Here is a 101,613-nt window from a genome sequence, read left to right as displayed (position 1 = left end):
AATCAATATGCAGTAATTTTTCTGCAAAATTATTAACAGCACTAATTCTACCTAATTTATCAATATAGATTACTCCCGTGTCCACATTTTCGATAATTTGCTTACCATAATAAACAATATTTTGACCAAACCATTTATCGTATATACTCTCATAAACTCCATTTGCTTTTATTCTATCCATACCAATTTTAAATTTAAAAGCAGTATTTGAGTTACCTTTATTAAATGCAATACCATATCTAGTTATATTTATTGGCTTTCCTAATAGCTTAAAACCACCTTTAATTCCTAGCTTATCCATATAATAAAGTAATGTAAGCTTATTCCCAATAACTATATCTACTTCTTTTGACAGCAGCAGTCTTAAATTATTCTCATGGTTTGTTGATATCAACATTGATTTATTATTACCACGGGAGCGAATTTTTTTTATTAACTCATATCCGTCATTTTCTTGCACAGCAACTTTATAATCGTTTAAGTCTGTTAAATCATTTAAGTCATTTCTATCAATCAATGCAATCGCTGAATGAAATACAGTTATATATTCTGATGCAAAAACATATTTTTCTATTCGTTCTCTACTTATAGACATGCCCTGAATCGCATCGCATTCTCTACGTTCCATTTTTTTTATTGCATCATCCCACTCTAATAGCTCTATATTCACATCAAATCCCATCTCTTTAGCAATACTTTTAGTTATATCAATATTAAATCCTTCTATAGCACCTTTTTCATTAATAAATTCAAAAGGCGGATGTTTTATACTAGCACAAATCCTCAATTTATCCATTTGAATTCTCCTTTTGTAAGTTGCCGTTTTCCCTATATTATCTACATATAAAATAAAAATAATCTCATAGAATATTCTTAATATTATTTTTATAATATCATACTGAAGCTATTTTGGGGACATAAAATTATTCAAAACAAAACTTCCCTCAATCCTAAAATGATTAAGGGAAGTTAATTAGTTTATATATTTTGTTTTTCTCTGATCTTCTTTTAATTTTTCTGGAGTAACGTCATTTCCTTCTTCGTCTAATACCTTTACATGCATGAGGGTATTTTTCATATTTCCCCTAAATATAGCCAGGTATTCTTGACGTAGCCTTTGTTGTTCTTCCTTTTCTGATTCTGTTAATCCAATAGTCTTGGATTTATGCGCAAGTTCGTTTATTCTCTTTATTAAATCCTTCATCTAATCTCTCCAATTCTTTATGAATTACTTATTAGATTTTATCATGTGTTTAATCATTCTTCAACAAGTAAATCTTTCTTCTTCATCCACTTATATATAATAAATCCGATACTGTCAGCAAGTGCCCATCCTATTGGAACAGACCACCATATTCCTTTTTGTGCTATAGACGGAATACCTGAAAGTACATATGCCATAAGAACTCTAGTACCTAATGAAATTATTGTAAGAATTAGTGATACATTTAATGCACCAATGCCCCTGAAAAATCCATAAAACATAAACAAAAATCCTATTAATACATAAAATATTGAGATTATAGATAAATATTGTACACCTAATTTTATCACATTAGTTTCATTTGCATTTACAAATATCTTCATTAGATTCCCTGAATTTATATAAATCAATGTAGACATTATTAGACAGAATATTATTATAGTCTTTACAGCAGACTTTAATCCTTGAATTATCCTGTCATTCTCTTTAGCCCCTTTATTCTGAGCTACATAGGTTCCAAAGGCATTCCCAAAGTCCTGAACAGGTAAATATGCTATAGAATCTACCTTACCAGCTGCAGTAAATGCTGCAATAGTATCTGATCCAAAAGTATTTACAATACCTTGAACACATACCATTCCGAAAGTCATAATGGATTGTTGAATTGATGTAAGAAAACTAAATTTACCTACTTTCTTTGCTATCTCTCTATCGAATACTAAGTCCTCCCGTTTTAGTCTAATAAATGGTACTTTGGCAAAGGCATATATTAAACATAAAATTGAAGAAACAGCCTGAGCAATTATTGTAGCAAGAGCTACTCCAAATACCCCCATATTAAAAACTATAACAAAGACTAAATCTAATACTATATTTATTATAGCTGCCAATATTAGAAAGTATAAAGGTGTTCTTGAATCTCCAATAGATCTAAGAAGAGCTGAACAAGCATTATAAAGATAAACAAATATTAATCCTCCAAAAATAACCTGCAAATATACTTGAGAATCTGCAAATATATCTTCAGGTGTATTTATGAGCTTTAACATTCCATTAGTGTTAAATACTAAAACAATTGATAATACTAATGTAAAAATTCCTATAGATAAAAATGATATATATATGGTTTTTCTAAGATTAGAATAATTTTTTTCTCCAAAATAATAGGAATATACTACTGAAGCACCCATACACAGTCCAATTATTACAAATGAAAAAAAGTTCATAAGCATAAAGGATGAACCCACTGCTGCTAATGCATTCTTTCCTACAAAATTTCCAACTACTACTGAATCTACTATATTATATAATTGCTGAAACAAGTTTCCAATTAACATGGGGAAGGTAAAAGCTATTAACGTTTTAGTTGGATTCCCCTTTGTCATATCTGTTATCATTTATTTTCAATCCTTTCTCTACCTGTACTATTGTAGTGTAACATGAATAGAGATATAATTAAAATAGTAAAATATTATAGAATATATATACTTTTTTATATAGGAGAGTTGATTATGGATTTAAAACAACTTTTGTATTTTGTTACAGTTGTAAATGAGGGAAATATAACTGCTGCTGCAAGAAAGTTACATATCGCACAACCTGCACTCAGTAATCATATAAAAAATCTTGAAGATGATTTAGATATGAAACTATTTTATAGGGGTCCGAGAAAAATAACTCTTACAGATGCAGGTGAAATTCTTTATACTAAAGCAAATAATATTCTTGAGCTAAAACATTCTATTAGAAGAGAATTAGAAGATAGTAGATCTGGATTTAAAGGGACCTTAAAAATTGGAACTATATCAGCCATAGATGCCGACTTACTAGAAAATAATTTTCTTAAATTTCATCAAAAATATAATAATATAAAATATGAATTATATGAGGGCATAACCCCTGAAATTATTAAAATGTTATTTTCAAGAGTTATTGAGATTGGAATTGTAAGGACACCCTTCGATAAAACAGGACTCAATATTACTTATTTGAAAGTTGAGCCTATGATAGCAGCATATAAAAATGACGATGATTTAGACAAACTAGGGTTTAATATTTCAATAGAACATCTTAATAAAAAACCTCTCATAATCTATCGTAGATTTGAAAGTATAATAATTTCTGCATTTCAAAAAGTTGAAATAAGTCCATATATTTTCTGTATAAATGATGATTCTAGGACTTCCTTGCTATGGGCAAATGCTGGCCTAGGAGTTGCTATTGTTCCAATATCATCTAAGAATCTTGTACTTGCAAATAATTTGAAGTTCAAAGTTATAGATAATGAATCTTTATTTACTCAAGTTGCAATAATAACACTTGAAAATAGTAGTTTATCTTCTGTTGCAACTAATTTTTTAAGAGAGATTACAATAGACCCTCTCTCTATTTAAGAGATAAGGGTCTATTAATTTTCTTTTAATTTTAATTCTAATTCAATCTCTTCAATAGTTCCTTTAAATATTCATAGGTTCTTTTTGTAGACGAAATACTAAGTCTCTCCTTAGGTGTGTGGACATCATACATGTTTGGCCCAAATGAAATGATGTCTAAGTTGGGATATTTTTTTGCAAATACACCACATTCCAATCCTGCATGAATTACTGTTGATTCCATTTCTTTTCCAAATACTTCTTTGTATAGTGCTAATGCTGTATCTCTTAATTTTGATTCAGGATTATACTCCCATTCTGGATAATTACCACTAATGCTGTAAGAGGCATTAGTTTTATCTATTTCTTCTAGGATATTTTGACGTAGTTTTAATAACACACTTTCTGCTGAGCTCCTAGTTGATACTTGAATTATGATTTGCTCTTCTTCTGTTTTGATTATAGCTAAATTGCTAGAGCTTTCTACTATCTCCTTATCTTGGGGAAGTCTCGTAAATACTCCTGTTGGAATAGAATCAATAAGCAAAATTAAAGAACTAAGAACCTTTGAACTTAAAACCTTTGAAACCAAATTACCTCTTGTAATTCCTATGCTAATATCTGGCTCTTCTAGCTTATTTTCATCTATAATTGTCTTTCTGATTTCTTCAATCTTATCATTAAATTTAGATAAATCTTCAGAATTCACTCCAATCTTAGCCCTACTCTGTCTTGGAATAGCATTATCTTTAGTTCCACCTGTAATAGATATCAATTTTATGTCTATAGTTTCTTTTATTTCCCTTAATATAGAATTTAATATCTTATTAGAATTACCTCTAGGTTTATGAATTTCCATACCAGAATGTCCTCCCATCAAACCTCTGACCTCTATCCTAATTTCATAGGAATCAGAAACTTCTTTATATTCTATTGGAATTTTTACTTCAATTAATTCTCCTCCAGCAGACCCTGTTACAAGTACCCCTTCTTCTTCTGAGTCTATATTCAATAGCCTAGTTCCTTTTAAGACACCCTCAGATAATCCAAGAGCTCCATCCATCTCAGTCTCTTCAGACGTGGTTACTAACAACTCTATACTAGGATGCTCCAAAGTAGTATCTTCAAGGATTGCTAACCCCATCGCTACAGCTATTCCATTATCTGCTCCCAAAGTAGTTTTATCTGCATGAATATAGTCTCCATCAATTTCTAATTTAATAGGATCTTTATTAAAATCATGGCTGCTAGTATCTTCTTTTTCACATACCATATCCATATGTCCTTGTATTATAACTCCTTCTGAATCCTCATATCCTAGTGTAGCAGGTTTTCTAATGATGACGTTAAGTACATTATCTTGAATCGTCTCAAGACCCAGCTTCTTGCCAATCTCTCTTATATAGTTGCTAACATTCTCTTCATTATAAGAGCATCTTGGAATTTGAGATAATTGCTCAAAATAATAAAACACTCTCTTTGGCTCTAAATTTTCTAATTTATTCATAGGTTTCTCCATATTCTCATCTCCTAATCCTTTTAAATATATTTCCAATATTTAATGATTCTTATACAATATAAAAAAGGATGGTTGATCCTACTTCCCATCCTTAAAAAAGTCCTCTTATTATCATTGTAAATCCTAAAACAGCTAATGGAATACCTAGAATAGCACCAATAAATGTTAAACTCAAAACAATACCTAATATCAGAAAAGCAAATCCTAACATAATAGCTACTAGTCTTCCAGTCACTTTCATTATGCCTTCAACCAATTTTCCTAATGCAATAAAAGGAAAAAATAAAAATTTCATCTTCTTTATCCCCCTATTTTTATCTAATATATTCATTATATGAAATTTTACTATATCTAGTTCTTCTTTATAACAAATATATTAATTTAATACTCCATATCGATGATAATATCGCTATCTAAATTTGGATTTATCTCTTTTATTAGCTCTGCCAGTTCTATTTTAAATTCTTCTTCTGAAAACTGTTTATCACTCTTATTTCCATCTACCACTACGTGAAAAACCACAATCTTACTTCCATTATCTTCTATGATATTGAAGTCATGCATAGATTTAATAAATGAGTCTTTTTTTATTCTATTTTTTATTTTATTCATAATGTCAACAGACTCTTTTGATTGAAAGCCTATAGGATCCATATGAATTACTAAGTGTAGATTAAACTTTTCACTTAATTCCCTTTCTGCCTGATCAATTATATTGTGAATTGTAACTACATCTATATCCGATGGTATCTCTGCATCTATTGTAGCCATTACCTTACCTGGCCCATAGTTATGAACTATTAAATCATGTACACCTAATATATAATCATAGGAAAGAACTCCTTCGGTTAATTCTCTTATTAAATCCTCATGAGGAGCCTCGCCAATTAATTGGCTAAGGGTTTCTTTTACTAGTGAAAATCCTGAGTATAGAATAAATATAGATACTAAAATTCCTACATACCCATCAATAGGATATTCTGTAATTAGTGATAAAAGTAAAGAAAAGGCTACTACAGAAGTAATAATCACATCACCTAGAGCATCTGTAGCTGTTGCCCTTAAAGCTGCTGATGAAATCTTATTTCCAAGTTTTCTATTGAAAAAGCTTAGCCATATTTTGAGAGATATAGATATTACTAATAATATAAAAGGGATTATCTGAAATTCTATAGCCTTTGGGCTAATTATCCTATCAACTGATGATTTAACAAATTGAAATCCTACTACCATAACCATAAATGCTATTATCAATGCTGTTAGATACTCTATCCTTCCATGACCATAAGGATGTTCTTTATCTGGTGGCGCATTTGAAAGTTTAAATCCTATTACGGTCATAATAGAAGAAGCAGTATCAGATAAATTATTAAAAGCATCAGCAGTAACAGCAATTGAAGACATTATTAGTCCCGTAATAAGCTTTAATATAGATAACAGTAAATTTACAAACAGTCCTACGAAACCAGCAATATACCCTATTCTCTCTCTTACGCTTTTATCTAGATAATTATGATTTCCTTTCGTAGCAAGGTTTAAAAAATATTCTGTCAATATGCTTCCTCCTTTGAGATTTATAATAATATATTTGATAATTACACTATATCTTTTAATTATACCCAAATATATAATTAAACCTCTAAAAGTATATCTATATTAAATAAAAGAAACTGACTCCAACTCTATTTTCAGAGTAAAAGTCAGTTTCTTTTATATCTCAGCTAATAAGGATTCCTGATCTCTTTATTGCCATTTTGACCAATCTATATATAAAAACTGTACCTATTGCATTTACTAAAGTTGTAGGGATAACTATCCCTATTATCAATGCACTCATAGGTGCTGGCAAGCCAGAAATAAAAGCAGCTGAAGTTAAGAATACCATACCACTAATAAAGGTTCCAATTCCTCCTAATAACCCTACTACTAAAGAATTAATACTAAACTTACTAAGATATTTTATTAAAACAAATAATACTAGGCAGGTTATTAACTTATCCAATATATTAGGTATCTGTCCTCCTGGAAAAGATGTTGTCATAGCTGAAAGTAAACCACCTAATATTCCTGTTAACATGGCATTTTCAAATTTAGGGTTTAATAGAAGGGATACAAACATAAATATCAATAAGAAGTCAAATTTCATACCTCCTAGTATCCCTGGTGTAATTTGATGCATAATAAGACCTATGGCTAATAGCAATGTTGTAAAAATATTGTTTTTTAATTTCATAATATCCTTCTCCTTTTTTAGTTTTATTTTTATTCTTCCAATCACTTAATTCTGTTCACAACATTCTATTTCACCACCTTTATATTATAATACGCAGTCTAGAAACACAAATTTATTTACTCGCTACGCTCGTATAGATTTGATGCTCGTTGCTTTTTTGTCCAATAAGCGTAATGAATTGTAGACAAAACGGACAGCGAAGCGAACGCGAGTGAGCGTAGAAATTAGCGAAGCGAGTGGTGCGTTTGACCTACCTGCTATTCACTTCGTTCATTGGATTAGGCAATCTGACGCAGTCTCGAAACACAAATTCATTTACTCGCTACGCTCATATGAATTTGGTTCTCGTTGCGTTTGACCTACTAAAGCTCACTATCGTTCGCTAAGTTAGGTCATAAAAAAAGTCCTTCATCCATGAAAGGACGAAAGACTAGTATTTCGCGGTACCACCTTAATTAGATTATCATTAAATAATCTCGCTCAACAGATACGTAGCATTGCTATATATCCTGTTTCTATAACGGGAAACCCCCGGTATTAGCTACTCTGATAAAAATCATTTCACCAAACTCCTTGTAGATCCATTCATTAAACCTCTGGTATTGGACTTTCACCTACGCCAACTCTCTAAAACCATATTGATTTAACTACTACTTCTACGCATTAGATTTAACTTAATTTTTATCATTCTACCATAGCATCATAATGAAGTCAATGGAATTTTTTATAAATCCTAATTTCAAAAATATTTGCTAATCCTTTAGCTATATTTGATGGACCAGAGACTGAGAATTATATATAGAATATTTATTCAAATTTGGATTAGAATAATACTATTGACTTAAAAGTAGAAATAAAATCAGTTATACGAAAGGAATGATACTATGACGGATAAGATGGATAATAGAAAAGAAGACGATATTAGCATAAATATAATTTCTGCCCCAAATAATGTCGAACCTGTTTCTAAATCACCTGTTGGAAATGCTGCGAAGGATGCATTCTGCATATATGCAGGTACGAGGCATGCAGTTGGCTCGGTAATAAAAATGGAAGACGGGTCAGAGGTAATATGTACTGATAATGGGACATGGCAAAATACTTAAAAATTTAACTCCTCAACTATTATGGTTGAGGAGTTATTTATATTACGCTTCCATGGATGCTCCCATGAACATAGCTATATCATCTTCTACATTTGATATTGTTCCTATTCCAAAAGTATCTACTAATACTTTAGCTACATTTGGTGAAAGGAATGCTGGTAATGTTGGTCCTAAGTGAATATTTTTTACACCTAAGTGTAATAGTGCAAGTAATACTATTACTGCCTTTTGTTCATACCAAGCTATATTATATGCTATTGGCAATTCATTTATGTCATTTAATTCAAATATTTCTTTTAGTTTAAGAGCTATAACTGCTAAAGAGTAGGAGTCATTACATTGTCCTGCATCTAATACTCTTGGAATTCCACCTATATCTCCTAGATTTAGCTTATTATATTTATATTTTGCACAACCAGCTGTAAGAATTACTGTATCTTTCGGAAGTGCTGCTGCAAAATCAGTGTAGTAATTTCTACTTCCTTGTCTTCCATCACAACCTGCCATTACAAAGAATTTCTTTATAGCTCCTGATTTAACTGCATCTACAACTTTATCTGCTAATGCAAATACTTGTGCATGAGCAAATCCACCTACGATTTTACCTGTTTCTATTTCTGTTGGAGCTGGCAATCTCTTTGCATGCTCGATTAATTCTGAGAAATCTTTAGGTTTTCCGTCTACTCTGTCTGCTATATGTTTAAATCCTGGATAACCTGACGCACCTGTTGTATATACTCTATCAGCATAAGATGCAGCTGGCGGTACTATACAGTTTGTTGTAAATAATATAACTCCATTGAATTTTTCAAATTCTTCTTTTTGTTTCCACCAAGCATTTCCGTAGTTCCCTACAAAGTGATCATATTTCTTAAATTCTGGATAATAATTAGCTGGCAGCATTTCACCATGAGTATAGATATCTACTCCAGAGCCTTTAGTTTGTTCCAATAATTCTTCAAAATCTTTTAAATCGTGACCTGATACTAATATTGCTGGATTATTTCTAACACCTATATTTACTTCTGTTATTTCTGGATTTCCATAGGTAGAAGTATTAGCCTTATCAAGTAATGCCATTACATCTACACCATATTTACCTGTTTCCATTGTTAATGCTACTAAATCATCTGCTGTTAAACTATTATCTAATGTTGCAGCCATTGCCTTTCTAATGAATTTAGATATCTCTGAATCTTCATATCCTAAATTACTTGCATGTTCAGCATATGCTGCCATTCCCTTAACTCCATAGATAATTAATTCTCTCAATGATCTTACATCTTCATTTTCTGTAGCAAGTACACCTACTTCTTGACTAGTTGACTTAAATACTATTTCATCATCTGAATTAACTGTAAATGTTGCTGCATCTGCTAAGTCGCCTAATTCTATGCCTTTTTCAGTCAAAGTAACCTTTAATACATCTCTTAATTTTAATGCCTCTTTAATCTTCTTAAAGAATCTTTCTTTATCAAAGTTAGCATTTGTAATAGTCATAAATAAACTGTCTATTAAGAACCTATCTAATTCTGGAATTTGAATTTCTGCTTCGTCTGCCTTTACACCTAACACTGAAATACCTTTTACTGCATAGATCATCAAATCTTGTAATGCTGCTAAATCAGCTGTCTTTCCACACATTCCTACCTTCGTACATCCTTTTCCTCCTGCAGCTTCTTGACATTGATAACAAAACATACTCATTCTTTTCTTTCCCCCTATTTTATATTATTAGTGCTTGTTACACTTTATTGTTCTTACCTTATATCTGATATTATATATCTGTTTTAAAACTTATTCGGTAACCTATGTTACGGAATGAAAAAAATCTTAAGTTTATTTACAATTTCCATTTTTATCCAAATATGGTACAATTAATGTCAAGTAAATATTTAAGTATGTACTTTACCTATTTAATATTTATAGACAAAGGAGAAAGATATGAATAGTAAAGATAACTCAAAGATTTGTATAATGATAGTACCTCATACAGAAAAGGTTAGGAAATTGGTAATACCTAGGTGGATGCCTAAAGCCCTATTATCTCTATTCTCTGCTTCCATTATAGTCTTATTGCTCTATATTAGTAGAAACACTACATATCAACTAAGTTTAAAAAAGGAAGCTAATAATAAATCCTCTATTATTAATGATTTAGAAGAAGAAAACAGAAAAAAGGATATGGAATTGGCTGATCTTAAATCACAAAATAAACAATTACAAGATAAGACAATACAGGTTGAAAATAAGCTCATGGAAATTGATGAATTGCAAAGGGCTTTAGAAAAAATGGCTGGTGTCAGCAGCCCCTCTAAAGGTGGAGAGGCAGCCCCAGATATATCTCTTAAGGATTTAGATCCTGAGATGGAAATGGATATATTAGCAGAAGTCTTAGAGGATAAGAAGTTGGAACTAGAGGTTTTTATAGAGGACCTAGAGGTAGATTTGCTTATCTAGAATCTGTTCCTGATTTAATGCCTACATCAGGAAGACTTACTTCAAAATTTGGTAATAGGAAAAATCCCTTCGGCAGGGGGATTCAATTTCATCAAGGTATTGATATTGCAAACTCAAAAGGAACAGATATTATAGCTTCTGCAAAAGGTACTGTAATCTTCTCAGGGCGAAAGGGCGGATATGGAAAAACTATAATTATTGATCATGGCTACGGATATAAAACCTTATATGCTCATAATAATGATTTATTAGTTTCTGTCGGCGATAAGGTGGACAAAAGTCAATTGATTGCTGAAATGGGTAAAACAGGAAGATCTACTGGAAACCATTTGCATTTCGAAATCCACAAAAATGATAATCCTATAAATCCATTTGATGTACTAAAAGATTAGAATCTGAGGGGGATAAAGATGTTTAAAAAAAAGGAAGATGTTATTGTTGAAGATTTAGATTCTTTGATAGGTGAAAATATTAAAATTACTGGAAAAATAGAAGGTAAGGGAAATCTTCGAGTTGATGGTTTTATTGAAGGTGATATAAACTATGAGGGAAATATTGTTGTAGGTGAAACTGGAAAGGTCTATGGAAACATAAAGGCCAATGATATATCCTTAGCAGGAACTATACATGGAAATGTTGACTCAAAAACAAAGCTTGTCATTCTTCCTACGGGAACATTAATAGGAGATATTCAAGTCTCTAGTTTTGTAGTTCATGAAAATGCTAAATTTGATGGCAATTGTAAGATGCTAAGTAATAATGTTACGGAATTACATTCAAAAAGCAAAGCTGAAAATAGTAAGTAATAACTTAATTAAAAATGCCCTTAAAGTATACTTTAAGGGCATTTTTTAATAATTTTTTCCTGCTGCCATAATTCTTTCTGGATATGCTACTGAACAAGGTGTTACTCCATATACCATACTACAGTGAGGGCATTTTGTTTCTAGATGAGTCATTTCAAATTCATTTCCACATTCTATACATTTTATAATAACTCCTGGCGGCATTAGACGAGTGTTAAATCCCATCATTCTTATTTTATCTACTACCATCTTTCCATTTTCAAAAGTACCTGTACATCCATCGTGCATTTTTATATTCCTCCCTAATATCTAGTGAATAACTAATAACTAATATAAGCAGGGTACCAAAATTGTGGTTTTCAATTTTGTGTACATCGCTTAGCTAATAATATTTGCCCCGCAGGGTACTGTTTAGTAGTCCTTTAGGGTTTATCTATCTAGTGAATAGTTAAAAAGAACAAAAGACCCAAAAACTTTACTTAAAACTTTTCACTATTCACTTTTAGCTATTCACTGGTTTTAAACTTTCTCCAATTCTAAGTCTATTTCTCATTCCTTGAATGATATTATCCATTTTCCTAAGCTCTAATAATAATTCTTTTTCTTCATTGCTAGTTTCAATTATCTTATCTATACCACCATTTTTAATTACGATTCTTCTATCAGCCATAAGAGCTAATATTGGATCATGTGTAGCCATAAGAACTATTTTATCCTCAGATACTAGCAACTCTAAAGCCTTTTTTCTATCTATTCCTGCATTTTCTATCTCGTCAATCAGAACTATTGGCGAAGAGCTAAGTATTGCTGTATCTGCAATCATTAAAGCCCTCGATTGTCCACCACTTAAAGATGTCACTGGAGTCTCTAAATCAAATTTCTCACCTGCAAGATTATTGGCCGCACTGATTATTTTCCTTATTGTCTCTTCTACATCTTGAATTAATCTGCTCTGTGCATGGAGCTCTAAGAACTCCTTAACTGTAAGATCCATTACAAAGTTCATATTTTGCGAAAGCTGAGCTACTAATTTGTTATTAGAAGAAAATCTCCATTTCTTATCAGGCATCGCTCCATTTATTAATATTCCTCTGCCTGTAGGGGTATCCCTTTGGGCAGTCCACTCTATATCAGCTAATAACCTTGACTTTCCTGAACCCGTAGGACCTACTATGGAAACTATTTCCGATTTATTTATAGTTAATTCTTTAAATCCCTCTTTATCTCCTGATTTATTATGACCAGATAATATGGTCAAGGATTTCACCTTTGTATCCTCTTTTATTCCTAAGAATTCTTTCATTTGCTCTATAAATGCTTCTAGATCAGATTCTAATTTTTCCTTATTTATAGCCCAGTTTTCTATGTCCTCTTGACTAAAGCTGTCTAGGTATTCTCTGAATGTTTTATCTTTATAATTACTTGTGTCTAATTTATTTTCTTCAAAATAGCTAATTATAAAGGGGTATTTTTCTTCTAGCTGTCCTATATTTAATTTATTCATAATCATCACCTAGTTCCATCTTTCTTACATTTCCCATTTGATATGCCTCTCCTATTCTTGTTTCTCCTAAACAGTAGGAACACATAGCTGATGGCATTGGGAATCTTAGTTCCATTCCCTGTACAGAATCTATTTTTTGTTCTTCGTCAAACAATAAAGTACTTAGTTCAAAGGCTCCTTGACCTGTGAGCCCATTAATATGCATAGTAATAGCCCTTGGATTTACTGAACTTACCTTTGATGCGAAAACCTCCCTTTCTGCCTGAGACACTATATCGCCCTTAGTAATAACCACTATATCTGCAGATTTTAACATTGGTCCAATCTTCTTTGGTGTATTTATTCCAGAAAGATTATCTATAACACAAACACCTTTTATATTTCTAATATATGGGGAGCATCTATTACAAAGTCCAGCTGATTCAGTAATTAACATATCTAATCCCATTTGTTTTCCCCATTTTACTACTTCTTCAATATTTGAGGCAAAGAAATGGTCAGGACAAAGGGCTCCTGAAAGCCCTTTTTTCACTGGTATTCCAGCCTTTTCATATAATACATCATCATCTGTATAAAGACAATCAAACTTAACCACTCCTACAGAAATTTTCCTTTGTTTTAGTGCTTCTATTGTTTTTAATATTATTGAGGTCTTTCCCGATGATGGGGGACCTGAAAATACAATTAAATTCATATATTATTCCTCCCTTAATGCATCATGGAATATTTTTTCACATTTTCTTATTAATTCACCAATATCATGATTATTTATATAATCCCAACCAAGCCACATAAATTTTTGAGTAGAAAATAGCTCATTATCCACCTCTGGATTAGTTGAAGGAAATTTTCCATTGGTTGAAAGAATCTCTCCTACTTCCTTAGAGAAGAAAAAGTCTACAAATGGTTTGGTTTTATCTTTAGTTTTCTTCTTCGCCAATAGAAATATTGGGCTAATTATAGCTCCATCCTCTGGCCAGACAGGCTTGAGAGGTGATTCATTTCTCACCATCTTAGTAAAGAAATATGGCATGATTGTCACAGTCGGTATCCCTGAATTAGTTTTTTTGGTATGGGATTTTACCATTTCAGCTGGATGCATACTTCGAAGTAACGTCTTTCCAAGATTGGTTATTCCTTCTTCACCATAATTCTTATATATATTTAATAATATTGCATTAAATAAATCAAAATCTCTCATAGGTAATGATACTGAGTTTTCAAACTCTGGTTTTAGCAAATCTGCCCAAGACTTAGGCATCTTTCTATCTCCTAATTCTTCAGTATTTACCATAAATACAGCAGGGACTACTGCTATTACTGAATATTGTCTCTGTGGGTCTTTTAGATCTATTTCTTCATTATCAAAATCCTTATTTAACCTATCCAAACCTGTAATATCTTCAAATACATTCCTAGCTTTAAACTTTCCCATTAATTCCTTATCAAAGAATAGGTCAAATCCAGCAGACATAAATAAATCTGACAGGGAATCTTCATTATCCGATTCTATCCTTTCCTTTATCCAATCCACTCCCAAATTTGCTGATTTTAATTCATAATCAATTTTAAAATCAAATTTATCTTTATTTTCATCCATCCAAGCATTAAAACCTTCCAATAATGGGACTCTTACAGGACAAGGGAGAACCCCTTCTATTTTTATATCTCCCCCATTATTTTGCTTTGGTGCAGCTAAAGCTGAATCTACAGACGTTCTATTGCTCTCTATAACATCTGTTAGCTTTTGAGTAAACAATTCCACATTGACTTTTTTGGTCATGCAAGCCATTTCTAAAGAAATAGTCTTACCCATTATCTTTCTCATTTTCTCATTGCGCAGTTGCTCAAAACCGTTGGCTGCAAATATATCTATAGTCTCTGGATATTTTTCTGTTATGTCATACACTTTATCTTTTATATCAAAATATTTATTCATCTTATTCCTCCTAAAATTCTTTTCCGACATTGTATAAATTTATTATAACTCTGAAAATAAAAAAATCGGTAACTATTGTTACCAATTTTAAGTTATTTCTTAATGTATCTTATCTCATCTTCTAATGTCCATATTCGTCTTTTTAATTTATAAATCATTGGAATATATCCTAATGCAATAATTATCCACAACCACATGATAGCACCCTATAATTTGACTTTAGACTTTATATAATATATCCTTCTTTAATTCCTCGGATTTTTCTTCTCCTAATAAGTATTTAATTATCTCTATGGCAAAATCTACAGCTAATGCTGGTCCTCTTGCTGTTATGATACTTCCATCCCTCACCACATTTTGTTCAATATAAACTCCATTCTTTAAATCATCCTCAAACCCTGGATATGATGTGACTTTTTTATCTTTTATTATACCAGCTCTTTCAAGAACTATTGGTCCTGCACATATGGCAGCTGTAAGCTTTCCATTTTCATTGATTTTCTTTACTACATCAATCACTTTATCATTATCCCTAAGATTTGTAGCACCTGGTAGTCCTCCTGGAATAATTACAGCATCATAATCATCTATATCTTTAATGTCATTCATAGTTTTATCTGCAAGAACTGCAATTTCATGTGCTCCCTTTACTTCATTACCTTCAGTAATAGAAACGGTATCTACGTTAATATCCTTTCTTCTAAGATAATCAACTACTGTTAAGGCTTCTACTTCTTCAAACCCCTCTGCTAAAAATAAAATAACCTTCTTCATATAACCCCTCCTATTTTTCTCTATATATTTATCTATACCCAAGATTTCATACTATATTAATTAATTATAGTTAATCTTTCGAAGAAATTATACATATGGAGAATTAAAGTTATAAATACAGAAACCCTTTATCTAATATTCCATCTGTATTTTCTTTTTTAGCATTAAAAAATTAAACTTTCTTACTTAGACTTTCTGTATTATAGAAAATCGATTACCGACCATTATACCCATCGTGCCCATGAGAGTTTTTTATGTAAATCAATTATGCCATCTGAAATAAGTAAACAAGAATTGTAAAAGTAAATTAAATCTCTTGACTTATCTGGAAATCTCCTGTGGATCGCTTGATGCCTAAGACACTTTTCTATTTCTATAGTAATTAATAAGTCTTAATCCATCACTATATCTCCCATCAAATTTGCATGGAATTAGGTTTAATATGATAAAGGCTATATTCGCATTAAGTAGAGCATCAGAAACTAATGCATATTGGTTACTCATCTTTAAAAAGTTTATCATTAACAATAAAATTAATACAATTACGAAATTAAAAAGAACACCACCTAATATTAATAAGGATTTATTAAATAATGATAGAATATCATAGCTTTTATCTCCCTTAGAATAATACTGGCAAAAACCACTAGGCAAGAAAGTTCTATATATCCTAATATACTTTGTATCCAGCAGGATTTTTTTATTTTTATTCCCTATAAATATTTTAAAATTCATACCATTCAGCTTAGCTACAATAGCATGTCCTAGTTCGTGTATAATAAGCGTTATTAAATATATTAGATAGTAAATCAAAGCTATTTTAACTATTTCTCCAAGGTTCATAATCTTTCCCAATATATTTATCATAAAATCCTCCAGAAAAAATTTTAATATTTATTGACCTACATTCTTCAGTTTCATTTTATCATTTAATATCTTTCCTGTTCCCCAAAATAATAGTATATTTAAGACTATAAGATATATATATAAGTTTAAATTAATATTGCCATCACTTATAACTTTATTAGCACCTACATTAAAAAAGTCAATGTATCTACTCCCGAATCTTATTTTAAAATTAAGCCCAACTACATCCATAGCAAATGCCTTTAATCCAAATTCACTTAAATTCAACGACTTGTCGAAAAATACTATAATATATATTCCAGCTATATAAATTAAATATATTAAAAAATAGCCCTTAATCCAGCCTATATCTAACTCTCCATCAGTACTTTCTCTAGCTAGACTCATAGCAAAGTAAGCAACTAATAAAAATACCATCACAAATAATAAGTTTGTGAATGTAAAAATAACAACACTCTGCCAAGTAGTTCCAAATCTTTTTATTAACATTTCTAATATTTCACTTACGCCATATGCCTTGTATAGGTATGCCGTACAAATTATATCAAAAAACCTATAGGTAAGGTTATATACAAAAAACCATATTATAGCAACTACAAGCTTAGACATTAATACTTTATATCCTGAAATGGTAGAGTTAAACGGTTTTTCTTCTTCATGATATTTAATTTTTCTAAAATCTTTTACGATATAAATCAATATAAATAATAATATAGCTGCTATTATAGTAGGAAATAAAAATGTTATAAATTTCCCTAAGAATGAATTCAGTATTTTATCTGACGTAAATTTACCATATAGAGCCATCAAAATTGTTAATCCTATTACATTACATAAATTTTTAAATATAAATTTATATGTATTTTTAAAATCATATTTAATCAGTTCAATCATATTGAATCTCTCCTTTTATAATATTAATTATATAATAAGGACCTTCTTGTTAAAAATCAGTCAATTTATCAGCTATTTTATCAAAATGATCATAGAGATAGAGAAAGTGCTATATTTATTACACTTAAGTTATAATAGACCAAACTTTATTCTTAAAAAAGTTAACCTTAAAAAGCAAAAAAATTTTAATAAAGAGTTTGACGTTTTTAAAAAAATTAATTGGATTATGAGGTCTTCTCTCTGTCGTCATTATATTTTATCCATGGGAGCTTGTCAATCTATTGACTTGACTCATCTTTCGACATACCCCGACAGAATAAAAACATAAGTTATTCTATAAATGGATAAATAAGCGTAGTGTTGTTGTTAAGGAGCCCTTTGATAGACTTATTAAATTAAAATTACTTAAATTCAAACCTAAAGAAATCCTACAAAATTTCTTAGCTAGCTGGATTTTTTTGATTATTTAGAGGAATTGAAGCTTCTAAGTAATACTTCTACCTTTTACCTTTCCATATAACTTAAAATGGTCTAAAGCTGTTGTTATAATAGTATTATTACTGTTTTTGCTTTAAAAAATATATTTAAAATGTATTCTGATCTAAAGTTTAAAAATATCATTATTAATATTTAGCATATCTACTTTTACTGTTATTAATATCCTAGATTAAATATCTTAAATTTAACATTGTAGATATATTAGAACAGATAGTATAATATTAATTTATTACATTTATATTTAATAAATTAAATCCCTATAAATGATCTTTTAGAGAAATTATACATATCAACAATTTAAATTATATGTATAATACTTAGTAAAGTACTAATTTAAATTATCAGCAAAAATTTATAGGGAGTGATAAAAATGATTTTATATGCTGCTATATTAGAAACCATCGATGCAAAAAAAGATAGTGAAATACTAGACATACATAAAGCTTATCTTCAAAAATTTATCGATGAAGGTAAGATATTTGCTAAAGGTCCTTTTACAGATCATAGTGGGGGACTCGTAATCTATAAAGCTAATTCCTATGAAGAAGCTAAAGAAATGGCTGAAAATGACCCAGCTGTATTACAAAAATCCCGTACCCTAATATTAAAGGAATGGCGTAGCAATATAGCATAGTATAAATATTATTCTATATATTAGATAAAATAACTCTATAATAATTAACGTTTAGCATATACTGCACGGGTATATACTTTTTAGAATTATTTAGAGGAGAGTGTATTAAAATGGAGTTAAGATATGAAAAGGTTACAAATAAATCCTTTGATGAAGCTATAAGGAGTATAACGGAGAGCCTCAAGGAAAAAAAGTTTGGTGTACTATGGCAATTAAACTTTAAGGATAAGATGAATGAACACGGAATTGATTTCCCTAATAATTTTATGATTCTGGAAGTTTGCAATCCCCATAAGGCTAATGAAGTACTTACTAAGCATATTGAAATGGGTTATTTCCTGCCATGTAAAATGGTAGTATACGAAAAGGATGGAACTGTAAGAATAGGAACTGCAAGGCCAGAGATATTAATGAGTATGTCAGGCCATGATGATCTCGGAGATGTGGCTAGTGAAGTAGAAAAGATATTAATAGAAGCCATAGATAATGCTATATAAAATATTTTTTATAGAAGGTGGTCAATAAGATCACCTTTTTGTTTTATAAAAGAAAAGTATTGACCCACTATGGGTATTATAATATATAATAAGTAAATATCAGTTATCTGTACTAGATAAGGAGAATTTAACTATATGAATAATCTAAAAAAATGGGCTCTAAAAATTATATCTGCTCCGCATATAAGTTTAAAGAAATATTATAAGCAATATCGTAAAATACTAAATGTATTGAATCCGCCATCGGAACCAATTTACAAAATGTTGGATCACAAAATCATGGTAGAAGATAGAGAAATTCCAGTGCGTGTTTTTATACCTAAAGCCAATCCGCTTTCTAAGGTTATGATTTTCTTTCATGGCGGCGGATGGGTTACTGGAAATATTGATTCCTATACCAATGTATGTGCAAATATGGCTAATAAAACTAACCATATTGTTATTTCAGTAGATTATCGTTTAGCTCCAGAAAATCCTTTTCCTGCGGGGGTAGAGGATTGTTATTATGCTGCTAGGGAGATATTCTCCCAACCTGAAATACTTGGTTGCAGTCAAGAGGATATTATATTAATCGGTGATAGTGCCGGAGGTAATTTGGCGGCAGTAGTTTCACTTATGGCAAGAGATCGTGGAGAATTCTTACCTAAGAAACAGATTTTAATATATCCTGCTACAAATTATGATCATAGCGAAAGTTCTCCTTATCCGTCTGTAAAAGAAAATGGAACAGATTATATAATGACTTCAAAGCGAATACAGGACTATATGGATTTATATGTCAAAAATGAGGAGGATAGATTAAATCCATATGTAGCACCAATATTAGCTAAAGAACTCTCAAATCAGCCTAAGACATTAATTGTTACCGCAGAATTTGACCCACTTAGAGATGAAGGAGAAGCTTACGGAATAAAGCTGCAACAGTTTGGCAATGATGTGAAGATATATAGAATGAAGGATGCTCTTCATGGCTTTATTTCAAATCCCCTAAGCTCAGATGATACTGATAAATGTTATGAGATTATAAACTTATTTTTAAATGATAAAAATTATTGAAGTGAGGAAGTACTATGAAACAGCAAAAAGAAGTAAATTGGACTAAACTTGATAATGCATCAAAACTTTTTCCTGCAGTTGCCAATAATAAGGATACTAAGGTTTTTAGACTTGCCTGTGAATTATATGAAGATGTTGATTCAAAGATTTTACAAAAATCTTTAGATTTAACTATTGAAAGCTTTCCACTATATAAATCTGTCTTAAGAAGAGGAGCCTTTTGGTACTATTTCGAATCCACAGATACTAATCCTAAAGTGGAATTGGAGTCTAATCCACTTTGTGCTCCTCTTTATATAAAAAATCAAAGGAATTTGTTAATTCGAGTATTTTACTATAGGAAAAGAATAAATGTGGAAATTTTTCATTCTCTTACTGACGGTGCAGGTGTTATTTGGTTTATGGAGACACTTATATATCATTATATGACTATTAGATATGGAGATATATTTGGAGATAGTATACCTGAACTAAACTTCAAAGCATCAATAAGTCAAAAGATGGATGATAGTTTTGGCAAGAATTATAACAAAGAAGATAATACTAGTCAAAAACTCAAAAACAAAAAAGAAAAATCTCGACCTGCTTATCATATTAAAGGAAATAGAATAGCAGAAAATAGAATGAAACTAATTGAAGGGTCTATGTCCGTAAAAGCCGTTTTAGATATAGCTCATGAATATAATACTACTTTAACAATATTTATGACATCCCTACTCCTTTATTCTATTTATAAGGAAATGCCTGCTAATAAGAAAAAAAGACCTGTGGTTTTATCTGTTCCGATTAATTTAAGGCAATACTATGAATCAGCCACAGCTAGAAATTTCTTTAGTACGATGAATATTAGTTATCAATTTAATAATAGTAGTCCTGATTTTGAAGAAATAATTCAGAGTGTAAGTGAAAGTTTTAAGAAAGGATTGACCAAGGAGCAGTTAGATAAACAGCTGAATCATTTTATGTCCTTAGAAAAAAATCTACTTACAAGGGTGATTCCCCTACCCATTAAGGATTATGTTCTTCGTATAGCCAATAGGCTAAATGATAGGAAGATAACATCATCTATTTCAAATATTGGAAAGATCATCATGCCTTCAGAGTTTAATAACTACATACGACAATTTAGTATTTGCGTCAGTGCTAGAAGACCTCTGATAACCTTATGTACCTATGAAGACAGAATTGTCATTAGCTTTACATCACCCTTTGAAGAAACCGATATACAAAAAACATTTTTTCAGTTTCTTTCACAAAAGGGAGTTGAAATTGAAATCACATCAAATCTTTAGAAAGAAGGAAAATACTATGCAATATTGTACTCACTGCCGACTCTATATACGGGAAAATCGAGAAAAATGCACCTTATGTGGTAATATCTTACCACATACTAATATCACTCATAAAGATGAGGATATTTTTCCTAGAATACCTCCTTATTATGAAAGTCATCTAGCCATTAAAATAATGATTTTTATTTCTATTGCAGCCGTAGTAATTAGCTTTGCAATCAATATACTCTTTCCCTCTGATATAAATTGGCCACTATTATTAGTATTTGGGCTGCTTAGTATGTGGCTAGGATTAATTTCTATTATACAAAAAAGATATCATATACCTAAAAAAATTGTACGTCAAGTTGCAATTATATCGTTGTTAGCCATTTTCTGGGACTGGGAAACAGGCTGGAGAGGCTGGTCCTTAAACTACGTAATCCCTATTGCTTGTGTGGCTGCTATGATAGTTATGTATGTAACAGCAAAGATCATGAAACTAAGCGTAAGAGATTATATTACTTATGCTTTAATAGATGGATTATTCGGCATAATTCCCGCTTTATTTATGATATTTGGTTGGATAAAGATTATATATCCAACAATAATATGTGTATCCTTAAGCATCATATCCTTATCAGCTGTATTTATTTTTCAGGGAAAGAATATAAAAATAGAGATGAGTAAAAGAATGCATATATAAATCAGTGGAATCCTCTCCACTGATTTATATATGTATTTTACATTTATTTTATTTCTTATTTACATCTCTTTCTACTAAAGTAACTTTTATTGTATCTCCTGGTTGCTTGCCTATTTTTGCTCGGATATCCTTTCTGATACCGATTATATGACATGGAGTCTTCATCCTTACGAGACTGCTTCATATGGCTCTCCATCAAATGTAGCATTAACAGGTACACGACCTTTGCCAAACTCAGCTTTTACATCAAAGGGTATCTCCACATATGCACCATCAATATCAGGAACCTTCTTTATTTCAGCTTCAAATTCATATACCTTTTCCACTTTTAGACCTCCTGTACATTATAACTAATAATCACTTCCTAGTTATGTCAATCAATTGATACCCTAAGAAGTGATTTAACCAGCAATCTACATCAAACAATTTCTGATTTAATATATTTATCTTTTATTTCCTTATACTTTTTCTCTCCCAGTTTATAGATTTCTTCCTCTTCTTTCGTAGTTACAATCAGTTCTGGTACTTTAGCTGATTTATTATCTACCATATGAACCATAGTAACAAATGCAGTTAATGCTGTTTCCCATTCACTATAATTTTCTATACTACTTGCTAAGATATTTACTATAATTTGCATAGAAGATTTACCTACATAAGCTAACTGTCCAATACATTTAACTATATTTCCTACATGCACCGGACGATGAAATACTACTTCATCCACTCTAGCAGTAACTACCTGACCTTTACAATGCTTTGTTGCTGCCATACCTGCTGCAATATCTACAAGTTTCATCAGCTCTCCACCGTGGACATTTCCATAAATATTGCTATGAAACACCTCCATTATCACAGAAGTTTCAGCTCTTGCGAAAGATATATTATTATAATTGTCCAGATTATTCATCATTTGTTTACCTCCAATGTCATCTCTTTTTCTCATTTAGATTAATTATATATTGAATCAATTTTTTATACAAGAAAAGTAATTAATTGCATATAAAAAAGGTTTCCAAAGAGGTTTTTGAAGGAGGGTTCCCATATTCGTTATAAAAAAACGGTTTGGGATCAAATCTAAATCCAAAACCGTTTTTAAAGTCCAATCACTAAAGTCTTAATCTAAGGACCATAAATTATTAACTAGTATTATTATATATTTATTTCATGGTATTAACAAAAAACATTGTTACTTGTGGTACATATGTCACAATAGCCATGGTAATTAAAGATAATATTACAAATGGTACTATACCTGAAATAATCTTGCTGACAGGTTCTTTAGAGACTCCTGTTGCTACAAATAAATTTAATCCAAATGGTGGTGTAAACATTCCTATGGCACCATTTACAACCATAATTATTCCTAAATGTATGGGATCTATACCATAATTTATTGCTAGAGGTAAAAATAATGGTGCTAATATAGTAGTTGCCGAAGCTGGATCGATAAACATTCCCGCAACTAAAAGTATAATGTTCATCATTAGCAATATTGTCACCTTAGAATTAGTTATTGCTATCAACCCCTCTGCGAGGGCCTGTGGAATCTGCTGCCTAGTCAATATCCAAGAGAATATCGAAGCAGCAGCTAATAATATCATAACTTGTGCTGTACCTACGGCAGCATCAATGGATTCATCTAATAGCCCCTTAAAATCTAACTGCTTATAAATAAATATAGCGACAAAAATAGCATAGACTGAAGCAACAACAGCAGATTCTGTTGGTGTAAATATTCCACCATAGATACCTCCTATTATAATAAAAGGAACTCCTAGTGCCCATGCAGCCTCTTTAAAAGCTATTAATATTTCCTTCAGAGATGCTTTCTCCTGTACAGGCACTTTATCCTTCTTTGCAATAAAGTAACAATATACGATAACAACTAATCCCCATACAATTCCAGGTCCAATACCTCCTATAAACAAATCTCCAACTGATACTCCTGTAACAGTTCCATATACAATCATACCTATACTTGGAGGTATAATTACTGCAACTGCTGGACTCGATGTGATTAATCCAAGTGAAAACTTCTCACCATATCCTCCTTTAAGTAATTCAGGTAACATAAGCCCTCCTATTGCAACAACTGTTGCAGGACTTGAACCCGAAACTGCTCCAAAGAACATACATGATATTACAACTGCAATAGCAAGTCCACCCGTTAAATGTCCTACTAATTTACTTGCCAAATTAAGTATTCTTTTTGAAATCCCTCCACCTTTCATTACATTAGCTGCAAGAATAAAAAATGGGACAGCCATTAATGAAAACTTATCAATACCAGAAAACATCCTTTGAGCCACAACCTCCATAGGTATAGGAGTGAAAAAAGATAATGCTAGAACACTTGCTAAAGACATTGCAATATATACTGGTGCTCCAGTAAACAAAAAGACAAATAGAAGTACGAATAATGCTACTGTCATTTACTTTCACCACCCTTTAGTTTTATAAAGAATTCTTGAGTATATCTCAATAACATAAGTATTCCACCTATAGGCATTGAACCATAAACATATACCATTGGAACTTTTATAGTTGAACTAACTTGGTTTGTAATGAATACATTTTTTGTAATTATAAATGAAAAATAAGTAAATAGCAAAGTAAATGCAATTGACATTAAAATTGTTATAAGAAGTAAAACCTTCTTACCCTTCTCACTTAAAACATTCATTATAGCATCTACTCCTATATGTGCACCTTTATAAACACAAACACTAGAGCCAACAAATGTCAGCCATACTATAGCATATCGTGCCACTTCTTCTGACCACACCAAAGAAGAACCAAAAAATCTAAGTACTACATTAATAAAAAGTATGAAAGCTATAGCTAATAGCAGTATCCCAATGAAGTATTGTTCTATCTTTGATAGGATATTATTAAATGATTTCATTTTCGACCTCCTACCTTCAAGTTATTTAACTGTCTATTTATATTTTTCAATTTCTTCATATGTCTTATCTAAAATTTCATTTCCAAATAACTTAACATATTCTTGATGAACAGATAAAGTTATTTCTTTCATCTTTTCTTTTTCTTCTGGGGATAATTCAACTACATTAACGCCAGCATCTTTAATTGTTTGTAAATAATTTTTCTCTTCTTCTTGGACTGCTTGCCTCTGCCATTTAGCTATCTCTCTACCCTTTTCATAGAGTATTTCTTGTATATCTTTAGGTAATTTATTGTACCAATCATCACTAAATATCAGTACATGGCCTAAATAAGCATGCTCACTAAGAGTTAGATTCGTTTGTACTTCATAAAACTTAGAACTTACTATTGTAACTAACGGATTCTCTTGTCCGTCAACAACACCTAGCTGTAATGAACTATATAATTCCCCGAAATCAATAGGAGTTGGATTAGATCCTAAAGCTTTAAATTGATTAATTATAATAGGACTTTCCATTGTTCTAAATTTTAGGCCTTTGAAATCTTCTAACTTAGATATTGGCTTATTAGCTGTAAAATGCTTATATCCATCCTCGTAAAAAGCAACTCCTTTAATTTTTTGACTTTTCAAGCTATCAAGCAATGCTGTACCCACTTCTCCATCCATAATCTTATATCCGATTTCCCTATTAGGAAACAAGAAAGGCAAATCAAATAATTGTAGTTCAGGTGCAAATCCACTTATTCTAGCTGTCGGTACTAAAGCGATCTCTTGAGTTCCCATCTGCAGTCCCTCAAACATCTCCCTTGCACTTCCTAATTGTCCTGATGGGAACAAGTTAACCTTTACCCTTCCATTGGTTGCTTGTTCAACTTCCTCTTTAAACTTAATAGCTGCCTTATGATGAGGTGTTTCAGGCATAAATCCATGTCCATATCCAATCTCGATTACTTCTTCGGTTCCATTGTCATCTAAACCCTTTGATGCATCCTTACTTTTGCAGCCACTAACAACTAAACTAAGTATTAATACCATAACTAAAAGAATTACAAAATTTCTAGACTTGAACATTTTACCATCCTCCTAATTTTAATCTCTTGACTTAGTGATTAATAAATCAATTACCTAAACATGTATAATTGCAACATTCATGCCATGCCATAATATATAAATACACTGGAATAATCACATCCGTTGGCCACATCTTTTAAAAAGACTTCTGCAATTATTGCACTAAAGTGCAAATGTTGCAGAAGTCTTTTATTTCACAATATTATATTCTTTGATTTTATACTGAAGATTTCTTTCACTTATCTGCAAGCTCTCTGCTGTCATACGCCTGTTCCCTTGAAAATATTCTAAGGTCTTTAATATTACAATTCTTTCGATTTCTTTTAAATTGGTTCCTATTCTAATTCTTATGTCATTATTATCATAACCTTTGTCAATGTTAGCATAATATCGCTCAGGCAAGCTCTCTTTTGAAATGATTTTATTATCAGATAATGCTACTAACATTTCAACTAAATTCTCAAGTTCTCTTACATTTCCAGGGAATTTATATTTCTCTAGAGTTTCTATAACATCTTTACTAAATCCCACAACTTCTTTATGTAATTTGTTATTATACTTATTTAAAAAATAATTGAGTAAAACAGGGATATCTCCTTTACGCTCTCTCAAAGGTGGCACTTCTAAATTAATGACATTCAATCTATAAAATAAATCTTCTCTAAATTTACCACCTTTAACCTCTGCTTCTAAATCTTTATTAGTGGCAGCAACAATTCTTACATCAATTTTAACCGGTCTGTTGCTGCCTAGGGGTGTGACCTCCATATCCTCAACAATTCTCAATATCTTTGCTTGAAGCTGTAAATCCATTTCCGCTATTTCATCTAGAAATAAAGTTCCATTATTAGCTAGCTGAATTTTACCTATTTTTTTCTTATCGGCTCCCGTAAAAGTTCCTTTTTCATATCCAAATAATTCACTTTCAAGGAGATTCTCTGGAATAGCGGCACAATTTACCACTATAAAATTTTCATCCTTCCTATTTCCTTGAAAATGTAATGCTTTAGCAATTAAATCCTTCCCAGTGCCACTTTCACCAGTTATCAATACTGTGGAATCAATATCTATGACTTTCTCAACTCTGTTAAGAAATAACCTAAGTTTATCAGATTTTCCTATAATCTCTTTAAAGCTATATCTTTCATGTAATATCTTTTTAAGATTCGTCAATGAATAATTTAAATTTTTGTATTCTATAGCTTTTTCCACATACAAATATAGTTCTTCCATGTCTATAGGTTTTGTAATATAATGAAAAGCTCCTTCCTTCATGGCATTAATGGAAGATTTAATACTCCCGTAAGCTGTCACCACAATAACTTGAACATTTCTTAGCTTACTCTTTATATCTTTTAAAACTGTTATTCCATCTATCTTACCTATTTTTAAATCCAATAAAACTACGTCTATATTTTCGCTATATAATATTTCCATAACTTGGTTAGCATCTTGAGTAGTAAATACTTCATAATTGTCCTCAAGTGCAAATTTCAAAGAATCACAAATATTTTTTTCATCATCAGCAATCAATATTTTTTCCATATTAATTCTCCTATTATTATGATTTCATGAAAATCAATTCTACCTTTGTCCACTCTCCATATTTACTGTCAATATTAATATTTGCATTATTCTCTTTTGCATATTGATAACATATTGCTAATCCTAGTCCAGTACCATTATCTTTTGTAGTAAAAAAAGGATCGAATATATTATTAAAATCATCATCAGCAATACCCCTGCCATTATCCAATATACTTAAAATTATTTCTTCTTGTCTATCCTCCATATCGATTCTGATTGCACCATCACCTTTAATAGCATCAATACTATTGCGAAGAATATTTATTATTATTTGCTTGATTTGTTGCATATCAGCATATAGAAATTTTTGTGACTTATCCAAGTAATTAATGTCTATCCCTTTGCTCTCTATTTCAGATGCAAAAATATCGATGATTTGGTTAACCAGCTGTACTATATCGAAATTTTCTTTTTTTAATTTTTTTGGTTTAGAATAATCTATTAAGTCAGTCAGCAATCCATTTAATCGTTCAATTTCAGTTGGAATCTCAGTTGTAATCTTTTTTCTAAACTCTACATTCTCATATTTTATAGGCAATAAATCAATATATGCTTTTATAGATGTAAGGGGATTTCTTATCTCATGAGACATTCTTGATATTAGAGTACCCAAGGAATTCATTTTGTCATTTTCAGCAAGTCTTTTTCTTAGCATGCTGATTTCCGTTATATCATTAAATGTAATTACAGCTCCAATATTTTCATTATTTAAATCAAATAATGGTTTTAATATATAGGATAATATATTTTCCTTATTATCCTTATAATATCTCTTTTCCTGAAAGCTAAATTGTTTTTCAAATTTTAGACACTCCCTTAAATGATCGACATTAATATAATTTTCTAATCCAACTTCATCATACCTCATACCAATAAATTCTTCACTGTTAATATTCAACAAACTTTCGCAGCTTTTATTTAGAGTTGTAATGACTCCATTCTTATCAAAGGTTATAAGACCATTTCCAATACCATTTAAAATCTGTTCTTTATATTTGTCACTCTCTTTTATAATCTGCTGATTTTGCTTTAATTCGTCATTTACTATTTTAAGGTCAACAGTCCTCATTTCCACTTCTTTCTTTAAAATACTATTAATTCTAATAAAGAAAAGATTTATTAAAATTGCTATAAAAATAATAAGTGATAATGCATAAAGTATGTTCAATAAGTCCTTCCAAGCTGGCTTTATTTCTTTCCCAAACCATTTTTCATATATATTATAGTAGGTACCTTTCTTTTTTAAGTTTTCTAACCCTTGATTGAAATCATTCATTAATTCTTTATTGCCTTTTTTAAATGCCATCCCATAAGATGTAAAGCTTATGTCATTTCCTACAATTCTTATTGAATCAATACTTCTATTTTTCTGAAGTATATATAATCCTGTAAGCTTATTTCCTACAACAGCATCAACTTCATTTTTAATAAGCTTTTCAAAGGCAATATCTAAATCCGAAAAAAAGACTACTTCTATTTCTCCTCGATCTGCTAATGCATATGCAGCAAAGTCACTTCTCTGCACAGCAACCCTGCGTTCCTTTAGGCTATCTATTCCTAATATTTGAGATTCATCCTTTCTAACAAAACAAACCAGAGAGTTTTTTAAATACTCATTAGAAAAATCATACATAGCTAGTCTAGTATCATTATAATTCATGCCCTGTATTGCATCTATACTTCCATTCTGTAGTGAAATATGAGCATCCACCCAGTCCATTGGAACTAGTTTTATTTCCACTCCCATTTCCAGTGCTAAAGCCTTCATTAAGTCTACATTAAATCCTCTATATTCACCATCGCTATCTAAATATTCAAAAGGAGGATAATTCTTCTCCCCTCCAATTGTTATAATCTTATCAACATCAATACAGTATGAATTTGAACTAATAAATAATAGCATTATTAATAATGAGGCAATACTAATTAATCTGTCTCTCACTAGGGTATCCACCTTTATATAAAGTTAATTTATACTCAATTCAATAATAGTTATAATAATCTATGGATTTATTATAACAAATTTCGACACTCTGCTCCAGTAAAAGGATATAGCTGTACATGAAAACTGCCTCCTACAGGCAGTTTTTTCATTATAATTGCAAGAATCAATTAGGTTAACAATTTAAACTCTTCATCATCTCCACGTTAATTTTTCTAATTCAATATGACTACGATACCACCCATCATTTTCTAAAAGTAATTCTGGTGAACCTGAGTTTTTAACTTTTCCATTTTCTAAAATAACTACAGTATCACAAGAAATCATAGAAAATAATCGGTGAGATATTGATAAAATAGTACGTGTATCACTAGCTTTTTGCAATACAGATATTATTTTTTCTTCAGTAATTGCATCTAGATTCGCAGTTATTTCATCAAGAAGTAATATAGGCGGATTAGTGACTATAGCTCTTGCAATAGCCAGTAATTGTTTCTGTCCTTGTGAAAAAAGATTGTTATCCATCTTTGTATCATATCCATTTTCTAGGGATAATACATAATCACTTAGTCCTACAAAATCTATAGCATCTTCAATCTGTTCTCTTGCAATACTTTCATCCTGGAAACTAACTTGATCTGCTACTGTACCTTTTATAGCATGAAAACTTTGATCCACATACCCAAATATTTTCCTTTTTTCAGTATTTGGAATGCTATATACATCAACTTGATTTATAGTTATGCTCCCATCAGTCGGTTTAAGAAGTCCTAGTATTAGTTTAAATAATGTGGATTTCCCGACCCCTGTCCTGCCTACAAAAGTCACCTTTTCCTGTGGCTGAAATTGAAGGTTTATATTTTGTAAAATGTCTCTTTCTTCTTCATAGTAAAAGCTAAGATCATTAAAGGATATTCTTACTTCTTCCCTATTTGATATAATTGATTCGGCAGAAAGTTCACTGTCCTTATAATCATCTTCTGGCTCATTATAAAATTCATTAACCCTATATATTCCTGATATAGCCCCTTGAATACTTTGAAGCTCCATACCTAAATCTTGAATAGGACTAAGAAGATTGGAAATCAATTCAATGGAAGCAGCAACCATACCTAAAGATATACCTAAATACCTCAATTCTTTAGATGATAATATAACAACAACAGCAATTATTATGGCACGAATAATCATAATAATTGGTGAAAATATTGAGTCATAGAAATTAACCTTTTCCATTGTCTTATAGTTATCTATCAGATAGGTTTTATAATTTTCTTCCATATAACTTTCCTTGCTAAAGGATTTTATCATCTCTATATTTTTTAAGCTTTCAGAAATATGATTATTTACCTTTCCTACCAACACACGATTTTTTATCTGTGCCTCTAACATACGTTTTTGAAATATTCTTATGATAATAAATATAATAGGTAATAAAACCAAAGTAATTATCCCAAGCCTCACGCTAAAGAACCAGATAGACCCTAAGATACCAATAATTTTAAATGAGTCAACTGTCATACTAACTATGCCAGATGTAAATAGAGAACTAATTGCATCAACGTCATTAGTAAAACGGGAAACTACAGTACCAGATCCATTATAAGAAAAAAATATAGCATTTATTTTCTCAAGTTTTCCCATCATCTCCATACGAATTTCCTTGGTGATTTTTTGACCTAGAATAGTTAAAATGGCTTCTTTCACAAAATCAAATATCCCAATAAACATTAGAATACCAAGATACCAAACAGCTAAAGATAGTAGCCCTGCAATATTTCTAGGCACAAGGTTTTGGTCAATTATCTTTCTTAAAATCTGTGGAGGAAGTAATGATGTAATAACTATTCCTACGATTATAACTACAAGTAATGCAACGGATATAACATTTTCTTTGATTACATGCTTAATAGATTTCTTTACTAAATTATTTTTCATCAATACCACCTCCACTGCTTTGTAAATCATATATAGATTTATATAATGCAGAACTTTCCATCAACTCATTATGTGTACCATAGTTCACACTTTTATCATCATTAATCAATAAAATTTTATTTATTTTATCAAAAATACTCAATCTGTGGGAAATCAAAATGATTATACTCTCTTTATAGTTCTTTCTTAAATTTTCAATTATCTTCTCTTCAGTTTTCATGTCTACTGCAGAAAAAGGGTCATCTAAGATAATTATTTTATTTTTCCTTACCAAAGTTCTAGCAAGGGCTATTCTTGATTGTTGTCCACCACTTAGTCGAATTCCATTGTTACCAACTATAGTAGATTCTCCCTCTGGCATAGCTTTTAAATCATCTTCGAAGCAAATATCTCTTAAAACAGAGTTAATTTTTAAATCTTCCCCAAGAGTAATATTATTGTAAATAGTATCTGAAAGCAATTGAGGTTTATGTCCTAAGTAAGAAATCATCTGACTACGTTCATATTCAGAATAAGATTTAAGTTCTTTCCCATCTACTTTTATACTTCCAAGATAAGGATATTGTCCCAATAGCGCTATTCCCAATGTAGTTTTACCACATGCTATAGGCCCTGTTACACCGATAATTTCTCCTTCTTTAGCTTCAAAGTTGATATCTTCGATAATATTATCTTTTCCAATAGAATAGGTAAAACTAAGGCTATCAACAATAAGACTTGTTTTGTCCTCTTTAATGTTAATAGTAGTATCTTTTGTCTGGTATTCAGAAAGATAGGGTTTAATTCTTTTCCATGATACCTGTGATTTCTGTACAGAATTAAATAGCTTTGCTGCCTTACTTGCCTTAACTGCCATTGCAGTAAAAATAGATATATAGGCGGAAAAGATTCCTACAGTCCAATTACCTTCAATTGTTTTAGTACCACCTAGATAGATTACAAGAATAATCCCTAGCATGGCAATAACATTATAAATTGGCTGCATAGAATTCTCTAAAATATGAGCTTTAATTGCCTTATTCTGCAAATCCTCCAGTTCAATATTGTATTTCTCCCGATTTCGCTTTTCAATACCATTCACACGATAAAGAATAGCGTTTTCAATAGTACCATAGGTAAGATCAGCAACCTCACTACTTTTGGTTCGAAATGCAATGGAATATTTATAGATAATTACTTTAAGTTTTTCGGCTAAAATCATAGCAACTGGAATAAAAATAGATGCTAAAATCGTTATTTTTACATCGTATACGAGCATTGAAATAAAATAGGATAGCATAAGTACACCTGTGTCAAATACCTCTGTAGTAAATTTACGCATACCCTCTACACATAATTCTACATCTGAAATAGCTCGTGTCATTAAGTTTCCAGCACTTTCATCATCTAGCTGGATAATGCTTTTATTCATAATATTATTGTATATCATAAAACGCATTGTAGCACTGGTATTATTAGCAAAGCGTCTGATGTAGAGACGTTTGAAATAGCGCATTAATTGAATTGTAACAATAATAGCAATAAACTTAATTCCTAGAACTATTAAAGTAGATAGGCTATCCCCTCTTAAAATAGAGTCTATTAATTTTCCTTGATAAATAGGCCCTAGAACAGTTCCTCCATTGAAAACTAGTCCAAAAAACACAATCAATGCTACAGTAAACTTTTCATTTTTCCAATAGCTAATTATCTTATTTGGATTCTTAATTGGTTTTACTTTAGTATCTTTCATGGCAGTTTCCATCTCTTTTCTTCTAAAATCTCATTATCTATATTCTAAACATTTTATCATCATATGTCTATTTGCTTTTATTTTTGTATTTTCTTAAAATAAAAAAGACCAAAAGTAGAACTTTCCTATTCCTTATAAAAAAGTCACCTTAAAGTATCTATTAAGGAATACTCTATAGGTGACTTCTATTAATCTTATTAAAATTAAATCATAATGATTACATATTCAGAAAATCAAATACTGTTTGAACAAATAAGGCAGTTCCAATATGCAAAACATCTTCTGCTATATTAAATTTTGGATTATGGGATGAAATAAAGTTCCCCTCTGAGTCATATTCGCTTGAAGCTAAGAAGAAGAAAGTGCCAGGAACTTCTTGTAAGAAAAATGCCATGTCTTCTCCACCCATAATAGGTCTTTCCATTTCTATTATGTTTTCACTTCCAACTATTTTCTGAGCAGATTTTATAAACTTTTCTGTAATTTCTTTTGAGTTTACAAGCGGTGGATATCCAAATTCATATTCATATTCGCAGTCACCCCTCATTGCCTTAGCAATACCTGTAGATATTTCTCCAATCCTCTTTGCTGCTTGTTCCCTTAATTCTTGATCTACAAATCTGGCGGTTCCCTCCATTTCTATAAATTCAGGTATTATATTAAAAGCCGTCCCTCCGTTTATCTTTCCAACAGTGATTATTGCAGGCTCTGGGCCACCTTTTTCTCTACTTACAATACATTGTAAGGCTCCTATAACTTGTGCTGATATAGTCACGGGGTCAACTCCTAGCTCTGGATATGCACCATGAGCCCCTATTCCCTTTATTTTTAAATAGAATTTATCTAAACAAGTCATGGTTTTACCATAATTAACTATTACTTTCCCGTCTGGAACACCTTTGGAAGGTGCTCCTATATGAAGACCTACTATATTGTCTACCTTAGGACTTTCTAAAGCACCTTCTTCTATCATATGTTTGGCTCCAGCAAATCCTTCTTCACCCGGCTGAAATAATAGTTTTACAGTTCCTTTTAATAAATGTTCATTATCCTTTAATATCTTAGCTGCACCTAATAACATTGCTGTATGGGCATCATGACCACAGGCATGCATATTCCCATTCTTCGACGAATAAGGCACACTGGTCTCTTCTTTTATTGGAAGTGCATCCATATCAGCTCTTAATGCTATTGTCTTTCCTTGATTCTTCTCTCCAATCAACGCTACTATAGCTGAACCATTAACAAGTGTTTTATACTCTATTCTCATCTCTTTAAGTCTCATCTGAACATAGTCTGATGTTTGAGGTAAATCTAGTCCAATTTCAGGTATTTGATGCAAGTCTCTTCTCCATTTAATTATATCTTTCTCAATTTCTTTTGCACATTCTTTAAAATTCACAGCATATTCCTCCTCTGATAATATTATCAAACCAATAAATAATATAAAAGCTTAACAGTTTTGTCCCTTATACGATGGTTACTTCTCATATTTCAGAATTATTTATTTTAATTTCTATGCTTACAATAATCTATTGATTTAATCTCTGTTTTTTATAATCAATTATAGCAACAAATGCAGTCACAAAAACACATAGTGGTACTGCAAGCCATGCTGGAACTAGCTGTGTCATGTTGATAATTATCCCAACTGCTAGTCCAACAACAGCACATTTGTAAAATTTAAGAGCAAACATTGTTAATAAAGCCCCCATAATAGCAGGAAAAACAAATCCAAAAGCTGTTATTACGTATTCAGGTAACACTCCAATTATAGCATTACCTGCAAACGCGCCTATGGTAACTATAATCAAGTTTGTTATTATTGATCCCGCTATACTTATAGTTGAAATCAATTCAGCTTCTTGGCTTCCAGCATCAACCCCTAGAGCGTCCTGGGCAACTGCTGATGCAGGAACTCTCACATTCGCTATATTTCCAGATAAGAATGACATATAAGTACCAGATAATCCTAATATAGGAAAATAGGAAATTGGCTCAACTATATAGAAGGCTCCATACATTGAGGCGATTAAGAACCATCCTGTTAAAATAGTTTTTACAGAAGGTATTGCTCCATATCTTATCCATAGATATATTGCTGGTAAAAAACATAAAACCACAGCAGTTAATATTGTCCATCTTCCAGTTGAAATTATCTTTTTAGTAAACGTTTCTTCATATGAACGATTTTCCATAGATTTCACTCCTTAGTATTATTTAAATAATGCTGCAACGAACATGGCAACAAACATGGCTATTCCTAGATTCCATTCTTTTAAGGCTTTCACTTTCTCTGAAAGTTTCACCATCACCATCATAACTATAGTAGCTACTAATACCGCTATAAGGTTTGTAGACACAAGATTACCTTTACTTATAATTTGCCCTGAAACAATAAAAGATGAAGCCCCTATAATAGCACCTGTCCCTATTTGACCTACAAGCTTAGCATCTCCACCTGTTACCTTCTCTTTTACAATATCTAACTTATCTGCAAACAAAGCTACAACTAATAACCATCCTATACCATTTAATGTCATAGTCCAAACAGATGACGCAAATGCTGTCAAATCATATTGACTAGACCCAAATTCAACTCCCATTGCCTGTGCACCCATTGCAGCTCCTGCGAGCTCTGCTGGTGCTGATCCTATGATTGATAACCTTAGCCAAGTAATAGGTGCTCCAACTACCGCCATCATTCCAAGCATTACTACAAGCACAGCTAATGAAGGTCCTATTGCTGCAATAGCTCCAATCCTAAATGCTTTAACACCATCTTCACGCTTCAAGTTAATTGTTTTCCCTGCTTCAAAGGCTTTCTTGGTAAATATAATTGCCTGTACACCTACTATTAAAACAACAGGCAGACACATAAGCCATAAAATTGGATCATTAGCTACTTCTAAATACTCTCTCACGTCTTCTTCCTCCATTTTTTTAAATTTTATAATCAATATAAGTCATTGTGATATTTATCACATTTTTTATTATAATATATAAAGCAAACAGATTTTTTGTTAATATTTCCAAAATTCTTTTAATTTTTGTGAATTTTTCTAAATGATTATAGATTTATATAATAAATAAAAGCACAGTTTAGAATCTGTGCTTTCTCTAAATAAATATTTAATTAAACAATTTTAAGAATTTCAAAACTATCTCTATCTTTAACCTTTCAACAGAGTCTTCACTATCCATATCTATTAGATTCTTAATTTTATTTATTCTATATCTTACTGTATTATTATGAACAAAGAGCTTTTCAGCCGTTAAAGAGTAGTTCTGATTACATTCTAAAAAGCTTTTCAAAGTAATTATCAGTTCTTGACCATCTTCCTCTAATGTTAAAGGTTTTATATATTCGTTATATATACTCATATTTTCCTTTTTGAATTCTTCTATGTTAATAAATTTGAAAGGTCCTAGATTATCATAAAGAACCACTTTAGATTCAGGGTAAATATATCTTGATATATCAATAGTCTTGGAACTCTCAGTATAACTATTTTTCACATTCTTTATATCTACAAAGCCTCTAGAAACTCCTGCTACAAACTTTCCTTTTATTACTTCATTTTCAAAGCATTTAATAAGTTGACTTATACTTATTTTTATAAATTCATTTGTTTTATGTATATCCTTATCTTTCTTATAGAGCATAACTATTTCATCTTTACCTGCTAATCCAAAGATTATTTCATCTCTTTGAAAAATATTATATATGCATCTAGATATTTTTTCTCTATGATCATATAAACTTATTTCATGGCTAAACTGCTTTATGCTTATACACAAATATAGCCCCTCAGTATCTAGAACCTTTCTTATTATCTGAGTTTCATTCTGAAAGTTACTCTCTATTATTTGTCGAATCAATTCATCTTGAAATTTATCCTTAAAAGAATTTTCAAAATATATACTTCCATATTCATGTAGTAGAAGGACAAAGCTCAACCTTATTGTATATAGGTCATAGTAATCACTTTTCTCTTGATTTTCCCAAACTACAAGATAGGCAAGAACTATATTATCTATTTCTATTGGGAGAACTATCCGTAAGCTATCTTCCTTATTCTCAAGATTTTCTATTCTAAACATATGAAATTTTTCAGATAAGCTTTCCTTTTCATGTTTGCAATCTGGATTCCATATGAATTCATAATCACTTAATTTAGTATTTTTAATACTTTTATTAAATGTTGAATATATCTTGTTTTTGCAAAAATCATATACTTCCACTGGCTTTCCTATATTATTATATAATCCTTCTATTATCTCCTTTATTTTTCTATCATGATCTTTATTCCCATATACCTGAATAAAATTAGTTAATTTTTCTATATATCTATCTATAGCTATTTCATTAATGGCATTTCCCATTTCTATCCATGCAGAATCTTTAGGTAAGTCAATAAGAGGAAACTTTAACCCATCGCATAGCTCTACAATTTCTTTAGGAATCTCATCTAAATATCTGCCGACCTTTATGCCTAAACCTGCTGCATTAGCCTCATTTGCCTCAATTATTACTTCTTTGAAATACTCTATATTACCATTAAATAAATATCCTGTAGAGAGCATCAGCTCTTTTCCCCTAGCCCATTGTCCACCAGTAGGCGCATCCTGAGATGAAATACCTTGAACTATTCTATCAAGCCCTTCTTTTCCTGCCAATACTCTAGCTTCTGAGAAAAAATCCGATGCCAATATTTCCCTTAAACTTACTCCCATTTAAATGATCATCCCTTCCAGTACATTAAATCCATAGTATTATAATTCCTTTTCTTTTAAATTATTATCTATATTCTAATCATTTTGCCTTAAGATGTCTATTTACTTTTATTTATTCCCCCAATTCTTTACCTAAACTTAACTTAATGTTAAAAGAGACTTTATATTTCTATTGTATAATTAAAGCACAATATAAATATAGGAGGCGAAATAATGAAAGGATTAAATTTATGTATTGATATTGATGGGACTATTACCGAGGCTTACGATTGGATTCCTAGGGTAAATGACTATTTCAATGCTAATATCAAACCTAAGGATGTAACAGTATACGAAATACATCGGGTTTTAGGAGTAGATAGGGCAGCTTATGAGTTATTTTATGCTTTATACGGCGAAGCATTACATCAAGAAGCTAGAATTAGAAAGGGTGCCAAAAAAGTTCTTAGCAATTTGTATAGACAGCATCAAATTCATTTCGTTACTGCAAGAGAAGAAAGAATGAAAAATGTGACTTATTTATGGTTTTCCCATCATAAAATATCAATGGATTCACTAACTCTATTAGGTTCCCACAATAAAGTTGGCACTGCAAAGGATTTAAGTTGTGATATCTTTATAGAAGATCGATATGAAAATGCTATGCAGTTGGCTGATTCTGGATTTGAAGTGCTCCTTATGGACTGCAACTACAACAAAGGACCCTTGCCATCGAATATCACACGTGTGACAAATTGGTTTGAAATAGAGGACATAATAGAAAACCGTGCAGAAAAACAACTTAATGATTTTAGAATTGCATAATAATTTTAGATTATATTAAGTATAATTAAATATAATATTTTAGAGGAGGATTTTTTATGCTAAATGGTTCAAAGGTAAGAGAACTAAGAAACAGCAAAGGATATACTACATTGGATATAGCAAAATTTACTCATATCTCTAAATCTTATATTGAAGAATTAGAGCGAGGAACAAAGAAAAATCCCGCTTTTAACAAAGTAGTTTTATTGGCAGAAGTTTTAGGCGTTAAAGTAGATGATCTAGTCTTGAGAATGTAAGCTGCTTATATTTATTTTTATTAATTGAAAAATACCCCTTAATAAAATCAAGGGGCAATGTTTTTTCATGATAATAATTTCTCTCCGCTTAAACTAACACCTATTGCTCCAAGAGGTGCTGTGAGAACAATGGCTAAAACTGCTATGGATAAAATCAAATCTCCTGACTCTACTCCTAGAGACAATGGAATAGCTCCTATGGCTGCTTGAACTGTTGCCTTTGGTATATATGCTATAATACAAAATATCTTTTCCTTCATATTTAGATTAGTTTTTAATAGCGATAATACTACTCCTATGCTTCTAGCAAATAATCCTATAACAATTAATAACATACCTTTAAAACCTGTATCAAGTGCTAACCAAATATTTACCTGGGCACCTACCAATACAAATAATAATATCTCTGCAAAAACCCAGATTTTATTAAGCTTAACAGCAATTCTTTTTCCTATATGAGGCATAGATTCAAATATAATAAATCCAATTGTCATAACACCTAATAGCCCTGCAATTTCTATCTTAGACTTAACTAAATCCTCAAAAGCTGTAAGAAGAATTCCCGCACCAATAATATATAATACCTTTTTCGTATCTCTGATAGAATATCTTTTAAATATCTTAACTAAAAATATTCCTATAACTACCCCAGCCAATATTCCTAAAATAATAGATATTGGAATACTTAAAATCCGCATACCTATATTAATCTTTGAACCACTATATATTCCTAAAAATGTAGAAAAAATTGTAATAGCAAAAACATCATCAATTGAAGCTCCAGCCAGTATTAGAGTGGGTATCCCTTTTTCTCCTCCAAGTCCTCTTTCCATGAAATTAAGCATTGCAGGCACGATGACTGCTGGAGATACTGCTGCAATTATAAATCCAAGCATGCCTCCTTGTACGAAATTGAATTGAAATATCTTCATAGCTGCATAAGCTATTGCTAAACCTTCAAATAATCCCGGTATACAACTTAACCTTATGGCAGAAGCACCAACCTTTTTTAAATCTTCCTTGCTAATTCCAAATCCCGCTCTAAGTAGTATTATAATTAACGCAAGCTTTCTAAAATCAGCTGAAACTTTTATAATGTCTTCACTAAGCCAATTAAGCCCATATGGTCCTATAATAACACCTGCAATAATCATACCTAATAGTCCTGGCAATTTTATCCTCGTGAACACTGCATTTGCTAGAAGTCCTAATATTATTATGATTCCTAAACTCGTTGCCATGTTATCAATCCTCCTAAAATTAGACATAAAAAAACCTACAGATATCCCATATCTGTAGGAGTTATTAGCATATAGCAGTTAAGGTCAACCCCATGACCTATTTTTTATTATATCATTTCTTATATATGTTTACAACCTATTTATACCCTATCTACTTATCCTAAATATCCTGAAAATTATAATATAAATATAATAGCCCAATATCATTAGATTTATATATTTATTATAAATTCATTCTTACTCAACATATTACAAATTCTAATAATATCTTCTTGTGAAAATGTTTTTTGAAACTTTTTCTTAACTTTTTTGAAATAAGAAAATCTAACAATAGAATGGGATTCTATTCTCTTTATATATTCTTTACTGAATCTACTTTTATTCTTAGATATAGCTTCAAATATCATAATGTGAGAACAATCCTGAATTACTCTTTTTAATTTCTTTGCTTTTTCAGAGGTAAAAGTAGTTTCATTATTAAAGAAAGTATCAATAAAATTTAGCAGCTTATTTATCAGTCTATCTAATTTATACTTATCCGCTATTTGAGAGAATATGGTCATATGTTTATTATTATAATCTTCCCTTACATCCTGTAGATCATCTATTATCTGAAGAAATACTCCATAACCAAACATAAACTCTGCTTCAGCTCTATCTAATATTCCTCTAACTAAATACCCATCAGCTAATACAGATGTACCTCCCTTTTCAAAGGTAATCCCTATTATATTCTTTTCAAAAGGTAATGTTTTTTCCCTTTGCTGTATGAGACTTTGTTCTTGGGCTGTATGAATACCTAGAAGGCTTTCAAAGACTTCAGAATAAGTATTCCTTTGAAACTCATATTCTATCTTTTTTACAAGATTGTAAATATGTTGTTCCATATTATTTAAAGGAGCACTGTCTTTTCCTAATAACCAATCTCTAAACCTTTTATTAAACTCTACCTTTTCTCCAACTGAAATATTAGCATCATCTAAATAATTATCGCTATATGGATATAACATGCTATAAGCGAATATGGAAGGTGTTAGCTTTACCTCCATATTATATAATATTTGTATACTATTCATAATCCAAACATTTCTAATAGCTTGAAATATATCATAAACCTCCATTTGAGAATCAAATTTCTTTACCTCGTCTATAAATTCTCTAGTAATATTTCCATACCCATTATCAATAAAAAAATCTATAATGCTTTCTTCATAATTTGATATCTGTATCTCCATTTCCTTTATCAGTTCAAATACTTCTTTTCTTAAATCTTCCTCTTCATTCTCATTCTTCGGTATTTTCTTTAATGTTCTAAACAGTGCTTTTCTAAACAATTCTATTTTTTTCTCATTCTTAATTTTTTCAGCAAAGGAGATTTTTTCAGTCGGCATATGTAGTTCAGGCTTTGTTTCCCACCATATAGAAAGATACTTATCTGTTAATTCCTTTATCACTCCATCACCGTCCCTCTCATAATAGTAGATTAATTATACTATATTAGATAGCTTGGGGAAAGTGTAAGAAATTAAAATACTGCCAGTGGCAGTATTTTAATTTCTTTCTTGCAATCTATGTGAGCAATTAGGACAATATTTCCAATCTCTTTTTATTTCCATACTACAATTTGTACATTTTAGAATTCCCATACTAAATTGTTTTCTCATAACTAGATATACTATTAATCCTACAAAATTAGGCACGTATGCTGCTGTTGCCATCCATAAATAAGGATCCATTCCCCTAGATTTGGCATCTTTATATACATATCTACATATAGCTATGATTACAATTGCTAGAACTACAAGAATTAATAAAAATAAAGAGAGAACTCTAGAATGTATTTCCTGTGAATGACCTAATTTCAAGACAATTAAAGTTAGGGGAAATATTCCAAAACCTATCCACAGTGCTGTAATAAACCAGAATAAATTTTTACTTTTCATAATTAATCTCTCCTTCCTTATTGTTTCTCAACACAATGATTACTCCAAGTGACGATATGCAACCTATCAAGTGTATTATACATAACAATGAAACTGTAGCTTCGAGTCCAATATATTTACTCCCTACAACAGTAATTCCTAAAATGGCTATTATATACGATATAATTGATAGTAATATTAAATAATAAATATTCTTATTTTTTATAAATGCAATTGTATCATCTACTAAATTCTCTGAAGGATGAATTTCCTTCCTGCCCATTTCTAATAATATTTGTTCTAATTCTTTATCGTCCATATCCATCCTCCTCTAAGATATCTTTTAGCTTTGTCTTTGCAGTATTTATTCTAGATTTAATTGTCCCTTCGGGTACTCCTAATATCTCTGCGATTTCTTTATATGATAGTGATCTGTAATAATATAGAATTAGAGGTAGTTTATGTTTGTCTTTCAACTTACTTATTGCTTCTTGTACCCTTTTTCTTTCTTCTTCTTTGTGATATTCTTCTTCTGGTAGTCCTAATATCGAATTGGCATTGTCTAATATACGGTTTTTCTCATCAGAGTCAGTAAAATCCACTATCCTATTTAACCACCGTTTTGCTTTTCTATACCTATCTCTGTAGGAATTAAGTGCGATAGTATACAGCCAGCCCTCAAAACTTTTACTTTCATCAAAGGAATCTAGATTAGAAAATACTTTTATCCAAGTATCTTGAAATAAATCGTCAGCCTCTTGTTTATTTCTAGACAGATGAAAGCAAAAAGTATATAATTTTGTTTTATTCTTATTGATTATCAAATCTATATCTTCTCTCAAGCCTTCATCCTCCTTTATATATGTATTACGCCTTAACTTAATATTAGTTCATTTTTAAATAAAAATTCCAAAACATATATATTATATTCAACCTTAGATTGTTTCTTTTATAAACTGTAGATAAATGATTAAAATAAGGAAACTAAAAAGAGTAAAAGAAATATATAATTTTATTTCTTTTACTCCCTAATGTCCTTAAACCTTATATAATATTCTAGAAGTCTTCTGCATAGTATGAGCTTCTAACAAGTGGTGATGAAGCTACCCTCTTAAATCCCATAGATAATGCAATCTCTTTATATTCATCAAACTGCCCTGGGGTAATATATTCTACTACTGGAATATGAGCTGTAGTAGGCTGTAGATATTGCCCCAATGTCAACATATCACAATCAACTTCTCTTAATCTTTTAAATACATCTATTACCTGTTCCTTAGTTTCACCTAAACCTAGCATCATACCTGATTTAGTTTTCATCTCTGGTCTTGTTCTTTTTACATAATCAAGTAATTCTATTGACCTCTCAAATATTGCCATAGGCCGAACCTCATCATATAACTCTGGTACTGTTTCTACATTATGATTCAATATATTTGGCTCTGAATCTAAAATAATATCTATCAATTCTTTATTTCCCTGCATATCTGGTATAAGTAGTTCAACTGTTACCTTTGGGGTAGTTTTTCTTATCTCCTCTACAACTCTTGCAAATTGGTTAGCTCCCTGATCCTCTAAATCATCTCTAGTAACTGATGTAATAACTGCATGTCTTAAACCAAGTTTAGCTACAGCCTTAGCTACATTTTCAGGCTCATCTGGATTTACTTTATCTGGCATTTCTCTAGTTACATTACAGAAAGTACAATTCCTAGTACAATTTCTGCCCAGTATCATAAATGTAGCAGTTCCTCTCTCATAACATTCCATCCTATTAGGCAATTTGCCTCATTACATACTGTATTCAAAGAAAGATCCGATATCAAAGAATTTACCTTGTTTGATACAGTTCCTCCTTGCATCTTTACTCTAATCCACTCTGGTTTTCTTAAACGCATTCATATCCCTCCATATTTGATTCTATATCCAGTAACCCTTCAATAAACTCTTTAACTGATAAACCTCTAATGTAATCATCTGTATTTATTTGATTTAAAACATTTTCTAAATCTTTTATACTATGCTTTACCCCTATTAATCTTTCCTCTAACTCTTGTATATTCTTCTCTCCAAAAAATCCCCATAAATAGAGATATTCTCAATTTGACCATCTTCAACCTCTAGATAGTATTCAATTACTCCGCTAGGATATTTAACAGAATTTTTATATCTATAATTTGGGCTTTTCCCATAATTCCATTCCCAGGTTTCAAATCGCTCTCTAACTATCTTATTAATTTCTTCTAAATCTTTTTCATTAAATTCATATATTGTTTCTATACCATGGGTTTTTATTACATAGTTTTTCAGGTATTCTCTAAACTCTAGTAGTGTCATGCTCTCTTTCATATGATTAGCGATATTCGTAACTCTTGCCCCTACCGATTTCACTGATTTATCAACAAATTTTATAGCCTTGGATTTTAGGGCCAAGGATAATTTTGACATGTCACAATCATATAGAAGAGTTCCATGGTGAAGAAGCTTGTCCTTCTGAAAATATTGGGCATTCCCAGAAAACTTCTTCCCATCTATTGTTATATCATTTCTTCCTGTAAATACGGCATTGACTCCTAATGACTGAAGAGCATTTATTACCGGCATTGCAAACTTTTCAAATCCATTTTTTACTTGTCCATCTGAAGAATTCCTATAAGTAATAAAAGAAAAATTCATATTACCCAAATCATTATAAACCGCTCCTCCTCCTGATAACCTTCTAACTATTATGATATCATTTTCTTTAACATAGTCTAAGTTTATCTCAGATAGAGTATTTTGATTTCTACCAATCAATATGGAGGGTTTATTTATCCATAACATAAATACCTCTTCATTAAAATTATTCATTAGATATTCTTCTGCAGCATGGTTAAAAAAAGGATCATTGCTATTATTTATTACATATATCATTTTATATCCTCCTATTGGTATAGTCTTTTTCGTCTCATTATATCTAATATTTTTAATCTTTTCAATATTATACTGTATAACCTTTACTCATCTTCTTCACATTACTTTATCTCATAAAATACATAGTATTACACCAAGTATAACATAATAATACAGTTCTCTTGTCTAAAAATTCTAGAACAAGAGAACTATATTATCTATGAAAGTATATCTTTAGTTTTAAATTTATATAAACCTATTACAAAAGCTATAACAAATAATATTATACTGAAGGGATAAATAAGCATACTTGATTCAAATAATCCTCCTCCAGAAGTAGCCATTGCAGGATAGGTCCAAGGGTAAAATATCCAATACTTAGTATTAGCCACAAGAAGTGCAGGAAGAGTAAGACCTATTCCTAATCCTAATGGTACTCCTACATGAGAGAAGTTTATACTTATAATATAAATTATTATCATAATAGGAAAAGATACTATATAGGATAAAAGAGGCTGTCCAATAATCATATCATAGGGAATAGGTCCGGGGGCTTTCACCATCTTTCCTGCTATTAATACACTTACTATAAAAACAAGTATATTTATGAAAACTATACTGCTACCTAAGATAAACTTGCTTATATACATATCCTTTCGTTTAACAGGAAGAGTTAAAGCATATTTCCATCCCCCATTGTCATTCTCTACTTTTCCCATAATAGACATAATCAAAGTAATCAATATAGGAAGCAATAGGAAGGAATAGAAAATAACACTTTGTGTATATATTTGGCTCCATATATTTTGGCCTTTTTCTGTAAATAGGTCATAATATCTTAAAAAGTTAGAAGCTCCTTGAAAGACTACAAATGCAGGAGCCAAAGCGGCAATCCATAAAACTTTTGAATGTTTTAATTTTAATATTTCTATTTGTAACATTTTTAACATTATATCTTCTCCTTTATTCCAAAATATCTTTTCTTTTAAAATTAACCACACCAATAAAAAGAAATAGCAGCCCAAAAATTATACCGCCTTGTATTGCTATAGAATTATTTTCTCCTTTCAGTGGTATAGAGTAAAGCATATGGGCATAGGGAATAAATCTTGCAATAAGTTGAGATTGAGCTAAAAATAAAGATACAATAATCCCCACGAAACCTTGAGCTAGTGAAGCTATAATATTGTTAGTTCGAGAGCTTAACCAAAGTTGTAAACTGATTACTCCTAGAAGAGCAACAAATTGATATATGCCATATTTAAAAAATAAATATATATCTAAGGAGTCAGGAAAATTTAATATTTTTCCCACAAGTATTAGCCCTAAAATATTTAATATAATCATAAGGATACTAAAGATTACTACAGTAATCCATTTAGAAAAATATAATTTATTCTTGCCAATAGGCAAAGTTAAAGTATATTTTAGACCTCCATCTTTATAGTCTACATAATATAATAGTGAGCATATTGTTGTAATGGCCAATGGAAAAGTAATAAACCAAAGAGCTGATAAATGATTTTCTAATAATAAGATTTCCCATGTGTTTAAAAGAACCTGTTTTTTTATAAGATAGTCATATCTTAAATAAACATCTACAAAAGCCAAAAAACTAGTACCCAAAGAAAGCAATACAGCTATGCTCCATGTAAATCCTCTTTTCTGCTTGAGAAATTCATTTTTAATACTGGATAGAAAAACTTTCATTATTTTATTCCTCCTGTTAACTCTAAGAAAATATTCTCTAAACTTTTATTTTCTTCACTAATATGTGAAACTTCAAAGCCTTGAAAAACTAATTCTTTATTGATCAGCCCAGGATTTAAGTCTTCTTTTTTCAAGAATAATCTATCATTCTTTTTATCTACTTCATAATTTTTATCCAATAGATACCTTTCTGCCTCTGATATAGGAGAAACTCCTATACATATTTCAGACTGATTTTTATTTTTAAGTTCTCTAAGAGGTCCTTCAAAAAGGAGTTCTCCTTTATTAATAATTCCTACTTGTGTAGCCATTAACTCTACTTCACTTAAAATATGACTGGATATTAGCACAGTTACCCCCAGCATTTCCGGAAGACTAATTATTAAATCTCTTATCTCATGTATTCCAGAAGGATCTAGCCCATTGGTAGGCTCATCTAATATCAATAATTCCTTATTTCCCAACAGTGCTTGAGCTATTCCAAGTCTTTGTTTCATTCCTAAAGAGAACTTCTTGACTCTTTCATTTTTCCATTTCGTTAAATCTACAATTTTTAATACCTTATCTATCTCTTTTTTATCTGCATCTAATATTTTTCTAGTTATTTCTAGATTTTCTTTAGCAGTTAAATTGCCATAGTAAGATGGGGATTCTACCATAGATCCCACTTTTCTTAATAGATTTATAGAATGACTCTCCATAGGCTTACCAAATAAATAGGATTTTCCTTCAGTAGGTTTTATAAGCCCTAGAAGCATTCTTATTGTAGTAGATTTTCCAGCACCGTTAGGTCCTAAAAATCCATAAATCTGCCCTTTTTCTACTTTCAAATTAATTTTATTAACGGCGGTAAAATTACTAAATTGTTTTGTTAAATTTTTTGTTTCTATAACATATTCATTCATATTAAAACCCCTTCTTAATTTTTTGTTAATTCAACTCTATCATTCGGACCTTAAGTATATTTTTAGTCTTCCTTAATTAATCCTTAAATCTATATAAAAAATAAGCCTTATCTAATTTATAAGGCTTATTTTATAAGACTATAGTTATTTTGGTTCCTTTTCCTAGCTGGCTAGTAACTTGAATAGTACCTCCATGAGCTTCAATAATCTCTTTGGATATAATCATACCTCGTCCAGAACCTTTTTTACTTTCTTCTAAAAGTTTATCATTATAATTTCTATGAAATAGATGGTCAAGTTTTTCTTTAGGCATACCCATACCATTATCCTCAATTAAAATGCAAACTCCATTATCATTAGAAGTCGATATATCAATAATAGTATCTTTAGTATTGTGTATTAGTGCATTATATACTAGATTATTTATTGCCCTAGAAAAAAGATGGGTATCTAAGTCGATGAAAACGGGGTTTTCTTTATAAGAAAAATTTACTTTCCTACTCTCATATAATGGATGGTTTAAAATATTAACAATAATTTCTACCATAAAATCATTTAAATTAACTTTTTGCCTTTTTAAAGGAATTAAACTATTTTGTAGTTTATAGGTTAGTTTTAAATCATTTAATAAATTTTCTATATAATTTGTTTTCTCTAATATTATTTTCAGATAATTATCCTTTTCCTCATTAGAAGACATATAATTATCATCTAATAATATTTCTCCATAACCCTTAATAGATGAAAGAGGAGTCTTTACATCATGGCAAAAATTTTCTATCCAGTTTTTTCGTATTTTATTTAGATTTTCTTTTTCCATTCTGTTTTCTTTTAATTTGAGGCTGAGATTATTTATGCTAGAACAAATATCCTTATATATGCCTTTTTCAGGATAATAAACGTTATAATCCCCACTAGCTAAAATTTTAATGCCATTAATTATTTTAAATAAAGGATTTGTAAGCTTTCGACCAAATAAATAACTTATTAAAATAGTTATGAATAAAGTGCTAAATAATGTTATAAATATTGCTTGTTTATATGATTTAAATATCTTAGAAAAATTAAAATAGATTATATATCTTGCTACTAAATCATATGGCAGCCCTATTATATAACTATATTTTAAATCATTATTCTTAATCATGCCTATAAAAATACTGGAATCTCCTATAACACCATTATATTTATAAGCATGTACAATCTCCACAGGAGAATAGTGTGTAGGAGCATTATCAGGTTTAAGATGACTGTATACTTCATATCCATTGTTATCCAGTATTTGCACCCATCCATTATTCTTTTTTAATATTTCAATTCCTTCTTCTGATACATTAGGATTGTTATCTTTAAATTCTATGAATTGTAAGAAATCTGAGGCAAATTCTTCTGCTGCCATGGGAGTTGAGTAGATTTCATTGGTATCATTGGTATTTCTAGAAAACGTATATTGTCCATATAAAAAATAATTTAAGGAGGAGAAAACTAGCAAAAGAATCATCATATTGACAATAGTTATGGTTATGATAAAGCGTAAGGTCATTTTCCAGTTCATCTACCTATACCTCCTTAGTATTTAATTTGTATCCAAGCCCTTTTATGGTTAATAAATACTTAGGAGAACTGGGAATATCCTCAATTTTTTCTCTTATTTTTCTTATATGGACCATAATAGTATTGTCATCACCGAAGTAGGGTTCTTCCCATATGGCTTCATATAAAGTCTTTTTACTTAATATATGGTTTGGATATTTTGCTAAGTATAATAAAAGTTGATATTCTTTTGCTGTTAAGGACAAAACCTGCCCATTTTTTGATACTTCTTTTTTTCCTTCATTTATGGACATCTGTCCAAATTCAATTATATTATTTTCTATAGTATTTAAATATGCTTTTCGTCTAAGTTGTGCCTTTATTCTATAGGCTACTTCTTTAGGGCTAAATGGTTTAGTAATATAATCATCTCCACCCAAGCTTAAACCCAATAATTTATCTATATCATCATTTTTTGCGGATAAAAATAATATTGGGCATAAAGTAATTTCTCTTAAGGATTGGCATACTTGAAATCCATCGATATCTGGAAGCATTATATCTAAAACAATTATATCTGGATTCATTTTTTTACATAGTTCAATGCCTTCATATCCAGATAAAGATTTGTATATCTCTTTAAATCCCTCTTTAATCAATGTTGTCTCTAACAAATCTAGTATATCCTTCTCATCATCTACTAAAAGTATTTTTTCTGTTCCTAAGGAGTTTATTCCAATCAATTCAATTATCCTTTCTAATACAAATATATTTTGAAATATAATTATACAAAACAGCACTTATATTTTCAGTATATATTATTAAAACCTTAAATAAAAGCACAAAAAATCTGATAGGGTATTTCCCTATCAGACTTTAAATGAATTATTGAATATTTTAATCTAAAGTATCTACAATATACATCTTTCTAAAAAGTTCTTAAAATGATTTCTATTTTAAGAAGCTCTTGGGAATGTTGGATTGCTTGGTGTAAAGTCTGGATCATTGTTTATATATTCTTGAATATATTTTTCTACCTCTACACCTATATTTCTTAGACCTTCATTACCAAACATTACATTGTATTCCAATACATATAATCTATTATCAACTACTGCTACATCAAACCCTGCATGGTTTATGTTTAACTCCCTTGCTATATCTTCCACTAATTTAATTGCTTCTTCTGGTACATTATCATAATCATAGGATGCACCCTTTGCAATATTGTTGTGAAATTGGCCTTCTCCTGCAATTCTCCAATAGGAGCCTATTACTTGATTTCCTACATATACTATTCTAATATCTCTATCTATAGGAAGTCTTTCCTGAATATATAAAATTTCGTTATTATCTATATAAGACCTAAGTTGTTTCCTATCTTCTACAAGAAAAACTCCTCTTCCCATAGAATTCTTTATTTCCTTAGCAACTAATGGATAACTAAATTCTTCCTCTATTGTTTCTATATTTATATTATCCTTACCTAATATTTGCGTATAAGGTACACTTTTAGGGAATATGGCTTGTAAAGCCCTAGTTGTCTCAATCTTATTATGCCCAAGTTGGTATGTGCTGATATTTGGAAATATCTTTTTTTTCAGTCCATAGACCAATGTATTCACTTGCCAGTATTCAGGAAATAATATATAGTCTGCTTCTTTTATCTTCTCTATTTCTTTGAACATATTTTCAGGTTTAATATAGCTAACCTTGGGAATGCCTATCGTTCTAAAAGGGTTAAATGTGATTAATTTCATTAGACCATCCTCTCTAATATTTGACAAAAATATTTTACTCCGAAAAGATGGTTTTAGCAATATTTTTTTATTGGAAAATATAAATAATATCCAATAATTATTTTATTCTCATTTTTCTAATAAAAATTCTATATAACCATATCAATATGCCATAAGCTAATATTATAATTAATAAGTTCATTATTCTCTCATTCATGGTTCCATCTGCAAATATTACAGGACCTATTCCAAAGAATGATATAAATAAAAATAGGATTATAAATGCTATATGACCTATTACTTTTAACATAATAATCACTCCTTAAAAATAAATAATCACTCTTAGGGTATTATTTATACCCTTAAAGAGTGATTATTATTTAATATTTCTTAAGCTGCAAACTGACTATTATAAAGCTCTGCATAGAATCCATTTTTTTGTAAAAGCTCCTCATGGCTACCTTGCTCTACAATATCTCCATCTTTCATAACAAGTATCAAGTCTGCATCTCTTATAGTTGAAAGCCTATGGGCAATTATAAAGCTAGTTCTTCCTTTCATAAGATTTTCCATAGCTTTCTGTATCAATACTTCTGTCCTAGTATCTACAGAAGAAGTTGCTTCATCTAAAATAAGAATCTTAGGATCTGAAAGGATTGCCCTTCCTATGGTTAAAAGTTGCTTTTGTCCTTGGGATATATTATTAGCTTCTTCATTTATTACCATATTATATCCATCTGGCAAAGTCTGTATAAATCTATGGGCATATGCAGATTTGGAAGCTTTTATTACTTCATCATCTGTAGCATCTAATCTACCATATCTTATATTATCCATTATACTTCCGCTAAATAACCATGTATCTTGAAGAACCATGCCAAAATTATCCCTCAAATCTTCTCTCGTAAAATCATTTATATCATAACCATCTATGAGTATTCTACCTTCATTTAAATCATAGAATCTCATTAGAAGTTTAACTATGGTAGTCTTACCTGCTCCTGTAGGTCCTACTATGGCTACCTTCTGTCCTGGTTTTATATCTGCTGAGAAATTATTGATTATTATCTTGTCTTCATTATATCCAAACTTAACATTCTCAAATGTTACACTTCCCTCAACTTCTTCTAGTTTAACAGGTACTTCTGATTCCTTAATTTCTTCATCTTCTCCCAAGAATTCAAATACTCTTTCGGCTGCAGCAACTGTAGATTGCAGTACATTCGATATTTGTGCGACCTGTGCTATAGGCTGAGTAAAACTTCTTATATACTGAATAAATGAAAGTATATCTCCTACTTCTATGGTCTTTCTAATAGCATACCATCCACCTAGAATTGAAACTGCTACATAGCCTATATTGCCAATAAAAGTCATAATTGGCATCATCATTCCAGAAAGAAATTGTGCTTTCCAAGCAGAATTATAAAGTTCTCCATTAATCTTACTAAATTCTTCAATTACTTCGTCTTCTGCATTGAAAGCTTTCATTATATTATGACCACCATAAACTTCTTCTATATGACCATTAACTTGACCAAGAGACTTTTGCTGTGCTCTAAAGTATTTTTGAGATTTCTTAACTACTGTCATGACCAAAATCATAGAAATAGGCAATATCAGTACAGCTGCAATAGTCATTTGCCAAGATATAGAGAGCATCATAATAAGAATACCAACTAAAGTAGTAGCTGAAGTTATTATATTACTCATACTTTGGTTTAATGATTGGCTCACTGTATCTACATCATTTGTGACCCTTGATAATACATCACCATGGGATACACCATCAAAATATTTAAGAGGGAGTCTATTAACCTTTTCAGATATTTCCTTCCTTAAATTATAACTTACCTTCTGTGCTACACCTGTAACAATAAGCCCTTGTATAAAGGAAAACAATGCAGATATTACATATAGTCCTATTAAAAGTAAGATTATATTCAATATATATTGGAAGTCTATTCCTCCACCCATCGTTCCAGATATCTTTGAAACAAGTCCTTCAAATATTTTAGTTGTAGCTTTACCAAGTATTTTAGGTCCTACTATGGAAAAAGCAGTACTTCCAATAGCAAATATCATAACTATAATTAGTTTTAATTTATAGGGTCTTAAATAGTTAAGAAGCTTTGAGAAAGTCCCTTTGAAATCCTTAGGTTTTTCAAATCTACCTCCCATTCCCCCCATTGGGCCATGACCCATTGGTCCTCCTCGCCTCTGATTTTTTACATTTCTTTCACTCATATTGCTAATTCCTCCTCTGATAGCTGGGACAAGGCAATTTGTCTATAAACATCACAATTCTTTAAAAGTTCACTGTGAGTTCCTATACCAACTATTCTTCCTTCATCTAAGACTACAATATTTTCAGCATTCATTATAGTGTTAATTCTCTGTGCAACTATTAGTATAGTTCTATCTTGAATTTCTTCACCCATTGCCTTTCTTAAAGCAGCATCTGTTTTAAAATCTAGAGCTGAAAAACTATCATCAAAGATAAATATTTCTGGTTTTTTAACTAATGCTCTAGCAATTGAAAGTCTTTGTCTTTGACCTCCAGAGACATTAGTTCCTCCTTGAGATATTTCAGAGTAAATTTTATTCTCCTTTTCATCTATAAATTCTTTGGCCTGTGATATTTCTATAGCCTTTAAGACATTTTCATCATCAACACCAGCATTCCTACCATATTTTAAATTACTTTCTATAGTTCCTGTGAATAAAATACCCTTTTGAGGAACATATCCTATTCTTTCTCTTAAATCATGGAGTTTTATATTTCTTATGTCTATACCATCAAGAAGAATCTCTCCCTCTGTAACATCATAAAATCTTGGTATTAAATTTATAAGAGTTGACTTTCCACTTCCTGTACTTCCAATAAAGGCTGTAGTTTCTCCAGGTTTTGCCGCAAAAGATATATCTTTAAGAACATATTCTTCTGCCCCAGGGTATTTAAAACTTACATTCTTAAACTCCAATAATCCCTTTATATCTTTATTCAATTCTTTAGAATTTATAGGATCTTTAATTGTAAGCTCCTTATCCAATACTTCTGAAATCCTCTGTGCTGATACGGAAGCTCTTGGAAGTATTATTGAGATCATTGATATCATAAGGAAGGACATGATTATCTGCATTGTATATTGCATAAATGCCATCATATCTCCAACTTGTATTACACCATTATCTATTTCATGGGCTCCTACCCATATGATTAATAGCATAATGACATTCATAATAAGCATCATAGTAGGCATCATCATAGTCATTACCCTTGATACAAAGAGATTAGTCCTTGTTAAATCATTGTTTGCATTGTCAAATTTCTTTTCTTCAAATCTTTGAGTATTAAAGGCTCTAATTACCATCAATCCATTAAGTGATTCTCTCATTACAAGATTAACCTTATCTACAAGCTTCTGTAGCTTCTTGAATCTTGGCATAGCTATGGTAAAGAGAACTATAACTAGTGTAAGGATAGCTATAACTCCTACTGCAATTATCCAAGCCATTGAGGTATTTGTTCTAAGAGCTCTTATAATTCCACCTACTCCTAGAATAGGAGCATAAAATACTATCCTAAGCATCATCATACTAAACATTTGTACCTGCTGTATATCATTTGTACTTCTAGTTATTAATGAAGCAGTTGAAAAATCATCAAATTCTCCATTGGAGAATGCAGTTACTTGTCTAAATACCTTATCCCGTAAATTTCTGCCTAGACTAGCAGATACCCTAGCAGATATAAATCCAACACCTATGGATGCTACCATGCTTAAAAGTGCAATTAGTAGCATTATTCCGCCTATATGCAGAATATAATTGGATTGAAACTTATTCATATTTAATCCTATAACCTCATACTCTGATTTAACATAGTTAATAGCGGATTGGTTTATCATAGTTTCTGGTAGGTTTTTAAATTGTTCTTCAATATCACTTTTCATAGCATCAAACTGTTCCTCTGGTAAATTCTTTAATACCATAAAAGGATCTGTTCCCTCTGGAAGATTGGCAAAAGGATTCTTCTCTTTATTTTCTGCAGCGATTCCTTGAGGAGCTCCATTTTCAATTCCCCATATAATAAGCATTGGTTTACCTAAAAAGGAATTCATCTCCTCTATGTCTTCCTTAGATTTCGTATTTAAAATATATAAATCTTGTTTTTCTAAAGCAGGATATTTCTCTAAATAATCCTTATATTCTTTTTCTGATAAATTTTCTTTGTTTATAAGTCTGTAGCTACTATCTACAAAAATTTTTTCATTATTACTTAAAAATATTTTAATTTTTTCCATTTCTGAAGCCCTAATTACTTCAGGTGCTACATCTTTTATTCCACTTTGCTGTATTCCTACATTTACTATACTTGACATATAGTCAGGAAGAGCTAATTCAGTACTGGCTTGAAATAAAAGCAACACTATAATAATTACTATGGATATAGTAAATGGCTTAAATTCTTTAAATAACTTTAACATATTTCCCTCCTAAGTCTAATTTATTATTTCTCACTACTTACCTGAAGATTATCTCTAACTTGCAATAATAATCTTCTTAGAATTACTTTCTCCTCTACTGTAAAATTTCCAAAACATTCTTTTTCTAAATTCCACATCACATCTTTGGCTTTTTTACAAATCTTTTTTCCTTTTTCAGTAATATAAACCCTAGATATTCTTTGATCATCTGTATCTTGCCTACGCTCCACTAGATTTGCCTTCTCCATTCTCTTTAGCATTACCGTTATGGTAGCAGGAGCTACTTTTAATTTATCTGCTAATTCTTTTTGGCTCTGTCCGCCTTCTTTACTTAATATAAAAAGCATAGGGGGTTGCCCTGGATATATTCCTATTTCATCAAGTAGCATGTGAGTACGAATATGGTGGAATCTCAACACTTCCAAGAAAGCAAAATATAAGGAATCTTTATCTATATTCTCCATTTCTCTACCTCCATTTTAGTTAGTCGGCTAAGTATATTATTCATAATACTACTATAATCCTTAATTGTCAATATGTATTTTGTCATATTAAATATATCTTTTTAATATTAGTCGACTAATTAGATTCTTTAATCTCATGCAATTTTTTGTGATGAATTAAAATCAGCTCAATGACCAAAACCTCCCGCATAAACAGGAGGTTTTTTTAATCCGATACTTGTTCTAATTTATATAGTTCAACAGCCCATATTCCGTCAATTCCTTTTTTAATTGGCTGCACAAGCCTTAGTTCTATGAACTTATTATGACCTTGAAACTCATATCTTATAACTTTGTTATCAATATTATGTTCTATTTTAATTCTATTAGCGTCCTCACTGGAATGCCCTATTGAATCTATAAACTCTAAGGATGTAGATAAATAACTGTTTTCCCCTCCATCATCTATAGCTTTTTGTAATTCCTCTAATTTTTCCATGTCAAGTTTAACTGGTATCCATTTTACTTCTGCTGGATTGTTATCAAACTTTCCATCTGAGGCAAATACATACTCACAAATGTTATCTCCCCAAGTAGCTTCTATGCAAAATACTCTACCCGTTGTTCCTATATCACTATCTGATGCAGGGGGATTTTTAAATTTATAAATCCCATTAGTATGATAATTTACAGAAACATCCACAATTGGCAATAGAGATTCTGTATAACTTTCTGTCAAATAGGCCATCTTTACTGCTACATTATCAGGTTTAGAATCTCCAAAATCAACTGTAATTTCTTCTTCTGGCACTAATCTATGGAGACCTGTTAATATACTTGGCTCACTACTCCAAGCTGCTTGATAGAAAGAAGCTCTATCATAAATACTTCCATTCCATTTGGTCTTGAGTATTGTATATACTTCTATTGCTTCAAGGTCTGTTTCGTTAGTGATTATAATTGATGGCGGTTTTATAGGGATACTAGTCGTTATAGTTTCTTCTTCTATTTTACTAGTAGGATTATAAGTATCTTTTCTAACTCCTGAACCTAAATATAATCCTCCAAATATAACAGCCAAAAGTAAAATCCCTGAGATAAATATAACTATTTTAGACTTTTTATTATAGTTCATAATGGTTATAAGTCTATCCTTCAACATGTTTTTATCCTCACCCATCGTCGCTTGCAATCTTCCTGTAGAACTTTGGATCTCAGATACCATGGAAATCAAAGTATCTCCATATTCTTGCTTTTCCTTATTGCTTAAATTTTTGATCACAGCCTCATCACAGGATAATTCACATATATGATTAATTTCTTTTCCAATGACATATACCATTGGATTGAACCAATGAATAGATTTAGTTATCATGATAACCCATTTTATCATTATATCAAAACGTCTTAGATGTATAAGTTCATGGAGCAATATATTCTTTAGTTGCTTTTCATTATATTCTCTATCTGGAATTATAATCCTTGGTTTGAATATTCCCATAAGCATTGGAGTACTCACTAATGGATTTCGTAATAAATGAATTTTATTTTTTCCATTAATTAAAGAATTTAATAGTAGATTTTCTTCATCTGTAGCATCTTTGTTTTTTGGTTTTAGATGATTTAAAAATTTTAGATAACTTATTGTATTAATAGTTAAAGTAATTATTGCTCCTAATAGATATATGTAAAACATATGAGAGCTAAGTCCTTGAAATATGTCCTTAAAATATCTATTATGATCGGCATCAAAATTATAAACTCCACTTTTTACATTCTCTTTTACATTCGGAGTCTCAAAGAAATTATTTTGTTTAAAACTTTCGTTACTAATTGATTGTATTTCTTTTTTAGAAGGTAATTGTGTTTGTATACTCTTATTGTAGAAGACCCTATTCATAATACTTTCTTCAAGGGAAAATGGTAAGATTAGTCTAAATACCACTACAATCCAAACATAATATTGGATAGACTTAGATAGCCTATTCTTTATAAAAGGTTTAATTGCAAATAATATCAATGCTAAAATACTTCCTGATAAAGAAAGAGATAGAATTAGTCTAAGTACATTATTCATCATTTTCACCTACTTTAAACATCTTCTGTAACTCTTCAATATCCTTTTTATTAAGTTTTTTATTATCTAATAGAGATGCTACTAAGTTCTTTGCGCTACCATTATATAATTTATCAATTAAATCTTGAGTCGTATATTCATTATATTCTTCCTCTGTGACTAACGGCTTATAATAAAATACTTCCCTTTTTACTGCTTGAACTACATCTTTTTTTACAAGTCTACGAAGTAAAGTTTTTATTGTAGAACTTTCCCAATCAGTGCTTTCTTCAAGAGACTTTCTTATATCGGTAATATTCAGCTCCCGACCTGCATCCCATAATACACGCATCACTACAGCTTCAGAATCAGTTATTCTTGATATCATCTTCACCCCTCCAGTTTACATTTGTAACCTTTATTATAGTTTACGCCTGTAACCTATAATTGTCAATATAGATAAGTTGAAATGTTACTGAATTGTAAACTATTTTGTTACTGAATTGTAAACCGCTCTTCGACAATTTCCCCTATAATATTACTACATAGAGGGGGTTGACATAATGAAGAAAATATTAAGTTTCATTCTTTTACTATTTATTACAATTAGCCTAATTAACTATATTAAAAAAGATACTGCTCCTATCTATTCGGATAATTTAATCCTAGAGGAAGAAATGGATACTCCATTGCAAACCAGTATAACAAGAACAAAAAGAAAAGATTTAGGTGAGGTTGAAACTATAATTGAATATGGTGACTATTCTTCACTTGCTGCACATTATCCTATATTTGGTATAGACTCAATCGATAGTACCATTAAAGATATGGTACAAGGTTATATTGACAATTTCTATAGAGAAGTTGAGAATAACATCTCCAATAGGAAGTTGAAATCCGAGTTAAATATAGATTTTGACATGTATATTACACAGGATGATATAGTAAGCTTAAAGTTTTCAATTATGGAGAGCATGAGCTACAATGCTCATCCTAATAATTCAATTCAAACCTTTGTAATCAATTTAGGAAAAGAAGAGTTTATTTCATTAGATGACATATTTAAAGGTGAATATTTATCAATGTTATCTGAAATAATTATTAATCATTTCAGTGATGATGAAGAGTATAAGGAGTATATAGAAACAGATCTCTTTAAAGAAAAACTAGCTTCTGCTAAAGACAACTTAGATAAGTTTGTTGTACAAGAAAATAGCATAATCCTATTTTTCGAGAAATATGAGCTGTTTGCAGGGTCATTTGGGGAACAAGAAGTAGAGATCTCATATAGGGATTTAAGAGGTTTTCTAAAAAAAGAACTTGAAGATTTAGTCGAGGAACCATTAGATCCAATTGTAGAGGAAAATGACATTGAGAAGCCTAAAGAAATTATAGAGGAAGAAACTAGGATAATTGATCCAGAGAAGCCAATGGTAGCCCTTACATTTGATGATGGACCAAATGGGAAAACTACTATACCTATATTAGATACCTTAGAAAAATATAATTCAGTGGGAACATTCTTTGTATTAGGAAATAGAGTATCCCATAATAAAGAGATTTTAGAAAGAATGATTGCAGAAGGAAGTGAAGTTGGTAATCATACCTATAACCATAAAAAATTAACAAGTCTGTCAACAGAAGATGTGGAATGGCAAATAAAATCTACACAGGATATAATATTTGATACTATTTCCATCACACCAAAAGTAATGAGACCAACCTATGGAGCTTATGATGACATTCTGAAATCAACTTTGGATATGCCAATGATCCTCTGGTCAATAGACACCTTAGACTGGAAGTACCGGGATACAAACAGAGTTGTAAAAAGTATCTTAGACAATGTAACTGATGGGGATATAATACTAATGCATGATCTTTATGAAAGCACTGCAAATGCAGTAGAAAAAGTTGTCCCTGAATTAATAGATAGAGGATTCCAGTTAGTCACAGTTAGCGAATTATATGAAGCTAGAGGTAAGACATTGGAAAGTGGCAAAACATATAATCATGTTCATAAAAATAGATAAGGTATTTATAATTGGTAGTATTATATTACTCCCTTTTATAGTTTCACAGAGAAGGGTCTTAAACCCTTCTCTTATATTTTAGGATAAAACAATCTATGAACTTATCTTCTTTGATATCAGATGATAATGGAGTTTATAAGGTTATTAATAGAGAACAGTTAATAATAAACTTAGCCTTGGGTATACTCTAACAGTCTTTTCTGTTATTGTAAGGAGATCTATAAATGTTATAAATATTTAACATAAAAACCTTGACTAATTTCACTCCGTGTTATATATTTATAACATAGGGGTTATAAATATATAACACGGAGGAGATAATTGTGGAAAAGAAAAAAATTAATTTAGTGACACAATACGGATTAAAAGCATTGCTAATACTTGGGATATTGACTTTATATGTTGCAAGCAGGGAAAATTTTGGTTTCAAACAATATGAACCTATTATCTCAAAGTTCTATTATATAGGATTAATATTTTATGGTCTTATTGGATTAATAAGAAAAGATGAAAAAGTTGACGAATCGGCTGAAAGGATATTAGGCAAAGTAAATCAAATATGCTTAAATGTTGCTATTTCAGGACTAGTAATATTGATGATTCTCGTAGGAGCTCCGATGTACAAAGAAGTAAATCTTTCCAGAGATATGATTGGATTACTTATGCTAATTTTATTATTTATAATCACCAGTCTAAAACCAATTTTATTTCATCATTTTGACAGGAAAGGACCCTAAGATGCCTACTTTAAAAACCAATTTAAAAGAATATAGAGAAAGCAGAAATATGAAACAAAGTGAACTCGCAGAATTAGTTGGTGTTCGCCGTGAAACTATTGTACATTTGGAAAACGGGAGATATAATCCTTCTTTAAAGCTAGCCATGGATATTGCAAAAATATTTGGAGTCACTGTAGAAACATTATTTGAATTTATAGACTAAAATTATCATATAAGTAATATATATTTTTCTACCTAATAGTTCCTCACGACTGCCTTTTTTCACTATTTTCCTATGATCTATTATCATAATTACAGCTATATCCTCATGAGGATATAGCTGTAATTATTGCATTGGCTTTATATCAAATTCAATAATTCCTCCCTTTGGACTATTATTTTCAGCTTTAATATTTCCACCATGTTTTTCTACTATAGTCTTGGCTATATACATACCTAAGCCAGAATGTCCCGTTGTAAATGAGCGAGATTTATCTCCCCTATAAAATTTATTGAAAATATTTTTTAAATCTTCATTACTAAAACCTTTTCCAGTATCCATGATGGAAAATTTTATTTTATCATCTTTACATAAGATATTCAGCTTTATAGACTCACCCTTCTCTGTATATCTAATGCTATTGGACATAATATTATCTAATACTTGCTCTATTGATTTAATATCAAATTTATCTATAGATCTTTTTTCTCTTAAATCTATAATATCTACTTTAAAGTAAATTCCTTTTTCTTGGCATAATAGGTTATAATCCTTTTCCTTTAACCCTAAAAATTCTATAATATTAATCTCTATAGGTTGTAAAGTAAAATTGGGATTTTCAATATTAGATATTTTATTCATATCCTCTAATAAGGCTAAAGCCCTTTCATTATTTCTTTTAATTACTTCTATATAATCCTTAAACTTATCTCCCTCAACAGTACCATCTATTAATGCTTCTGAATAGGTATTTATAATAGTAAGAGGTGTTTTTAAATCATGAGCAATACTTGCTATGTTTTCTCGTCTCTTCTCCTCTAAATCCCATTGCTTTATTAAAGAGTCTTTAAGATTAATCCTCATATCTTCGAAAGCATCACAAAGTCTTCCAAGTTCATTATTTTCTTTATAGTCTATAGAGAAATCTAAGTCCTTATTCTTAATTTTTTCTGATCCTTCCATCAATAGATTAATTGGTTTTACTAGATTCTTAGCTAACTTTTTAGAGTAAAATATTGTAAAGACCACTATATATATAAATGGAATAAATATTATCAAATTATTCAATTTATATAGTAAATAATTATTTATTTTTGGAGTGCTCCTAAGCTGATATTTTAATATAATTGCACCTTTAATATCACTACTCTCATTAAAAGCAGGTACAACTTTAGCAAAGTTATTATTTCCCAGCCTTAAAACAGAATTTAAACTTTCATATAGTTTTCTTTTATTTTTAATTAAAGGATTTTTAATACTTCCATATATTAAATTCCCCTCATTATCTAAAACTTGATATAATATTCCTTCACTTGGTACGATTCTATTCATTTGGCCCTCAAATTTTTTATCTAAAACAGCTTCATATTTTTCGTTAATCTCATAGATAATCCTAGACAATTGATTTTCGTAATAATTAGCTGGGTATTGAATATAATCAAAGGTTTTAAACCATATTATAAAGCTTATTATAGATAGGATAAGACTTAAAACAATTATCTTTATAAAAGCTACTATAAATTGATATTTCAAACTCTTATCTTTCATGATTTTACATCCCATTTATAGCCAATACCCCAAACGGTAGCTATATATTGATTATCTTCTTCAATAGCCGAGATTTTAGATCTAATCTTTTTGATATGTTCTGTAACAGTAGAGGTGCATCCCATGCCATCAAATCCCCAGACTCTTTCATATATTTGTTCTTTTGAAAAAACTTGTCCTGGATAAAGAGCTAGGAGTTCTACTATTTCAAACTCTTTTTTAGTAAGATTTAAGTCTTCATCATTAATTTTTACAGTCATTCCCTTTATATCTATCTTTAAGTTTTTAAATTGTAAACAATTTTCAAGTCCTTTATTCACATATCTTTTTTCTCGTCTTAGGTGAGCCTTAACTCTTATAACCAGCTCTTTTAGACTAAAAGGCTTTGTTATATAATCATCTCCACCGATAGCTAAACCCTTTATTTTGTCAGCTTCCGAATCTTTTGCGGATAAAAATAAAATGGGACAAATCACATTGTCACGAATTGCATTACATACGTTAAAGCCATCTATATCAGGCATCATAATATCTAGGATTATTAAATCGGGCTTCTTTTTAGATAATTCAATTCCATCAAATCCATTATATGCAACTAATACATTATAGCCATTACTTTCCAATACGTCTTTTATTACCATAATAATATCTGCTTCGTCATCGATAATAAGAATTGTTTCCATGATTGCCTCCAATTTTAATATATAAATTTATATAATAAGAAAGACAGAGTATACAATATATATATATGTGCAGGATAAAATATATAAAATAAATGCTTCATAGATTTGCCTTTTTCTCCATTATATAAAAACATAAAAATTAATGCAAAAGCACTCATCCACTCATAATAATCAGTAAACATAAGCTTTAAGCTAATGGGTCTAATATAAGCTAGAGGTAAACCTAACATCCAAGCTAATACAAATATTCCATAAGATATACCTTGCAGTTTTCTGTTTTCTCTGAATATATATAGTATAATGCCCGCTATAATTAAATGTACTCCTCCTTCAACTAGTAGTGGAGATGGAATAAAAGTAGACGATAGTAAATAAGCGTATGGCATAATTGTCTTTGGTAAAAAATAAAAACTATAGCTTATTATAAATGGCAATAAGATTAAGCCAATACCTTTGAATAACCTTTTCTCTCTTATAAAATCTATTCCTATAAACATAATAATTAAAATTATAAAAGTTGAAAATATACCATTAGCAGGATAGAATCCATCTTCTCTTTGCAACTGAGGAAAAATCTGAATTAAATATTTTACAATTCCCATAAAGACAGACATCAAATATATTCTTGTAAAGTATTTTTTCTTATTTGACGTATAAGTATAACCTTCCACCATTGTGAATAAAAACAATCCTCCTGCCAATCTCCCAATCCACGAAAATATAACAGGAACTTTACCTGTAAATTCAAAGAAATAATGAATATGATCAAGTAACATGAATATAAGAGCTAAAAATTTAATTTCAAATCCTGTAAGTCCTTTTCTGCTTTTTTCTAAAGTCATTTTAATTCCCCCTTGTAAATTCTATATATAATCTACCATCCAATTATAAAGAATCTATAAAGTTTATATAAAAAATGATTCTAAAGAATCCTTTTTTGTCCACTGAACGTTTGTCGAAATAATATGAATTCAAATAGTCTTAGACTTTAATTTAAAGTTGGACCTCTTAGAATCCTGTCACTGCTAGTTTACTCTTATGTCAGGCATAATTTAAAAAACCTCCACTATTAAGTTAGTGAAGGCTTCTTATATTGAGTAAAATCTACGGCATTGGATTATCAAATGCCGTAATTGTGATATTGGCCTGAGGTCCTGTTATTGAGAGTCCGACACTGGCACCAGTGAAATTAACAATCCTTAGGGTAGAAGGAGTAGCACCTACTTCAATTATTGCCGAAGATGAAATAATTCCAGTTACTATTGGGCTTACAAAAGCTCCATATTCCGATCCATCTATCTCAAGGGCAAAAACAGGGGTTTGGATTCCATCTACTCCATCAATTGCAATGGACCAGTTTATTAAATATGTTCTATTAGGAGAAAGTGTGAATTCACCTGTTGCAGAATTATACGAAATATTATTTGAATAATACTCAAAATTAAATAATATTGGGTCTCCATCTGATATTATTATTTGAGGACTTGTTGAACTGCTCACTAAGGCCTCCATTATTCCTCCTGACAATCCTGCTGGTCCTGTTGGTCCCTGTGGACCCACTGGTCCTTGTAGCCCCTGTGGACCTACTGGTCCTTGTGGTCCTACTGGTCCCTGTGGCCCCTGTGGTCCTACTGGCCCCTGTGGTCCTTCTGGTCCTTGTGGCCCCTGTGGTCCTTCTGGTCCTTGTGGCCCCTGTGGTCCTTGTAGTCCCTGTGGTCCTTCTGGCCCTTGTGGTCCCTGTGGTCCTTCCGGTCCTTGTGGTCCTGTCGCCCCTTGTGGGCCTGTTGGTCCTGAATGGCAAATACAAGTACACGATAAACATGGCCAAAACCAATTATTACACGGACAAGGTTTTCTATATCTATTGGAACAATTCGACCGATAATTATTATAGCACCTTGGTATAACATAGGAACTTGATTCTATATCCATATTTTCATGGCAGGATGATTCATTGTTTAAAGTCGTATTTTCTTCAAAATACATAATTAGATACTCCCTCTCTCTTATTTTATCATGACATAAGATTATATTGAGATTGAAAGCTAAACAAAATCAATTTGTTGCAATCTTAATAACAATATATGTTAAATTATTTTTCTATGTGACATAAAATTTATCCGTCAATTACACTTGTGATCCGAGTATGTAAATTTCTATTCTTTCGATTTTTATATCCATCTTTACAGCACTGATTATCTCTATGAAAGATATACAAACTATATTCTTTATTGATTTAATATCATTTTTCGTTGCATTTAGCCTATTATTTATGAATATCTATAATAATGTAAAATAAAAGAGTATGTTAAATAACATACCCCTTCTTACAACTTTATAAGATTGTTTTATTAAATACCTTCGTTGGCAAATTGGCTTTGATATAAATTATAGTAATATCCTTTTCTTTCTAGCAGTTCTTCATGACTACCTTTTTCAACTATCTCTCCATGGTCTATTACCATAATTATATCCGCATCTTTAATTGTGGAAAGCCTATGAGCAATAATAAAGGTTGTTCTGTTCTCCATTAGTTTTACCATTGCCTCTTGGATTTTTAATTCAGTTCTAGTATCTACAGATGATGTTGCTTCGTCCAGTATCAGTATAGAAGGATTAGATAATATTGCCCTTGATATGGCCAATAACTGTCTTTGTCCTTGGCTTAAATTGGTTCCTCCTTCATTTATATATGTCTCATATCCACTTGGCAGTTTATTTATAAAATCATCAATTCTTGCGAGTATCGCTGCCTTTTCTATCTCCTCATCTGTAGCATCTAATTTCCCGTATTTTATATTTTCCTTTATCGTTCCCGAGAATAGATAAGTATCTTGCAGCACCATACCAAATATTCTTCTTAAAGTATCCTTTTGGTAATCTTTAATCTTCACTCCATCTATTAATATCTCCCCTTTATCTATATCATAAAATCCAGTTAAAAGATTGACTATAGTAGTTTTTCCTGCACCAGTTGGTCCCACTAATGCGATATTGGTTCCAGGTTCTACTTGGAAAGATATATTTTTTAAGACTGGTTCGTTCTTTTCATATTCAAATGTAACATTTTTAAATTCTACTTCTCCTCTTATTTCTTTTCCGACTATTGCATTAGGAGAATCTTCCCTTTCTTCCTCTTCATCTAGTATTTCAAAAACTCTTTCGGCTCCTGCTATACCTGATTGTAATGTATTAAATGTATTTGCTAATTCATTTAATGGTCTTGTAAATTGCTTTGAATAAGAAATAAAACTAGCTATAACCCCTACAGAAATAGTTCCTTTTACAGCTAATGCTCCTCCAAATATGGCTATAACCCCAAATCCAAAATTATTTATTACATTCATAAGGGGCATAATATATCCCGACCAAATCTGTGCCTTTACTCCTACATCTCTTAAGATATCATTTTGTTCTTTAAATTCGTCTATTACTTTCCCTTCATTATTGAAGGCTTTTACTACGTGAATCCCTGCTATTGATTCTTCAATATGTCCATTTAATCTACCCAATGTTTTTTGTTGTTCTCTGAATAATAGCTTTGTTTTACTAGCAATCACTTTAGTCATAAAATATACCATGGGTACAGTTATTAAGCTCGCCATAGTCATAAGGGGACTTAAATAGATCATCATGACTAAAGAACCTATTATATTCACCACTGATACCATAAGCTGCACCGTTGTTTGAGATATAGTAGTACTTACATTGTCGATATCATTAGTTAATCTGCTCATAATCTCTCCATGAGTATGGATATCGAAGAACATAATGGGCAAGGACTGAAGCTTTTCAAATAATTTTTCTCTTAAATTATATACAATTCTCTGAGCTATCCCTGCAACAATATATTCTTGCAAGAATGTAAGGACATTATCCAGTATATATACAGATAATAATATCAATATAATAAATCTTAAGTTTTCAAATTCTACTAAGGACTTTCCCGGAAATATGGCATCTATAGCTTCCCTATTAAGAAAGGAACAGATATACCTAATAATCCAGAAGCAAGTATTAATAAAAAAGTTATAAAAAGCTCCTTCTTTTCCACTTTGAAAAAACTCCATAATCTACTCAAGGTATGACTTATATCTTTTGCCTTTTCTGCAGACACTCTAGCAGGGCCTGCAATGCCTGCGGGGCCTGTTCTTCTCTGTCTAGGATCCAAAATCTTCTGCCCCCTTTCCTAATTGAGAATAATAAATATCTTTATATACTTCACAATTTCTCATAAGTTCTTGATGTGCTCCTTGACCAACTATCTTTCCTTTATCTAGTACAAGAATTTTATCTGCATCCATTACAGACGTTATTCTTTGGGCAATTAATATGGCAGTAGTATCCTTTAGATACTCCTTCAATCCTTGCCTTATCTTCCTCTCAGTAATTAAATCTACTGCTGATGTACTATCATCTAAAATCAATATACCTGGCTTTTTTATAAGAGCCCTAGCTATTGATATTCTCTGCTTTTGTCCTCCTGATAGATTTACTCCACCTTGCCCTAAGTAAGTATTATATCCTTCATTAAAGGAGAGAATAAAATCATGAGCATTAGCTATTTTTGCAACCTTTTCTATATCTTCAATTGTTGCATTTTCATCTCCCCATCTAATATTATCTTTTATGGTGCCTGTAAATAATAGAACTTTTTGGGGAACTATACCAACTTTCTCTCGTAAATCGGAGATATCTATATCCTTTACGTCTATACCATCAATTTTTATCTTTCCCTTATCTACATCATAAAATCTTGATATCAAGTTAATTAAAGTAGATTTGCCTGAACCAGTTGAACCAATAATTGCCAAAGTTTCTCCTGGATTTATAGAAAAGTTTATGTCCTCTAATACATATCTACTAGAGCTATAATATTTAAAATATACGTTTTCAAATTCCAATTTTCCTTTTATATCATTAAATATAATAGGATTTTCTTTAACAGTTATAGTATTTTCTGCTTCAAAAACCTCTCCTATTCTCTCACCAGAAGCTCTAGCCCTGATAAATATATTCAATATCCTTGTCATCATTATAAGGGAAAATAGAACTTGAGTCATATAATTTACAAAGGCCATTATCTTTCCAACTTCCATTTGTCCACTATTTACCCTCAGACCTCCAAACCATAGAACTAGAACAATTCCTATATTAACCACTAAAGTTACAACAGGATTAAATACTGCAACTACTCTCATACCTTTGAGAGTAATATCTTTCAAATCATCATTTACATTTCTAAAACGAACTTTTTCATATTCAAATCTATTAAATGCCTTCACGACTCTAATCCCAGCTAAATATTCTCTCATCACTCCATTGACTTTATCCAAGGATTTTTGGATTTTAGTAAATATTGGGTAGGACACCTTTAAGTTTAATGAAATAATAATAACAACAATTGGAACAACTCCCAATAATATAAGAGCCATTTTAGGATTCAATAAAAATGCCATTATCACAGAACCTATTCCAAGAACTGGAGCCTTTACGAATATTCTCATCATACCATGGGAAAAGTTTTGTATTTGATTTACATCATTAGTAAGTCTAGTAATTAAAGAAGCATCTTGAAAACCATCTATATTATCAAAGGAAAATCCTTGTATTTTAATATATAAGTCCTCTCGAAGATCGGCTCCGAAACTTTGACTTACCTTGGAGGAAACAATATTTCTAATGACCGCAAAAGTAGCTCCTAAGGCAGTCATGAAAAACATCAATCCTCCTAATTTAAAAACATAGTTCATATCTCCTCTTTTTACGCCATTATCGATTATCTTTGACATAATAGTAGGTTGAATTAAGTCTCCTGTGGTTTCAAGGATTATAAATGTAAGAGCTATTAGAAATTGCTTTTTATATTTTTTTATATACTTTCCTAAATAACTTATATTCATCTCTATTGTCACTCCCCAATTAGTCTTTATTCTATTATAATATTTAGGCACTCGAAATACAATTGAAAACTGAGTTATTAATAACTCAGTTCTTAATCTTCTACCTCTATTCTTCTCTATATCTATAACTTTACTATTATCTTTGTTCCCTTTTTCAAGCTATTATCTAGTAATATTTCTCCTTGATGAATATCGAGTATTCTTTTAACAATAGAAAGACCAAGACCATTCCCTTCTGTATTCCTTGATTTATCAGCCTTGTAAAATTTTTCAAAAACTCTATCCTGGTCTTCTTTAGATATTCCTGTTCCATTATCCATGATAGAAAATATAATTTTTCCATGTTTCTTGTATAATTTAATTTCAATGTTTTCACCATTGGGAGAAAATTTAATAGCATTATCAATTAAATTTATCCAAACTTGATACATTAAATTTTGATTTCCCTTATATTCAACGCTCTCTAAATCTATTTCTAACTGAATATCTTTATCAGACCATTTATTCTCTAATAAAAGAATTGCCTTTCTTATTTGCTCGTCCATTGAAAATTGTTCCATGTAAATAGATACATTCTCACCTTCAATCTTATTTAACATCAATATATTTGTAGCCAACATAGAAAGCCTCTTGGTTTCTTCAATGATTATATCTATATATTCGTTTTTATCTACCTCATTGCAATCCTTTAGAAGTTTTGTGTAGCCCTGTATAGATGTTAAAGGGGTCTTAAATTCGTGAGAAATATTTGATATAAAATCACTTCTAAGGATTTCTATGGATTTCAACTTCTTTGCCATAGTGTTAAAGCTAGATATAAGGGTGTCTATTTCATCCTTTCTGTGGCTCTCAAGGCTTATATTAAAATCACCTGCTGCAACCTTTTCTGTTGCCTTAGTCAATCTTCTAATGGGCTTTACTATCATCTTTCCTACAAATAAAAATATAATACTCCCTATAGCAATAGAGACTATATTTGTAGTCATTATGAAACTTCTCGCATTAAAACCTATATCTTTTAACTTGGGTTTAGCCACTATATAATGGCCCCCTGCTTTAGCTATGACTACTGGCAAAGAAAAAGAGAATTTTTTATGCCCATATCCATTAAATACTAAGATCTTTTCCTCTTCTAATTTAGATTTCATTTCTTCATTCAAATCATATCTTTCTACATCATCAATGAATTTTATATTAATATATATGTCATGAAAAAGTTTTTCTAAATCTTCAATCGAGATTTTTTCATTTTCATATACTTCCTTTATTTTTTCCACAGTATGAACAAGCTGTGATTCTACTTGTGCCTTCAGATTCTGTTCCATACTTAGAGATATAAATATTGAGGACACTATATTGCTTATAATAAAAACACCTATAAAGATTAGTACCAATTGAACATATATTGATTTTTTCATTATTTATGGACCCCTTTGTATCCTAATCCTCTAATGGTTACTATCTCAAATTCTTCAATATCCTTAAACCTTTCTCTAATTCTTTTTATATGGACATCTACGGTCCTTTCATCTGCTTCACTATCAAATCCCCATATATCATCCATTAATTCTTGCCGTGTAAATATTTTCTTTGGATATGATAATAATTTATATAACAGATAGAATTCCTTCTTTGGTAGAATCATAGTTTTTGTTGGAGTCCTTACCTCTAGACTTTCATAGTCAATTACAATATCTCCTATGCTTATATATTTATCTGCAGAAATTTTTGATCGACGAAGTAGAGCTTTGACTCTTAATACCAATTCATCCATATTTATTGGCTTTGTCATATAATCATCTGCCCCTAAATCAAATCCCATCTTTTTATCTGGATAAGTATCCTTTGCAGTTACCATGAGTATTGGCAGATCATACTCAGCTTCCCTAAGTTCTTTCACTAACTCATATCCGTCCATTTTGGGCATCATTATATCAGCTATGATTAAATCTATTTTTACATTATCAAGAATATCTAAAGCTTCTTCACCATTCTCTCCATGGAAAACTTGAAATCCTTCTTTCTTTAGATATATTTCTATTAGTTTTCTTATCTTTTCATTATCGTCGACTAAAAGAATATTAGTCATAGTTACACCACCTTATAATCTATAAGCTCCTTAAAGCATCTATAGGATTCAATTTACTTGCACGTTTAGCCGGCATAAATCCAAATATTATACCTACTATTGCCGAGAAACCCACTGCTAGTATTACTGTCGACATGGTAATTGTTAAACTAAACCCTATATAAATAGAAGCAATATATGCTATAGACATTCCCACTATAAGACCAATTATTCCACCAAAAACTGATAGGAAAATTGCTTCAATAATGAATTGTAGTTGGATACTATTAGGCTCTGCACCTAAAGCCTTTCTTAAACCTATTTCGGAGGTACGCTCCGTAACAGATACTAACATCATATTCATTATTCCAATGCCTCCTACAACTAAAGATATTGAAGCAATGCCTGCAAGAAGAAGTGACATCATGCCAGTAATATCTCCTATAGTAGATATTATATCCTCCATATTGAATATAAAGTAAGAGTTATCTTTATAATTAAATGATTGATTTAAAACTTGTTTTAAATCCTTCATAATAATATCAGATTTATTACTATCAGCCATATATACGTCTACATTAGTTATATTTCTATTACCTAATGTTTTCATAGCTGTAGTATAAGGAATGATAATCGCATCATTAGTTGAAGAAAAAGCAAACTCACTACCTGTATCTAATACTCCAACTATAGTAAAAGTTAAACCATTTATAAGTATACTTTCACCTATTGGCTCTTTTCCTAGGAATAGTTCCTTATTTATGTCACTTCCTATTATAGCAACTTGGCTGCTATTCTCTATGTCTAATATATTTAATTCTCTACCATTTTTCACAAGCTTTTTATTCGTTTTGAAATGAACCTCATTTTTTCCTTCCACGGTAATATCTGTTTTTGTAATACCATTTCCTGCAATAGAAGTTTTCCCTGTTATTGTAGGGGATAGCCCTTTAATATTTTCTATTTTTGTTAATGATTCTAGATCTCTTTCATTAAGTCCTTGCTTTAAAGGTGTCCCCATAGCTTGTATAGTTATTTTATCAGCACCTAAAGATGATACTTGTTTAGTCACCTCATTTGTAGCTCCTTGAACTATGGTTATCAATGCTATGATGGAAGCAACCCCAATTATTATCCCAAGAATAGTTAAAAAGGAACGCATTTTGTTATTTATGATGTTGCTCCAGGACATCTTTATGCTGTCTTTAAGCATTGTTTTCACCACCTTCAGATATTCTTCCATCGATAATGTTTAATATTCTATTGCCATAGCTGGCGATATGCTTATCATGAGTAATCATTACAATTGTCCTTCCCTCTTCATTTAATTCTTTGAATAGTTCCATTATCTGTGCTCCTGTTTTTTGATCTAATGCTCCAGTAGGCTCATCAGCTAATAATATTGATGGCTCTGTTACAACTGATCTAGCTATTGCAACTCTCTGTTGCTGTCCTCCTGAAAGTTGAGTTGGCAGATTTGGTAACTTATCCCCCAGCCCTACCCTTTCTAAGATTTTCTTTGCTCTTTTTCGTCTCTCATCAGATGGAACACCAGCATAGATTAGAGGCAATTCTACATTTTGGAGAGTAGACAATCTTGGCAGCAATTGAAAAGACTGAAATATAAATCCTATTTCTTTATTTCTAACCCTTGCTAATTCTTTTTCACTTAAATTTGCGACTTTCTGTCCAGCTAAAATATAGCTGCCAGAAGTAGGTGTATCTAAACAGCCTATTATATTCATTAGCGTTGATTTTCCAGATCCCGATGGACCAAGAACAGATACAAATTCACCTTTCTTTATCGTGAAACTTACTTTGTTAAGAGCTAAAAATTTCTCATCACCTAAATAATAGGCCTTATCTAAATCTGTTATTTTTAATATTTCATTCATTAATTATCGCCCCCTGAGCGCATTGCTCTAATTCCCCCCGGAGGTCCAAATTCATTTGTTACTTTCTTAGCTATAAATACTTTATCTCCAATATTTATACCCGATTTGACCTCTACATTGACTCCATCAGTGATTCCTAGCTGAATATCTACATTCTCCATAGTTTCATCTTTTTTCATACTTACATATGAGCTATTATCATCTCTAAATCTTATTGCAGTCATAGGAAGTATAGCTGCATTATTTACACTTTCATTTAATACTTTAGCTTCTGCACTCATACCTACTCGAATATCTCCATCATTTTTAATTGAAATAGTTGTATTAAAGAAAGTAACTCCATTCATATACACACCTTCCTTAGCCACATCTGTAACAGTTCCTTCGAAATCTTTATTTAGAGCATGAATAGTTATATTTGCTTTTGTGTCTTTTTTTATAGCATTTAAGTCATACTCATCTACCTTTACTTTTAGCTGTAAGTCTTTGTAGTCCACAATTTCAGCAATCTTAGTTCCTGGCATCAGCTGTTCATCTTCTTCAACAAAAATATCAAGAACTTCCCCATCTATCTCAGATTTTATATTTACTCCGTTACTAGTCCTATATAGCGCATCATCTTTTTTGACTATATCTCCTTTTTTAACTTTAAACTCCTTTATCCGCATAGCTTGATCTGAAAATATGGTTTGTCTATTTTTCGCTTCTATGCTGCCTGAGAAGCTATAGTATGTCCTTATATCTCCTGCTTTTACTTCTACTTCATCTCCTGCAATCTGTCTAGGTGCTCTTATCTTTGATAAGACAAGTATTGCAATTGCTGCGATTACTGCAATTCCTAAAACCCACTTAATTCCTTTGTTTTTTTGTTTCATTCTAATATCACACCTCCATGGTATTTTATATATCAATATTAAATCAGATATATGAACTTAAAATGAACTAATATAATATATCTTAAAGTAACAAAAAATGGCATTCGACCTCTTCCTCTAATATTATTCTAGAATTATTTTTTTTAATACGGACGAATTTACATATTTCCCTAATTTTATTTTTGTTTTACACTACTTTTAAGACATCATATGTAATAATGCTAAATTTTTTAATTTTATGTTAACGATATCACCTTACCGTATTACAATAGTTTTTAGATTTAAAATAGTCTATCAAAATATTATTAAGGTAGTTTTTTTGAAGGTCTAAATCGTATTTGAAAAGAATGATTTATGAGAACTTTTCTATGAACTATAATAAAATCCCTAGACAATTAAAATTGTCTAGGGATTTTATTATTTTAACATTAATTCTTCTAGCTTTAATGGTTCAATATACTCTCCATCTTTATAAGCCCTCATATTTCCACCAGATATTTCATCTATTAGGGCTATATGATTATCATCTCCAACTCTGCCAAATTCAAATTTGATATCATATAACTCCATGTTCTTTTTAGCCAACTCATCTTTGACTACCTGACTAATCTTCTTAGTTAAATCAGCTAAGATTTTATACTCCTCTTTAGTCATTATACCTAACATATCTAATCCCTCGTCAGTTATTAAAGGGTCATTTCTATCATCATCCTTTAAAGTAACCTCTACATAGGCGTCCAGCAGCTGCCCCTCTGTTGCGTACATTCCATATCTTCTCATAAAGCTACCTACTGCTCTATATCTACAGATTACTTCCACTCCTTTACCAAACATCTTTGCAGGTAATACTGTCATAGTAGCATTTTCTATATCTGCATCTACGTAATGAGTTGGTATCCCCATATTATTTAATTTCTCGAAGAAGAATTTAGTTAATCTAAGCCCTGCTTTACCTGCTCCTTCTATACTTAATCCTACAGTATTAGCTCCTGGATCAAATACTCCATCTGTTCCTGTCACATCATCCTTAAATTTTAATAAATAGTTTCCATTTTCTAATTCATAAACATCTTTAGTTTTTCCTTTATAGACCAAGTTCATAATTTTAGCTCCTTTATATAAAGTTTTTCTAATATTAATATAATCTATAATACATATATTTATCAAGTTTTTTGTAATTTTTATTTTTTCTTATGCCTTTACAGCTTTCTTTCCATTTGCCTTGAAAATGAAATATGCTAAGGCTCCTATTGCTATAACTGCTCCCAAAGGATAAGAAATCGCTGTAGATAATCTAAATCCCTCTGGGGCTTGTAGGATATAGGTAGCAGATACTGCAGACATGAATGTTGCCGGTATACTTGTAATCCAATGGGATTTCTTTTGTCGAACCAAATAAGCTGCCGCCGCCCATAATACTATCATAGCCAAGGTCTGATTTGACCATGCAAAATATCTCCAAATAATATTAAAATCTATCCTCGTTAATCCAAATCCTACGCCTAGTAAAGGCATTGCTAATATTAATCTATTTTTTATTGGGCCTTGCTCATACTTAATTGCATCCGCAATAGTAAGTCTTGCAGATCTAAATGCAGTATCTCCAGATGTAATAGGGCAAGCGACGACTCCTAACATGGCTAATACCCCACCTATTGAACCAAGAAGGCCTTTTGATATAGTGTTAACAACACCAGCAGCTCCGCCGCCATTAGTTAAAGCATCTTGTAGTCCTGGAATTCCATTAAAGAATGCCATACCCGCTGCTGCCCAAATCATTGCTATTATACCTTCAGCTATCATTGAACCATAGAATATTCTTCTACCATAGCTTTCCTTAGTCATACATCTTGCCATCATTGGTGACTGAGTAGCATGGAATCCAGATATAGCACCACATGCAATTGTAGTAAATAATATTGCCCATATTGGTAAACCAGCTGGATGCAAGTTGGTTAATGTAAAGGCAGGTAATTGATATCCGTCAATCACTAGCTTGCCGCCAATACCAAATGCCATTATTAACAGAGATAAACCGAATATCGGATAAAGCTTACCTATTAACTTATCTATTGGCAGAACAGTGGCTAAGAAATAGTATATTAATACAATTGCAAGCCATATATTGAAGCTGCCAAGTCCAAATAGTTTTAAGTTAGTTAGTAAATTTGCAGGTCCTGTCATAAATACTGTTCCCACTAAAATAAGTAGAATAACTGAAAAAACTCTCATTACCTTTCTTGCACCTTCTCCTAGGTAAATACCTACTATTTCTGATATACTTAGTCCATCGTGTCTTAGGGAAAGCATTCCTGAGAAATAGTCATGTACTCCACCAGCAAATATACATCCGAAAGCAATCCATAGAAATGCTGCTGGCCCAAATAATGCACCTTGTATTGCTCCAAAGATAGGTCCTAGACCAGCAATGTTAAGTAATTGAATCAAGAAAATTCTAGGCCAACTCATAGGCATAAAATCCACTCCATCTTTAAGCCTTGTTGCTGGTGTTTCTCTACTATCATCTGCTCCAAAATGCTTATCAACTACTTTTCCATACAGAAAATATCCTGCTATAAGTATAATAATTCCTAGAATAAATTGTATCATAAAATAACCTCCTTTATATTTCTTAATATATTAATATGCTAAAAGGAGGTTATTTATGGGTACTTTAGATAACTTCCATAAAAAAGAGATGGAGTTCCATCTCTTTTTAAAACTTAATATAAAACTTTAAATTAAATTCTTATGCTCTTACTGTTTTTCTTGATTTTATCTTAATAAGGAAAAACATTATAGCTGCAACTGCTATAGCTGCTCCTACAGGATAAGCTATTGTAGTAGATAACTTAAATCCCTCTGGTGCTTGTAGAATATAAGTTGCAGATACTGCAGTCATAAATGTTGCTGGTATAGTTGTTAACCAATGGCTCTTATTATTTTTAACTAAATAGGCTGATGCCGTCCATAAAACGATCATTGCCAAAGTTTGATTTGACCACGCAAAGTATCTCCAAATAATATTAAAGTCAATTCTTGTTAGTCCAAATGCCACGACAAACAAAGGTAAAGCCAAAGTTAATCTTTTCTTTATAGGTCCTTGCTCATAGTTCATAGCATCCGCAATAGTAAGTCTTGCAGATCTAAATGCAGTATCTCCTGAAGTTATAGGGCAAGCTATAACCCCTAGCATAGCTAATACCCCACCTATCGGTCCTAATAAAGTTGTAGAAATGGTATTTACCACTCCTCCAGGTCCTCCGCTGTTTAAAGCTTCAGCTAATCCTGGAAGTCCATTGAAAAATACCATACCTGCTGCTGCCCAAATCATTGCTATTACACCTTCAGCTATCATTGAGCCATAGAATATTCTTCTACCATAACTTTCTTTTGTCATACATCTTGCCATCATTGGTGATTGAGTAGCATGGAATCCAGATATTGCACCACAAGCTATAGTAGTAAATAGAATCGACCATATTGGCAAACCAGCTGGGTGTAAGCTAGATATGGTAAATGCCGGTAATTGATATCCTTTTACTAATATCATAGTGCCAATACCAAAAGCCATTGTAAGTAAAGCTACTCCGAATACAGGATAAATTTTACCAATTATTTTGTCGACTGGTAATATTGTAGCTAGGAAGTAATATATAAATACTATTGCCAACCAAATATCAGCATTACCTAAACCAAATAACTTTATACTGCCCATTAATGTAGCTGGACCTGTCATAAATACTGTACCAACTAAAACAAGTAATATAACTGAGAATACTCTCATTACCTTTCTTGCACCTTCACCTAAATAAATGCCAGTGATTTCTGAAATACTTTTTCCATCATGTCTTAATGATAACATCCCTGAATAATAGTCATGCACTGCACCAGCAAATACGGAACCTAAAGCAATCCATACAAATGCCATTGGTCCAAATAATGCTCCCTGAATAGCTCCGTAAATAGGTCCTAATCCAGCTATATTAAGTAATTGAATCAGAAAAATCTTAGTCCAGCTCATAGGTACAAAGTCTATGCCGTCCTCTAACCTTGTAGCTGGAGTTTCTTTATTATCATCAATTCCAAAATGCTTGTCTACCACTTTTCCATAGACAAAATAGCCTGCTATAAGTATGATAATTCCAATTATGAATTGTGTCATTAAAAAAACCTCCTTATTAATATTCATTCATTATAATAGTATATCAATTGAATATTAATAAGGAGGTTTTCTAGATAAGATGTCATATTTAGTATTTAAAATGCAAATTTAGAAGTTAAGATGCATCCTAGTCTATATTCATAACTTCCTTAAATCCTTTTGCATAACTTCTGCTTACTGGAATTATCTCTTTATACCCCTTTAGATTTATATTGTAAGTAGAGTTGAACCAAGGTTCTATTGACTCTATATAATTTAAGTTTACTATATAAGATTTATGGGATCTAAAAAATATTGAAGAATCAAGTCTATCCATTAATTCATTTAGAGTGCAATTAGTTTCAAATTTCCCCTTATTACTAACTATCACAGTATTTTTATCCTCTATTGTTGCATATATAATATCTTTAGTTTCTATTGGAATAAGTTTATTTTTATAATAAAGGCATATTCTCTGTGGCGCTACTTTTGTATTAGTTCTTATGTCTTGAATCAACCTACTCAAATTATTATAATCAATTTCTTCGCTATTATTTCTGGTTGAAGTTATCTTCTCTAATGTTTTTTGTAACCTTTCCTCTGATATAGGTTTTAATAAATAATCTATTGCATTTACTTCAAAGGCCTCCACCGCAAATTGATCATACGCTGTTACAAAGATTATTATCGGATTATACCCTTCTTCTGATAATCTTCTGGCAACATCTATTCCGCTTATTTGAGGCATCTGGATATCTAAAAAAACAATATCTGGCCTAAGCATTTTAATTAATTCTAGAGCTTCTATACCGTTAGAAGCCTCTCCTACTACCTCCATACCTTCAATGCTACTTAAAATATATAACAATTCTTGACGAGCAGGCATTTCATCATCTACAATTAAACATCTTTGCAAATTAACCATCTCCTTAGAATTTAGGAATTACCATAGTAGCTGTAGTTCCTTTGTTAATTTCAGATTCAAGAATCAGTCCGTATTCTTTACCATATTTGTTTCTTAACCTTTCATTAACATTTTTAAGTCCTATGCTTTCCTTATTATCGTTTTCTTTAAATAAACACTCTAAGTCTTCCTTAGATATGCCAACTCCATCATCTTTCACCACTAATTTAGTTTCTCTGCCATTATCCCTTGCAATTATTTCAACTCTTCCCCCCTCAATCTTGCCTAAAACTCCATGCTTAATTGCATTTTCTACTATTGGCTGAAGGAGTAAGGGTGGAAGTTTACACTCAATATTCTCTGGTATATCATATATAATATCTAATTTATCGCCAAATCTTGCCTTTTCAATTTCAATATACGAATTTATATGTTCTATCTCTTTATATAAATCTACTACTTCAATATCTTGTTGTAAATTAGTTCTAAAATAATTACCAAGATGTATCAGAAGTTTGCGGGCATTATCAGGCTGCGTTCTAGTTAAAGACACTATAGTATTAATGGCATTAAATAAAAAATGTGGATTTATCTGAGCCTGTAATGCCTTTAGTTCAGATCTTGATAATAATTCTCGCTGATAATCTATCTTACTTAGTTCTATCTGAGTAGAAAACATCTGAGCTAAACCTAAGGCTAATTCTATATCTACCTTAGTTATAGAATTTTCTTGTCCCTTATATAACTTAAGTGTACCTATAACTTTATCATCTTCTTTTATTGGAACAATTATAGCTGATTTTAACGGACAGTTACTATGATTGCAGCCAATTTCTTCTCTTGTATTTGCTACCACATACTTTTTAGCTAATAAAGCCTCTTTTGTTAAATTAGTCTGTATAGTGCTGCCAACCAAATGATGATCTTCCCCTATCCCAACATGAGCTAATATTTTTTCTGTATCAGTAAATGCAACAGCTTTTATTTTGCTCATATCATAAATTATCTTTGCTGTATCCCTTGCCGTATCTTCATTATATCCTTTTCTAAAATATGCTAATGTTCTATCAGCAATTTTAAGCGTTAATTGGGCTTGATAAACAGCTTCATTCTCTATCTCTTTAAAGATACTATCTGTTATAGCAATAAATGCAGCTATACCTATTCCATTTCCAACAATCATCGGAATTCCAATTATTTTAACTAAATCTAATGCTTCAGAAAAAGGTCTTGCGACTAAGAGTATTATTATCATTTGTATTACTTCAGCTATAGCTCCAGATATTAAGGCAAAAGTTATTCTATAAGGACTACTTTCAAATTTCTTTTTCAGCAATCCTGCCATGGCACCTTCAGATAAAGTCGATATTCCACAGGCAATAGCAGTAAAACCACCTATATCTATTAAAAATCTATGGCCTCCTGCAATAATACCAGACAAGATCCCAACTAAAGGTCCTCCCAGTAGTCCTCCAACAAAAACACCAATAACTCTAGAGTTAACTATTGCCCCCTGTAAATGTATCCCTGTATAAGTACCTATTATCCCAAAGACTCCAAAGATAATGGATAACAATATTTTATCTTTAATATCAATATTTTCTTTTGAAACAAGTTTCCTAAATAATCCAATTTTCGAAAGAAAAAGTGCTAAAATTAATATAATACCAACTCTACTTGATAAGTTTTTAAGTAAAATTACTAACACAAAAACACCTCTTTAAATGTTTACTTCCATACAAGTATATCATATGGTCTTTGCGAGATGCCATAAAAAAGTTGGGTTACTTGACCCAACTTTTGGCTTGCTTATTTAAAACCAAGGAAGCACCTTTATTATCATAGATACCACTATTGTTGTAACTCCCATAGAGGTTACATTTCCAATAGTTGATGATAATCTTCTGGTAGTTTATCACAGAAATACTCTGCTAAAGGTGGTCCTATTATACCTCCTAATATACCTGCAGTAACAGCTACTCCCACCGATGAACCAAACATCAAGACACAAGCTGGTCCAACACTTACTACTGGTACATAGGTTCCATACCATCCCTTTTCAACATACTTGTTAAAGTATAAAAATACTCCTACTGATGAGCCAACAAACTGGGATAATATAATTACTGGAATCGCACCTGAAGCATAGGCACCATGGTTTATATTTAATATCCAGTCTAAACAAGCTCCTATTATGACAAATAATCCAGCTATTTCATTTCCGTAAAATTGAGCTTCAGAGAAATCTGCTAAAACTCTTCTTACTGACCATAATGGTTTCTCCATTTCCTTTAGAGTTTCTTCTTGTGATTTCACTGGTCTATTTAATGTCTTGGATGGCACCTTTTTCATCCATGGCAATGCCTTAGCTATACCACAAACTAATATTCCTGTTATTGCCATAGTAAATACATTTGAAACCACTCCAGGTACTCCTAGCACAGGTATAATATTATTTGTTATCCAAAAAGCCACTGGGAACCCCATGACTCCTCCGAGAATAGAGCCTGTGAGTAGAGCCTTTATACTTGGCCCATATAATAACATTATAGCTGGTGGAGCTCCTACTACTGTAATAAATGTTGGTAACCAAGTATATTCTCCATTTTCAAAGAAAGATGTAAAATTTAGAACAAATATTGCAATGAATAATGATAATAACTGAGATGCTAATACCCAAGGCCATAAATTTGAACCATAAGAAACATTGAAACCTGCTAGCTTGGAGTTTTTAACATCTAATCTCCAAGCTACAAATCCTCCTAGAATTACTCCTAGGGAAGCAAAAACTCCTGCATAAAATTGAGCTTCTGTAAAGTTCATTATATACCAAATAAGTTTATAGAATAAATTATGACTTGCATTAGCAACTATTGTATTATAGTCTAGCCAGCTACTTTGAGCATTTATACTACTTAGAATAAAATATATTAAAAAGCCTATTCCCAGTGATATAATAAGACCCGCTAAAGAACCTGCACTATATTGTTTCTTATTATTCTTAATATTTTCCATATTTATCCTCCAATCTAGAAGTTTATTATATAAGAAATATAAAACTCTATCATTCTTTCAATTGATTCAATTTTTATCCTTTCATTCTTCTGATGGCACATATTTTCCTCACCAGGTCCTAGTATCACAAAAGGAATATCGTGATAAGGGATAAGTTGTGAAGCATCAGTATAAAAATTTATGCCCTTAAGCTTCACTGGATAAGATAATTTTTCATATATAGATACTATCTCTTTTATAAAGTTATCATCTTCATCCATTGTTAAAGGAGGTCTATTATTCTCCACATCTACTTCTATGGTCATACCTTGGTTTTCATTTTCCATGTCTTTAGCAATTTTATTAGCATTATCTATAATTTCATCATGATTAAAACCTGGAATAGTTCTTATATCTAAAGTAGCATTTGCATTTTCAGGTATAATATTAGTTTTTACTCCTCCATTAATTGTAGTAGTTGCATAACTAGAACTTCCTAGTAAAGGATGCTTCTTATCTAAATCTAAAGTATTCTTAAGTTTATTTATATACTCATATAATTTCTCTATAGCGTTTATTCCTAGTTCAGGCTTAGAACCATGAGAAGATTTTCCTTTTATACGGATATTTAACCATAGAGTTCCTTTTTCACAGATACCGATTTCTTCATCAGAAGGTTCTGTGATAAAAACTTTTGATATATCTTGCAATAATCCTTTATCTCTTAAAGCTCGTACACCTAATCCTCCTGATTCTTCGTCAGCTGTAAATACAAACTTTAAGGTATAGGGCGGAATTATATTGTTTTCTAGAAAATACAATGCTGTTAATATCATTGCAGTAACTCCACCCTTCATATCAGAAGTACCTCTACCATACATATAACCATCTTCAATTACTCCATCAAAAGGAGGATATATCCAGCTAGCTTCATCTGATACTGGTACAGTGTCTATATGCCCTATAAATCCAATTTTTTCATGACTTTTTCCCTCTATTTCTATTACTAAAGATCCTCTATTATTTCCATGATCTACTATTTCATATTCTATATCCTGAGGGAAAACTTTAGAATTTCATTTACTGCATCCATTTCATTACCAGGTAGATTAGTAGTATTTATATTAATTAATCCTTTTAATATTTCTGTTATTCTGTCCATTAATTTTGCTCCCCTCTACTAAATCCACTATTATCTTCTATATGAGAACATTACTAAGTCTCCTACTCCTATTCTCTTAACCATACCAAATTTACTTACAAATCCACCTGCTCCACTGCCACGTCTCACTGCTCTATTTTCAAAACCTACTACTTCTCCATTTACTATAGTATAGACTGCTGTTTTTACTTCTCTATTGATAACAGTTATATTAGCTAAAGCACCTTTACCTAAATGACCTATTTTCTCAGTCCACCAAGTATTACCTGTTCTTTCAGCTACCAATCTTGCTGGATTAGAAGTCATAGTGGCAACTGAACTACTTAAGTTTAAAACTCCCATTTCTGCTAATTCTAATATCACTGGAATATTATCTCTTGTGTCTCCGAAACCTTTCATTGTAGCATCATTTTGTCCATCAGATATAAGAACATCCACTATTCCTTTTTCTAAAGCTTCATAAGCTAGTTGTTGAGATTTTTTAGGTAGAATAAGTCCTTCCCTACTTCCTCCACCTTCTCTTAACATTGTAGTTACAAACTCTCCAGTTATATTTTCATTTTTACATAAGTCTAATACTGTCTTCATACCTTCTGCTGCTTCCATATGAGTACCGCATCCCGCGGCTGTTGTATGACCTAGATGAAGTGGTCTTCCTTTAGATAATTCAAATAATCTAATAGCATGATCTGGGTCCTGAGTATGAGTCATGTATAGTAGCTTAGCCTTAGAAGTTATTTCAAATATCTTCTCTATATTTTCATCAGACATTATAAAATGTCCCATGTGGTCTTTAATTCCTACTACTAAAGGCGCTGTAGTATTAGTGATTGCATTTCTTGTCATTCTTGATGAAGCTGTTTCTACATCTAGTTCACCTTTATATAACTTTATTAGTTCATCTACTGATAACATGGTAGATAATACACTTGCTGCCCCTTGATATAAACCAATGTTTACTGGTAATCCTCTATCTACTTCAGCTCCTAATAAAGCTGGTGCCATAAAAGTATTTCCTGCTCCAGGAGAAAGTCCCATTGTTACTCCATTAGCTACAGCGCCATAGATTGGGTCTGTACTCACTTCAAATAAATCTCCTAAGTGAAGGTGCATATCTACTATTCCTGGCACAACTAAAAGTCCTTCACAGTTTATTACCATATCTCCTTTTTCCGCATAAATGTCATTCCCTACTTCTACAATTTCATCATTTAGTATAGCAATATCTTGTACTTCTTCAATTCCATTTTTAGGGTCTACTACTAGTCCCCCTTTTAGAATAATTCTCCCTGTCTTTTCTAAATCCTTAAAAGGATCTGATAAAGTATCATTTTTAACTGAAGCTAACACATCTTTTAACATACCTACTGTTGTTTTATACATGTCTTTTCCTCCTTGTTAACTTTTTGTTTAATATTATTATATAATTAATGCTTTATATACACACTGTCTCTAAGGTATAAAAAAGAAGACTATACTTTAGTCTTCATGTACAAAGAATATTGATTACTCATATCCATTAATTTTAGGCAAAACTCGATTTTAAACTTATCTTCCCTGCTATTTAAATCTAAATTTACTATTTCACAGATTTTACTAAACCTATATTTAATAGTATTATAATGGATAAACATCTCTTCTGACGTTTGCTTCAAATTCCAATCGTTTTTTACGATAGATCTTAATGTTTTGATATATTCTGAATTATTTTCTATATCATAATCAATAAGGCTCTGTAAATATTTACCGCAGAATTTATTTGCGTCATCTTCCAGAGAAAGGTTGTAGAGCATTTTATAAACTCCTAAATCTGAATAAATATGAGTATTATCCTTCTCATAGACTGTTCTACCTATTCTTACAGCTTTTTGAGCCTCCACAAAACTAATATATACATCTATAATAGATTCCTGATAAGTCCCAATACCTATAGAAACTGTAAAACTGCTATTTTCCTTAATCTCTTTTCTTAACTCCTCTGCAACATTTTTCAAATTCTTTATAAAATCATCTATGGACTTTTTATTTGGTTCCACTAGAAACACTATATTATCACTATACACTGTATAAAAACACTGCTTAAAATTTCTTTTCATCTTACCGTTAGCTAAGCGAAATATCTTATTTTTTTCTTCTTCTAACTCCTGAGTGTTTTTTAGTGATATAAACTTCTCTTTAAAATTATCTATATCTACAATTAAGCAAATGAGTCCATTCTCTATTTTCCAACCATATAATGCGGCCCTATTATTAGCTTCCTCTACAGTCTTTATATTATTTAAAATTAAGTCTTGAATAAATTCATCTCTATACTTTTGCTCTATCTGATGATTTGATATCTCCTTTTGTATATTTAGCTTAAGAACTGTACTAGCATGCTCTATAGAAATATTATCTAAATCACTAAGAATGTCCTTCCCATTTTTTTCAACGACTATATAACCATAAATAGAACTACCAATTTGAACGGGATAATTATAGTATTTATCGAGGTTATCCTTGAGTCCCATATTGTATATATCTTCTTTAAATTCATGGGAATTACCTCGTATATAGTTTCGATTGAAAATTAAATCTATAAAAGCTATATCCTTATCTAATATCTTGTACAATGTATCCATTATATCACTGGTACTCTTTCCTTGTATAACCATCTGAGTAAAGGACTTATGGATATTTTCAGACATCATTAATTTTTTAGCCTGAGAATTCACTATGCTTGAAAGAACTGGATTTATAATATCAGTAAAAGCATACCATTTAGGTATGTATATAATAGGGAAATTTAATCCATCTCCTACTTCTTTTACTTCTTTAGGTAATTCTTCAATAAATCTACCTACCTTTATTCCTAGGGATGCTGCGCCATGCTCATTTAACTTAATGACTAAGTCTCTTAATTCCAATGGATTATCTCGCATTATATATCCCGTAGTAATCAAGAATTCTCCGCCCTTCATCCAATTATATATATCAGGAGCTCCATAACACTAACTGTACTTACATTCCTATCTAAGCCTCCTGCTCCTGCTATGACTTTAAAATCTTGAAACTGCTCCATTAAATTTTTAACTTTCATATCTGTATAATCCACTCCTTATATTAAGATTATCACCAATGGAGTAATTAATAATATATAATTATACAATTATTTTATATTTCTGTAAAAAAGCCTTTATCAAAGTCTTAGAACCTTTTTTAGAGTCCGTTGAGGTTACAAAAAATAATTCACCAGCAACTTTCCTATGGACTATAGAACAAGTTAAAATACATAGACTAAGTAGCCTATGTATTTTAATAGTAAAATTTCTGAAGTTTTAAATTACTATCTATTCTCTATTTCTTCTGTTAATGAAATTATTTCATCTATTATATTACCTATATGCTCTATAGTGTTTAGTAAAGGTTTATCTGTGGTTATATCCACCCCTGCCATTTGAGCTAGCTCTACTGGAGTCTTAGTTCCCCCTGCTTTTAGAACTTCTTTCCAATCATCCAATGCAGTTTTGCCTTCATTTAAAACTCTCTTACTTACTTCTGTTGCAATTGTCAACCCTGCACTATAAGTATATGGATATAATCCCATATAATAATGTGGCTGTCTCATCCAAGTGAACTCTGCACCCTCATTAATCTTTACAGTATCTCCCCAGAATTTTTCTAGAGTTTCTTTCTTTAATTTATTCAATGTAGCAGCTTGAACAGATCCACCTGCATCAATTATCTTATAAACTTCTCTTTGATAATGAGCTTCCAATAAATGAGTTACAAAATTATGATAATAGGTACGAGATATCATAGATGATAATACCCATCTCTTCATTCTAGGATTATCCATGGTTTTCATCAAATAATTTGCCATAAGCATTTCATTCATAGTAGATGGTGCCTCAACAAAATATGTTGATGGTCTTGTGTCAAATATATTTTGATTTTGTTGAGCCAAATAAAAATGTCCTGCGTGTCCTAATTCATGAGCCAATACAAAAACTTCTCTCATTCTTTCAGTCCAAGAAATCAATATAAATGGATGAGCACCGTATGGACTCGAACAGAATGCTCCTGTGGACTTTCCTTTATTTTGTACAAAATCTATCCATCTTTCATCATAAGCCCTTTTAATTGCTTCTAGATAATCATCTCCAAGAACAGATAATGCTCCTTCAATATATTCTTTAGATTCCTCCACAGATATTTCTGGCTCAAAATCAGGATCTACATTTAATTTTAGGTCTGCAAAAGTCATTTCCTCTATACCATGAATCTTTTGAAGTAGCTTTGCGAACTTTCTCATATGTGGTGCTAAATTCTCCATTATCAAATCAATTTGTCTATTATATAAATCTCTAGTTACTTCTTGAGGGAATAATAGGCTATCGATTACTGAATCAAATCCTCTTAAAGTAGCCATGGTTTTTTCTTTTTGTACTTGAGTTTGGTACGCTCCTGCTATAGTATGTTGATATTCTCTTAACTTCTTAGAAAAAGCTTCAAAGGCAGCACGTCTTATCTTTGTATCATGCTCATATTCCCACTCATCTTCAAATAACCCAAAACTTAAAGGATATTCTTTTCCATCTACTGTAAACGTACCAAAATCCATATCTGCTAATTTTGTCCTATTATATATTTGATATGGTGAATTCAAAGTACTAGAAAGAGCAGATAAAGCTTTTTCTACTTCTGGATGGAGAGCATGCTCTTTTTTCCTCATAATCTCCTTAAGATAGCCTGCATTTTCCATTGACTGCTCCATTGCTTCTTTAATTACATCTTCATTTGCCTCTATAATTTCAGATTCTACAAAACTTAGTCTGCTTTCAATATCAGAAGATATGTTGGATAATTTCATCCGTCTTTCTTGATTCTCTACATTTGTCTGATCAACTGCAACTGCAAGATAGGAATATGAGCCTGTAAGAGTGGTTAGCTGATATACTTTTCTTAGTCTATTTAGACATTCGTTAATTGCTTCTGCTGTATTTAATTTACCCTTAAATTTTTCTTCAACTTCCCCCGTAAGTTTTTGTGCTTCTTTTACAGTTTGGTCAAACTCCTCTTCTGTCTTAAAAATCGCTGTCAAATCCCAAGTAAATTTTTCATCCACATCTTTTCTTTCTAATAGAACTTTTGCCATTGTAACCCTCCTTAGAATTAATTCGAGTATCTAAGTAAATTATAATACTAATGTATGAATATTACAACAATTGCACTATCAAGTTTTACTTAATTAAAAAATAATATAAAGATATGAATATAGATAATACAAGGAATATAGTACCATACAAAGGATTAAAGGAAATTATTATAACTGATATTATTAATAATAAACCGATTATGGAACAGGCTCGAGTATACCTTATATATCCTTCTGTTGGCTCAGGCTCTCCATTATATCTCCATCTATATCCCCAAGATGCCGCTTCTTCTGGATTAATTATAGAGTAAATTAAAATTATCAAAAGAGGCAGAATTATAATTCCATAAATAAGAGACTCTATCATATTTCCATCTCCTTCGTTAAAATGGCTATCTTTCCAGTATCATGTTAATCTCTTCTTCTACGGATTGCATTTCTCTTTGCATTATATCTAAATTTCTATTTAAATCTGATAATATACTTTCTACTCTACTGTATGCATTCTCTACATTTGATATGGATTCATTTATCTTTGATTGCACAAACCAATCAGCAAAAAGTCCATCGAAAAAAAAAGTCAGCAAATGTAGCAAAAGAGCCGATATTAACTTCAATATCTGTAAACTCATTTACATCCGCTAGTTCTTTTTGGAATCTCTTTAAGTATTGCTGTACATCGTAAGAAATCTTATTCGCATCTTCTATTTTGGAATGTTTTATAATATCTGTAAAAAATCCACCGCCTAGCATATCCCATACTCCCCAGCCATGAGCAGATTCCAAAGGTTGCTTCATATCTAGTAAAGCGGTTAATGCATTTTCTCCAGCATGTATAGCTTCTTTCACCTCTTTTATATCTAGCTTTAATTCATTTATTTTATTTAATAAATCACGAAGTTTTCTTCCTCTATGAGTATCTTCATTGATTATCATATCTTGCTTTTTATTTATTAATTGCTCATACTCCTCTTTTACCTCTGAGTAATTAATTAAATCCTTATTATATTCCTCTATTTCATTTTCTAGCTCCTTTATAGCTAAAATACATTCGTCATATTGCATTTTGGCCCCTAGATATTCTTTTCTTTCTTCATCAAGTTTATCTTCTTTTTTTCCGATAATATTCAAGAAAAATGAGCTTAAACTCATACCTTCCAGCTTCAATACATCCTTTTCTTCTTTTTGTAATATATTTCTTAATTCTTCCATGCTTTGCTTTTTCTTTCTTAGTTCTTCCATAGCCATGGACCTTAATGATTCAAGTTTTTCTTTAGTTCTAAGCCTTTCTCTTAGGTCATAAATGTCTTCATTGATTTCTCTATACATCAGTATCCCTCCCAATACTTTATTGATTTAATTATAACATAAAGAGACTACGATTCTCCTATATCTTTGCTTATTTTAAATATAATAACACTCCCCTATTGGCAGCAAATTTTATTTTTTAATCTAGCTACCTTAAGGGGAATATTATTGTGGATTCTTAATTACTTTTTCATATTATATTGTCAAAGATTTTAGTAGATAGGTCACTTGCTTTACCATATTGTCTCTAACAGGATAATCATGCTCTCTATTAACCCATTCTAAAAGGTATCCTCTCATTATTACAAAAATCATAACTATAAGTTCTTCTGTCTCAATTTTAACTTTGAACTCCCTATCATTGATGCCTTTTAAAATTATTTCCTCCAATATTCCATATAACCGTCTCTTTTTATTATGACTGTATTTGGTTATGTGAGAACGCATGATTAATAGATTGGCATAATAACCCCATTTTTCAACATATATACCAAAATGATTGACAAAATCAATTATTTGCTCTGCAGTCGTAGGGTGTTGTAGAATTGCTTCTTGATTAACTAGAAAAAATTCATCCATTAAAATAAACATTTCATCTACTATGGAATCTTTAGACTGAAAATAATGATAAAAAGCTCCTATTGATATATTAGTTGCTTTGCAAATATCTTTAATTGTTACATTTTTAAGTCCTTCTTCATCCATGAGTTCCACAATAATACTTATTAACTCCTCTTTCTTCTTTGAGGATCTTTCCATTTCATAAAACATATAAATATCATCACCCCTAGAAAATTATATCATATAAAAAATAATTCCCTATTAATTATAGAGAATTATTTTTAAATTATACTTATTTTTCTAGTGCTGCAGATTTTCCAGCTATTTTACCGTATACCACAGTATCTGGTATGGCATTGCCACCAAGCCTATTGGAACCGTGGATACCACCAGTAACTTCTCCAGCAGCATATAATCCCTTGATTATATTACCATTCTTATCTATTACCTGTGCGTCCGTATTTATTTCTATTCCACCCATAGTATGGTGTATCGTCGGTACACGAATTGATGCATAAAAAGGCCCCTTATTAAACTCATCTTGAAGCAGTTTCTTTCCGAAAGAGTCAGCTATTTCACCTCTGACAGCCTTGTTGTAAGTATCAACTGTATTTCTGAGGATAGTAGGATCTACATTCATTTGTTCTGCTAATTCCTCAATAGTATCACCTTTAACAGCAATGCCACTCTCAACTAATTTACCTATTGACTCGTTGAAGTCATTTTTTACATCTTCATTATAATATTCATGAGCATCATGTAGTATCCACATAACTTGATCTGGTTGTTCTAACAATCCTTTTGTAAGGGTATCTCTTCTTGAATCTTCAGCTACAAAACGTTCGCCTTTATTATTAATGAAAAGTTGGTTAGCAGCATTAATACTAATATTTCCAGACATTCCACCAGTTTCTGGATGACCCACTGGTAATAGTTGAATATATTCCATTCCAACTAGATTAGCATCAACAGCTTCAGCCATTACTATACCATCACCAGTAGCACTAACACTATTTGTGGAATTAAGATTTGATAAATCTCCCCAAAGTTCATCATACTTAGCAACTAATTCTTTATTTCTTGCGAACCCACCAGTTGCTATGACTACACCTTTATTTGCGTTCACTATAATTTCAGTATTTCCCTGTAATCCTTTGACCCCTACAGCCTTACCATCTTTCATAATAATATCAGTTACTTTGGTTTCTAATATTACTTCAGCATCATCACCTTTTGATGATATAAAATCAATATAAGCATCTATAGGACCAGTAGTAAGTGGTTTAATAAATTGATGAGTTCTTGGCCATAATGCTCCTGTAACAGTGGCAATCTCATCCGATATATCTACGCCTAAACCTTCCAGCCAACTAATGGATTCCTCAGCACCATATGCAAAATTTTCTATTAGCTCAAGATTACCCTTTTTGTCTCCACCATTAAAAGCCTGCAACGCATGGAGTTGTGGAGAATCAAACATATAAGTGGATTTACTTTCTTTATATTCTTTAATTTGTTCTGCTAATTCCTTCATTAACCTTTTATGTATGTCATTAACAGGCTCTTCTTGTGTGATTGCCTCAATCTGCTCTATTAATTCAGGACGCATAGTAAGGTTTTGTTGACGTTCATTATCAACTGAATTATACTGTCCGCCAGCCATTATAGTAGATCCGCCTAATGTAGGCATTTTTTCTAATACAATAACTTTAGCATTATTCTGTAATGCAGAAACAGCAGCCGCAAGACCAGCACCACCACCACCAACGATAACTACGTCAGTAGTCTTTTCTATTACTTCTCCACTATTTGAAGACTTGCTTACTTCCTTTAAAAGTTCATCAATATTTGCTCCAGCCTTTTCTAATGCTTGTTTAGCAGCATCTAAAATGGCATTACTAGAAACAGTAGCTCCTGATATTGTATCAATATTTAAACTCTGATATTCAACTATCTCTTTAGGAATACGCTCTATAGCTACATCTGATATTCCAGGAGTTTCACTATGATTAGTGATCTTTACAGATAAAATATTTTCTTCATCCACCTCTACTTCAATAGTAAGAATATCACTAATACCTTTTGCTTCACCAGTATATACTCCAGGTGTAAATTTACCTAATTCATTATCAGAAGAAGTCGGTGAACCTTCTTTACTACAGCCAACAATAGATAATACCATAGCCAATACTAGAAACAAAGTCATGTACTTCTTAGTAAACCTAAACATGAAAAAACCTCCTTTTAATTTTATAGAATATTTCACTAGAATATTCTGTTAATATATTCTAGTATATCTTAGGTTAAAAAAATGTCAACAGAATTATTAAAAAAATAACAATAACCCTATATAAATGGCATTAATAAAAACTATAGAATAGGACTTTCAGAAAATAAATATAATATTAATTCTTATCCTACGTAAATAGTAAATGCCACCTAACCTAGGAAGTAAGCTTTTATCATAAATTTAAATTTAGAAATTCATCACATTATTTCATACTTTTGTCCTATACTTCCCTATGTTGCAAAAATATCAATATTAAGCTAGAATATATAACTAGAATATTCTATTTATATATTCTAGCGCCTAAGATATATAATATTAGTTTTTATAAGGTGAAAAAAATATATAAGCATTATTTTTAAAGGAGGTATTGAAATGAAAAGTATCAAAGTAAAACTTGTGGCATATTTTTCTGTGTTAATTTTATTATCATCTGTTACTATTGGATTTATTTCTATAATGAATGCTACTAGAACCATTAGCACTGAAGTAGAAAATTCTCTTAAAAATATGGCTACTGACAGAGCAGAAATAATAGAAAGTCGAATTGAGATAGAAAAAAGGGTTCTAGAAACTATAGCATGCAGTGAAGGAATTCAAAGCATGGATTGGGAACTGCAAAGAGCTGAAATAATGAGACAGGTGAAAGGTACCAATTTCATTGAAATGGCAATTTCTCACCCTGATGGAACTACATATGCTCAAGATGGAGCTATTGTCCAATTAGGAGATAGGGAATACCTTAGAAAGGCTTTAAATGGTGAACCAAATGTATCTGATTTAACAGTGACCCGTGCCGTAAATGAACTAAATTTATTGTATGCTGTACCTATTACAAAGGATGGCAAAGTAGTAGCTACTTTAACAGCTAGGCTGATGGCAATATTTTGAGTAATCTCATCGAGGATACTGGTTTTGGAGATACAGGATATAGTTATATGATTAATGATAAGGGAACTATGGTTGCCCATCCAAACAAAGATCTGGTACTAAATCAGTATAATGCAATAGAAAAATCAAAAGAAGATGAAAGCTTCAAAGACGCAGCAGCAATATCTGAAGTGATATTAAATGAAAAACTTGGTGTAAGTAATTATTCCTTTGATGGTAAAAATTTATATGCTGGCTATGCACCAGTTGAAGGTACTAACTGGATATTCGTTATTACAGCAGATGTAGATGAAATATTGGAGTCAATCCCAACGATGACAAAAGGTATCCTTATATCAGCGTCTATAGCTTTATTATTGAGCATAGCGATTACGTACATAATAGGAATTCTTATTGCAAATCCAATAATTGAAGCAACTAGATATTCAGAGACACTGGCTATCTATGATATTACACAAAATATTTCTGAATCTTTTATGTCACGAAAAGATGAAATCGGTGGTCTAGGTAAATCTATGCAAAATATTGCCCATAATCTTAGAAATATGATCAATGAAATTCGAGATTCTTCAGAACAAGTAGCAGCTGCTTCAGAAGAAATGGCAGCTACCTTACAGCAATCAGCTATTTCTTCCGAAGAAATTTCAAAAACTGCACAAGAAATAGCAAATGGTGCTTCTGATCAAGCATTAAGTACAGAAACTGGTTCTTCAAAGGCTATCTTATTAGGTGAGATAATTGAAAAAAATTTAAAATATACAAGAGATTTAAAGACCACTTCACAGAAAATAACAGATACTATTAGTAGCGGTATAAAAGAAATTGAAAACCTATATCAAATAACAGAAGAAAGCAATAATGCATCAAAAGCGATTCAAGAAGTTATATTAAAAACAAATGATAGTTCTATCAAGATAGGACAAGCTAGCAGTGTAATTGCATCAATTGCTGAACAAACTAATCTACTAGCTTTAAATGCAGCTATAGAAGCAGCAAGAGCAGGAGAAGCAGGAAAAGGTTTCGCAGTTGTTGCAGAGGAAATTAGAAAACTGGCAGAACAATCTTCAGCTTCTACAGCATCCATTGATGAAATAGTTGATAGTTTACAGGAAAATTCTAAAAATGCTGTAATAACCATAGGTAGAGTATCTGACATAGTTAATGAGCAAACTCAAAGTGTAACTAACAGTAAAGATAAGTATATGTTAATATATGAAGCTATGAAAAGTGCAGATAGAGAAATTGAACTATTAAATATTTCAGGAACAGAGATGGAAAATATGAAAAATGAAATACTTGATACTTTACAAAGTCTTTCTGCCATAGCACAAGAAAACTCTGCAGCTACAGAGCAGGTAACGGCATCTATTGAAGAGCAAGTTGCTTCTATGAGTGAATTTGTAGGTACCAGTGAAACTTTATCAGATTTAGCGCAAAATCTACAATCAATTATTATGGGATTTAAAATTTAAAGATGTAATGAGAATAAATAATTTACTATAATGAAATTGAGTGTGTTTAAAACACACTCAATTTCATTTTCATCACCTTTAGCTATACTCAAATATATTTTTGTGAATCGAAAACTTATTAAGATTGAATCTTTATAATTTAATTATTCATACTCTAGTTGACACTCCCTTCTTCTATTAATTTAATTATAATATAAAAGTCCTAGAGCAAAAGCCTAGAACTAGATTTATTGATTATTTAATTTATTGATTATTATTTTTACATTATCTTTATCTGATAAATTTAAACTACTATCTATATAAAATACTTCTTTGCCCTTTAATAAAATTACCGTCCCTTTATTGTCTATATCATTATTATAATTTATAAAGAAAGCTTCATCAAAATACCCATATTCACTATCTGCTGGAGTTATAATTCTATTATATTTTGAAACACCTTCTTTAATCATGCCATCAAATATATATTTAGCAAGCCTGTTATTTACAGTTCTTATATAATTTGTTCTTACATAATATCCATCATTCCCTCGAAAAGTTTCATAATAAGTGGAGTTCTTTGAAAAAACTATGCTTTCCTCCCTATAAAAGTTTGTATAACTAGGACTTGGAAGGTTAAAATCACTGAGCATTAACCCCTTATATCCTTTTTGTAATTCCTCTGATTCATTTATATTATATAATTTAGGCATAACTATGTTAACTATAATTAGTACAACAATAATAGCGAATGCAAACAACCCAATATTTTTTTCCTTGCTTCTTTTCTTCTTATTTTTATTCTTTTTAAATAAATATCCTACTGTGAGACCTATGGTAGTAGGCAAGATGCTTAACAATCCAATAACATTCCCATTTAATAAATCTAATATTAATCCTATTATAATTGATAAACTAAGAATCAGTGCGGGATAAAATAACAATGATTTCCTAACCCTTAACTGCTTATAACTTGCTTGCGGCAAAGGTTCTTCTCTCTTAACAGCTGCTTTAGCCTTTAATATCCAAATTATATCAGAGAATATATATACAACTAAAGGAACTATAAATATTGGACCAATCATTGCAATTGCCATAGAGATATTTGAGTTAAATATCCTATAATCAAGTGAAGATAATTTACCTAAACTCAATATAAAAATCGGAAGACATATTGCGAATATAATTATTTCAAATAATATAGATTTATTTAATATAGTTTGCTTTATTCTATCATCTGTTTGGATTGGCAGTAAATTATCTTTTCTATCTGAATAAAAAACTTGAATCTTATTTGAGGCTGTTATAAAATTCCATCCTGCATCTATACATAGATTTCTATATTCTACCACCTCATCTTTATCGGGATAATCAAAAACCGAAAGCTTAGGAAATAAGTCAACTGAAAATTTCAATTCTTGAGGCTCTATCTTTTTATATCTAACTATATACTCACCGATTTTATCCAACATCCAACCTTTTCTCGCCATTTTTTCAAAATGCTTTTCTATTGCATTGATATCAGATGCTGCAAATAAGAATAATTCACTTTTAGTATTTTTTCCCATAATCCACACCCCCTGTTAAATATTATTATTTTAAAAAAGAATATCATCATCAGGTCTTTTAAATATACTTTTTCTTGTTTTGTAGCCATCTTTTATTTCTCTTTTATCTTCAGTTGTATCATCTTCTTTAGAGATACTGCCATATTTAAGGATACCTTCTCCATCGCTGATTAATTGCCTTAATCTATTAATCTCTCCCTCAAGTATTTCTGTACCCAATTTCGTAATAATATACGTTTTTCTTCTTCCCTCATCTGATACTCGCCTAATAATCTCTTCTTCTTGAAATCTGGATAACAAAGAATATAAAGTACCTGGACCTACAACTACCCTACCTTCAGTAAGTTTCTCAATAGTTTGCATAATTTCATAGCCATGTCTTTCCTTAGTTAAAGTTAATAATATATAATACATAGGCTCTGTAAGATTTTGCAATTGTGTTCTTGCCATATAATCACCCTTATATCTATACTCGATATATCTAATATCAATATATTATACTAATTTAAATATGTCAAGAAAAAAGGGCAGTTACCTGCCCAATTCATATATCTTATTTCCATATTTATCTGCAAAGTCTCTATCATGAGTAATTACTATAACACCCATTCCCTTAGATGCTACCGTTTTCAAAATCTCTCCTATACTATCTCTTAATTTATAATCTAATGCAGAGGTAGGTTCATCAAAACAAAGATATTGAGGTTCCATTGCAAGAGCTCTGGCAATGGCAACTCTTTGTTTCTGTCCCCCTGATAGCTGATACTCATAAGAATCTTCTAGTCCACTCAAACCTAATAATTCTATTAATTCCTTAGCTTTCTTTATAGCATCCTCTTTAATCATCTTCCTTCCCTTAATCAACGAATAGGTTATATTTTTTATTACACTAAAGTGAGGAAATAGATTAAAGTTTTGAAATACTAGGCCTATAGACCTCTCTTCTACTTCATCGTCATGAGAAAATGATATTCTCCCACTATCATAAGCTTCCAATCCACATAAGCATCTAACTAAAGTGGTCTTACCTACTCCAGATTCTCCTACAATCATAACTATACTACCCTTTTCTACTTCCAGATTTGTATTAACTAAAACCTTCTTATCCCCAAATGATTTATTTAAATTCTCAACTTTAAGCATCTTACCACCTACCTATAATATTCAAACTTATTTTCAATATTTCTTAATACATAAGTCAAAACTCCAATAAATATAAGATAAATTCCACCTGCTAAAAATATTGGTATTAGTGAAGCATCTTTATTTGAAAGAGTTTTGGCCGCTCTTAAGATATCTCCAAGACCTAAGACATATACTAAAGATGTATCCTTTACTAAAGTAATAAGCTCATTACTCAAAGATGGGATTACTACTTTAAATACTTGGGGAATAATTATTCCAAGATAAGTAGTCTTCTTAGAAAGTTTCAATACCTCGGAGGCCTCAAACTGACCAATATCTATGGAATTCACTCCTCCTCTAAATATTTCAGCAAAATATGCAGCATAGTTTAAAATAAATGCAATTGAAACTGCGATTTCTCGATTAAGGACAACTCCTATAATCGGAAGTCCAAAGAATACAAATATTATCTGCAATAATAAAGGCGTTCCCCGCATAACTAATATATAGCCTTGTATAATAAATTGAATTATTTTTATTTTAGATAATCTAAGCAGACATACTATAACTCCAAGAGGTATAGAAAATAATGCAGTAATTGCAAATACCCATAGGGTTGTTTTGAATCCACTTAGAATAAAAGGGGTAATGCTTAAAATGTAATCCATACTTTCACCTACTACTTAATTATATTTTCTCCAAACCATTTTTCAGAAATAGCCTTTGCAGTACCATCTTTCTTCATCTCATCTAAAGCTTTGTTAAGTCTTTCTAATAACACTTTATCTCCAAGTCTTAAACCTACTCCATACTCCTCATCACCAAAATCATCATTAAGTACCTTATATTTTTCTTCTCCTCTTTCAGCTATATAATATCTAGCTAATACTTGGTCAGCCACTACTGCTTCGACTCTTCCTGCTTCTAGATCCATAAACGCTTCATTATAAGTATCAAATAATATAGCCTCTGCATTTTTAAAGTCTTTAATTGCATCTGCTTTTTCTAAGGCTTCCAAAGAACTAGATGAATTTTGAGTAGCTACTATCCTATTTTTTAAATCTTCTTTTGTATTAATATCAGAACTATTTAGTGTTACAATTACTTGTCTATTATCTAAATAAGGTTTAGTAAAATTGACTTTTTTCAATCTATCTTCACTAATAGAATATCCATTCCATATTAAGTCAATATTACCTGAGTCAAGCTCCTGCTCTTTTAAATTCCAATCTATTGGTTGAAATTCTACCTTGAGTCCCATTCTTAAAGCTGCTTCTCTAGCTAATTCAACATCAAATCCAGTTAAACCTCCATCTTTATCTCTAAACCCCATAGGAACAAACGTATCATCTAGCCCAACAATTATACTTTCTCTTTCCTCTATCTTATTCCATGTATCAATTGACTTATTTTTAACCTCACAACCTGAAAAAATCAAACCTAATATTAACACAGAAACCACTAAAAATTTTAACTTTTTCATACTATCCCTCCATTTAAATTTATGAATATTCTTGTTGGAATTTATCTTGCCAGGTTGTCCCCTTGTATATAATTAAAAAAGCTTTCATCCTCAAAATCAATCAAGGACGAAAGCTATCGCTCACGTGGTTCCACCTAGTTTTATTGATACCTCACGATATCAACCTTAGTAAGTATGCCAACACATACTAATCATTTTAACGGGTGATTAAACCGAAGACTCCTACTTAGATAACTTTTCAGGTCCTACTCAAGGATGTGTTCTGAATGATTTTTATGTCCCTTTTCACCAACTGGGTACTCTCTAAAATAAAATGTTCATTCATACTATTTCCTCTCATCGCTTTATTAGTTTAGTATGATATTATATTAAATCAACTTTAAATGAATGTCAAGTATATTTTTAAATCTTTTTTAATTTCTAATAAATATTTCTATAACTACTAGAGAATCTCTTTCTCTATTTTAATCTGAACTTGTTCTAGATAGGTTTCAAAAAACTCTTCAATTTATTTATGTTTCTATAGAAACCTATTTTATTATTAATTAAAACATTTGGGTAATATATTATTGAGGAGAGTGATAATAATGAGTAAAAAATATATTAAACCAAGTAAGGAAGAAATCAAATTAAAGTTAAATGATATGGAATATCGAGTAACCCAAGAAAATGCTACAGAAACGCCCTTTTCTCATAAACTTAATGATAATTATGAAGAAGGTATATATGTAGATATAGTATCGGGTGAACCACTATTTAGCTCAAAAGATAAATTCAATTCAGGTTGTGGATGGCCTAGCTTTACTAAACCTGTGGAAAGTGATCATATAGCTGAAAAACTAGATACTACTCATGGGATGATTAGAACTGAAGTAAGAAGTAAATATGGTGATTCCCACCTTGGCCATGTATTTAATGATGGTCCTAAAGATAAAGGTGGATTAAGATATTGTATAAATGGTGCTTCCCTAAGGTTTATTAAAAAAGAAGATTTGGAAAAAGAAGGATATGGTGAATATATTAATCTATTTAAGTAATTTATAAGTTTTCATCTAGAATTTACTCTTTACAAATTCATCATTATGATTTATATTATATATACCCCCCTATGGTATATATAAGAAGAATTATAAAGGAGGATTTATTATTGAGTAATTATTATATTAAAGCAAATCGTACTTTTTCCACTATCAGAAAATATGCTTGGATCTTTACTGTTTTAGTAGCCATTGGAGGCCTATGGGAACCAAAGCTAGGTCTATTGGTTATTTTAATTATGATGGGCCTAACTATAACTGCTTTTTTCACAGGAAGATATTGGTGTGGTAACTTTTGTCCCCATGGTAGTTTGTTTGACAAGGTATTTTTACCAATTAGTCAGAATAAAAAAATTCCAAAATTCCTAAAATCTAAACCAATGGTAATTGGATTTTTTATATTTTTCATGTTTAATTTTTCTAGAAAATTAATAAAAATATCAAAATTATGGGGTACTTTTAGTTTTCTAGATAAACTAGGGCTACTATTTGTTAATACATATCTAATGGTATTAATTGTTGGTGGGCTATTAGCTATCTTTGTTAATCCTAGAACTTGGTGTCAATTCTGCCCTATGGGGTCATTGCAAAAGTTATCTTATAAACTAGGAAAAAAATTAGGAGTTACAAAGAAATCTGAAAAGAAAATCACCATATCTAGCAAGGATAAATGTTATGCCTGCGGTAAATGTTCTAGAGTTTGCCCTCTCCAGCTAACACCTTACTTAGAATTCTCTGATAACAACCAATTTGATAATATTAATTGCATTAAATGTTCAACTTGTGTAAAAAATTGTCCAGCTAATATTCTGTCATTGGAAACCGAAGAAAATGCTATAAAATTAAAGGAAAAAGCTTTTATAAAATGAACTAATTTCTGATAAATCTGTATGGAAATGAAGAGAAAATTCCTATTTAAACATTATAAAAGACCAGAAATTTCTGGTCTTCTATATTTATATCTTAAACAATTGTATTAAGCTATTTAATTTCTCAGCAGTAGCTGCTTGGCTTTCTGCGGCAGCGGCTATTTGCTCTAATGCTGTTACTGTTTCTTTCATTCCAGACATTACCTCATCAGAATTAGCAGAGGCATTATTCATACTACCTGCTACATTTTGTATTACTGATGATATCTCTTCAGTTGATGCATTTAACTCTTCAGCCATTGCTGCTGTTTCTTGAGATAAGTTATTTACAAATACTGCATCTTTCTCATAATTGATTCCAGTATCTATTAATAAATCATAGTCTTTAGTCACTCTTTCATTTATAAATTTTAGGGTTTCCTTTGAGTTATTAGATAGATTATTAAATGAAGACCCTACTTCTCCAACTACCTTCTGAATATCTGCTACATATGCATT

The 101,613-nt window shown here is 31.0% G+C and carries 100 protein-coding genes, 1 pseudogene, 1 riboswitch and 2 other annotated features; of the genes and pseudogenes, 19 read left to right on the top strand and 82 right to left on the bottom strand.

All coding sequences use genetic code 11. The features are described 5' to 3' along the window. From CIW83_RS13175 to CIW83_RS13165, 3 genes are all read right to left on the bottom strand, one after another. A partial coding sequence (locus CIW83_RS13175) for a transporter substrate-binding domain-containing protein (RefSeq protein WP_143598562.1) occupies positions 1-796 on the bottom strand: 796 nt, incomplete at its 3' end. A 177-nt stretch (positions 797-973) separates the two neighbouring features. Next, positions 974-1,204: a DUF896 domain-containing protein gene (locus tag CIW83_RS13170; RefSeq protein ID WP_094901890.1), complete on the bottom strand. Its 231-nt coding sequence runs from the start codon at positions 1,202-1,204 to the stop codon at positions 974-976. 53 nt (positions 1,205-1,257) lie between these two features. Further along, the gene (locus tag CIW83_RS13165) at positions 1,258-2,601 is read right to left on the bottom strand and encodes an MATE family efflux transporter (RefSeq protein WP_094901888.1); all 1,344 of its coding nucleotides are present in this window, start codon (positions 2,599-2,601) and stop codon (positions 1,258-1,260) included. 114 nt (positions 2,602-2,715) lie between these two features. Between CIW83_RS13165 and CIW83_RS13160 the strand changes: the two genes are divergently transcribed. Beyond that, positions 2,716-3,597 carry a LysR family transcriptional regulator gene (locus CIW83_RS13160; RefSeq protein ID WP_094901886.1) on the top strand — a complete coding sequence of 294 codons (882 nt, stop codon included), beginning with the start codon at positions 2,716-2,718 and terminating at the stop codon, positions 3,595-3,597. A gap of 37 nt (positions 3,598-3,634) precedes the next feature. Here the strand turns inward: CIW83_RS13160 and CIW83_RS13155 are convergent, their stop codons facing one another. The 4 genes from CIW83_RS13155 to CIW83_RS13140 form a co-directional block, all read right to left on the bottom strand. Continuing rightward, a complete protein-coding gene (locus tag CIW83_RS13155; RefSeq protein WP_235601333.1) occupies positions 3,635-5,095 on the bottom strand; it encodes an aminoacyl-histidine dipeptidase in 1,461 nt (486 codons plus the stop codon). Between the two features lie 91 nt (positions 5,096-5,186). Further along, positions 5,187-5,390, bottom strand: a complete 204-nt coding sequence (locus CIW83_RS13150; protein WP_094901884.1) for a hypothetical protein — start codon at positions 5,388-5,390, stop codon at positions 5,187-5,189. Positions 5,391-5,476: 86 nt separating this feature from the next. Further along, positions 5,477-6,649, bottom strand: coding sequence for a cation diffusion facilitator family transporter (locus CIW83_RS13145; protein WP_201259872.1), 1,173 nt, complete (start codon positions 6,647-6,649; stop codon positions 5,477-5,479). 163 nt (positions 6,650-6,812) lie between these two features. Next, positions 6,813-7,328, bottom strand: coding sequence for a tryptophan transporter (locus tag CIW83_RS13140; protein ID WP_094901904.1), 516 nt, complete (start codon positions 7,326-7,328; stop codon positions 6,813-6,815). Between the two features lie 415 nt (positions 7,329-7,743). Continuing rightward, positions 7,744-8,001 (bottom strand) — a binding site (T-box leader). A 211-nt stretch (positions 8,002-8,212) separates the two neighbouring features. Between CIW83_RS13140 and CIW83_RS13135 the strand changes: the two genes are divergently transcribed. Continuing rightward, on the top strand, positions 8,213-8,434 hold the full coding sequence (locus CIW83_RS13135) for a hypothetical protein (protein ID WP_235601332.1): 222 nt from the start codon (positions 8,213-8,215) through the stop codon (positions 8,432-8,434). A gap of 42 nt (positions 8,435-8,476) precedes the next feature. Here the strand turns inward: CIW83_RS13135 and hcp are convergent, their stop codons facing one another. After that, positions 8,477-10,141, bottom strand: coding sequence for a hydroxylamine reductase (gene hcp, locus CIW83_RS13130; protein ID WP_094901882.1), 1,665 nt, complete (start codon positions 10,139-10,141; stop codon positions 8,477-8,479). Positions 10,142-10,378: 237 nt separating this feature from the next. Here hcp and CIW83_RS13125 point away from each other — a divergent pair, with 237 nt between their 5' ends. The 3 genes from CIW83_RS13125 to CIW83_RS13115 are packed head-to-tail and all read left to right on the top strand — an operon-like array spanning position 10,379 to position 11,700. Next, a complete protein-coding gene (locus tag CIW83_RS13125) occupies positions 10,379-10,894 on the top strand; it encodes a hypothetical protein (RefSeq protein ID WP_094901880.1) in 516 nt (171 codons plus the stop codon). Between the two features lie 17 nt (positions 10,895-10,911). Continuing rightward, on the top strand, positions 10,912-11,286 hold the full coding sequence (locus CIW83_RS13120; protein WP_094901878.1) for a M23 family metallopeptidase: 375 nt from the start codon (positions 10,912-10,914) through the stop codon (positions 11,284-11,286). A gap of 18 nt (positions 11,287-11,304) precedes the next feature. Then, a complete protein-coding gene (locus tag CIW83_RS13115; protein WP_094901876.1) occupies positions 11,305-11,700 on the top strand; it encodes a polymer-forming cytoskeletal protein in 396 nt (131 codons plus the stop codon). Between the two features lie 45 nt (positions 11,701-11,745). Here the strand turns inward: CIW83_RS13115 and CIW83_RS13110 are convergent, their stop codons facing one another. The 7 genes from CIW83_RS13110 to CIW83_RS13080 form a co-directional block, all read right to left on the bottom strand. Continuing rightward, positions 11,746-11,988 carry a hypothetical protein gene (locus tag CIW83_RS13110; protein ID WP_094901874.1) on the bottom strand — a complete coding sequence of 81 codons (243 nt, stop codon included), beginning with the start codon at positions 11,986-11,988 and terminating at the stop codon, positions 11,746-11,748. Between the two features lie 214 nt (positions 11,989-12,202). Beyond that, complete coding sequence (locus CIW83_RS13105) at positions 12,203-13,204, bottom strand: ATP-binding cassette domain-containing protein (RefSeq protein ID WP_094901872.1); 1,002 nt, start codon at positions 13,202-13,204, stop codon at positions 12,203-12,205. Next, positions 13,197-13,898, bottom strand: a complete 702-nt coding sequence (locus tag CIW83_RS13100; protein ID WP_094901870.1) for a GTP-binding protein — start codon at positions 13,896-13,898, stop codon at positions 13,197-13,199. The genes CIW83_RS13105 and CIW83_RS13100 overlap by 8 nt, the downstream gene beginning before the upstream one ends. 3 nt (positions 13,899-13,901) lie before the next feature. Next, the gene (locus CIW83_RS13095) at positions 13,902-15,143 is read right to left on the bottom strand and encodes an ABC transporter substrate-binding protein (protein ID WP_094901868.1); all 1,242 of its coding nucleotides are present in this window, start codon (positions 15,141-15,143) and stop codon (positions 13,902-13,904) included. A 219-nt stretch (positions 15,144-15,362) separates the two neighbouring features. Beyond that, positions 15,363-15,917, bottom strand: coding sequence for a DJ-1 family glyoxalase III (locus tag CIW83_RS13090; RefSeq protein ID WP_094901866.1), 555 nt, complete (start codon positions 15,915-15,917; stop codon positions 15,363-15,365). Between the two features lie 354 nt (positions 15,918-16,271). Continuing rightward, the gene (locus CIW83_RS13085; protein ID WP_094901864.1) at positions 16,272-16,784 is read right to left on the bottom strand and encodes a M50 family metallopeptidase; all 513 of its coding nucleotides are present in this window, start codon (positions 16,782-16,784) and stop codon (positions 16,272-16,274) included. Between the two features lie 27 nt (positions 16,785-16,811). Continuing rightward, positions 16,812-17,678, bottom strand: coding sequence for a hypothetical protein (locus CIW83_RS13080; protein WP_094901863.1), 867 nt, complete (start codon positions 17,676-17,678; stop codon positions 16,812-16,814). 868 nt (positions 17,679-18,546) lie between these two features. Between CIW83_RS13080 and CIW83_RS13075 the strand changes: the two genes are divergently transcribed. The 5 genes from CIW83_RS13075 to CIW83_RS13055 all read left to right on the top strand — a co-directional run bounded on the left by CIW83_RS13075 (position 18,547) and on the right by CIW83_RS13055 (position 22,340). After that, positions 18,547-18,810 carry a YciI family protein gene (locus CIW83_RS13075; RefSeq protein ID WP_094901861.1) on the top strand — a complete coding sequence of 88 codons (264 nt, stop codon included), beginning with the start codon at positions 18,547-18,549 and terminating at the stop codon, positions 18,808-18,810. Between the two features lie 110 nt (positions 18,811-18,920). Then, a complete protein-coding gene (locus tag CIW83_RS13070) occupies positions 18,921-19,307 on the top strand; it encodes a DUF302 domain-containing protein (RefSeq protein WP_094901859.1) in 387 nt (128 codons plus the stop codon). Positions 19,308-19,442: 135 nt separating this feature from the next. Then, on the top strand, positions 19,443-20,363 hold the full coding sequence (locus CIW83_RS13065; RefSeq protein ID WP_094901857.1) for an alpha/beta hydrolase: 921 nt from the start codon (positions 19,443-19,445) through the stop codon (positions 20,361-20,363). 14 nt (positions 20,364-20,377) lie between these two features. Then, positions 20,378-21,655, top strand: coding sequence for a hypothetical protein (locus CIW83_RS13060; protein ID WP_094901855.1), 1,278 nt, complete (start codon positions 20,378-20,380; stop codon positions 21,653-21,655). Then, positions 21,633-22,340, top strand: a complete 708-nt coding sequence (locus CIW83_RS13055; protein ID WP_201259871.1) for a DUF6320 domain-containing protein — start codon at positions 21,633-21,635, stop codon at positions 22,338-22,340. The genes CIW83_RS13060 and CIW83_RS13055 overlap by 23 nt, the downstream gene beginning before the upstream one ends. A 48-nt stretch (positions 22,341-22,388) precedes the next feature. On the opposite strand, the gene CIW83_RS24425 is transcribed toward CIW83_RS13055, so the two are convergent. The 14 genes from CIW83_RS24425 to CIW83_RS12990 all read right to left on the bottom strand — a co-directional run bounded on the left by CIW83_RS24425 (position 22,389) and on the right by CIW83_RS12990 (position 38,258). Then, on the bottom strand, positions 22,389-22,505 hold the full coding sequence (locus tag CIW83_RS24425; protein WP_255374412.1) for a DUF1905 domain-containing protein: 117 nt from the start codon (positions 22,503-22,505) through the stop codon (positions 22,389-22,391). 2 nt (positions 22,506-22,507) lie between these two features. Beyond that, positions 22,508-22,666: a DUF1905 domain-containing protein gene (locus CIW83_RS24420; RefSeq protein ID WP_255374411.1), complete on the bottom strand. Its 159-nt coding sequence runs from the start codon at positions 22,664-22,666 to the stop codon at positions 22,508-22,510. A gap of 92 nt (positions 22,667-22,758) precedes the next feature. After that, positions 22,759-23,253: an acyl-CoA thioesterase gene (locus CIW83_RS13045; protein ID WP_158220119.1), complete on the bottom strand. Its 495-nt coding sequence runs from the start codon at positions 23,251-23,253 to the stop codon at positions 22,759-22,761. A 247-nt stretch (positions 23,254-23,500) separates the two neighbouring features. Continuing rightward, complete coding sequence (locus tag CIW83_RS13040; RefSeq protein WP_094901851.1) at positions 23,501-24,775, bottom strand: TRAP transporter large permease; 1,275 nt, start codon at positions 24,773-24,775, stop codon at positions 23,501-23,503. Further along, on the bottom strand, positions 24,772-25,248 hold the full coding sequence (locus CIW83_RS13035; protein ID WP_094901849.1) for a TRAP transporter small permease: 477 nt from the start codon (positions 25,246-25,248) through the stop codon (positions 24,772-24,774). The genes CIW83_RS13040 and CIW83_RS13035 overlap by 4 nt, the downstream gene beginning before the upstream one ends. 33 nt (positions 25,249-25,281) lie before the next feature. Beyond that, positions 25,282-26,322 (bottom strand): TRAP transporter substrate-binding protein, encoded by a 1,041-nt coding sequence (locus CIW83_RS13030; protein ID WP_094901848.1) that lies wholly within the window; start codon positions 26,320-26,322, stop codon positions 25,282-25,284. A 189-nt stretch (positions 26,323-26,511) separates the two neighbouring features. Further along, complete coding sequence (locus CIW83_RS13025) at positions 26,512-27,867, bottom strand: sigma-54 dependent transcriptional regulator (RefSeq protein ID WP_094901846.1); 1,356 nt, start codon at positions 27,865-27,867, stop codon at positions 26,512-26,514. 16 nt (positions 27,868-27,883) lie between these two features. Further along, entirely contained in the window at positions 27,884-29,851 is a 1,968-nt protein-coding gene (locus CIW83_RS13020; protein WP_094901844.1) for a transporter substrate-binding domain-containing protein, read from the bottom strand. 195 nt (positions 29,852-30,046) lie between these two features. After that, a complete protein-coding gene (locus tag CIW83_RS13015; protein ID WP_094901842.1) occupies positions 30,047-31,789 on the bottom strand; it encodes an ABC transporter ATP-binding protein in 1,743 nt (580 codons plus the stop codon). Continuing rightward, positions 31,779-33,521 carry an ABC transporter ATP-binding protein gene (locus CIW83_RS13010; RefSeq protein ID WP_094901898.1) on the bottom strand — a complete coding sequence of 581 codons (1,743 nt, stop codon included), beginning with the start codon at positions 33,519-33,521 and terminating at the stop codon, positions 31,779-31,781. Before CIW83_RS13010 ends, CIW83_RS13015 begins: the two co-directional genes overlap by 11 nt. A 217-nt stretch (positions 33,522-33,738) precedes the next feature. Then, positions 33,739-34,923 carry a M20 family metallopeptidase gene (locus CIW83_RS13005; RefSeq protein ID WP_094901840.1) on the bottom strand — a complete coding sequence of 395 codons (1,185 nt, stop codon included), beginning with the start codon at positions 34,921-34,923 and terminating at the stop codon, positions 33,739-33,741. A gap of 130 nt (positions 34,924-35,053) precedes the next feature. Then, positions 35,054-35,719 carry a hypothetical protein gene (locus CIW83_RS13000; RefSeq protein ID WP_094901838.1) on the bottom strand — a complete coding sequence of 222 codons (666 nt, stop codon included), beginning with the start codon at positions 35,717-35,719 and terminating at the stop codon, positions 35,054-35,056. An 18-nt stretch (positions 35,720-35,737) separates the two neighbouring features. Beyond that, positions 35,738-36,445, bottom strand: a complete 708-nt coding sequence (locus CIW83_RS12995) for a DUF5058 family protein (protein WP_158220118.1) — start codon at positions 36,443-36,445, stop codon at positions 35,738-35,740. A gap of 208 nt (positions 36,446-36,653) precedes the next feature. Continuing rightward, entirely contained in the window at positions 36,654-38,258 is a 1,605-nt protein-coding gene (locus CIW83_RS12990) for a PucR family transcriptional regulator (RefSeq protein ID WP_094901834.1), read from the bottom strand. A gap of 213 nt (positions 38,259-38,471) precedes the next feature. Here CIW83_RS12990 and CIW83_RS12985 point away from each other — a divergent pair, with 213 nt between their 5' ends. Together CIW83_RS12985 and CIW83_RS12980 are read left to right on the top strand one after the other, a co-directional pair. Then, a complete protein-coding gene (locus CIW83_RS12985) occupies positions 38,472-39,062 on the top strand; it encodes a hypothetical protein (RefSeq protein WP_094901832.1) in 591 nt (196 codons plus the stop codon). A gap of 56 nt (positions 39,063-39,118) precedes the next feature. Further along, positions 39,119-39,319 (top strand): helix-turn-helix domain-containing protein, encoded by a 201-nt coding sequence (locus CIW83_RS12980; protein WP_094901830.1) that lies wholly within the window; start codon positions 39,119-39,121, stop codon positions 39,317-39,319. Positions 39,320-39,384: 65 nt separating this feature from the next. Here CIW83_RS12980 and CIW83_RS12975 read toward each other — a convergent pair whose 3' ends face one another. The 20 genes and pseudogenes from CIW83_RS12975 to CIW83_RS12885 form a co-directional block, all read right to left on the bottom strand. Beyond that, positions 39,385-40,560, bottom strand: a complete 1,176-nt coding sequence (locus CIW83_RS12975; RefSeq protein WP_094901828.1) for a sodium:proton antiporter — start codon at positions 40,558-40,560, stop codon at positions 39,385-39,387. A gap of 48 nt (positions 40,561-40,608) precedes the next feature. Beyond that, a riboswitch (Fluoride riboswitch) is annotated at positions 40,609-40,667 on the bottom strand. 105 nt (positions 40,668-40,772) lie between these two features. Continuing rightward, the gene (locus CIW83_RS12970; RefSeq protein ID WP_094901826.1) at positions 40,773-42,014 is read right to left on the bottom strand and encodes a hypothetical protein; all 1,242 of its coding nucleotides are present in this window, start codon (positions 42,012-42,014) and stop codon (positions 40,773-40,775) included. Between the two features lie 96 nt (positions 42,015-42,110). Continuing rightward, a complete protein-coding gene (locus tag CIW83_RS12965) occupies positions 42,111-42,503 on the bottom strand; it encodes a zinc ribbon domain-containing protein (protein ID WP_094901824.1) in 393 nt (130 codons plus the stop codon). Then, positions 42,493-42,801 carry a hypothetical protein gene (locus CIW83_RS12960; RefSeq protein ID WP_094901822.1) on the bottom strand — a complete coding sequence of 103 codons (309 nt, stop codon included), beginning with the start codon at positions 42,799-42,801 and terminating at the stop codon, positions 42,493-42,495. The genes CIW83_RS12965 and CIW83_RS12960 overlap by 11 nt, the downstream gene beginning before the upstream one ends. After that, positions 42,791-43,324 (bottom strand): sigma-70 family RNA polymerase sigma factor, encoded by a 534-nt coding sequence (locus CIW83_RS12955; protein ID WP_158220117.1) that lies wholly within the window; start codon positions 43,322-43,324, stop codon positions 42,791-42,793. Before CIW83_RS12955 ends, CIW83_RS12960 begins: the two co-directional genes overlap by 11 nt. Positions 43,325-43,538: 214 nt before the next feature. Continuing rightward, on the bottom strand, positions 43,539-44,219 hold the full coding sequence (locus CIW83_RS12950) for a lipoyl synthase (protein ID WP_235601331.1): 681 nt from the start codon (positions 44,217-44,219) through the stop codon (positions 43,539-43,541). Beyond that, complete coding sequence (locus CIW83_RS23780; RefSeq protein ID WP_235601330.1) at positions 44,216-44,380, bottom strand: hypothetical protein; 165 nt, start codon at positions 44,378-44,380, stop codon at positions 44,216-44,218. The genes CIW83_RS12950 and CIW83_RS23780 overlap by 4 nt, the downstream gene beginning before the upstream one ends. Further along, positions 44,371-45,395: pseudogene (locus CIW83_RS12945) on the bottom strand (lipoate--protein ligase). Before CIW83_RS12945 ends, CIW83_RS23780 begins: the two are co-directional and overlap by 10 nt. Before the next feature lie 197 nt (positions 45,396-45,592). Then, positions 45,593-46,324 (bottom strand): ABC transporter permease, encoded by a 732-nt coding sequence (locus CIW83_RS12940; protein WP_143598561.1) that lies wholly within the window; start codon positions 46,322-46,324, stop codon positions 45,593-45,595. A gap of 13 nt (positions 46,325-46,337) precedes the next feature. Further along, positions 46,338-47,084: an ABC transporter permease gene (locus tag CIW83_RS12935; protein ID WP_094901816.1), complete on the bottom strand. Its 747-nt coding sequence runs from the start codon at positions 47,082-47,084 to the stop codon at positions 46,338-46,340. Next, the gene (locus CIW83_RS12930; protein ID WP_094901814.1) at positions 47,084-47,989 is read right to left on the bottom strand and encodes an ABC transporter ATP-binding protein; all 906 of its coding nucleotides are present in this window, start codon (positions 47,987-47,989) and stop codon (positions 47,084-47,086) included. The genes CIW83_RS12935 and CIW83_RS12930 overlap by 1 nt, the downstream gene beginning before the upstream one ends. Positions 47,990-48,119: 130 nt before the next feature. Then, the gene (locus tag CIW83_RS12925) at positions 48,120-49,544 is read right to left on the bottom strand and encodes a HAMP domain-containing sensor histidine kinase (RefSeq protein WP_094901812.1); all 1,425 of its coding nucleotides are present in this window, start codon (positions 49,542-49,544) and stop codon (positions 48,120-48,122) included. Between the two features lie 4 nt (positions 49,545-49,548). Beyond that, complete coding sequence (locus tag CIW83_RS12920; RefSeq protein ID WP_235601329.1) at positions 49,549-50,265, bottom strand: response regulator transcription factor; 717 nt, start codon at positions 50,263-50,265, stop codon at positions 49,549-49,551. Positions 50,266-50,478: 213 nt separating this feature from the next. Further along, entirely contained in the window at positions 50,479-51,309 is an 831-nt protein-coding gene (locus tag CIW83_RS12915) for a RimK family alpha-L-glutamate ligase (protein WP_201259869.1), read from the bottom strand. Between the two features lie 70 nt (positions 51,310-51,379). Then, positions 51,380-51,571: a hypothetical protein gene (locus CIW83_RS12910; protein WP_094901810.1), complete on the bottom strand. Its 192-nt coding sequence runs from the start codon at positions 51,569-51,571 to the stop codon at positions 51,380-51,382. Positions 51,572-51,651: 80 nt separating this feature from the next. Further along, positions 51,652-53,508, bottom strand: coding sequence for an ABC transporter ATP-binding protein (locus CIW83_RS12905; RefSeq protein WP_094901808.1), 1,857 nt, complete (start codon positions 53,506-53,508; stop codon positions 51,652-51,654). Further along, positions 53,505-55,751, bottom strand: coding sequence for an ABC transporter ATP-binding protein (locus CIW83_RS12900; protein ID WP_094901806.1), 2,247 nt, complete (start codon positions 55,749-55,751; stop codon positions 53,505-53,507). Before CIW83_RS12900 ends, CIW83_RS12905 begins: the two co-directional genes overlap by 4 nt. A gap of 23 nt (positions 55,752-55,774) precedes the next feature. After that, on the bottom strand, positions 55,775-56,215 hold the full coding sequence (locus tag CIW83_RS12895; RefSeq protein WP_094901804.1) for a MarR family winged helix-turn-helix transcriptional regulator: 441 nt from the start codon (positions 56,213-56,215) through the stop codon (positions 55,775-55,777). 205 nt (positions 56,216-56,420) lie between these two features. Continuing rightward, a complete protein-coding gene (locus tag CIW83_RS12890; RefSeq protein WP_158220116.1) occupies positions 56,421-58,271 on the bottom strand; it encodes a M56 family metallopeptidase in 1,851 nt (616 codons plus the stop codon). Next, on the bottom strand, positions 58,264-58,638 hold the full coding sequence (locus CIW83_RS12885; RefSeq protein WP_094901799.1) for a BlaI/MecI/CopY family transcriptional regulator: 375 nt from the start codon (positions 58,636-58,638) through the stop codon (positions 58,264-58,266). Before CIW83_RS12885 ends, CIW83_RS12890 begins: the two co-directional genes overlap by 8 nt. A 175-nt stretch (positions 58,639-58,813) precedes the next feature. Between CIW83_RS12885 and CIW83_RS12880 the strand changes: the two genes are divergently transcribed. The 3 genes from CIW83_RS12880 (at position 58,814) to CIW83_RS12870 (ending at position 61,225) form a co-directional block, all read left to right on the top strand. After that, positions 58,814-60,283, top strand: a complete 1,470-nt coding sequence (locus tag CIW83_RS12880) for a polysaccharide deacetylase family protein (RefSeq protein WP_094901797.1) — start codon at positions 58,814-58,816, stop codon at positions 60,281-60,283. Between the two features lie 323 nt (positions 60,284-60,606). Beyond that, entirely contained in the window at positions 60,607-61,020 is a 414-nt protein-coding gene (locus CIW83_RS12875) for a hypothetical protein (RefSeq protein ID WP_094901795.1), read from the top strand. Between the two features lies 1 nt (position 61,021). Then, positions 61,022-61,225 carry a helix-turn-helix transcriptional regulator gene (locus tag CIW83_RS12870; protein ID WP_094901793.1) on the top strand — a complete coding sequence of 68 codons (204 nt, stop codon included), beginning with the start codon at positions 61,022-61,024 and terminating at the stop codon, positions 61,223-61,225. Between the two features lie 123 nt (positions 61,226-61,348). Here CIW83_RS12870 and CIW83_RS12865 read toward each other — a convergent pair whose 3' ends face one another. The 27 genes from CIW83_RS12865 to CIW83_RS12745 form a co-directional block, all read right to left on the bottom strand. After that, the gene (locus CIW83_RS12865; RefSeq protein WP_158220115.1) at positions 61,349-62,770 is read right to left on the bottom strand and encodes a HAMP domain-containing sensor histidine kinase; all 1,422 of its coding nucleotides are present in this window, start codon (positions 62,768-62,770) and stop codon (positions 61,349-61,351) included. Further along, entirely contained in the window at positions 62,767-63,453 is a 687-nt protein-coding gene (locus CIW83_RS12860; RefSeq protein ID WP_094901789.1) for a response regulator transcription factor, read from the bottom strand. Before CIW83_RS12860 ends, CIW83_RS12865 begins: the two co-directional genes overlap by 4 nt. A gap of 14 nt (positions 63,454-63,467) precedes the next feature. After that, positions 63,468-64,295 (bottom strand): TraX family protein, encoded by an 828-nt coding sequence (locus tag CIW83_RS12855; RefSeq protein WP_094901787.1) that lies wholly within the window; start codon positions 64,293-64,295, stop codon positions 63,468-63,470. A gap of 262 nt (positions 64,296-64,557) precedes the next feature. Then, positions 64,558-65,439: a hypothetical protein gene (locus tag CIW83_RS12850; protein WP_094901785.1), complete on the bottom strand. Its 882-nt coding sequence runs from the start codon at positions 65,437-65,439 to the stop codon at positions 64,558-64,560. Positions 65,440-65,804: 365 nt separating this feature from the next. Next, the gene (locus CIW83_RS12845; RefSeq protein ID WP_201259868.1) at positions 65,805-67,523 is read right to left on the bottom strand and encodes an ABC transporter ATP-binding protein; all 1,719 of its coding nucleotides are present in this window, start codon (positions 67,521-67,523) and stop codon (positions 65,805-65,807) included. 90 nt (positions 67,524-67,613) lie between these two features. Next, complete coding sequence (locus CIW83_RS12840; protein WP_201259867.1) at positions 67,614-69,356, bottom strand: ABC transporter ATP-binding protein; 1,743 nt, start codon at positions 69,354-69,356, stop codon at positions 67,614-67,616. Between the two features lie 122 nt (positions 69,357-69,478). Then, on the bottom strand, positions 69,479-70,774 hold the full coding sequence (locus CIW83_RS12835; RefSeq protein WP_094901783.1) for a HAMP domain-containing sensor histidine kinase: 1,296 nt from the start codon (positions 70,772-70,774) through the stop codon (positions 69,479-69,481). After that, positions 70,774-71,445: a response regulator transcription factor gene (locus CIW83_RS12830; RefSeq protein ID WP_094901781.1), complete on the bottom strand. Its 672-nt coding sequence runs from the start codon at positions 71,443-71,445 to the stop codon at positions 70,774-70,776. The genes CIW83_RS12835 and CIW83_RS12830 overlap by 1 nt, the downstream gene beginning before the upstream one ends. A gap of 19 nt (positions 71,446-71,464) precedes the next feature. Beyond that, entirely contained in the window at positions 71,465-72,637 is a 1,173-nt protein-coding gene (locus CIW83_RS12825) for an ABC transporter permease (RefSeq protein WP_094901779.1), read from the bottom strand. After that, a complete protein-coding gene (locus CIW83_RS12820; protein WP_094901777.1) occupies positions 72,630-73,319 on the bottom strand; it encodes an ABC transporter ATP-binding protein in 690 nt (229 codons plus the stop codon). Before CIW83_RS12820 ends, CIW83_RS12825 begins: the two co-directional genes overlap by 8 nt. After that, positions 73,319-74,194, bottom strand: coding sequence for an efflux RND transporter periplasmic adaptor subunit (locus CIW83_RS12815; RefSeq protein WP_094901775.1), 876 nt, complete (start codon positions 74,192-74,194; stop codon positions 73,319-73,321). Before CIW83_RS12815 ends, CIW83_RS12820 begins: the two co-directional genes overlap by 1 nt. 417 nt (positions 74,195-74,611) lie before the next feature. Further along, entirely contained in the window at positions 74,612-75,295 is a 684-nt protein-coding gene (locus tag CIW83_RS12810; protein WP_094901773.1) for a phosphoribosylaminoimidazolesuccinocarboxamide synthase, read from the bottom strand. Positions 75,296-75,385: 90 nt separating this feature from the next. Then, positions 75,386-76,804, bottom strand: coding sequence for a carbon starvation protein A (locus CIW83_RS12805; protein ID WP_094901771.1), 1,419 nt, complete (start codon positions 76,802-76,804; stop codon positions 75,386-75,388). A 139-nt stretch (positions 76,805-76,943) separates the two neighbouring features. Continuing rightward, a complete protein-coding gene (locus tag CIW83_RS12800) occupies positions 76,944-78,359 on the bottom strand; it encodes a carbon starvation protein A (protein WP_094901769.1) in 1,416 nt (471 codons plus the stop codon). A 127-nt stretch (positions 78,360-78,486) separates the two neighbouring features. Further along, positions 78,487-79,263 (bottom strand): LytTR family DNA-binding domain-containing protein, encoded by a 777-nt coding sequence (locus CIW83_RS12795; protein ID WP_235601328.1) that lies wholly within the window; start codon positions 79,261-79,263, stop codon positions 78,487-78,489. Between the two features lie 4 nt (positions 79,264-79,267). Then, positions 79,268-80,950: a sensor histidine kinase gene (locus CIW83_RS12790; protein WP_094901765.1), complete on the bottom strand. Its 1,683-nt coding sequence runs from the start codon at positions 80,948-80,950 to the stop codon at positions 79,268-79,270. Between the two features lie 167 nt (positions 80,951-81,117). Next, complete coding sequence (locus CIW83_RS12785; RefSeq protein WP_201259866.1) at positions 81,118-82,257, bottom strand: hypothetical protein; 1,140 nt, start codon at positions 82,255-82,257, stop codon at positions 81,118-81,120. Positions 82,258-82,271: 14 nt separating this feature from the next. After that, positions 82,272-83,276 carry a M20 family metallopeptidase gene (locus CIW83_RS12780; protein WP_255374416.1) on the bottom strand — a complete coding sequence of 335 codons (1,005 nt, stop codon included), beginning with the start codon at positions 83,274-83,276 and terminating at the stop codon, positions 82,272-82,274. A gap of 152 nt (positions 83,277-83,428) precedes the next feature. Continuing rightward, positions 83,429-84,781: an amidohydrolase family protein gene (locus CIW83_RS12775; protein ID WP_094901761.1), complete on the bottom strand. Its 1,353-nt coding sequence runs from the start codon at positions 84,779-84,781 to the stop codon at positions 83,429-83,431. Between the two features lie 89 nt (positions 84,782-84,870). Then, positions 84,871-86,340, bottom strand: a complete 1,470-nt coding sequence (locus CIW83_RS12770) for a PucR family transcriptional regulator ligand-binding domain-containing protein (protein WP_158220114.1) — start codon at positions 86,338-86,340, stop codon at positions 84,871-84,873. Between the two features lie 14 nt (positions 86,341-86,354). Further along, positions 86,355-86,477, bottom strand: coding sequence for a PucR family transcriptional regulator ligand-binding domain-containing protein (locus tag CIW83_RS23775; RefSeq protein ID WP_235601327.1), 123 nt, complete (start codon positions 86,475-86,477; stop codon positions 86,355-86,357). 246 nt (positions 86,478-86,723) lie between these two features. Then, positions 86,724-88,535 carry an oligoendopeptidase F gene (gene pepF / locus CIW83_RS12765; RefSeq protein WP_094901757.1) on the bottom strand — a complete coding sequence of 604 codons (1,812 nt, stop codon included), beginning with the start codon at positions 88,533-88,535 and terminating at the stop codon, positions 86,724-86,726. An 85-nt stretch (positions 88,536-88,620) separates the two neighbouring features. After that, entirely contained in the window at positions 88,621-88,902 is a 282-nt protein-coding gene (locus CIW83_RS12760; protein ID WP_094901755.1) for a hypothetical protein, read from the bottom strand. 25 nt (positions 88,903-88,927) lie between these two features. Further along, a complete protein-coding gene (locus tag CIW83_RS22280) occupies positions 88,928-89,080 on the bottom strand; it encodes a hypothetical protein (protein WP_158220113.1) in 153 nt (50 codons plus the stop codon). Positions 89,081-89,087: 7 nt separating this feature from the next. Continuing rightward, positions 89,088-89,864, bottom strand: coding sequence for a hypothetical protein (locus tag CIW83_RS12755; protein ID WP_094901753.1), 777 nt, complete (start codon positions 89,862-89,864; stop codon positions 89,088-89,090). Positions 89,865-90,038: 174 nt separating this feature from the next. Further along, entirely contained in the window at positions 90,039-90,614 is a 576-nt protein-coding gene (locus tag CIW83_RS12750) for a TetR/AcrR family transcriptional regulator (RefSeq protein ID WP_094901751.1), read from the bottom strand. An 82-nt stretch (positions 90,615-90,696) separates the two neighbouring features. Further along, entirely contained in the window at positions 90,697-92,634 is a 1,938-nt protein-coding gene (locus CIW83_RS12745) for a flavocytochrome c (protein WP_094901749.1), read from the bottom strand. 432 nt (positions 92,635-93,066) lie between these two features. Here CIW83_RS12745 and CIW83_RS23770 point away from each other — a divergent pair, with 432 nt between their 5' ends. Together CIW83_RS23770 and CIW83_RS12740 are read left to right on the top strand one after the other, a co-directional pair. Beyond that, entirely contained in the window at positions 93,067-93,582 is a 516-nt protein-coding gene (locus CIW83_RS23770; RefSeq protein WP_235601326.1) for a hypothetical protein, read from the top strand. After that, on the top strand, positions 93,579-95,054 hold the full coding sequence (locus tag CIW83_RS12740; protein WP_235601325.1) for a methyl-accepting chemotaxis protein: 1,476 nt from the start codon (positions 93,579-93,581) through the stop codon (positions 95,052-95,054). Before CIW83_RS23770 ends, CIW83_RS12740 begins: the two co-directional genes overlap by 4 nt. A 227-nt stretch (positions 95,055-95,281) precedes the next feature. Here CIW83_RS12740 and CIW83_RS12735 read toward each other — a convergent pair whose 3' ends face one another. The 5 genes from CIW83_RS12735 to CIW83_RS12715 form a co-directional block, all read right to left on the bottom strand. Next, positions 95,282-96,601 (bottom strand): DUF2812 domain-containing protein, encoded by a 1,320-nt coding sequence (locus tag CIW83_RS12735; RefSeq protein WP_094901747.1) that lies wholly within the window; start codon positions 96,599-96,601, stop codon positions 95,282-95,284. A 30-nt stretch (positions 96,602-96,631) separates the two neighbouring features. After that, complete coding sequence (locus CIW83_RS12730) at positions 96,632-97,051, bottom strand: PadR family transcriptional regulator (protein WP_094901745.1); 420 nt, start codon at positions 97,049-97,051, stop codon at positions 96,632-96,634. A gap of 81 nt (positions 97,052-97,132) precedes the next feature. Then, positions 97,133-97,744, bottom strand: coding sequence for an amino acid ABC transporter ATP-binding protein (locus CIW83_RS12725; protein ID WP_094901743.1), 612 nt, complete (start codon positions 97,742-97,744; stop codon positions 97,133-97,135). Positions 97,745-97,752: 8 nt separating this feature from the next. Beyond that, positions 97,753-98,394 carry an amino acid ABC transporter permease gene (locus tag CIW83_RS12720; RefSeq protein WP_094901741.1) on the bottom strand — a complete coding sequence of 214 codons (642 nt, stop codon included), beginning with the start codon at positions 98,392-98,394 and terminating at the stop codon, positions 97,753-97,755. An 11-nt stretch (positions 98,395-98,405) separates the two neighbouring features. After that, a complete protein-coding gene (locus CIW83_RS12715; protein ID WP_094901739.1) occupies positions 98,406-99,209 on the bottom strand; it encodes an amino acid ABC transporter substrate-binding protein in 804 nt (267 codons plus the stop codon). A 99-nt stretch (positions 99,210-99,308) separates the two neighbouring features. Then, positions 99,309-99,558, bottom strand: a binding site (T-box leader). A gap of 238 nt (positions 99,559-99,796) precedes the next feature. Here CIW83_RS12715 and msrB point away from each other — a divergent pair. Together msrB and CIW83_RS12705 are read left to right on the top strand one after the other, a co-directional pair. Further along, positions 99,797-100,246, top strand: coding sequence for a peptide-methionine (R)-S-oxide reductase MsrB (msrB, locus tag CIW83_RS12710; protein WP_094901737.1), 450 nt, complete (start codon positions 99,797-99,799; stop codon positions 100,244-100,246). A gap of 110 nt (positions 100,247-100,356) precedes the next feature. Then, positions 100,357-101,115, top strand: a complete 759-nt coding sequence (locus CIW83_RS12705) for a 4Fe-4S binding protein (RefSeq protein WP_094901735.1) — start codon at positions 100,357-100,359, stop codon at positions 101,113-101,115. An 87-nt stretch (positions 101,116-101,202) separates the two neighbouring features. Here CIW83_RS12705 and CIW83_RS22275 read toward each other — a convergent pair. After that, the coding region (locus CIW83_RS22275) for a hypothetical protein (protein ID WP_201259865.1) at positions 101,203-101,613 on the bottom strand (411 nt) is incomplete at its 5' end.

Source organism: Tissierella sp. P1 (assembly GCF_002266425.1).
GTDB classification, from domain to species: domain Bacteria; phylum Bacillota; class Clostridia; order Tissierellales; family Tissierellaceae; genus Tissierella; species Tissierella carlieri.
Note: the sequence above shows the minus strand (reverse complement) of the source record. Positions and strands in the feature narration are given on the sequence as shown.

Excerpts from the sequence above, each read along its gene's own strand:
- CIW83_RS13170 (WP_094901890.1), bottom strand. The coding sequence starts at position 1,204 with ATGAAGGATTTAATAAAGAGAATAAACGAACTTGCGCATAAATCCAAG.
- CIW83_RS13165 (WP_094901888.1), bottom strand. The coding sequence starts at position 2,601 with ATGATAACAGATATGACAAAGGGGAATCCAACTAAAACGTTAATAGCT.
- CIW83_RS13160 (WP_094901886.1), top strand. The coding sequence starts at position 2,716 with ATGGATTTAAAACAACTTTTGTATTTTGTTACAGTTGTAAATGAGGGA.
- CIW83_RS13155 (WP_235601333.1), bottom strand. The coding sequence starts at position 5,095 with ATGGAGAAACCTATGAATAAATTAGAAAATTTAGAGCCAAAGAGAGTG.
- CIW83_RS13150 (WP_094901884.1), bottom strand. The coding sequence starts at position 5,390 with ATGAAATTTTTATTTTTTCCTTTTATTGCATTAGGAAAATTGGTTGAA.
- CIW83_RS13140 (WP_094901904.1), bottom strand. The coding sequence starts at position 7,328 with ATGAAATTAAAAAACAATATTTTTACAACATTGCTATTAGCCATAGGT.
- CIW83_RS13135 (WP_235601332.1), top strand. The coding sequence starts at position 8,213 with ATGACGGATAAGATGGATAATAGAAAAGAAGACGATATTAGCATAAAT.
- hcp (WP_094901882.1), bottom strand. The coding sequence starts at position 10,141 with ATGAGTATGTTTTGTTATCAATGTCAAGAAGCTGCAGGAGGAAAAGGA.
- CIW83_RS13125 (WP_094901880.1), top strand. The coding sequence starts at position 10,379 with ATGAATAGTAAAGATAACTCAAAGATTTGTATAATGATAGTACCTCAT.
- CIW83_RS13120 (WP_094901878.1), top strand. The coding sequence starts at position 10,912 with ATGCCTACATCAGGAAGACTTACTTCAAAATTTGGTAATAGGAAAAAT.
- CIW83_RS13115 (WP_094901876.1), top strand. The coding sequence starts at position 11,305 with ATGTTTAAAAAAAAGGAAGATGTTATTGTTGAAGATTTAGATTCTTTG.
- CIW83_RS13110 (WP_094901874.1), bottom strand. The coding sequence starts at position 11,988 with ATGCACGATGGATGTACAGGTACTTTTGAAAATGGAAAGATGGTAGTA.
- CIW83_RS13105 (WP_094901872.1), bottom strand. The coding sequence starts at position 13,204 with ATGAATAAATTAAATATAGGACAGCTAGAAGAAAAATACCCCTTTATA.
- CIW83_RS13100 (WP_094901870.1), bottom strand. The coding sequence starts at position 13,898 with ATGAATTTAATTGTATTTTCAGGTCCCCCATCATCGGGAAAGACCTCA.
- CIW83_RS13095 (WP_094901868.1), bottom strand. The coding sequence starts at position 15,143 with ATGAATAAATATTTTGATATAAAAGATAAAGTGTATGACATAACAGAA.
- CIW83_RS13090 (WP_094901866.1), bottom strand. The coding sequence starts at position 15,917 with ATGAAGAAGGTTATTTTATTTTTAGCAGAGGGGTTTGAAGAAGTAGAA.
- CIW83_RS13085 (WP_094901864.1), bottom strand. The coding sequence starts at position 16,784 with ATGATAAATATATTGGGAAAGATTATGAACCTTGGAGAAATAGTTAAA.
- CIW83_RS13080 (WP_094901863.1), bottom strand. The coding sequence starts at position 17,678 with ATGATTGAACTGATTAAATATGATTTTAAAAATACATATAAATTTATA.
- CIW83_RS13075 (WP_094901861.1), top strand. The coding sequence starts at position 18,547 with ATGATTTTATATGCTGCTATATTAGAAACCATCGATGCAAAAAAAGAT.
- CIW83_RS13070 (WP_094901859.1), top strand. The coding sequence starts at position 18,921 with ATGGAGTTAAGATATGAAAAGGTTACAAATAAATCCTTTGATGAAGCT.
- CIW83_RS13065 (WP_094901857.1), top strand. The coding sequence starts at position 19,443 with ATGAATAATCTAAAAAAATGGGCTCTAAAAATTATATCTGCTCCGCAT.
- CIW83_RS13060 (WP_094901855.1), top strand. The coding sequence starts at position 20,378 with ATGAAACAGCAAAAAGAAGTAAATTGGACTAAACTTGATAATGCATCA.
- CIW83_RS24425 (WP_255374412.1), bottom strand. The coding sequence starts at position 22,505 with ATGAAGACTCCATGTCATATAATCGGTATCAGAAAGGATATCCGAGCA.
- CIW83_RS13045 (WP_158220119.1), bottom strand. The coding sequence starts at position 23,253 with ATGATGAATAATCTGGACAATTATAATAATATATCTTTCGCAAGAGCT.
- CIW83_RS13040 (WP_094901851.1), bottom strand. The coding sequence starts at position 24,775 with ATGACAGTAGCATTATTCGTACTTCTATTTGTCTTTTTGTTTACTGGA.
- CIW83_RS13035 (WP_094901849.1), bottom strand. The coding sequence starts at position 25,248 with ATGAAATCATTTAATAATATCCTATCAAAGATAGAACAATACTTCATT.
- CIW83_RS13030 (WP_094901848.1), bottom strand. The coding sequence starts at position 26,322 with ATGTTCAAGTCTAGAAATTTTGTAATTCTTTTAGTTATGGTATTAATA.
- CIW83_RS13025 (WP_094901846.1), bottom strand. The coding sequence starts at position 27,867 with ATGGAAAAAATATTGATTGCTGATGATGAAAAAAATATTTGTGATTCT.
- CIW83_RS13015 (WP_094901842.1), bottom strand. The coding sequence starts at position 31,789 with ATGAAAAATAATTTAGTAAAGAAATCTATTAAGCATGTAATCAAAGAA.
- CIW83_RS13010 (WP_094901898.1), bottom strand. The coding sequence starts at position 33,521 with ATGAAAGATACTAAAGTAAAACCAATTAAGAATCCAAATAAGATAATT.
- CIW83_RS13000 (WP_094901838.1), bottom strand. The coding sequence starts at position 35,719 with ATGGAAAATCGTTCATATGAAGAAACGTTTACTAAAAAGATAATTTCA.
- CIW83_RS12990 (WP_094901834.1), bottom strand. The coding sequence starts at position 38,258 with ATGGGAGTAAGTTTAAGGGAAATATTGGCATCGGATTTTTTCTCAGAA.
- CIW83_RS12985 (WP_094901832.1), top strand. The coding sequence starts at position 38,472 with ATGAAAGGATTAAATTTATGTATTGATATTGATGGGACTATTACCGAG.
- CIW83_RS12980 (WP_094901830.1), top strand. The coding sequence starts at position 39,119 with ATGCTAAATGGTTCAAAGGTAAGAGAACTAAGAAACAGCAAAGGATAT.
- CIW83_RS12975 (WP_094901828.1), bottom strand. The coding sequence starts at position 40,560 with ATGGCAACGAGTTTAGGAATCATAATAATATTAGGACTTCTAGCAAAT.
- CIW83_RS12965 (WP_094901824.1), bottom strand. The coding sequence starts at position 42,503 with ATGAAAAGTAAAAATTTATTCTGGTTTATTACAGCACTGTGGATAGGT.
- CIW83_RS12960 (WP_094901822.1), bottom strand. The coding sequence starts at position 42,801 with ATGGACGATAAAGAATTAGAACAAATATTATTAGAAATGGGCAGGAAG.
- CIW83_RS12950 (WP_235601331.1), bottom strand. The coding sequence starts at position 44,219 with ATGATACTGGGCAGAAATTGTACTAGGAATTGTACTTTCTGTAATGTA.
- CIW83_RS23780 (WP_235601330.1), bottom strand. The coding sequence starts at position 44,380 with ATGCGTTTAAGAAAACCAGAGTGGATTAGAGTAAAGATGCAAGGAGGA.
- CIW83_RS12940 (WP_143598561.1), bottom strand. The coding sequence starts at position 46,324 with ATGTTAAAAATGTTACAAATAGAAATATTAAAATTAAAACATTCAAAA.
- CIW83_RS12935 (WP_094901816.1), bottom strand. The coding sequence starts at position 47,084 with ATGAAAGTTTTTCTATCCAGTATTAAAAATGAATTTCTCAAGCAGAAA.
- CIW83_RS12930 (WP_094901814.1), bottom strand. The coding sequence starts at position 47,989 with ATGAATGAATATGTTATAGAAACAAAAAATTTAACAAAACAATTTAGT.
- CIW83_RS12925 (WP_094901812.1), bottom strand. The coding sequence starts at position 49,544 with ATGAACTGGAAAATGACCTTACGCTTTATCATAACCATAACTATTGTC.
- CIW83_RS12910 (WP_094901810.1), bottom strand. The coding sequence starts at position 51,571 with ATGTTAAAAGTAATAGGTCATATAGCATTTATAATCCTATTTTTATTT.
- CIW83_RS12905 (WP_094901808.1), bottom strand. The coding sequence starts at position 53,508 with ATGAGTGAAAGAAATGTAAAAAATCAGAGGCGAGGAGGACCAATGGGT.
- CIW83_RS12900 (WP_094901806.1), bottom strand. The coding sequence starts at position 55,751 with ATGTTAAAGTTATTTAAAGAATTTAAGCCATTTACTATATCCATAGTA.
- CIW83_RS12895 (WP_094901804.1), bottom strand. The coding sequence starts at position 56,215 with ATGGAGAATATAGATAAAGATTCCTTATATTTTGCTTTCTTGGAAGTG.
- CIW83_RS12890 (WP_158220116.1), bottom strand. The coding sequence starts at position 58,271 with ATGAATAATGTACTTAGACTAATTCTATCTCTTTCTTTATCAGGAAGT.
- CIW83_RS12885 (WP_094901799.1), bottom strand. The coding sequence starts at position 58,638 with ATGATATCAAGAATAACTGATTCTGAAGCTGTAGTGATGCGTGTATTA.
- CIW83_RS12880 (WP_094901797.1), top strand. The coding sequence starts at position 58,814 with ATGAAGAAAATATTAAGTTTCATTCTTTTACTATTTATTACAATTAGC.
- CIW83_RS12870 (WP_094901793.1), top strand. The coding sequence starts at position 61,022 with ATGCCTACTTTAAAAACCAATTTAAAAGAATATAGAGAAAGCAGAAAT.
- CIW83_RS12865 (WP_158220115.1), bottom strand. The coding sequence starts at position 62,770 with ATGAAAGATAAGAGTTTGAAATATCAATTTATAGTAGCTTTTATAAAG.
- CIW83_RS12860 (WP_094901789.1), bottom strand. The coding sequence starts at position 63,453 with ATGGAAACAATTCTTATTATCGATGACGAAGCAGATATTATTATGGTA.
- CIW83_RS12855 (WP_094901787.1), bottom strand. The coding sequence starts at position 64,295 with ATGACTTTAGAAAAAAGCAGAAAAGGACTTACAGGATTTGAAATTAAA.
- CIW83_RS12850 (WP_094901785.1), bottom strand. The coding sequence starts at position 65,439 with ATGTATTTTGAAGAAAATACGACTTTAAACAATGAATCATCCTGCCAT.
- CIW83_RS12845 (WP_201259868.1), bottom strand. The coding sequence starts at position 67,523 with ATGGAGTTTTTTCAAAGTGGAAAAGAAGGAGCTTTTTATAACTTTTTT.
- CIW83_RS12840 (WP_201259867.1), bottom strand. The coding sequence starts at position 69,356 with ATGAATATAAGTTATTTAGGAAAGTATATAAAAAAATATAAAAAGCAA.
- CIW83_RS12835 (WP_094901783.1), bottom strand. The coding sequence starts at position 70,774 with ATGAAAAAATCAATATATGTTCAATTGGTACTAATCTTTATAGGTGTT.
- CIW83_RS12830 (WP_094901781.1), bottom strand. The coding sequence starts at position 71,445 with ATGACTAATATTCTTTTAGTCGACGATAATGAAAAGATAAGAAAACTA.
- CIW83_RS12825 (WP_094901779.1), bottom strand. The coding sequence starts at position 72,637 with ATGCTTAAAGACAGCATAAAGATGTCCTGGAGCAACATCATAAATAAC.
- CIW83_RS12820 (WP_094901777.1), bottom strand. The coding sequence starts at position 73,319 with ATGAATGAAATATTAAAAATAACAGATTTAGATAAGGCCTATTATTTA.
- CIW83_RS12815 (WP_094901775.1), bottom strand. The coding sequence starts at position 74,194 with ATGAAACAAAAAAACAAAGGAATTAAGTGGGTTTTAGGAATTGCAGTA.
- CIW83_RS12810 (WP_094901773.1), bottom strand. The coding sequence starts at position 75,295 with ATGAACTTGGTCTATAAAGGAAAAACTAAAGATGTTTATGAATTAGAA.
- CIW83_RS12805 (WP_094901771.1), bottom strand. The coding sequence starts at position 76,804 with ATGATACAATTTATTCTAGGAATTATTATACTTATAGCAGGATATTTT.
- CIW83_RS12800 (WP_094901769.1), bottom strand. The coding sequence starts at position 78,359 with ATGACACAATTCATAATTGGAATTATCATACTTATAGCAGGCTATTTT.
- CIW83_RS12795 (WP_235601328.1), bottom strand. The coding sequence starts at position 79,263 with ATGGTTAATTTGCAAAGATGTTTAATTGTAGATGATGAAATGCCTGCT.
- CIW83_RS12785 (WP_201259866.1), bottom strand. The coding sequence starts at position 82,257 with ATGGAAAATATTAAGAATAATAAGAAACAATATAGTGCAGGTTCTTTA.
- CIW83_RS12775 (WP_094901761.1), bottom strand. The coding sequence starts at position 84,781 with ATGTATAAAACAACAGTAGGTATGTTAAAAGATGTGTTAGCTTCAGTT.
- CIW83_RS23775 (WP_235601327.1), bottom strand. The coding sequence starts at position 86,477 with ATGAAAGTTAAAAATTTAATGGAGCAGTTTCAAGATTTTAAAGTCATA.
- pepF (WP_094901757.1), bottom strand. The coding sequence starts at position 88,535 with ATGGCAAAAGTTCTATTAGAAAGAAAAGATGTGGATGAAAAATTTACT.
- CIW83_RS12760 (WP_094901755.1), bottom strand. The coding sequence starts at position 88,902 with ATGATAGAGTCTCTTATTTATGGAATTATAATTCTGCCTCTTTTGATA.
- CIW83_RS12755 (WP_094901753.1), bottom strand. The coding sequence starts at position 89,864 with ATGTATAGAGAAATCAATGAAGACATTTATGACCTAAGAGAAAGGCTT.
- CIW83_RS12750 (WP_094901751.1), bottom strand. The coding sequence starts at position 90,614 with ATGTTTTATGAAATGGAAAGATCCTCAAAGAAGAAAGAGGAGTTAATA.
- CIW83_RS12745 (WP_094901749.1), bottom strand. The coding sequence starts at position 92,634 with ATGTTTAGGTTTACTAAGAAGTACATGACTTTGTTTCTAGTATTGGCT.
- CIW83_RS23770 (WP_235601326.1), top strand. The coding sequence starts at position 93,067 with ATGAAAAGTATCAAAGTAAAACTTGTGGCATATTTTTCTGTGTTAATT.
- CIW83_RS12735 (WP_094901747.1), bottom strand. The coding sequence starts at position 96,601 with ATGGGAAAAAATACTAAAAGTGAATTATTCTTATTTGCAGCATCTGAT.
- CIW83_RS12730 (WP_094901745.1), bottom strand. The coding sequence starts at position 97,051 with ATGGCAAGAACACAATTGCAAAATCTTACAGAGCCTATGTATTATATA.
- CIW83_RS12725 (WP_094901743.1), bottom strand. The coding sequence starts at position 97,744 with ATGCTTAAAGTTGAGAATTTAAATAAATCATTTGGGGATAAGAAGGTT.
- CIW83_RS12720 (WP_094901741.1), bottom strand. The coding sequence starts at position 98,394 with ATGGATTACATTTTAAGCATTACCCCTTTTATTCTAAGTGGATTCAAA.
- CIW83_RS12715 (WP_094901739.1), bottom strand. The coding sequence starts at position 99,209 with ATGAAAAAGTTAAAATTTTTAGTGGTTTCTGTGTTAATATTAGGTTTG.
- msrB (WP_094901737.1), top strand. The coding sequence starts at position 99,797 with ATGAGTAAAAAATATATTAAACCAAGTAAGGAAGAAATCAAATTAAAG.